Origin of the sequence: Mesorhizobium sp. B2-8-3, from assembly GCF_006440815.1 — a bacterium.
Taxonomy (GTDB): domain Bacteria; phylum Pseudomonadota; class Alphaproteobacteria; order Rhizobiales; family Rhizobiaceae; genus Mesorhizobium.
The window spans coordinates 1-98,961 of record NZ_VFTW01000023.1 but is presented as its reverse complement, the minus strand read 5'-3'; the positions used below and the strand labels follow the sequence as shown (position 1 = coordinate 98,961).

Annotated in this window: 108 protein-coding genes and 4 tRNA genes; 56 read left to right on the top strand and 56 right to left on the bottom strand. The window is 63.1% G+C overall.

Annotated features, from left to right (window positions below; genetic code table 11):
- The coding region (locus tag FJ418_RS25805; protein ID WP_140870464.1) for a GTP-binding protein at positions 1 to 605 on the bottom strand (605 nt) is incomplete at its 3' end.
- Positions 606 to 833: 228 nt separating this feature from the next.
- On the opposite strand from FJ418_RS25805, the gene FJ418_RS25800 reads away from it, so the two are divergent.
- Positions 834 to 1,721 carry a DMT family transporter gene (locus FJ418_RS25800; protein ID WP_140870461.1) on the top strand — a complete coding sequence of 296 codons (888 nt, stop codon included), beginning with the start codon at positions 834 to 836 and terminating at the stop codon, positions 1,719 to 1,721.
- Positions 1,722 to 1,796: 75 nt separating this feature from the next.
- Here FJ418_RS25800 and FJ418_RS25795 read toward each other — a convergent pair whose 3' ends face one another.
- Complete coding sequence (locus FJ418_RS25795; RefSeq protein ID WP_027170387.1) at positions 1,797 to 2,054, bottom strand: GlsB/YeaQ/YmgE family stress response membrane protein; 258 nt, start codon at positions 2,052 to 2,054, stop codon at positions 1,797 to 1,799.
- 130 nt (positions 2,055 to 2,184) lie between these two features.
- Here FJ418_RS25795 and FJ418_RS25790 point away from each other — a divergent pair, with 130 nt between their 5' ends.
- On the top strand, positions 2,185 to 2,640 hold the full coding sequence (locus FJ418_RS25790) for a YidB family protein (protein WP_140646973.1): 456 nt from the start codon (positions 2,185 to 2,187) through the stop codon (positions 2,638 to 2,640).
- 72 nt (positions 2,641 to 2,712) lie between these two features.
- On the opposite strand, the gene FJ418_RS25785 is transcribed toward FJ418_RS25790, so the two are convergent.
- Both FJ418_RS25785 and FJ418_RS25780 read right to left on the bottom strand, forming a co-directional pair.
- Positions 2,713 to 2,786: transfer RNA gene (locus FJ418_RS25785), tRNA-Gly, on the bottom strand.
- 87 nt (positions 2,787 to 2,873) lie between these two features.
- A tRNA-Tyr gene (locus FJ418_RS25780) sits at positions 2,874 to 2,958 on the bottom strand.
- Positions 2,959 to 3,157: 199 nt separating this feature from the next.
- On the opposite strand from FJ418_RS25780, the gene FJ418_RS25775 reads away from it, so the two are divergent.
- Positions 3,158 to 4,015 carry an RNA methyltransferase gene (locus tag FJ418_RS25775; protein ID WP_140870458.1) on the top strand — a complete coding sequence of 286 codons (858 nt, stop codon included), beginning with the start codon at positions 3,158 to 3,160 and terminating at the stop codon, positions 4,013 to 4,015.
- A gap of 117 nt (positions 4,016 to 4,132) precedes the next feature.
- On the opposite strand, the gene FJ418_RS25770 is transcribed toward FJ418_RS25775, so the two are convergent.
- The 4 genes from FJ418_RS25770 to FJ418_RS32080 form a co-directional block, all read right to left on the bottom strand.
- Complete coding sequence (locus FJ418_RS25770; protein ID WP_281407585.1) at positions 4,133 to 5,200, bottom strand: 2-hydroxy-3-oxopropionate reductase; 1,068 nt, start codon at positions 5,198 to 5,200, stop codon at positions 4,133 to 4,135.
- The gene (gene otnI / locus FJ418_RS25765; RefSeq protein ID WP_140870452.1) at positions 5,158 to 5,955 is read right to left on the bottom strand and encodes a 2-oxo-tetronate isomerase; all 798 of its coding nucleotides are present in this window, start codon (positions 5,953 to 5,955) and stop codon (positions 5,158 to 5,160) included. Before otnI ends, FJ418_RS25770 begins: the two co-directional genes overlap by 43 nt.
- 26 nt (positions 5,956 to 5,981) lie before the next feature.
- Positions 5,982 to 7,763 carry a glyoxylate carboligase gene (gene gcl, locus FJ418_RS25760; RefSeq protein WP_140870449.1) on the bottom strand — a complete coding sequence of 594 codons (1,782 nt, stop codon included), beginning with the start codon at positions 7,761 to 7,763 and terminating at the stop codon, positions 5,982 to 5,984.
- A 63-nt stretch (positions 7,764 to 7,826) separates the two neighbouring features.
- Positions 7,827 to 7,967, bottom strand: a complete 141-nt coding sequence (locus tag FJ418_RS32080) for a hypothetical protein (RefSeq protein ID WP_181167088.1) — start codon at positions 7,965 to 7,967, stop codon at positions 7,827 to 7,829.
- On the opposite strand from FJ418_RS32080, the gene bhcR reads away from it, so the two are divergent.
- The 3 genes from bhcR (at position 7,966) to FJ418_RS25745 (ending at position 9,718) form a co-directional block, all read left to right on the top strand.
- Positions 7,966 to 8,787 (top strand): HTH-type transcriptional regulator BhcR, encoded by an 822-nt coding sequence (gene bhcR / locus FJ418_RS25755; RefSeq protein WP_140646968.1) that lies wholly within the window; start codon positions 7,966 to 7,968, stop codon positions 8,785 to 8,787. The two genes, FJ418_RS32080 and bhcR, sit on opposite strands and share 2 nt — an antisense overlap.
- Positions 8,788 to 8,907: 120 nt before the next feature.
- Complete coding sequence (locus FJ418_RS32445) at positions 8,908 to 9,057, top strand: hypothetical protein (protein ID WP_246683215.1); 150 nt, start codon at positions 8,908 to 8,910, stop codon at positions 9,055 to 9,057.
- Positions 9,058 to 9,346: 289 nt separating this feature from the next.
- Positions 9,347 to 9,718 (top strand): hypothetical protein, encoded by a 372-nt coding sequence (locus tag FJ418_RS25745; protein ID WP_246683214.1) that lies wholly within the window; start codon positions 9,347 to 9,349, stop codon positions 9,716 to 9,718.
- Between the two features lie 101 nt (positions 9,719 to 9,819).
- Here the strand turns inward: FJ418_RS25745 and FJ418_RS25740 are convergent, their stop codons facing one another.
- The 3 genes from FJ418_RS25740 to FJ418_RS25730 form a co-directional block, all read right to left on the bottom strand.
- The gene (locus FJ418_RS25740) at positions 9,820 to 10,128 is read right to left on the bottom strand and encodes a BA14K family protein (protein ID WP_140646966.1); all 309 of its coding nucleotides are present in this window, start codon (positions 10,126 to 10,128) and stop codon (positions 9,820 to 9,822) included.
- Between the two features lie 200 nt (positions 10,129 to 10,328).
- Positions 10,329 to 10,535 carry a hypothetical protein gene (locus FJ418_RS25735; protein WP_140870443.1) on the bottom strand — a complete coding sequence of 69 codons (207 nt, stop codon included), beginning with the start codon at positions 10,533 to 10,535 and terminating at the stop codon, positions 10,329 to 10,331.
- Positions 10,536 to 10,710: 175 nt separating this feature from the next.
- Positions 10,711 to 10,878 (bottom strand): hypothetical protein, encoded by a 168-nt coding sequence (locus FJ418_RS25730; RefSeq protein ID WP_095767587.1) that lies wholly within the window; start codon positions 10,876 to 10,878, stop codon positions 10,711 to 10,713.
- A 150-nt stretch (positions 10,879 to 11,028) separates the two neighbouring features.
- Between FJ418_RS25730 and FJ418_RS25725 the strand changes: the two genes are divergently transcribed.
- The 4 genes from FJ418_RS25725 (at position 11,029) to FJ418_RS25710 (ending at position 12,703) form a co-directional block, all read left to right on the top strand.
- A tRNA-Thr gene (locus FJ418_RS25725) sits at positions 11,029 to 11,104 on the top strand.
- A 332-nt stretch (positions 11,105 to 11,436) separates the two neighbouring features.
- Positions 11,437 to 12,138 carry a Crp/Fnr family transcriptional regulator gene (locus FJ418_RS25720; RefSeq protein WP_140646964.1) on the top strand — a complete coding sequence of 234 codons (702 nt, stop codon included), beginning with the start codon at positions 11,437 to 11,439 and terminating at the stop codon, positions 12,136 to 12,138.
- A gap of 83 nt (positions 12,139 to 12,221) precedes the next feature.
- Positions 12,222 to 12,467, top strand: coding sequence for a hypothetical protein (locus tag FJ418_RS25715; protein WP_140657593.1), 246 nt, complete (start codon positions 12,222 to 12,224; stop codon positions 12,465 to 12,467).
- A gap of 8 nt (positions 12,468 to 12,475) precedes the next feature.
- Positions 12,476 to 12,703: a hypothetical protein gene (locus FJ418_RS25710; protein ID WP_140870440.1), complete on the top strand. Its 228-nt coding sequence runs from the start codon at positions 12,476 to 12,478 to the stop codon at positions 12,701 to 12,703.
- A gap of 276 nt (positions 12,704 to 12,979) precedes the next feature.
- Here FJ418_RS25710 and FJ418_RS25700 read toward each other — a convergent pair whose 3' ends face one another.
- On the bottom strand, positions 12,980 to 13,594 hold the full coding sequence (locus FJ418_RS25700; protein ID WP_140859519.1) for a TetR/AcrR family transcriptional regulator: 615 nt from the start codon (positions 13,592 to 13,594) through the stop codon (positions 12,980 to 12,982).
- Between the two features lie 93 nt (positions 13,595 to 13,687).
- Between FJ418_RS25700 and FJ418_RS25695 the strand changes: the two genes are divergently transcribed.
- The 5 genes from FJ418_RS25695 to FJ418_RS25675 are packed head-to-tail and all read left to right on the top strand — an operon-like array spanning position 13,688 to position 18,229.
- Entirely contained in the window at positions 13,688 to 14,770 is a 1,083-nt protein-coding gene (locus FJ418_RS25695; protein ID WP_140870437.1) for a spermidine/putrescine ABC transporter substrate-binding protein, read from the top strand.
- 8 nt (positions 14,771 to 14,778) lie between these two features.
- On the top strand, positions 14,779 to 15,624 hold the full coding sequence (locus FJ418_RS25690; RefSeq protein ID WP_140870434.1) for an ABC transporter permease: 846 nt from the start codon (positions 14,779 to 14,781) through the stop codon (positions 15,622 to 15,624).
- Positions 15,625 to 15,626: 2 nt separating this feature from the next.
- Positions 15,627 to 16,409: an ABC transporter permease gene (locus FJ418_RS25685; protein WP_140870431.1), complete on the top strand. Its 783-nt coding sequence runs from the start codon at positions 15,627 to 15,629 to the stop codon at positions 16,407 to 16,409.
- Positions 16,406 to 17,470, top strand: a complete 1,065-nt coding sequence (locus tag FJ418_RS25680; RefSeq protein WP_140870428.1) for an ABC transporter ATP-binding protein — start codon at positions 16,406 to 16,408, stop codon at positions 17,468 to 17,470. The genes FJ418_RS25685 and FJ418_RS25680 overlap by 4 nt, the downstream gene beginning before the upstream one ends.
- A gap of 3 nt (positions 17,471 to 17,473) precedes the next feature.
- A complete protein-coding gene (locus FJ418_RS25675) occupies positions 17,474 to 18,229 on the top strand; it encodes an MBL fold metallo-hydrolase (protein WP_140870425.1) in 756 nt (251 codons plus the stop codon).
- 72 nt (positions 18,230 to 18,301) lie between these two features.
- On the opposite strand, the gene FJ418_RS25670 is transcribed toward FJ418_RS25675, so the two are convergent.
- On the bottom strand, positions 18,302 to 19,231 hold the full coding sequence (locus FJ418_RS25670; protein ID WP_140870422.1) for a hypothetical protein: 930 nt from the start codon (positions 19,229 to 19,231) through the stop codon (positions 18,302 to 18,304).
- 159 nt (positions 19,232 to 19,390) lie between these two features.
- On the opposite strand from FJ418_RS25670, the gene FJ418_RS25665 reads away from it, so the two are divergent.
- Positions 19,391 to 20,332, top strand: a complete 942-nt coding sequence (locus FJ418_RS25665; protein WP_140870419.1) for a hypothetical protein — start codon at positions 19,391 to 19,393, stop codon at positions 20,330 to 20,332.
- The gene (gene glf / locus FJ418_RS25660) at positions 20,326 to 21,507 is read left to right on the top strand and encodes a UDP-galactopyranose mutase (RefSeq protein WP_140870416.1); all 1,182 of its coding nucleotides are present in this window, start codon (positions 20,326 to 20,328) and stop codon (positions 21,505 to 21,507) included. Before FJ418_RS25665 ends, glf begins: the two co-directional genes overlap by 7 nt.
- A gap of 27 nt (positions 21,508 to 21,534) precedes the next feature.
- On the opposite strand, the gene FJ418_RS25655 is transcribed toward glf, so the two are convergent.
- Positions 21,535 to 22,521, bottom strand: coding sequence for an NAD-dependent epimerase/dehydratase family protein (locus tag FJ418_RS25655; RefSeq protein ID WP_140870413.1), 987 nt, complete (start codon positions 22,519 to 22,521; stop codon positions 21,535 to 21,537).
- A gap of 654 nt (positions 22,522 to 23,175) precedes the next feature.
- Between FJ418_RS25655 and FJ418_RS25645 the strand changes: the two genes are divergently transcribed.
- Both FJ418_RS25645 and FJ418_RS25640 read left to right on the top strand, forming a co-directional pair.
- A complete protein-coding gene (locus FJ418_RS25645; RefSeq protein ID WP_140646950.1) occupies positions 23,176 to 23,949 on the top strand; it encodes an NAD kinase in 774 nt (257 codons plus the stop codon).
- A 190-nt stretch (positions 23,950 to 24,139) separates the two neighbouring features.
- Positions 24,140 to 25,693, top strand: a complete 1,554-nt coding sequence (locus FJ418_RS25640; protein WP_181167087.1) for a DEAD/DEAH box helicase — start codon at positions 24,140 to 24,142, stop codon at positions 25,691 to 25,693.
- 97 nt (positions 25,694 to 25,790) lie between these two features.
- Here the strand turns inward: FJ418_RS25640 and FJ418_RS25635 are convergent, their stop codons facing one another.
- The 9 genes from FJ418_RS25635 to FJ418_RS25600 form a co-directional block, all read right to left on the bottom strand.
- Positions 25,791 to 26,399, bottom strand: coding sequence for a hypothetical protein (locus FJ418_RS25635; protein ID WP_140870407.1), 609 nt, complete (start codon positions 26,397 to 26,399; stop codon positions 25,791 to 25,793).
- A 257-nt stretch (positions 26,400 to 26,656) separates the two neighbouring features.
- A complete protein-coding gene (locus FJ418_RS25630; protein WP_112099652.1) occupies positions 26,657 to 27,307 on the bottom strand; it encodes an OmpA family protein in 651 nt (216 codons plus the stop codon).
- Positions 27,308 to 27,444: 137 nt separating this feature from the next.
- Positions 27,445 to 27,813, bottom strand: coding sequence for a GFA family protein (locus FJ418_RS25625; RefSeq protein ID WP_140646947.1), 369 nt, complete (start codon positions 27,811 to 27,813; stop codon positions 27,445 to 27,447).
- 187 nt (positions 27,814 to 28,000) lie between these two features.
- Positions 28,001 to 28,378 (bottom strand): hypothetical protein, encoded by a 378-nt coding sequence (locus FJ418_RS25620; protein ID WP_140646946.1) that lies wholly within the window; start codon positions 28,376 to 28,378, stop codon positions 28,001 to 28,003.
- A gap of 294 nt (positions 28,379 to 28,672) precedes the next feature.
- Positions 28,673 to 29,077, bottom strand: a complete 405-nt coding sequence (locus FJ418_RS25615) for a GFA family protein (RefSeq protein ID WP_140646945.1) — start codon at positions 29,075 to 29,077, stop codon at positions 28,673 to 28,675.
- A 30-nt stretch (positions 29,078 to 29,107) separates the two neighbouring features.
- Positions 29,108 to 30,239 (bottom strand): peptide chain release factor 2 gene (gene prfB / locus FJ418_RS25610; protein WP_140707675.1). Its coding sequence is split into 2 segments (ribosomal slippage): positions 29,108 to 30,172 and positions 30,174 to 30,239, totalling 1,131 coding nucleotides; the frame shifts between segments, so codons are not numbered across the junction.
- Complete coding sequence (locus tag FJ418_RS32075) at positions 30,168 to 30,350, bottom strand: hypothetical protein (RefSeq protein ID WP_181167089.1); 183 nt, start codon at positions 30,348 to 30,350, stop codon at positions 30,168 to 30,170. The genes prfB and FJ418_RS32075 overlap by 72 nt, the downstream gene beginning before the upstream one ends.
- Positions 30,351 to 30,367: 17 nt before the next feature.
- The gene (locus tag FJ418_RS25605) at positions 30,368 to 32,824 is read right to left on the bottom strand and encodes a penicillin-binding protein 1A (protein ID WP_140870405.1); all 2,457 of its coding nucleotides are present in this window, start codon (positions 32,822 to 32,824) and stop codon (positions 30,368 to 30,370) included.
- A gap of 225 nt (positions 32,825 to 33,049) precedes the next feature.
- Complete coding sequence (locus FJ418_RS25600) at positions 33,050 to 34,249, bottom strand: N-acetylmuramoyl-L-alanine amidase (protein WP_246683212.1); 1,200 nt, start codon at positions 34,247 to 34,249, stop codon at positions 33,050 to 33,052.
- 702 nt (positions 34,250 to 34,951) lie between these two features.
- Here FJ418_RS25600 and FJ418_RS25595 point away from each other — a divergent pair.
- Positions 34,952 to 37,888, top strand: coding sequence for a ribonuclease E/G (locus FJ418_RS25595; protein ID WP_140870396.1), 2,937 nt, complete (start codon positions 34,952 to 34,954; stop codon positions 37,886 to 37,888).
- A 134-nt stretch (positions 37,889 to 38,022) separates the two neighbouring features.
- Here FJ418_RS25595 and FJ418_RS25590 read toward each other — a convergent pair whose 3' ends face one another.
- On the bottom strand, positions 38,023 to 38,952 hold the full coding sequence (locus FJ418_RS25590; protein ID WP_181167086.1) for a glutaminase: 930 nt from the start codon (positions 38,950 to 38,952) through the stop codon (positions 38,023 to 38,025).
- A gap of 5 nt (positions 38,953 to 38,957) precedes the next feature.
- Positions 38,958 to 40,106, bottom strand: coding sequence for an aminotransferase class I/II-fold pyridoxal phosphate-dependent enzyme (locus tag FJ418_RS25585; RefSeq protein ID WP_140870390.1), 1,149 nt, complete (start codon positions 40,104 to 40,106; stop codon positions 38,958 to 38,960).
- A gap of 142 nt (positions 40,107 to 40,248) precedes the next feature.
- Between FJ418_RS25585 and FJ418_RS25580 the strand changes: the two genes are divergently transcribed.
- The 6 genes from FJ418_RS25580 to aat all read left to right on the top strand — a co-directional run bounded on the left by FJ418_RS25580 (position 40,249) and on the right by aat (position 45,595).
- On the top strand, positions 40,249 to 41,661 hold the full coding sequence (locus tag FJ418_RS25580) for a M48 family metalloprotease (RefSeq protein WP_140870387.1): 1,413 nt from the start codon (positions 40,249 to 40,251) through the stop codon (positions 41,659 to 41,661).
- A gap of 59 nt (positions 41,662 to 41,720) precedes the next feature.
- Positions 41,721 to 42,548: a DsbA family protein gene (locus tag FJ418_RS25575; protein WP_140785895.1), complete on the top strand. Its 828-nt coding sequence runs from the start codon at positions 41,721 to 41,723 to the stop codon at positions 42,546 to 42,548.
- A gap of 131 nt (positions 42,549 to 42,679) precedes the next feature.
- Entirely contained in the window at positions 42,680 to 43,114 is a 435-nt protein-coding gene (gene aroQ, locus FJ418_RS25570) for a type II 3-dehydroquinate dehydratase (RefSeq protein WP_095767887.1), read from the top strand.
- A gap of 26 nt (positions 43,115 to 43,140) precedes the next feature.
- Entirely contained in the window at positions 43,141 to 43,602 is a 462-nt protein-coding gene (accB, locus tag FJ418_RS25565) for an acetyl-CoA carboxylase biotin carboxyl carrier protein (protein WP_140870384.1), read from the top strand.
- 19 nt (positions 43,603 to 43,621) lie between these two features.
- Positions 43,622 to 44,965, top strand: coding sequence for an acetyl-CoA carboxylase biotin carboxylase subunit (gene accC, locus FJ418_RS25560; protein WP_140707607.1), 1,344 nt, complete (start codon positions 43,622 to 43,624; stop codon positions 44,963 to 44,965).
- Between the two features lie 12 nt (positions 44,966 to 44,977).
- The gene (gene aat / locus FJ418_RS25555) at positions 44,978 to 45,595 is read left to right on the top strand and encodes a leucyl/phenylalanyl-tRNA--protein transferase (RefSeq protein ID WP_140870381.1); all 618 of its coding nucleotides are present in this window, start codon (positions 44,978 to 44,980) and stop codon (positions 45,593 to 45,595) included.
- On the opposite strand, the gene FJ418_RS25550 is transcribed toward aat, so the two are convergent.
- The 3 genes from FJ418_RS25550 to FJ418_RS25540 form a co-directional block, all read right to left on the bottom strand.
- Positions 45,586 to 45,978, bottom strand: a complete 393-nt coding sequence (locus tag FJ418_RS25550; RefSeq protein ID WP_140707603.1) for a hypothetical protein — start codon at positions 45,976 to 45,978, stop codon at positions 45,586 to 45,588. The two genes, aat and FJ418_RS25550, sit on opposite strands and share 10 nt — an antisense overlap.
- Before the next feature lie 58 nt (positions 45,979 to 46,036).
- A complete protein-coding gene (locus FJ418_RS25545; protein ID WP_140870378.1) occupies positions 46,037 to 46,609 on the bottom strand; it encodes a DUF2155 domain-containing protein in 573 nt (190 codons plus the stop codon).
- 136 nt (positions 46,610 to 46,745) lie between these two features.
- The gene (locus tag FJ418_RS25540) at positions 46,746 to 47,144 is read right to left on the bottom strand and encodes an NADH:ubiquinone oxidoreductase subunit NDUFA12 (protein WP_140870375.1); all 399 of its coding nucleotides are present in this window, start codon (positions 47,142 to 47,144) and stop codon (positions 46,746 to 46,748) included.
- 271 nt (positions 47,145 to 47,415) lie between these two features.
- Here FJ418_RS25540 and panB point away from each other — a divergent pair, with 271 nt between their 5' ends.
- A complete protein-coding gene (gene panB, locus FJ418_RS25535; RefSeq protein WP_140870372.1) occupies positions 47,416 to 48,255 on the top strand; it encodes a 3-methyl-2-oxobutanoate hydroxymethyltransferase in 840 nt (279 codons plus the stop codon).
- The gene (panC, locus tag FJ418_RS25530; RefSeq protein WP_140870369.1) at positions 48,252 to 49,103 is read left to right on the top strand and encodes a pantoate--beta-alanine ligase; all 852 of its coding nucleotides are present in this window, start codon (positions 48,252 to 48,254) and stop codon (positions 49,101 to 49,103) included. Before panB ends, panC begins: the two co-directional genes overlap by 4 nt.
- A 29-nt stretch (positions 49,104 to 49,132) precedes the next feature.
- Here panC and FJ418_RS25525 read toward each other — a convergent pair whose 3' ends face one another.
- The 3 genes from FJ418_RS25525 to gatB all read right to left on the bottom strand — a co-directional run bounded on the left by FJ418_RS25525 (position 49,133) and on the right by gatB (position 51,983).
- Positions 49,133 to 49,831 carry an AIM24 family protein gene (locus tag FJ418_RS25525; protein WP_140870366.1) on the bottom strand — a complete coding sequence of 233 codons (699 nt, stop codon included), beginning with the start codon at positions 49,829 to 49,831 and terminating at the stop codon, positions 49,133 to 49,135.
- 155 nt (positions 49,832 to 49,986) lie between these two features.
- Positions 49,987 to 50,481: a GNAT family N-acetyltransferase gene (locus tag FJ418_RS25520; protein ID WP_140870363.1), complete on the bottom strand. Its 495-nt coding sequence runs from the start codon at positions 50,479 to 50,481 to the stop codon at positions 49,987 to 49,989.
- A gap of 2 nt (positions 50,482 to 50,483) precedes the next feature.
- Complete coding sequence (gatB, locus tag FJ418_RS25515) at positions 50,484 to 51,983, bottom strand: Asp-tRNA(Asn)/Glu-tRNA(Gln) amidotransferase subunit GatB (protein WP_140870360.1); 1,500 nt, start codon at positions 51,981 to 51,983, stop codon at positions 50,484 to 50,486.
- Between the two features lie 281 nt (positions 51,984 to 52,264).
- On the opposite strand from gatB, the gene FJ418_RS25510 reads away from it, so the two are divergent.
- The gene (locus tag FJ418_RS25510; protein WP_140870470.1) at positions 52,265 to 52,522 is read left to right on the top strand and encodes a YjhX family toxin; all 258 of its coding nucleotides are present in this window, start codon (positions 52,265 to 52,267) and stop codon (positions 52,520 to 52,522) included.
- Positions 52,523 to 52,569: 47 nt separating this feature from the next.
- Here FJ418_RS25510 and FJ418_RS25505 read toward each other — a convergent pair whose 3' ends face one another.
- Entirely contained in the window at positions 52,570 to 53,001 is a 432-nt protein-coding gene (locus FJ418_RS25505; protein ID WP_140646924.1) for a CBS domain-containing protein, read from the bottom strand.
- 232 nt (positions 53,002 to 53,233) lie between these two features.
- Positions 53,234 to 53,971, bottom strand: coding sequence for a rhomboid family intramembrane serine protease (locus tag FJ418_RS25500; protein ID WP_140646923.1), 738 nt, complete (start codon positions 53,969 to 53,971; stop codon positions 53,234 to 53,236).
- Between the two features lie 426 nt (positions 53,972 to 54,397).
- On the opposite strand from FJ418_RS25500, the gene FJ418_RS25495 reads away from it, so the two are divergent.
- The 5 genes from FJ418_RS25495 (at position 54,398) to FJ418_RS25475 (ending at position 58,266) form a co-directional block, all read left to right on the top strand.
- Positions 54,398 to 55,036, top strand: a complete 639-nt coding sequence (locus FJ418_RS25495) for a PAS domain-containing protein (RefSeq protein WP_140646922.1) — start codon at positions 54,398 to 54,400, stop codon at positions 55,034 to 55,036.
- 172 nt (positions 55,037 to 55,208) lie between these two features.
- Positions 55,209 to 55,826, top strand: a complete 618-nt coding sequence (locus tag FJ418_RS25490) for a PilZ domain-containing protein (protein ID WP_140646921.1) — start codon at positions 55,209 to 55,211, stop codon at positions 55,824 to 55,826.
- Between the two features lie 270 nt (positions 55,827 to 56,096).
- Positions 56,097 to 56,702 carry a transglutaminase-like cysteine peptidase gene (locus FJ418_RS25485; protein WP_140646920.1) on the top strand — a complete coding sequence of 202 codons (606 nt, stop codon included), beginning with the start codon at positions 56,097 to 56,099 and terminating at the stop codon, positions 56,700 to 56,702.
- 255 nt (positions 56,703 to 56,957) lie between these two features.
- Complete coding sequence (locus FJ418_RS25480; RefSeq protein ID WP_140870357.1) at positions 56,958 to 57,707, top strand: NYN domain-containing protein; 750 nt, start codon at positions 56,958 to 56,960, stop codon at positions 57,705 to 57,707.
- 7 nt (positions 57,708 to 57,714) lie between these two features.
- On the top strand, positions 57,715 to 58,266 hold the full coding sequence (locus FJ418_RS25475; protein ID WP_140641549.1) for an ankyrin repeat domain-containing protein: 552 nt from the start codon (positions 57,715 to 57,717) through the stop codon (positions 58,264 to 58,266).
- Between the two features lie 25 nt (positions 58,267 to 58,291).
- On the opposite strand, the gene FJ418_RS25470 is transcribed toward FJ418_RS25475, so the two are convergent.
- Positions 58,292 to 58,819, bottom strand: coding sequence for a gamma carbonic anhydrase family protein (locus FJ418_RS25470; RefSeq protein WP_140870354.1), 528 nt, complete (start codon positions 58,817 to 58,819; stop codon positions 58,292 to 58,294).
- Positions 58,820 to 58,838: 19 nt separating this feature from the next.
- A complete protein-coding gene (locus FJ418_RS25465) occupies positions 58,839 to 59,183 on the bottom strand; it encodes a hypothetical protein (RefSeq protein ID WP_140870467.1) in 345 nt (114 codons plus the stop codon).
- Positions 59,184 to 59,292: 109 nt separating this feature from the next.
- Between FJ418_RS25465 and FJ418_RS25460 the strand changes: the two genes are divergently transcribed.
- Both FJ418_RS25460 and FJ418_RS25455 read left to right on the top strand, forming a co-directional pair.
- Positions 59,293 to 60,021: a hypothetical protein gene (locus FJ418_RS25460; RefSeq protein WP_140870352.1), complete on the top strand. Its 729-nt coding sequence runs from the start codon at positions 59,293 to 59,295 to the stop codon at positions 60,019 to 60,021.
- Positions 60,022 to 60,164: 143 nt separating this feature from the next.
- The gene (locus tag FJ418_RS25455) at positions 60,165 to 61,412 is read left to right on the top strand and encodes a cytochrome P450 (RefSeq protein WP_140870349.1); all 1,248 of its coding nucleotides are present in this window, start codon (positions 60,165 to 60,167) and stop codon (positions 61,410 to 61,412) included.
- A gap of 362 nt (positions 61,413 to 61,774) precedes the next feature.
- Here FJ418_RS25455 and FJ418_RS25450 read toward each other — a convergent pair whose 3' ends face one another.
- The 6 genes from FJ418_RS25450 to FJ418_RS25425 form a co-directional block, all read right to left on the bottom strand.
- Entirely contained in the window at positions 61,775 to 62,119 is a 345-nt protein-coding gene (locus tag FJ418_RS25450; RefSeq protein WP_140658514.1) for a cupin domain-containing protein, read from the bottom strand.
- Position 62,120: 1 nt separating this feature from the next.
- Positions 62,121 to 63,401, bottom strand: a complete 1,281-nt coding sequence (locus FJ418_RS25445) for an O-acetylhomoserine aminocarboxypropyltransferase (RefSeq protein ID WP_140785547.1) — start codon at positions 63,399 to 63,401, stop codon at positions 62,121 to 62,123.
- 161 nt (positions 63,402 to 63,562) lie between these two features.
- A complete protein-coding gene (locus tag FJ418_RS25440) occupies positions 63,563 to 64,084 on the bottom strand; it encodes a CoA-binding protein (protein WP_140870346.1) in 522 nt (173 codons plus the stop codon).
- The gene (locus FJ418_RS25435) at positions 64,039 to 64,836 is read right to left on the bottom strand and encodes a GNAT family N-acetyltransferase (protein ID WP_140870343.1); all 798 of its coding nucleotides are present in this window, start codon (positions 64,834 to 64,836) and stop codon (positions 64,039 to 64,041) included. The genes FJ418_RS25440 and FJ418_RS25435 overlap by 46 nt, the downstream gene beginning before the upstream one ends.
- Before the next feature lie 4 nt (positions 64,837 to 64,840).
- Positions 64,841 to 65,623: an AAA family ATPase gene (locus FJ418_RS25430; RefSeq protein WP_140658520.1), complete on the bottom strand. Its 783-nt coding sequence runs from the start codon at positions 65,621 to 65,623 to the stop codon at positions 64,841 to 64,843.
- 44 nt (positions 65,624 to 65,667) lie between these two features.
- Complete coding sequence (locus FJ418_RS25425) at positions 65,668 to 66,489, bottom strand: enoyl-CoA hydratase (protein WP_140870340.1); 822 nt, start codon at positions 66,487 to 66,489, stop codon at positions 65,668 to 65,670.
- A 137-nt stretch (positions 66,490 to 66,626) separates the two neighbouring features.
- On the opposite strand from FJ418_RS25425, the gene FJ418_RS25420 reads away from it, so the two are divergent.
- The 3 genes from FJ418_RS25420 to rpsI all read left to right on the top strand — a co-directional run bounded on the left by FJ418_RS25420 (position 66,627) and on the right by rpsI (position 68,255).
- Positions 66,627 to 67,091 carry a PaaI family thioesterase gene (locus FJ418_RS25420; RefSeq protein WP_140870337.1) on the top strand — a complete coding sequence of 155 codons (465 nt, stop codon included), beginning with the start codon at positions 66,627 to 66,629 and terminating at the stop codon, positions 67,089 to 67,091.
- Positions 67,092 to 67,320: 229 nt separating this feature from the next.
- On the top strand, positions 67,321 to 67,785 hold the full coding sequence (gene rplM / locus FJ418_RS25415; RefSeq protein WP_140641527.1) for a 50S ribosomal protein L13: 465 nt from the start codon (positions 67,321 to 67,323) through the stop codon (positions 67,783 to 67,785).
- Positions 67,785 to 68,255 carry a 30S ribosomal protein S9 gene (gene rpsI, locus FJ418_RS25410; RefSeq protein ID WP_140855728.1) on the top strand — a complete coding sequence of 157 codons (471 nt, stop codon included), beginning with the start codon at positions 67,785 to 67,787 and terminating at the stop codon, positions 68,253 to 68,255. Before rplM ends, rpsI begins: the two co-directional genes overlap by 1 nt.
- Positions 68,256 to 68,347: 92 nt before the next feature.
- Here the strand turns inward: rpsI and FJ418_RS25405 are convergent, their stop codons facing one another.
- Complete coding sequence (locus FJ418_RS25405; RefSeq protein ID WP_140870334.1) at positions 68,348 to 69,256, bottom strand: LysR family transcriptional regulator; 909 nt, start codon at positions 69,254 to 69,256, stop codon at positions 68,348 to 68,350.
- A gap of 95 nt (positions 69,257 to 69,351) precedes the next feature.
- On the opposite strand from FJ418_RS25405, the gene FJ418_RS25400 reads away from it, so the two are divergent.
- The gene (locus FJ418_RS25400) at positions 69,352 to 70,224 is read left to right on the top strand and encodes an aldo/keto reductase family oxidoreductase (protein WP_140870331.1); all 873 of its coding nucleotides are present in this window, start codon (positions 69,352 to 69,354) and stop codon (positions 70,222 to 70,224) included.
- A 200-nt stretch (positions 70,225 to 70,424) separates the two neighbouring features.
- On the opposite strand, the gene FJ418_RS25395 is transcribed toward FJ418_RS25400, so the two are convergent.
- Positions 70,425 to 71,483, bottom strand: a complete 1,059-nt coding sequence (locus FJ418_RS25395; RefSeq protein WP_140870328.1) for a glycerophosphodiester phosphodiesterase family protein — start codon at positions 71,481 to 71,483, stop codon at positions 70,425 to 70,427.
- A 166-nt stretch (positions 71,484 to 71,649) separates the two neighbouring features.
- Positions 71,650 to 72,864, bottom strand: coding sequence for an acyltransferase (locus FJ418_RS25390; RefSeq protein ID WP_140855720.1), 1,215 nt, complete (start codon positions 72,862 to 72,864; stop codon positions 71,650 to 71,652).
- 125 nt (positions 72,865 to 72,989) lie between these two features.
- Between FJ418_RS25390 and speB the strand changes: the two genes are divergently transcribed.
- The 4 genes from speB to FJ418_RS25370 all read left to right on the top strand — a co-directional run bounded on the left by speB (position 72,990) and on the right by FJ418_RS25370 (position 76,192).
- A complete protein-coding gene (gene speB / locus FJ418_RS25385; protein WP_140641515.1) occupies positions 72,990 to 73,991 on the top strand; it encodes an agmatinase in 1,002 nt (333 codons plus the stop codon).
- Between the two features lie 29 nt (positions 73,992 to 74,020).
- Positions 74,021 to 74,953, top strand: a complete 933-nt coding sequence (argC, locus tag FJ418_RS25380; RefSeq protein WP_140870326.1) for an N-acetyl-gamma-glutamyl-phosphate reductase — start codon at positions 74,021 to 74,023, stop codon at positions 74,951 to 74,953.
- 6 nt (positions 74,954 to 74,959) lie between these two features.
- On the top strand, positions 74,960 to 75,793 hold the full coding sequence (locus FJ418_RS25375) for an aminoglycoside phosphotransferase family protein (RefSeq protein WP_140870323.1): 834 nt from the start codon (positions 74,960 to 74,962) through the stop codon (positions 75,791 to 75,793).
- Between the two features lie 84 nt (positions 75,794 to 75,877).
- Positions 75,878 to 76,192, top strand: a complete 315-nt coding sequence (locus tag FJ418_RS25370; protein ID WP_140785538.1) for a hypothetical protein — start codon at positions 75,878 to 75,880, stop codon at positions 76,190 to 76,192.
- A 3-nt stretch (positions 76,193 to 76,195) separates the two neighbouring features.
- Here FJ418_RS25370 and FJ418_RS25365 read toward each other — a convergent pair whose 3' ends face one another.
- On the bottom strand, positions 76,196 to 77,287 hold the full coding sequence (locus FJ418_RS25365; RefSeq protein WP_140870320.1) for a COX15/CtaA family protein: 1,092 nt from the start codon (positions 77,285 to 77,287) through the stop codon (positions 76,196 to 76,198).
- A gap of 151 nt (positions 77,288 to 77,438) precedes the next feature.
- Between FJ418_RS25365 and FJ418_RS25360 the strand changes: the two genes are divergently transcribed.
- Together FJ418_RS25360 and FJ418_RS25355 are read left to right on the top strand one after the other, a co-directional pair.
- Positions 77,439 to 77,654, top strand: coding sequence for a DUF2842 domain-containing protein (locus FJ418_RS25360; protein WP_140870317.1), 216 nt, complete (start codon positions 77,439 to 77,441; stop codon positions 77,652 to 77,654).
- Positions 77,655 to 77,754: 100 nt separating this feature from the next.
- Positions 77,755 to 78,159, top strand: coding sequence for a hypothetical protein (locus FJ418_RS25355; RefSeq protein ID WP_140870314.1), 405 nt, complete (start codon positions 77,755 to 77,757; stop codon positions 78,157 to 78,159).
- 13 nt (positions 78,160 to 78,172) lie between these two features.
- Here FJ418_RS25355 and FJ418_RS25350 read toward each other — a convergent pair whose 3' ends face one another.
- A complete protein-coding gene (locus FJ418_RS25350; RefSeq protein ID WP_140870311.1) occupies positions 78,173 to 79,231 on the bottom strand; it encodes a polysaccharide deacetylase family protein in 1,059 nt (352 codons plus the stop codon).
- A 90-nt stretch (positions 79,232 to 79,321) separates the two neighbouring features.
- On the opposite strand from FJ418_RS25350, the gene FJ418_RS25345 reads away from it, so the two are divergent.
- Both FJ418_RS25345 and FJ418_RS25340 read left to right on the top strand, forming a co-directional pair.
- Positions 79,322 to 80,551 carry a GNAT family N-acetyltransferase gene (locus tag FJ418_RS25345; RefSeq protein WP_140870308.1) on the top strand — a complete coding sequence of 410 codons (1,230 nt, stop codon included), beginning with the start codon at positions 79,322 to 79,324 and terminating at the stop codon, positions 80,549 to 80,551.
- 126 nt (positions 80,552 to 80,677) lie between these two features.
- The gene (locus FJ418_RS25340) at positions 80,678 to 80,914 is read left to right on the top strand and encodes a hypothetical protein (RefSeq protein WP_140707547.1); all 237 of its coding nucleotides are present in this window, start codon (positions 80,678 to 80,680) and stop codon (positions 80,912 to 80,914) included.
- A gap of 98 nt (positions 80,915 to 81,012) precedes the next feature.
- Here the strand turns inward: FJ418_RS25340 and FJ418_RS25335 are convergent, their stop codons facing one another.
- Entirely contained in the window at positions 81,013 to 81,447 is a 435-nt protein-coding gene (locus tag FJ418_RS25335; RefSeq protein WP_140641495.1) for a peptidylprolyl isomerase, read from the bottom strand.
- Between the two features lie 287 nt (positions 81,448 to 81,734).
- Positions 81,735 to 83,972: an exopolysaccharide transport family protein gene (locus tag FJ418_RS25330; protein ID WP_140870305.1), complete on the bottom strand. Its 2,238-nt coding sequence runs from the start codon at positions 83,970 to 83,972 to the stop codon at positions 81,735 to 81,737.
- Between the two features lie 262 nt (positions 83,973 to 84,234).
- Between FJ418_RS25330 and FJ418_RS25325 the strand changes: the two genes are divergently transcribed.
- The 5 genes from FJ418_RS25325 to FJ418_RS25305 all read left to right on the top strand — a co-directional run bounded on the left by FJ418_RS25325 (position 84,235) and on the right by FJ418_RS25305 (position 88,990).
- Positions 84,235 to 84,798: a polysaccharide biosynthesis/export family protein gene (locus FJ418_RS25325; protein ID WP_140870302.1), complete on the top strand. Its 564-nt coding sequence runs from the start codon at positions 84,235 to 84,237 to the stop codon at positions 84,796 to 84,798.
- A 10-nt stretch (positions 84,799 to 84,808) separates the two neighbouring features.
- Positions 84,809 to 85,939 (top strand): glycosyltransferase, encoded by a 1,131-nt coding sequence (locus tag FJ418_RS25320; RefSeq protein ID WP_140870300.1) that lies wholly within the window; start codon positions 84,809 to 84,811, stop codon positions 85,937 to 85,939.
- A 96-nt stretch (positions 85,940 to 86,035) separates the two neighbouring features.
- Positions 86,036 to 87,571, top strand: a complete 1,536-nt coding sequence (locus FJ418_RS25315; RefSeq protein WP_140870297.1) for an undecaprenyl-phosphate glucose phosphotransferase — start codon at positions 86,036 to 86,038, stop codon at positions 87,569 to 87,571.
- Positions 87,568 to 88,860, top strand: a complete 1,293-nt coding sequence (locus tag FJ418_RS25310; protein WP_140870295.1) for an O-antigen ligase family protein — start codon at positions 87,568 to 87,570, stop codon at positions 88,858 to 88,860. Before FJ418_RS25315 ends, FJ418_RS25310 begins: the two co-directional genes overlap by 4 nt.
- A gap of 53 nt (positions 88,861 to 88,913) precedes the next feature.
- A tRNA-Pro gene (locus FJ418_RS25305) sits at positions 88,914 to 88,990 on the top strand.
- Positions 88,991 to 89,041: 51 nt separating this feature from the next.
- Here FJ418_RS25305 and FJ418_RS25300 read toward each other — a convergent pair.
- Complete coding sequence (locus FJ418_RS25300; RefSeq protein ID WP_140855695.1) at positions 89,042 to 90,052, bottom strand: sugar-binding transcriptional regulator; 1,011 nt, start codon at positions 90,050 to 90,052, stop codon at positions 89,042 to 89,044.
- A gap of 152 nt (positions 90,053 to 90,204) precedes the next feature.
- On the opposite strand from FJ418_RS25300, the gene FJ418_RS25295 reads away from it, so the two are divergent.
- Positions 90,205 to 90,987 carry a hypothetical protein gene (locus tag FJ418_RS25295; RefSeq protein ID WP_140785531.1) on the top strand — a complete coding sequence of 261 codons (783 nt, stop codon included), beginning with the start codon at positions 90,205 to 90,207 and terminating at the stop codon, positions 90,985 to 90,987.
- A gap of 17 nt (positions 90,988 to 91,004) precedes the next feature.
- Here the strand turns inward: FJ418_RS25295 and ptsP are convergent, their stop codons facing one another.
- The 5 genes from ptsP to FJ418_RS25270 are packed head-to-tail and all read right to left on the bottom strand — an operon-like array spanning position 91,005 to position 95,726.
- The gene (ptsP, locus tag FJ418_RS25290) at positions 91,005 to 92,990 is read right to left on the bottom strand and encodes a phosphoenolpyruvate--protein phosphotransferase (RefSeq protein ID WP_140870292.1); all 1,986 of its coding nucleotides are present in this window, start codon (positions 92,988 to 92,990) and stop codon (positions 91,005 to 91,007) included.
- 49 nt (positions 92,991 to 93,039) lie between these two features.
- Positions 93,040 to 93,420 (bottom strand): PTS glucitol/sorbitol transporter subunit IIA, encoded by a 381-nt coding sequence (locus FJ418_RS25285; RefSeq protein WP_140658568.1) that lies wholly within the window; start codon positions 93,418 to 93,420, stop codon positions 93,040 to 93,042.
- 27 nt (positions 93,421 to 93,447) lie between these two features.
- The gene (locus tag FJ418_RS25280; protein WP_140641477.1) at positions 93,448 to 94,452 is read right to left on the bottom strand and encodes a PTS glucitol/sorbitol transporter subunit IIB; all 1,005 of its coding nucleotides are present in this window, start codon (positions 94,450 to 94,452) and stop codon (positions 93,448 to 93,450) included.
- Between the two features lie 15 nt (positions 94,453 to 94,467).
- On the bottom strand, positions 94,468 to 95,235 hold the full coding sequence (locus FJ418_RS25275; RefSeq protein WP_127867858.1) for a PTS glucitol/sorbitol transporter subunit IIC: 768 nt from the start codon (positions 95,233 to 95,235) through the stop codon (positions 94,468 to 94,470).
- Positions 95,236 to 95,288: 53 nt separating this feature from the next.
- Complete coding sequence (locus FJ418_RS25270) at positions 95,289 to 95,726, bottom strand: transcriptional regulator GutM (protein ID WP_140682591.1); 438 nt, start codon at positions 95,724 to 95,726, stop codon at positions 95,289 to 95,291.
- A 190-nt stretch (positions 95,727 to 95,916) separates the two neighbouring features.
- Between FJ418_RS25270 and FJ418_RS25265 the strand changes: the two genes are divergently transcribed.
- Together FJ418_RS25265 and FJ418_RS25260 are read left to right on the top strand one after the other, a co-directional pair.
- Complete coding sequence (locus FJ418_RS25265; protein WP_140870289.1) at positions 95,917 to 96,558, top strand: hypothetical protein; 642 nt, start codon at positions 95,917 to 95,919, stop codon at positions 96,556 to 96,558.
- A gap of 89 nt (positions 96,559 to 96,647) precedes the next feature.
- A complete protein-coding gene (locus FJ418_RS25260) occupies positions 96,648 to 97,322 on the top strand; it encodes an HAD family phosphatase (RefSeq protein ID WP_140870286.1) in 675 nt (224 codons plus the stop codon).
- A 62-nt stretch (positions 97,323 to 97,384) separates the two neighbouring features.
- On the opposite strand, the gene FJ418_RS25255 is transcribed toward FJ418_RS25260, so the two are convergent.
- Positions 97,385 to 98,542: a DUF930 domain-containing protein gene (locus FJ418_RS25255; protein WP_140870283.1), complete on the bottom strand. Its 1,158-nt coding sequence runs from the start codon at positions 98,540 to 98,542 to the stop codon at positions 97,385 to 97,387.
- A 137-nt stretch (positions 98,543 to 98,679) separates the two neighbouring features.
- The coding region (locus FJ418_RS25250; RefSeq protein WP_181167085.1) for a 2-oxo acid dehydrogenase subunit E2 at positions 98,680 to 98,961 on the bottom strand (282 nt) is incomplete at its 5' end.

Here is a 98,961-nt window from a genome sequence, read left to right as displayed (position 1 = left end):
CGAACCGGTGTCGGGATGTAGGCGTCGACCTGGGCCATCAGCTCGCGGATGGCGTCCTCGCCGATGGTCTTGTTGGAGTCTTCCAACGCAGCCAGCGCCGAACCCTTGACGATCGGAATGTCGTCGCCGGGGAACTCGTTCTTCGACAGAAGCTCGCGAACCTCGAGCTCGACCAGCTCCAGAAGCTCGGCGTCGTCGACCTGGTCGACCTTGTTCAGGAACACAACGATCGAGGGAACGCCGACCTGGCGGGCAAGCAGGATGTGCTCGCGGGTCTGCGGCATCGGGCCGTCGGCGGCCGACACGACCAGGATCGCGCCGTCCATCTGCGCCGCACCGGTGATCATGTTCTTCACATAGTCGGCGTGGCCGGGGCAGTCGACATGGGCGTAGTGACGGTTGGCCGTCTCATACTCGACATGCGCCGTCGAGATCGTGATGCCGCGCGCCTTCTCTTCCGGCGCCGCGTCGATCTGGTCATAGCGCTTGTATTCGCCAAAATACTTCGTGATCGCCGCCGTCAGCGACGTCTTGCCATGATCGACGTGGCCGATCGTGCCAATGTTCACATGCGGCTTGGTGCGCTCGAATTTACCTTTTGCCATAGTCTCTTTCCTTGGACGGCCTTGACCTTCAGTTCAGTCGAATGCGGGGCGATTAGCGACAACGGCCGAAAAACACAAGTGCCTTGTGGCTGAGCGGATTCCCGCTCGACCCGAACCAACGGTCGATTTCAGTGGGATATGGCGCGGATATAGGGGCGCCGCGCGTAAAATCAAAGGCTCCGGGCTGGCCCATTGCCGCCGCCGCGCCGCTCTGATCTTGTTCGCCGGATGCAGTTCATTCCATCCAATATCCGCGGTCCGCTGTTCATGACCGTCTCGACGGGGTCCTACCTCGTCAACGACACGATGATGAAGCTCGCGACCGCCGGACTGCCGCCCTATGAAGTGCTCCTTCTGCGCGGCGCGGCCGCCACGCTGTGGGGCGTGCCGCTGCTTCTGATGCTTGGCTACGCAAGGCAGATCCCGCTGCTCTTCGAGCGCAAAGTGCTGCGCCGCAACCTGTTCGAGCTTCTGGCGATCCTCTGCTATGTCGTCGCCTTGGCCAACATGCAGATCGCGGATTCCACCGCGCTCGGGCAGGTCACGCCGCTCATCGTGCTGGTCGGCTCCTCGATGCTGTTCGGCGAAAAGATCGGCGCCACGCGCATGGCGCTGATCGGCCTTGGCTTTGTCGGAGCGCTCATGGTGGCGCAGCCGACCATGCAAGGCATTTCGGTCTATGCGCTGCTCGCGCTCGGCAACGCCGCCTTCGCGGCGGTGCGCGACCTTGCCGGGCGCAAGGTGGGCGCCGAGGTGCCGGGCATGATCGTCGCCATCTCGGCTGTCGTGGTGGTGCTGGTCGGCTCAGGCGCGGCGCATCTCGTCTCCGAGCAATGGGTGATGCCGGAAGGACATCATCTGCTCCTGATCGCCGGCGCCGGCCTGTTCCTGATCTTCGGCCATTTCTTCATCTTCATGGCCTACCGGGTCGGGCCGACAAGCGCGGTCGCGCCCTTCTATTACTGCTTCACTGTCTGGGCGGTTATTTCGGGACTGCTGGTGTTCGGCCAGTTTCCCAACGCGCTCGCCGTCTGCGGCATCCTGCTGGTGATGGCCAGCGGCCTCGCCATCGTCTCGCTCGACGAAAGAAAACGCCGGCTGGCGATGGTCGCCTGACGACACGAGTCCAACCAAGGTCGACCCGGAATGGGTCGACCTTCAGCAGCCGATCAAATGCGGCTTTGCTTGCCTCTACAGCGTGCGCTTGCCGGAAATCTGGTGATAGGCCCAGAGCACGACGACCGAGCCGATCACAGCCACGATCAGGCTCCAGATGTTGAGGCCGGTGACGCCCGACGCGCCGAAGGCGCTGAAGATAACGCCGCCGACAATGGCGCCGACGATGCCGAGCACGATATCCATGATCATGCCCTGACCGGTCTTGTTGACGATCTTGCTGCCGATGAAGCCGGCAACGATGCCCAGAATGATCCAGCTGATAATGCCCATAATTTCCCTCCAAATTTCCCCGCCGCGCCATCATGGTCATATGATTGTCAAAAGCTCAAGACAGCTTGAAATTCCGTCCGTTTGCGCCATTGTGGGGCCGGGCGGACTTGGCTGGACAAGGAGATCCACTATGGGCCTTTTCGACAACGCCGTTCCGGGCGGCAATATCACCAAACCCCTGATGATCGCGCTCGGCGCGCTTTTGGTCGGCAAGATGCTGAGCGGCAGAAGCGAAGAGGCGGCCACGCCGCAAGCGCCGGCGCCGACGCCCGCGGGAACCGACGCGTCCGCCGATGGCGGCCTGCTCGGCGGTCTCGGCGGCCTGCTCGACAAGCTGAAGAATGCCGGCCATGGCAACGTCGCCGACTCGTGGGTCGGCACCGGCCAGAACCAGTCGATCAACCCGGGCGATCTCGGCTCGGCGCTCGGCCCGGCGGTGATCCGCGAAATCGCGCAGCGCACCGGTATGAACGAGCAGGAACTGCTGCAGCAGCTCTCAACGGCGCTGCCCGGCATCGTCGACAAGCTGACGCCGAACGGCCAGGTGCCGCAGAACCATCAGGTCGCCTCGGCCTTCAACAGCTAAACGTCTGGATGAGATGGAACGCTGCGTGCCACGGCGCGCGGCGTTTTCTTTGGGACATGCGAGGAGGAAATCTGGAGCGGGTAGCGGGAATCGAACCCGCATATTCAGCTTGGAAGGCTGCTGCTCTACCACTGAGCTATACCCGCGCCCTGCACTGAGGTACCGGATTCACCCGAAAAGCGCCATGCACTTTCGGTCCGAGACTTTTCGTTTCAGGGCTTCCGGGCCGGCAGTGGTGGAGAGGGTTGGATTCGAACCAACGTAGGCTAAGCCAACGGATTTACAGTCCGTCCCCTTTAACCACTCGGGCACCTCTCCAGTCTGCCGCCGGAGCCATGCAACGAGGCATTTTCGCCGATCCGAAGCCCGAGTAAGATCTTCTCCGAAATCAGCGAAGCGCCTTATGGCGGCAAGGCCGGTGGGTGTCAACCGGCGCGGCGAGGGTTTTTCGAGGATGTCCGGCATTCATGTCTTCAGCCCATATCCTTAGCCGGACGGGACGGCTATAGAAGCCGCCATGAGCGACGATAAAAGCAACAAGCCCGGCACGCGCAAGGACACCCACTACGCCAAGCTGAGGCGCGCGCACCGCGACCAGAAAGCGGGCGGGCCGCCGGCATTCCGGCCGCGCCAGCCGATGCAGCCGGGCGACGCGCCAGCCGACGGACTGGTGCGGCTTTACGGCCTGCACACGGTGCGGGCCGCGCTCGACAATCCGCGCCGCAGGATCAGGAAGATGCTGGTGACCCGCAACGCAGCCGAACGGCTTTCGATCGGCGAGCTTGCCGCCCTGCCCTTCAAGGCCGAGCTGGTCGAACCGAAGGACATCGACAAGATTACCGGTTCGGACGCCGTGCACCAGGGCGTGCTGATCGAGGCGGAGCCGCTCAAGGCCAAGCGCCTCGACGCGCTCGGCGACACAAAGCTGGTGCTGGTGCTGGACCAGGTGACGGACCCGCACAATGTCGGCGCTATCCTGCGCTCCGCCGTCGCCTTCGGCGCCGGCGCGCTGATCACAACCGCCCGCCACAGCCCGCAGGAATCCGGCGTGCTGGCCAAATCCGCCTCCGGCGCGCTGGAGCATATCGACCAGATCGAGGTTAAGAACCTCGCCGATGCGCTGGGTCAATTGCACGAGGCCGGCTTCCAGACCATCGGACTCGATTCCGAGGGGCCGGCAGAGCTCGAGAAGACCTTCGACGGCGAGAAAATCGCGTTGGTGCTGGGCGCCGAAGGCAAGGGCCTGCGCCAGAAGACCCGCGAGACGGTCGCCGCGCTCGCTCGCCTCGACATGCCGGGCGCCATCCACTCGCTCAACGTGTCGAACGCGGCGGCGGTGAGCCTCTACGCGGCGAACGCATTCCTGAGGCGCTGAACCCGGATCGGTCCTTGGGCATCGAAGCGAAAACGGGTCCCAGCGACGACGCAGGAACCCGTTCTCTGACAGGAAAAGAGCAGGCGGCGTGGGAACGTTGAGCCGCCCGCTCCTGACCTAAGCCGCCTTGCCCTTGGCTTGCGTTGCTTCCGCGCCAACCTCATGCGCCGCCATCCGCTCCAGCGCCCTGACCAGCGCCGAGTGATCTTCGCTGGACCCGCCATTGGCGGCGCAGGAATTGAACAGCTGCTGTGTCGTTGAAGTGTTGGGCAGCGACACGCCCAGCGCCTTGGCGCCTTCCAGCGCCAGATTGAGGTCCTTCTGGTGCAGTTCGATGCGGAAGCCGGGCGCGAAGGTGCGCTTGATCATGCGCTCGCCATGCACTTCGAGGATGCGCGAAGCGGCGAGCCCGCCCATCAGCGCCTGCCTGACCTTGGCCGGATCGGCGCCGGCTTTGGAGGCGAAGACAAGAGCCTCGCCGACGGCTTCGATGGTGAGCGCCACGACGATCTGGTTGGCGACCTTGGTGGTCTGGCCGACACCGTTCGGGCCGACCAGCGTGATGTTCTTGCCCATCCTCTCGAAGATCGGCCTGGCGCGTTCGAATGACTTTTCCTCGCCGCCGACCATGATGGTCAGCGACGCCGCCTTGGCGCCGACCTCGCCGCCAGATACCGGCGCGTCGAGGTAATCGCAGCCGAGCTCGTTGATCTTTTTCGCGAATTCCTTGGTCGCGATCGGCGAGATCGAGCTCATATCGATGACGAGCTTGCCCTTCGACAGACCGGAGGCGACGCCGTTCTCGCCGAACAGCACGTCCGCGACCTGCGGGGTGTCAGGCACCATGGTGACGATGATGTCGGCGGCCTTGGCCACCGCATTGTGGCCGGAAACGGTCTTCAGGCCCTTGGCCAAGAGATCGGCGGGCGGCTTGGAGCGGTGATCGCTGGCAATGACCCTGTAGCCAGCGTCGAGAAGATGTCCCGCCATCGGCGCGCCCATGATGCCGAGACCGATGAAACCGATGGTTTCCATGAAAGTTCTCCGTCGTGTTTGTCGAGGTCGCGTTCCTTCGCGCCCCTCTCTGGCCTGCCGGCCATCTCCCCCACGAGGGGGGAGATCAGCTGTTTCATCGCCGGCTCTTAAGCCGCGGCGCTTCCCTGCCCGGCGAATTCGCGGAACCAACCGAGCCCGGATACCGTGCCGGCCTTCGGCTTGTACTCGGCGCCGATCCAGCCGGAATAGCCGAGGCGGTCGATGTGGTCGTAGAGGAAAGGATAATTGATCTCGCCCGTCCCCGGCTCGTGACGGCCGGGATTGTCCGCAAGCTGGATATGCGCAATGCGACCGAGGTTCGCCTCGATGGTACGGGCGAGATCCCCCTCCATGATCTGCATGTGATAGATGTCGTATTGCAAATAGATATTCTTCGAGCCGATGCGGTCGATCAGCGCCAGCGCCTGATCGCTGAAGTTGAGGAAGAAGCCCGGTATGTCGCGGGTGTTGATCGGCTCGATCAGCAGCCTGATCCCGGCCTGCTCCAGCTTCTCGGCCGCGAAGGCGAGATTGTCGGCAAAGACATTCTCCAACACCGTGCGGTCAGCCCCCTGCGGCGCGATGCCGGCCAGGCAGTTGATCTGCTCGCAGCCCAGCGCATGGGCGTAGCTGATCGCCTTGGCGACGCCCTGGCGGAATTCCGGCACGCGGTCCGGCAGCACGGCAATGCCGCGCTCGCCCTTCGCCCAGTCGCCGGTCGGCAGGTTGAAGAGAACCTGGCTGAGGCCGTTCTTCTTCAGGCGAGCCGCGACGACGTCCGGCGCATGATCATAGGGGCCGATATATTCGACGCCCTTGAAGCCGGCGCGGGCCGCGGCGTCGAAACGGTCGAGGAACTCATGCTCGCCGAAGAGCATCGAAAGATTGGCTGAAAAACGCGGCATGCTTTTTCTCCTTCGCCCGCCTGAACTCAATCCAACATCATGATGGCCGTCGGCGCATCCTCGTTGCGTTCGGCAAGTTCCTCGAATTCGGTGATCTTGTCGATTTCCGTGCCCATGGAAATGTTGGTGACGCGCTCGAGGATGAATTCGAGGACGACCGGAACCTGGTGCTCCTTCATCAGCCGCTGCGCTTCCTTGAAGGCGCCGGCGAATTCCTCGGGCTTCTTCACGCGGACCGCCTTGCAGCCCATCGCCTCGGCGACCGCGACATGGTCGACGCCGTAACCCGCCTCCGGATCGCCTGCACGGTTGACGTTCTCGAAGGCGAGGCTCACCTCGTAATCCATCGAAAAACCCCGCTGCGCCTGGCGGATCAGGCCGAGATAGGCGTTGTTCACGACGACATGGATGTAGGGCAGCTTGTGCTGCGCGCCGACGGCCAATTCCTCGATCATGAACTGGAAGTCGTAATCGCCGGAGAGCGCGACGATGTCGCGGTCCGGATCGGCGGCGCGCACGCCAAGCGCCGCCGGCAGCGTCCAGCCGAGCGGGCCGGCCTGGCCGCAATTGATCCAGTTACGCGGCTTGTAGACGTGCAGGAACTGCGCGCCGGCGATCTGCGACAGGCCGATCGTGGTGACATAAGTGGTGTCGCGGGCGAACGCCTTGTTCATTTCCTCATAGACGCGCTGCGGCTTCAGCGGCACCTGCTCGAAATGCGTCTTGCGCTTCATCGTCTTCTTGCGCTGCTGGCACTCCTTCGCCCAGCCCGACCAGTCGCGCAGCTTGCCGGCGGTGCGCCATTCGGTGGCGACGTCGAGCAGGATCTTCAGCGCGGCGCCCGCATCCGAGACGAGGCCGAGATCCGGCGCGAAGACGCGGCCGATCTGGGTGGGTTCGATGTCGACATGGATGAATTTTTTCCCCTTCGTGTACACATCGACCGAGCCGGTGTGGCGGTTGGCCCAGCGGTTGCCGATGCCGAAGACGAAGTCGGATGCCAGCATCGTCGCGTTGCCGTAGCGGTGCGAGGTCTGCAGGCCGCACATGCCGGCCATCAGCCGATGGTCGTCGGGGATCGCGCCCCAGCCCATCAACGTCGGGATGACCGGCACGCCGGTGACTTCGGCGAACTCGATCAAAAGATCGGAAGCGTCGGCGTTGATGATGCCGCCGCCAGCGACGATCAGCGGCTTTTCCGCTTCGTTGAGCATCGAAAGCGCCTTTTCGGCCTGGGCGCGCGTCATCGCCGGCTTGAACGGAGCGAGCGGCTCATAGGCGTCGATGTCGAATTCGATTTCGGCAAGCTGCACGTCGACCGGCAGGTCGACCAGCACCGGACCCGGCCGCGACGAGCGCATCAGATGGAACGCCTTCTGCAGCGCCATCGGCACCAGATAGGGCTCCATGACGGTGACCGCCCATTTGGCGACGGGTGCGGCGATCGAAGCGATGTCGACAGCCTGGAAATCCTCCTTGTTGAGACGGGCGCGCGGAGCCTGGCCGGTGATGCAGAGGATCGGGATCGAATCCGCCGAGGCCGAATAGAGACCGGTGATCATGTCGGTGCCGGCCGGACCGGAGGTGCCGATGCACAGCCCGATATTGCCGGCCTTGGCGCGCGTATAGCCTTCGGCCATATGCGAAGCGCCCTCGACATGGCGGGCGAGCATGTGGCGTATGGTACCGCGCGCCTTCAGTGCCGAGTAGAGCGGGTTGATCGCCGCGCCGGGCACGCCGAAGGCATTGGTGATGCCTTCCTTTTCGAGAACGAGAACCGCTGCGTCGACAGCACGCATCCTGGCCATGACAAGCCTCCATTTCGTTGGTTGGCTTGACAATGCCATTGCGCCTTTGATTTTTCAATTTTTTCAGAATATTTTTTCATTTCTAGAAAACCCCTCTTGTTGCTTGATTTTATTTTGTTTTTCGTTTTCCAGAAATTCACCGCGACGATCACTGAAAAACTTTTTCATTGCGTCCGGCGTCAAATCGGCGAGAATGCCGGGCATGGAAACGACGGAAAAACGCCAGCGCGGCCGGCCGCGCGCCTTCAACGGCCCGTCCGAAGCGGCGTCGGTGCAGTCGCTCGACCGGGCGCTGCGGATCCTCGCGATCGTCGCCGAGGCCAGCGGGCTGTCGCTCAGCGAAATCGCGGCGCAAAGCGGCATTGCCGCCTCCACCGCCTATCGCATGCTGACGACGCTGGAAAACCACGGCATGGTCGAGTTCGATACGACCGACCAGCTCTGGTCGGTCGGCGTTGAGACCTACCGCATGGGCGCGGCCTTCCTGCGCCGGCGCAAGCTCGTCGACCGCGCCCGCATCGTCATGCAGGAACTCATGGAAAAGACCGGCGAGACCGCCAATCTCGGCGTCGCCGAGGACGATTGCGTCGTCTTCGTCAGCCAGGTCGAGACGCACCAGGCGATCCGCGCCTTCTTCCGGCCGGGCACACGCAGCCCCTTCCATGCTTCCGGAATCGGCAAGGCGGTGCTGGCGCATCTCGAGCCGGAACGGGTCGCGGCCATCCTGCGCAAGGCGGGCCTGCAGCGCTATACCGACAAGACGCTGTCCGACATCTCGGCGCTGGCCCACGACCTCGCGACCATCAAGCGCCGCGGCTGGTCGGTCGACGACGAGGAACGCCATCCCGGCATGCGCTGCGTGGCCGCCGCCATCTTCAACGAATATGGCGAGCCGATCGGCGGCGTTTCGGTGTCCGGGCCAACGGTGCGGGTGACGCCCGAGCGACTGGCCGAGATCGGTCCGCTGGTGCGCGACGCCGCAGTCGAAGTGACGAAGATGATCGGCGGCGGCAAAGCGTTCTGACTAGGAAGCGCCCGGCAAAGCGCTCTTGGCCGATATGTCGAAGAAATCGAGCAGGATGGCCAGGCCGACGCCACAGGCCGCCAAGATGAGGCCGGCGATGAATATGCGACTGGCGCGGTCATGAATGCTTCGCTGCAGGGATTTGATATCGAGCAGAATGGCCAGCGCCCGGATCTGCAGCGCAATGCCGACCAGGATCGGCAGGACGGCAATCAGATGGTAGGTCTGCCATGGGATCGGGTTGGCCGCCCAATGGGTGATGAAGCCTAGCGAGAACGCCAGCAGATGCCGACGATGGTGATGGTGCCGTTGCGGAAAACCGGTTCAACCCGTTCTTCCTTGGGATCCTGATTGTCCAAGCCACCCTCCCCTCGATTGGCGTCAAAGCCAGACTAGACGCTTGCAAAATCGCTGTACATCGGTGGTTGCTGCGCAAGAGCCGGCCGGCCACTGCCGGGCCGGACGCAGGGCTGTCTTGCCGCGGCGTTTGAATGCATGCGAAAGGGCATGGATGCGGAAAACAGCTTATCTCCTATCCGCCGCCTCGCTTTGCGGATGCGTGGCGACGACACCGCCGCCGACAGCACCCGTCGGCAGCCCCAGCAGCAACCCACAGGTCGATCCTATTCCAATTTCACTGGCCTTGGAGGAGATCATCACCGCCGGCGTCCGCCAGCACCTGAAAAGCCCTCTCGCCGCAAAGTTCGGAACGATGCTTGCCGGAGAGCGCACGCTGAACGGCCGCGACGAGACCGTGGTGTGCGGCTATGTCGACGACAAGGGCTCTCCCGGCGGCAGCGAACCGTTCATCGGCAAGATTTATCCCGATGCCGGAAACAGCTTTGAACTCGTCGCGATAAACGACGCTTCAGTCAGCGGCGCCTGCCGCATGGCGGGATTGGCGTTGCCCGAGCTGAAACCCAATTCCTAAGAACGCTGTCCGCCTCAAACCAATCGGGCGGACGCATAGCGCTCGAACGCAAGAAAAGGGGCTGCGCGCAGCCCCTTTTGCTGTCGTTGATTTGGCTCCCCTTAGAGCCTGCAATAACGCGGGCCGTCGTAGCTCATATAGGTGTCGGAGCGCTCGTCGTAGCTGGCGTAGCGGGCGTAGCAGCGGCGGACGTGGATCGAGTCGTAGCCGTCATCTTCGACATAGACCGTACGGGGCTGCTGGGCGAGCAGGCTGCCGAGCACGAAACCGCCGACGCCGGCGGCGATGCCGATGCCGAGCTCGCGGCGGTGATGATGGTCGTGGGCGGCCGAAGGCTGGACGGTGCCGACGAGCGAGCCGGCGGCGACGGTGGTGGCGATGAGGCCGGAAACGATGGTGCGCTTGAACATGACGATCTCCTGGGTTTCGGTGGAGAGGCGAACCATCCGCCTCTTGATCATGGGTCGCAGCAAGCCGAAAAAAGGTTCGAAGATTTTCGAGATTTTTTCGCCGACGATTTTTGCGGCCTTTCTCCGCCTCCGACTGCGATCGCCCGAAATGAAAAAAAGGGCGGCCCGAGGCCGCCCTTCGAAGACAAATGGTCTTCTCGTCAAAGGAAGATGATCACCTTGCCGTGGTGGTGGTGATGATTGTGGTGCCACCACCACCAGGGCTTGCCGTGATGATTGTGGTGATGATGGTTATGGTGGTGATGATGATGATTGCCATGGGCCGAGGACGCTTCGACCGTGGCGGCGAGCGCGCCGGTGGCAACGAAAACAGCGACGAGGCCGGACGTAAGGGTACGCTTCAACATGATGATCTCCTGGATCCTTGATCGAGGCGACCATTCGCCTCTCGGGAGATCAGTCGTGGCGAAGCGGCAAAAGGTTCGAAGGATCGAGTGAGTAGTCAGTAGTCGGTAGTCGGTAGGAGCCTGCAGGGCTGGCGACAAATACTCACTACTCACTATCGACTACTGACTACTCACTCTATCCCATCCCCGTGACATGCCTCAGCCAGAAGGCCAGCACGATAAAGCCGACGAAGGTGGCGACGCCGGTCCAGTCGATATTGGCCTTCTTCAGATCGCTGACGACCTTCACCAGCAGAAGCCAGGTCACGACGATGAGCGGCAGGATGATGACGAATCTGATCATGCGGCACCCCGTTCGATGCGATTGCACCTGAGCAAGATGTAGGAAGCGGCGCGACGTTTTTCAGCATGCCGGCTTAGCGCCGGGCCCATTAGCAGGCCGAAACGGAGTTTTGTCTTTACTGGCGCACGAAATATGCTACCGGAGCGCCATGCCCTTGTAGCTCAGCTGGTAGAGCAGCGGTTTTGTAAACCGAAGGTCGCGGGTTCGATCCCTGCCGGGGGCACCAGAAAGTCAGTCTTCCCCGCAAATCTAAACGCGGCACTTGAGGTGGCGGGCTCGTTCAATCGCCTAACACTTTGCAAAGCCGCTATCTTTTTCAACGCCGGGGGTTAAGGGGTATACGCAGGGGTAACGTGCCGCCCTAGCCAAGGCTTGTGACACTCGCGCAAATCATCAAGCGAAACGATGCGAAATCCGGCATGCAAAGTTTGGCATGCAAGCGAGCGTCGTTGCTAATCGGCCGTCCGAAGCCTATGCTTTCGATATCGGCCGCCAGGCACGTACGGATGCAGCCGACAGTGAGAGGAAAGTGCTCTTGCCCGCAACGGGAGAAGAGCCATGCCTCAATCCATTTTTCGCAACCACGTACTGAAATCCCTCGCCCGTGACGATTTCGCCCTCTTGCAGCCGTCGATGCATCACGTCGAACTGGGCATCAGAGAACAGCTAGAGGTCGCCTATCAGCCGATAGAGCAGGTGTATTTTCCCGAGACGGGGATCGCTTCGGTAGTCGCTACCATGACTAGGGGGCGCCAAAGCGAAGTCGGCATCATCGGCCACGATGGTATGACGGGTGTTACGGTCATTCTCGGCCAGGAGAGCTCTCCCAACGAGACCTATATTCAGATCGCTGGCCAGGGCTGGTGCCTGCCGGTTGAAAATCTTCGCGCGGCCCTCGCAAAAAGCCCGACCCTTGGCCGATCGTTGCTTCGCTATGCCAACGCCTTCCTCATCCAGGCCTCCCGGACCGCGCTGGTCAACGGCCACTCGAAGATCGAGGAGCGACTGGCTCGGTGGCTGCTCATGGTCCACGATCGCTCTTCAGGAAGCAAGATTTACCTGACGCACGAATTTCTGGCGACCATGCTTGGCGCCCGGCGCCCAGGGGTCACAACGGCCCTGCAAATGCTTGAATATAGGGGGCTGGTCCAAGCCAGACGCGGCGAGATCACGATCGTCGATCGCAGCGGACTGATTAAGCTCACGCACGGTGCCTATGGCGAGGAAGAGCAACGCCATTTCGACGTTGTCTCCGGCTGATTGTCCGGAAGCGTACATATGCTTGATGGCCGCTGAAAATAGGGCGTAAATCACGTTGGTTTGGGCTCAGGGAGGAACTCGCAATGACCAACGCTTTTCACAGCGTCACGGTTGAAAAGGCGACCGAGGCCTATGTCCTTTCCAGGGGTCGAGCCCGGTTCCTTTCCATCTCACAGGCAATCCGCGCCATCCGGACACTTATGCCTGCCTGCAGAACCAGCGACCACGAGTTGGAGGGTATGTTGGCGGCGGCCTGCATCGTTCACGGCATTCCCGTGGCCTTCGACGCAACGATGGCCGAGGGCGAGGAAATGCGGCTCCATTCGTAGGGTCGGAGATGCTCACGGTCGCCCAGACAGCCATTTCGTCGGACGTTCGGCAGGCGATTGTCCGTTACCTGATCGATAAGGTCGACGACACGAGCATTTCGATCGCCGACTCTGTCCATGCCGTGAGAGAGATGTTCCCACTCTGCGAGCTGACGGATTGGCAACTTGGCGATCACATCGCACGAGCCGCGATCGACGCAGGATTTGCGGTTGAATTCGACGCCGAGGTTCCCTGAATGAAGACAATGGCAGGGGCATATCTGGATCACCTTTTGGAGTGCCCCTTTTGCGGGACGATCCGCCTCCAGATCCCGGCCGACGCCCAGCCTTCAACGCCAATCAGGTGCGCTGATTGCGGGCAATATCTCGGCACATGGGACGATTTGCAGACCGATTTTGAGTCCCAGGGGGGCAATGACGGAATATTCCGTCTCGACAAGGGGCGCATCCTGAAACTCGATTAGCGCCCGCTCATCAAGCGAACCTTGCATGCTGGGACCTTTCCTGAGGGCTCACATCCCAATCGCCGACACCAAAATCCGGTTCTGCCTTCGCACCGCCGCGCGCAGCTCCGGTATCCTCGCTTCGTCGCGCTTGACGAACTCGATGAACATCATGTTCATGTTGTTGAAGATCAGCTCTCCCACCGCCGGCCCGTCGATGTCCGGCCGCACTAGGCCGATCTCCTGCAGCCGCGCCATCAGGGCGCTTATCTGCTCGGTTAGCGCGCGGTCGAGCGCCGTGTAGGCCTGGCCGAAGGGGCTGTCGGGCAATTGGGTCGAGATCGCCATCGCCTGACGCCACATCTCCTTGCTCAGATAATTCAGCGAGTGCTCGATATAGATGCCGATCAGCGTGTCCAGCGCGTCGCCGACATTGGCCGGGGGGCTGGCGACCACCCCTCGCCCGGCATTCAGCACCTCGTTGACTTCCATCGACACGATGGCGCCGAGGATGTCGCCCTTGTTCTGGTAGTAGTTGTAGATGGTGCCGATCGAGACTTCAGCCTGTGCGGCGATCGCTTCGATCTTGGCGCCTTCATAGCCGGCCTCGCGGAAAAGCGCCGTCGCCGCATCGATGATGCGGCGGTGCCGGTCCGCCTTCTGCCGTTCGCGCAATCCGCTCATACCAGCCTCTCTGCTACAAATCATAATTGACTCAATTTTAGAATTGGTTCAACTTTTCTTCCAACAAGCCAGCAAAGGCAGGGAGAACACTCGATGACCGTCAATGCCCGGAATCCGCTTTCCATTCTGAAATCTCATCTTTCAGCCGCCTGCGCGACAGCCGCATTGCTGCTCGCGGCCGGCGGCGCCCAGGCCGCCGACCTCAACGCGCTGATCTGGTGCGACCATTCCGATCCGGCGCTGCTGCAGCCCTTCGAGGAGGCCAACAACGTCAAGGTCAACGTCAAGGAGTTCGAGGGCACCGGTGCAGGTCTCGCAATCGTCGAGCAGTCGCAGCCTGGCGACTGGGACGTGATGGTGATCGATAGCATCGACGTGCCGCGCGGTGTCGAAAAGGGCCTGTTCGAGCCGCTGCCTGAGGACAAATTGCCCTTCGCCGACCTCTTCCCGGAAGTGAAGATGGACAAGTCCACAGTCGTCGACGGCAAGCGCTACGGCATCACCGAAAAGTTCGGCTACAACACGATCGGCTTCAACAAGACCAAGGTCGATCCGGCCGACATGCAGTCGCTGGCCTCGCTCACCAGCGACAAATACAAGGGCAAGGTCGCGATCTACGACTATTACCTGCCGGTGATCGGCATGGCCGCTTTAGCCATCGGCAAGAAGACCGCCGACCTCACCGAAGCCGACCTGCCGGCGCTCAAGGCCGAGCTTCTTAAGATGAAGGCCAATGCCAAGCTCGTCGGCGAAGTCACCGCCAGCCAGACCGCCCTTGCAACCGGCGAGGTCGACATCCTGGTCGGCGGCGGCGAATGGGTGACGGCCGGCCTTGCCAAGGAGAACCCGGCGCTCGACTTCTCTATCCCGAAAGAGGGCGCTGTGCTGTGGTCGCAGTCGCTCGCCATGTTCAAGGATTCCAAGAACAAGGACATGGCGCTGAAATTCATCCAGTACATCATGAGCCCGGAAGGCCAGGCGCGCCTTGCAACCTCTTCCTGCTATTGGGGGATGCCGTCCAACAAGAAGGCGGCACTGAGCGACGATCAGAAGAAGATCCTGCGCTTCGACGAGCAGCCCGGCTTCCTCGCCCGCGCCCAGGCCTATCCGGCGCCGAACGCCGATCTCGACAAGAAGATGCAGGACATGTGGACCGAGATGCTGCAGGCGCAGTAAATCGGCCGATGGCATCCGCGGGAAACAATTCGCGTGCCCTGCCCTGGGCGCTGGTCACGCCGGCGCTGGCATGGACGTGTGCATTCTTCGTGCTGCCCTTCATCGCCATGGGGTTTTCCAGCCTCACGGCGCATGAAGGCGGCGGCTTCGCTTTAGCCAATTACAGCCAGTTCTTCACCGACCCGTCCTACTGGCGGGCGATGGTCAACTCGCTGGAGGTCACGGCAATCGTCACCGTGATCTCGATCCTGCTCGCCTATCCCTTTGCCTGGATCCTTGCCGAGATGGTGCCGGAACGGTGGCAGCGGCTGGCGCTGATGCTGGCCGTGCTGCCATTCTGGACCTCCTATGTCGTGCGCTCCTATTCCTGGCTGCTGGTGCTGGCGCAGAACGGCGTCATCAACCGGGCGCTGACCGGCATCGGCTTGATCGGCGAACCGCTGCAGCTCGCCAACACGCGCTTCGCCACCGTCACCGGCTTCGTGCATTTTTTCGTCATGCTGTTGACGCTGACGATCTTCGCCAATCTGAAGCAGCTCAGCCCAAGCTACCGCAAGGCTGCCGCCGACCTCGGCGCGGGGCCGGTGCGCACCTTCCTGCATGTCGTGCTGCCGCTCACCTTGCCCGGCATCATGGTCGGCGCCTTTCTCACCTTCGTGCTTTGCATCGGAGACTACATCACGCCGCAGATCCTCGGCGGCAACAACGAGCTGGTCATGCCGCAGCTCGTCATGATGCAGATCGGCCGCCGCGGCGATTTCCCGCTGGCCTCCGCGCTGTCGATCATCCTGATGGCCGTCGTCACCATCGCCTATCTCGCCTGCGCGCGCTGGCTGAAGATCGAGCGGGCCTGACCATGCGCGCCGCCGTTCGCCTCGCCGCCTGGGTCTACGCCATCGCCATCTACGGCTTCATCTTCCTGCCGGTGGTCGTGCTGGTGCTGTTCTCGCTGCAGGCGACCTCCTTCCCGATCCCGCCCTTCACCGGCCCGTCGCTGCGCTGGTATCAGGCGGTGCTCTCCGACGCGCGGCTTACCTCGGCGCTCCTCAATTCGCTGCTGGTGGCGGTGCTCTCCTCGCTCGCTTCGGTCACGCTCGGCTTCCTCTCAGCCTGGGGCTTTGCCCGTTTCACGCTGCCGGGCTCGGCCATCCTGCGCGGGTTGATCACGCTGCCGCTCACCGTCAGCTACCTTATCATCGGCATGGGCCTGCTGGTGCTGTTCAACTGGGCCGGCGTGCCGAAATCGCTGCTTGCGGCCGGCATCGGCCATGTCGTGATCAACCTGCCGCTCTGCTTCGCCATCATCTACAGCCAGATGGGCGATCACCAGATCAACATCGAGCGCGCCACGCGCGACCTCGGCGCCGCCGAGTGGAAGGTGCTGCTCATGATCACCGTGCCGGTCATGGCGCCGGCAATCTTCGCAGGCTTCTTCCTGTCGATGACCTTCTCCTGGGACGAGTTCGTCATCTCCTTCCTGCTCACCCGTTTCGAGACGACGCTGCCCGTGGAAATCTGGAACCTCCTGCGCTCCGGCCTCAATCCCAAGACCAATGCCGTCGGCTCGCTGGTCTTTGCCGTCTCCATCGTCCTGGTGGTGTTTTTCGAACTGACGCTGTTGCGGAGAAAGCCGGCATGAGCGCGCCCTTGGTCGACATTCGCAACGTCTCGCACCGCTTCGGCCAGCTCCCGGTGCTGAAGAACGTCTCGCTGGCGATCGAGCCCGGCAGCTATACGATCCTGCTCGGCCCGTCCGGTTCCGGCAAGACGACGCTGCTTTCGATCCTCGGCGGCTTCGTCAATCCAAGCGAGGGCAAGGTCTTCATTCGTGGCCAGGATTGCACCGCGGTGCCGCCGGCCAAACGCCCGACGACCACCGTGTTCCAGGACTATGCGCTGTTTCCGCATATGAGCGTCGGCGGCAATGTCGGCTTCGGGCTGCGCATGCAAGGCGTCGACGGCGCGACCCGAGCGGCGAAGGCGCGCGAGGCACTTGCGCTTGTCGGGCTGGCGGCCGCCTTCGACAAGAAGCCGCATCAGCTTTCCGGTGGCCAGCGCCAGCGCGTGGCCCTCGCCCGCGCGCTGGTCATCGAGCCTGCGGTGCTTCTACTCGACGAGCCGCTCGGCGCGCTGGACCTGAAGCTGCGCCGGCAGATGCAGGACGAGTTGAAGGCGATCCAGAAGCGCGTCGGCACCGCCTTCATCCATGTCACCCACGACCAGGAAGAAGCGATGGCGCTGGCCGACCATTGCGTGGTGATGAATGACGGACGCATCGAGGACGAAGGCCCGCCCGAGCGGGTCTATGCGCGGCCGGCGACGCGTTTTTCCGCTACCTTCATGGGCGAGAGCACGATCCTTGCCGGCACAGTCACCGAGGCGAGGAACGGGATCGTCAGGGCCTCGACGGCGGTGGGGCCGATTTCACTGCCCGGCGCGTCGTCTGCCGGCGCCCCGGTCGCGCTCGCCATTCGGCCCGAGCACCTGGTTCTCGGCGAAGTAAAAAGCGATGTCGCGCTGGGCACGGCCAAGGTCGGCGATGTCGTCTTCCAGGGCAGCTTCAAGCGCGTGCTGGCCACCTCGATGCTGGATCCGGCATTGCAGTTCATCGCCAAGGCTCCCGCTTCCGCCACCGTTCAGACAGGCGACACGATCCCGGTTTCATGCAACGCTCAAGACATCATCCTGCTGGCGGACTGATCCATGGGTATGCTTCCGGTCATCGAGGCTCCGGACTGGTACGAAACCATCCGCATGGGCGACGGCGTCACGCTCATCCATGAGCCGTGGATAAAGCCGTTCTTCCGCTGCAACATCTGGCATGTGCGCGGGCGCGACCGCGACCTGCTGTTCGATACCGGCCTCGGCCATTTCAGCCTACGGAGCCATGTTCCGCTGGTGAGCGAGCGCAAGCTGACCTGCGTCGCCAGCCACACGCATTTCGACCACATCGGCTGCCATCACGAATTCCCCGATCGCTGCGTGCATTCGGCCGAAGCCCAAATCCTTGCCGATCCGCGCAATGAATGGACGGTCGCCGACCGTTACGCCAATGAGGAGATGTTCGACGGCGCGCCGGAAGGCTGGGACACCGCGCGCTACCTGATCCTGCCGGCACCGGCGGGCCGGCTGCTCGAGCACGGCGACGTCGTCGATCTCGGTGACCGCGCCTTCGAGGTCATCCACACGCCTGGACATTCGCCCGGCGGCATCGCGCTTTACGAGAAAAGGACCGGCATCCTGCTGTCGGGCGACATCGTCTATGACGGGCCGCTGATCGACGACGTCTATCACTCCGATATTCAGGATTATGTCGGGACGCTGCTTGCCATCCGCGACCTCGACGTCTCGGTCGTGCATGGCGGCCATTTTCCGAGTTTCGGCAAGGTGCGCTACCGGCAGCTCATCGACGAGTATGTTGCGGGCAAGCGCAAGGCCGGCTGCCACCTGCGGAGGTGAAGGAGACCGACGGCGGACGATACGGTCCGGCGCTTCCGAATGGCGAAACCAGCGGCTTTCGATGCTGCCATCCTACCGCATTGGATCCGCCCGATCTTTCGAGAGCGTGATCGTATATTTCGGCGGAGTTCCATTGCGGTTTTTCTTCCAGGGCCTCAACCGGTCCTTCAGCCGAACCACAGTCTTCTTGTAGACAGGCGCCGGCAGTCCGGCCAGATCATAATAATCTTCGAGGATCGTGGTGCCCAAAAGCGCCTTCTCTTGCGTGTAGAAGGAAAAGTGCGCCGCAATCAGATCGCCGAAAACCTTGCCCGGCCGCCCAAGCTTTGCGGGCAGCACAGCCGACAGCCACTCTTCTTCGTCTCCCTGAGGATGAAAAATGTCTCCCAGCTCAACTATTTCCGATCCGAAAAAGCCGATCGCGTTGATGGAGAACCGCGATGCCCTGACTTCGCGGTCGGGCACCCGGAAATCGCCCAAGCGGCCGGTGCGCACCGCTTCGATCAGAACCGGATGCATCGCAAGTGGGAAAGTCGGATGGGACCAAGAGAACGGGCACATCGCCTGGCAGGTCAGGGGCCCTTCGATCTGAACCGCAGAGAGGTATTTAATGAATGTGTTGCAGATGGCGTTGTTGATGATAAGCGGCGCATACCACAGGGCCGAGCCCCGTTCGGGCAACACCCGTTCCATGTACTTTTCGAAAAAACCATCCTCAAGGAACACAATGTCATCGTCCAGCCTCAGATAGAAAGCATCGGGATCGTCGCAGAAACGGAAAAAGCGTCCGATGACGTCGAAACTTCCATTGGCCTGGGGCAACGTCTTGATTTTGATCCGCGAATCGGCGCTCGCTAATTGCCTAAGATAGGCGCGATCCTGCTCGTTGCGGCAGTTGTCCCACAGATGCCATTCGTGGACACGAGAGCTCTTCAGAACATGATGGCTGAGCACGCCAAGGTATTTCTCGCGCCCGGCCGGGGTAACAACGATCAGCTTCATGGATAGTCATCCTGACACGGGGCATTTTCGCGAATGCCGAATTAGCCCTCAGTCGATAACCGGCCGCCGGTCTTGCGGCAAGCGCTCCTAGCGTTCAACCTACTTAACCGAGCAACGTTGGCGTAAGCGCAGCCAAGCAGCAAGGCAGCCCATCGCAGCATGAACATCGTCAGCGAATCTCCGGTGTCGGCCGACCACCGCGATCTCGTGATCGTCAGAGCCGGCGACAGGTCCCTGCACCGTGGCTGGGGCGCGGACGAGCCTGAATGTAATTTCGACCTGATTGTCAGTTATTACGGGTCCGATCCTTCGGCCTTCGGCTTGCCTTACGAAAGACGGGCGGATCAGAAAGGCGGCAAGTGGGACGGCCTTTTCGCACTGTTCCGTCAGCAGCCTGACCTGCTTCAGCGCTATCAGTATTTCTGGCTTCCGGATGACGATCTCGAGGCCGATCGAAAGACCATCGAGGCCATATTTGCGAATATGCGCCGGCTCGACCTCGATGTCGGCCAGCCCTCCCTGACGCTCGACAGCTACTTTTCGCATTTGTCATTCATGCGCTGCGACAGTTTCGAGTTCCGCTTCGTGGACAAGATCGAGATTATGGCTCCCTGCCTCCGGGCCGACATACTGCTCAAGGTGTTGCCGCTCTTCGAACGTTCAATGAGTGGCTTCGGCCTGGATTCGCTTTGGACGCGGCTGCGCGCCGACAATCGACGCAAGTCCGCCGTGTTCGATAATTTGTCGATCCGTCACACACGCCCTGTCGGAACCGCGCTTGCCCAAGTGATGTTGGAAAACGGCCTTACGCGCGAAGCGGAATACGCGCAGTTGCAGGCCAGATTTGGCCTGGATGAATTTTATCCGATCTCCTATGAGGCTGTGGACCGAAAGGGTCGCCGTTGGCGATCAAAGACCGCCATCGGCCTGCGCATGATGCTGGATTACGCCCTCCGGCTGAAGACATTCAGACAGGTGTATCGATTGAAGAAAACGCTGTGGCGGCATGTCCGCCGACAACACTTCAAGGCAACCGAACTTTCGACCGTCGCGCTCGACTTGCGCCCGGTTCACGCCGCCGACCAGGCAAAGGCATGTTGAACGGCGTCGATCTTCTTATCGTAGGGGCCGGGTTCTACGGCGCAACACTTGCCGAGCGTATTGCGACGAAGCTGGGGCGTCGCGTGCTGGTGATCGACCGACGCGCCCACGTCGGCGGCAACGCCTACACCGAGATCGACCCGGCAACGGGTGCCGAAATCCATCGCTATGGGCCTCACCTCTTCCACACGCCGAACAAAGAGGTCTGGGAATACCTGCACGCCTTCACGCGATTCAGCTCCTATAGGCACCGGGCGTACTCGTCATATCGCGACCAGGTCTATTCCCTGCCGATCAATCTGGCGACGATCTGCCAGTTCTTCGGCAAACGGTTCAGCCCCGATCAAGCGCGGGCGCTGATTGCCGAGCAATCATCCGAACTCGGCGACCGGCAGCCGGCCAATCTCGAGGAGAAAGCCATCTCCCTTATCGGGCGCCCGCTCTACGAAGCGTTCATCAAAGGCTACACCGCCAAGCAGTGGCAGACCGATCCGCGCGAACTTCCGCCGCAGATCATCGCGCGTTTGCCGGTGCGCTATACATTCGAGGACGGTTATTTCAACGACCGATACCAGGGACAGCCGCTCGACGGCTACACCGCGATCTTCAAGAAGATGCTTGCGCATCCGCAGATCGAGACCAGGCTGGGCGTCGACTTCTTCGAGATCAAAGGATCGCTGCCCAAAAATATTCCCGTTGCCTATACAGGCGCCATCGACCGGTATTTCGACTACGCCGAAGGGGACCTCGGATGGCGAACGATCGACATTGAATTCGAACATATGGATACGCCGGACTATCAGGGCACCGCCATCATGAATTTCGCCGACGAAGCCGTGCCTTACACGCGCATCGTTGAGTTCAGGCATTTCAACCCTGAGCGGGAATTCAACAGCGACAGAACGTTGATCGGTCGCGAATTCTCACATTTCGCTCGTCGCGGCGACGAACCCTACTATCCAATCGATACCCGCGCCGACCAACAGATCTACGAGCGCTACCAGGCGCGCGCGCACCGGGAAGAAAACACTCATTTCGGCGGCCGGCTCGGGACATACCGCTATCTCGACATGCACCAGGCAATCGGCGCGGCGCTCAAGGCATTCGAGACGGTCTTCATGCCGTATTTCGAAGGTCGATTGGAAACGGTATCGATGAGAAGCCGGCCTTCCTGACGGATGCCGGCGACACTTTAGGCAATCTTAGGCCTGGGCCGCGGCAGGAGCGGCGAGCTGGCTCTGGAACCACTCAAGGGTCTGTCGAATACCGTCCCGATAGCCTGTAGCAGCTTCCCAACCTGGAAGAATACGTTTGGCTAAGGTCAGGTCCGGGCAACGATTCGTCGGATCTTGAGGAACCGGTTCATGATGGACGATTGAGCTGCCCGGAACCAGGGAGCAGATGAATTTTGCGATCTCAAGGACCGGAACCTCGTAATCGTTACCGATGTTGAGCGGGCCGCGATACGAAATGTTATCGCGCCAGAAGAAACGCTCCAATCCATCGACAATGTCATCGACATAACCCCAACTGCGCGATTGCAGACCGTCGCCGTAGACGGTCAGCACTCCAGTCGTGAGCGCTTGGCTTATGAAGTTCGAAATCGCGCGCCCGTCATCTATTCGCGTGCGGGGGCCATATACGTTGAAGAGCCTCACCACTCTCACGTCGAGTCCCTGCGTGCGTTGGGTCTCAAACAACAGCGCTTCCGTGCAACGCTTGCTTTCGTCATAGGAGGATCTGGGGCCCGTGCAGTCCACTGAACCTCGATAACTCTCCGGTTGCGGAGAGACCAGCGGATCGCCGTACACCTCTGAGGTAGATGAAAAACAGAAGCGGCCGCCGGGTTTGAGCAAACCCAGAAGGTTGAAAGCTCCACTGATATTGGCACGAATAGTGCGAGCCGGATCGCTCATGTACCAGCGCGGCGAAGCGGGCGATGCCAAGTGAATGATTTCATCGAACCGCTGTGAGGTGGCAAATATCTCCGCACTCTCCACCTCGAGGCTCAATCGGGGATCGTCAAAGTGTGCAAGATTCTGGCGCGAGCCGGTCCATAGGTTGTCAACCACAACCAGGCGTTCGAGATCCGTGCGCTGCAAGAGACGATCGACCAGATGCGAACCGATGAAGCCGCTGCCACCGGCGACCAGCACGGCGCGACGATCTTTACGGGTTATTCCATGCATTATCGCGCCGATTTGTTTTCGAAGCGCGCACGCTCCAAGATTCTGTCGAAAAGACACATAGAACCTTGCGAATTACAGGGCAATGTAGCGAGCGTCGTTTTCGCGACCTGCTGGATCCGGCATATGCGCGCAGAACCGAGACTGATGGAAAATCCCACGAGATCTCACCGAAGATCGACTAACCGCGGTCATCGCGACCGCGCGGCGTTCATGCGCGCATCGGCGAATATCATCCCGGGCGGGCTACAGCGCCCTTTGCGGACAAGGCGTCCCGGTGGCGTCACCGCAGCGGGAGGCCGTCGGCTGCGGCCGCTGGCTCATCTCTTCGGAATGGCGCACCAGTTCAGCGAACATGAGCGCGAAACTTCCCATCATCAGGAAGACTATGATCAGACGCGTTACCGGCAATAGACAGGTCTCTCGACTGGCCAGCCCCCGCCAACCCATCCACTGTCGGCTAACATGATCGATCCGGCTTTACGAGTGTTTAAGCTTCGCCTTAACCATAGCGGCCATCACATTCGTGTCGCGGCTGTCACGAAGCGCGATTGTCGGGTGTGACCCGCCTGCCAGCGCAGCGCCCTTCACAGATACGGGCGGCGCATGCTACGCCGTCGCCGGCGCGGCCCCGCAGACGGTCGCCCTCCGGGAGCCATGAGCAAAGCCGCCAGCCGTTTCGCCTTCGTCTCTTCCGACACCGACGACGCCCGCGCGGCGCTGGAAAGCCTGTCGGCGCGCTATGGGCAGGTGCCTGTCGCGGAGGCCGAGATCATCATTGCGCTCGGCGGCGACGGCTTTCTCCTGCAGACGTTGCGCGACACGATGAGCACGGGCAAGAAGGTCTACGGCATGAACCGTGGCACCATCGGCTTCCTGATGAACGAATATCGCGCCGGCGGCCTCGAGGAACGCATCGCCGCCGCGGTCGCCGAGACGATCCGGCCGCTCGAAATGGTCGCGGTGACGCATGACGGCGAAACCGTTTCGGCGCCGGCCATCAACGAGGTGGCGCTGTGGCGCCAATCCTACCAGACGGCGAAGATCCGCATCACCGTCGATGGCCAGGTGCGGCTGGAGGAGCTCAACTGCGACGGCGTGATGATCGCGACGCCCGCCGGCTCCACCGCCTACAATCTGTCGGCGCATGGGCCGATCCTGCCGCTCGATGCCCCGCTTCTGGCGCTGACGCCAGTGAGTCCTTTCCGACCGCGCCGCTGGCGTGGGGCGCTGCTGTCCAACAAGGCGACCATACGCTTCGACATCTTGGAAGCCGAAAAGCGCCCGGTGAATGCCGCGGCCGATCATACCGAGGTCAAGGCGGTGGCCTCCATCACCGTGCGGGAATCGCCGACGGCGACGGCAACTTTGCTGTTCGATCCGAATCATTCATGGAACGAACGCATCCTTGCCGAGCAGTTCCGCTACTGAGCCGGCGCAACGATACTGTTTCGATTAAGCGTCGCGATTAAGGTTACGTCTTCACAATCGCTGTATTTCGGTCCGTTTCTGTTGACAAATCGAGGACTTGCGCCTAACTGCAACACCGATCTTGCAGGCGCGCGGCGCCTGCCGCGGCTACTGTGTCGCGATTTTCCCAACCAACAAAGACAACAAACACTTGTCCTCAGACACCACGATCGCTCAAGAAGCGTTGACATTCTCAGACCTCGGCCTGTCGCCGAAGGTGCTCTCCGCAGTCACCGATGCCGGCTACACCAAGCCGACGCCGATCCAGGCCGGCGCCATCCCGCATGCGCTGCTCGGCAAGGACGTGCTGGGTATCGCCCAAACCGGCACCGGCAAGACCGCTTCCTTCGTGCTGCCGATGCTGACGCGCCTGGAAAAGGGCCGGGCGCGAGCCCGCATGCCGCGCACGCTTATCCTCGAACCGACCCGTGAGCTGGCCGCGCAGGTCGAGGAAAACTTCATCAAATACGGCAAGAACCACAAGCTCAACATCGCGCTTCTGATCGGCGGCGTCTCATTCGACGAGCAGGACAAGAAGCTCGAGCGCGGCGCCGACGTGCTGATAGCTACGCCCGGCCGCCTGCTCGACCACCGTGAGCGCGGCAAGCTCCTTCTCAACGGCGTCGAGATTCTCGTCATCGACGAGGCCGACCGGATGCTCGACATGGGCTTCATTCCCGACATCGAGCGCATCTGCGAGATGATCCCGTTCACGCGCCAGACGCTGTTCTTCTCGGCGACGATGCCGCCGGAGATCACCAAGCTCACCGAGAAATTCCTGCATGCGCCGGTCCGTGTCGAGGTTTCCAAGGCGGCCTCCACCGCAACCAGCATCACGCAGCGGCTGGTGAAATCCGGCGCGAAGCCATGGGACAAGCGCGAGACCCTGCGCAACCTGATCAAGGCCGAAGACGCGGAACTGAAGAACGCAATCATCTTCTGCAACCGCAAGATCGAAGTATCGGAGCTGTTCCGGTCGCTGCTGAAGCATGATTTCGATGCCGGCGCGCTGCATGGCGACATGGACCAGCGCGCCCGCATGCAGATGCTCGCCAATTTCCGCGACGGCAAGCTGCGCTACCTCGTAGCCTCGGACGTCGCCGCGCGCGGTCTCGACATTCCCGACGTCAGCCACGTCTTCAACTACGATGTGCCGATCCATGCCGAGGACTATGTCCATCGCATCGGCCGCACCGGCCGCGCCGGCCGCGCCGGCAAGTCCTTCACCATCGCCACCCGCTCCGACACCAAGTATGTCGACGCGATCGAGAGGCTGATCGGCACCAAGATCGAGTGGCATGACGGCGACCTGTCGACCGTGACCGAGAGCGAGGGCGAGGAGCAGCCGCGCCGCGGCCGCGGCGCCCCGCGTCGCGCCGGCCGCAAGGACGAGGACCGCAAGGACGATCGCAAAGAACGCGGCGAGCGCAAGAAGGACCGTCACGCCAAGCGCGACGAGACGCCCGATACCGCGCGCGCGGAACAGCCCGTCGCCGAAGTGGCCGATATCGCCGAACGCCGCGCCCGCAAGGACGCGATCCGTTCCGAGAACGAGCGCAAGGGCCCGGGCAACCGTCACGAGCAGCGCGGCGACGCCCGCCCGCAGCGCGACCGCCCCGGCCGCCACCGTCAGGAAGAAGACGACGCAACCGTCGGCTTCGGCGACGACGTGCCGGCCTTCATGCGGATCGTCGCGAAGGTCTGAAGTCGATCCCAGCATAGCCTGGAATGAAAGCGGCCCCCTAAACGGGGCCGCATTTCTTTTTCTGCTTCGCCCGAAGCAAGCCGGCCAAAGGCGATGCCTACATCGGTCCCGGCATCATCTTGGTCGGCTTCTCAAGCATCGGGAACTCGGCCTTGCTGCATTTCACGTTCGGGTTCGTTGGACTGAACATGCCGTTCGGATTGTCCCTGAACAGCCATGCATGCAGGTCGTAGTGGACGAACTCTCTCGGAATGAGCGGATAGTGGCCTTCCATCGGCCCCATGAATTTTTGGCCGAACAATGTCGGGGCCGCCTTGGTGTCCGGTGTCAGCGGCACCAGCCATTCCACGCCGACCAGCTTCAAGCCCTTCTTCGTCGGCTCGTAGATCAGGACGTTGGGCTTCATCGGGTCGAGCGGCTTGCCGACGCTCGGGACGTTGACGAAATGGATGCCCATCGCGCCCTTCGGATAGTACATCGCGCCGTCTATCTTCTCGCCGCTATAGTGGACGCAGCCGACAGTCGACAAATAGAGGTCGCGGACAGCGGCCGTGTAATCTTGATACTTGACCAGCGATTTCTTCAAGGCTTCGATGTCGGCCTTGTTGGCGTCCTCGGCCCGGGCCGTCGCGACCCCGAACGATGTGCCGATGAGACACGCCAAAGCGAGGACGCCGCAGCGCCCCAAGCGAGCTGTTTTTGTCATGCATTCCTCCCAGATTCCTTGATCTGGCCGTGCAAGACCGGGGCGGCAGGTGTTGATTGCGCGGCCAATTCACCGCCCCATCCCCTCTGGAACAGCAGGATGGTAGTCCTTTCACGGGTTCCAGAAAAGCATCAATTAGAACAAGCTAATGCCCTAAGACCTTCGATCCCATCTTTGGACCATTTCAAACAAAAACGACCCCCGTACGGGGGCCGTTTGCCTTGATGGTGTTTTGCGCCTCTACGCGCCGTTTTCTCTCAGGTGAGCGGCGACAGCTGGATTTCGACGCGGCGGTTCTGCTCGCGGCCGGCGGCGGTCGCATTGGATGCGATCGGGCGGGTCTTGCCGAAGCCGGTGACGGCGAAGCGGCGCTGATCGACGCCCTGGCCGGACAGGTAATTTGCGACGGCAAGCGCGCGACGCTGCGACAGATCGAAATTGTGCTGGTCGCCGCCGGTCGAATCGGTGTGGCCGAAAACGTCCACCGTGGTCTGGCGGAATTTCTTCAGCACCAGCGCGACCGAATTCAGCACCGGATAGAAGCCCGGCTTCACCGCGTCCTGGTCGACATTGAAGGTGATGTCGGACGGCATGTTGAGGATGATCTGGTCGCCGCTGCGGGTGACGCTGACGCCGGTGCCCTGCAACTGACGGCGAAGCTCCGCCTCGTTCTGGTCCATCGTCGCGCCGATCGCGCCGCCGGCGAGCGCGCCGATGCCGGCACCGATCAGGGCGTTGCGGCGGTCATTGCCGCCGGCCAGCAGACCGAGGCTGGCACCAGCCAGCGCGCCGAGGCCGGCGCCGGCTGCCGTATTGGAGATCTTCTGGTCGCCGGTATACGGATCGGTGGTGGTGCAGGCGCTCACCAATAGAGCCGTCGCCACGGCGACGAGCACAGTCTTCTTCATGAGATTGGTCCCTCTCCAATTCGCGGCCTTTGCGGCCGCGCCAAATCAGCCCTTCCGCAGCCTTGTAGCATGAAATGCGGCGAAAAACGGAACGGGAATGCGGCCGGCAAAGTCCGGCGGTCGTTCCCGCTTCGCGTCTACCACAAATTCTTGCCGTCGATGACCACCACCTCGACCTTATCCAGGTCGAAATCGTCGAACAGGCGCGAATTGACGCTGATCTTCGGGTTGTCGAAGTCCGGCTTTCCGGTCGACCAATCGGGGGTTTCGGTGAAGGTGCCGCAGCCGCAGGTGGCGCAGAAACCATGCTTTACGGTCTTTGAGCCCCAGCGGTAGAAGGAGACGTTCTGCGGCGGGCTCGTGAGCTTGAATTGCGACGGCACATAATACGCCCATAGCGACCCGCGCTTCGAGCAGAACGAGCATGTGCATTGCGTCACCGTCCGCGGCGCCTCGGCAACCTCGAAGGTTGTCGCCTTGCAATGGCAGCTTCCCTTGATGGTCATGAACTCACCTCTCCCATTGTCCGCCACGCGCTTTCTTTCACGCAATTCCGAACGGAAAACCTGGAATTGCTCCGTGGCAAGGCAACATAAAGAAGCCGTCCTGACAACCGTCTGTCAGCAGGGTATGCAGCCTTCTGCTGCCGTGGATCGAGGCCCGGGTCTTGCCTCCCGCGGCAGGTCCAAAGCCCTAGTAAGAGGGTGGTGGCACGAACAGGCAGATCGTCTTGCCGGCGTCGAGCCCGGCCTGATGCGCGCACCAGTGATATTCGCCGTCGGGCGAATTCTTGACCCGCTTGTCGCTATAGGCCACCACCTCGCCCGTGCCTTTTATGACATAGCCTTCGGGCCGCTCGCTGATCGATGACTGCGGCACCTCCTTGCAATCGAAGTTGGCACAACAGGCAAAGGGGTATTTCCAGCCTTGCGGCATAACCGCCGTAGGCTGGGCGTCGTGCGCGATGGCCGGCGGCGCCAGCACCGAGATGGCTCCAACAGCGAACAGGGAGAACAAAAGTCGGCCAGCCGGTCGAACGGCTTGGGCCGATCTTGATATGGCAGCAGACATCGAAACGTTCCTTTCGAGCATCAAGCGTTTTCGCTTGCCCGTTCCCGGAACGTATCTTCCCAGTGGCCGGATCGTCGGTCGCAGATATGCCGCACCCGGCCATAAATGCTTTTATTCCCAGCGCAAAGGCTGGGCTGATTCCTCGGTTGGCGCAAGCATCCGCTTGCATCGGCAAAGCCGCGCTTCACGCCAACCCCTGCTATCCAGAATCGTGTGCCGGCTTGGTTAACGACCGGTTAGCCGCACGGAACTGGTGCCGGACAACGGGATTCGGCTCAAGCTGGTTCCAAGCGTTCAGCCGGGAACATGCCCATCATACTGCGGCAGGTCGTCGGCGATTGTGAACCACTTCGCCTTGGACCCGACAAAGATGTGCGCGGTCGGCCGTATGGTCGGATCGTCGACCAGCGTCCCCATGGCGATATGCACATAGGCGCCGTCGCGGACCAACGAATAGATGAGCGAGCCGCATCGCCCGCAATGCGCGTCGTGGCCAGTTTCGTCACCGTAGATCAGCAGCGGGTCATCGCCGGCGGTCAGGCGAAACTTTTCGCGCTCGATGCCGGCGAAGGGTTTGAACGCCGACCCCGTGGTGCGCCGGCAGTTCGAGCAATGGCAGTTGGCGGCATAAACGAATTCGTCCGCAACCTCATAGTGGACTGCGCCGCAGAAGCATTTTCCGGTAAGTTTGCGCGTCACCGGCTCCTCCCTCGTGCGACGCGGGGACCCCTAGTCGAGGTCCGCCACTGCTTCGCCCGCGCCGCCCTCGATGCGATGCGAGAGCGAGGCTTCCATGAACTCGTCGAGATCGCCGTCGAGCACGCTCGACGGCGAAGTGCTTTCGACGCCGGTGCGCAGATCCTTCACGAGCTGATAGGGCTGCAGCACGTAGGAGCGGATCTGGTGGCCCCAGCCGATGTCGCTCTTCGACGCCTCGGTAGCATTGGCGACCGCCTCGCGCTTCTTCAGCTCTTCCTCGTAAAGCCGCGAGCGCAGCATTTCCCAGGCCTTGGCGCGGTTCTTGTGCTGCGAGCGCTCGGCCTGGCAGGCGACCGCGATGCCGGTCGCCAAATGGGTGATGCGCACCGCCGAGTCGGTGGTGTTGACGTGCTGGCCGCCCGAACCCGAGGAACGATAAGTGTCGATGCGCACATCGGATTCGGAAACATTGATCTCGATCGAGTCATCGATGACCGGATAGACCCAGACGCTGGCGAAGGAGGTGTGGCGCCGCGCGTTGCTGTCGTAGGGCGAAATGCGCACCAGGCGATGGACGCCGGACTCGGTCTTCAGCCAGCCATAGGCGTTGTGGCCCTTGATCAGCACGGTGGCGGACTTGATGCCCGCTTCTTCGCCGTCATGGATTTCCAGAACCTCGACCTTGAAGCGGCGGCGCTCGGCCCAGCGCGTGTACATGCGCAGGAGCATCGAGGCCCAGTCCTGGCTCTCGGTGCCGCCGGCGCCAGCATGGATTTCGAGATAGCTGTCGTTGGCGTCGGCCTCGCCCGAGAGCAGCGTCTCGACCTGGCGGGCCTTCGCCTCGCCCTGCATCGAACGCAGCGCCGCCTCCGCTTCCGCGATAATGCCGTCGTCGCCCTCTTCCTCGCCGAGTTCGATCAGGCCGATATTGTCTTCCAGCGCCTGCGTCATCCCCTTGACGGCGGCGATGCCGTCCTCGAGCTCCTGGCGCTCCCGCATCAGCTTCTGCGCTTCGATCGGATCATTCCAGAGGCTGGAATCCTCGGCGCGCGAATTCAGGTATTCAAGCCGCTTTACAGCCTGGTCCCAGTCAAAGATGCCTCCTCAGCAGGGTTATCGCCTGCCTGATCTCGTCGACAATGTTGAGCGTTTCCGCGCGCATGGCTCTTCGTTCGGTCCTGTTCTTTTCGGTCTTTTCGGAATAGGCGCGATACATAGGCACGGCATCGCTGCCTGTAAAGCGAAATGGGCCGGCATCAACCTGCCGGCCCATTGCGAAATCCGGCAACGTCAGTAGAGGCCGCCGCCGCCGTCCTGGATGGCCTGGTTGGCCTGCGGCGACAGCCCCGCGCCGGAGCCGTTGGAGCCATCGGCGCCCATGCCGATCACCCAGTAGCTGTCGGCCGGACCGGTGCCGGGCTTGAAAGCCTCGATGATGGTGTTCGGATCGCCTTCGGCGGCACGCATGCCGGTCTTGCGGTTGATTGCGATCAGCTTCATGCCATCGGGAACCTGGAAGTCGGTGTTCGGCTTGCCGTCGAGCGCAACGCGCATGAAGTCCTTGAAGATCGGGGCCGCCAAGCCGCCGCCAGTGGCGCCATGGCCAAGGCCGCGTGGCGTGTCGTAGCCCATATAGAGGCCGACGACGAGGTTCGGGGTGAAGCCGATGAACCAGGCGTCCTTCTCGTCATTGGTCGTGCCGGTCTTGCCGGCGATGTGGCGGCCGAGCTCGCCGACGGTTGCGCCGGTGCCGCGCTGCACGACGCCCTCCATCATCGAGGTGATCTGGTAGGCGGTCATCGGGTCGAGCACCTGCTCGGAATTGTCGACCAGCTCCGGCTCCGGCTGGTTCTTCCACTCGGCGGCGTTGCAGCCTTCGCAGCCGCGCTCGTCCTGCTTGAACACCGTCTTGCCGTAACGGTCCTGGATGCGGTCGATCAGCGACGGTTTGATCGATTTGCCGCCATTGGCCATGATCGAATAGGCCGAGACCATGCGCATGACGGTCGTCTCGCCGGAGCCCAGCGCCATCGGCAGATAGGGCGCCAGATGATCGTAGACGCCAAAGCGCTCGGCATATTCCACGACCAGTTTCATGCCCATGTCGTTGGCGAGCCGCACGGTCATCAGATTGCGCGACTTCTCGATGCCGGAGCGCAAGGTGGCCGGGCCGGCGACCGTGCCGTCATAGTTCTTCGGCGTCCAGGTGGTGTTGCCGCTCTGGATGGTGATCGGGCCGTCCATGATCACCGAGGCCGGCGTATAGCCATTGTCGAGCGCCGCCGAATAGACGATCGGCTTGAACGAGGAACCGGGCTGGCGCATCGCCTGGGTGGCGCGGTTGAATTCCGACTGCGCGTAGGAGAAGCCGCCGACCATGGCGAGCACGCGGCCGGTGTGCGGATCCATGGCGACGAGGCCGCCCTCGACCTCCGGCACCTGGCGCAGCATGTAGGTGTTGTCGGAGCCGTCATTCTTCTGCACGAAGACCACATCGCCGGGCTCCAGCACTTCCGCCGGAGACTTCGCCCTGACGGACTTGCCGTTGACGAAGTGGCGCATGGCGAAGCCCATGTCTTCCTTGCTGACAGTGCCCTGGACGCGTTCCTTGACCAGATCGCCGGAAATCTGCCGCGTCGGCTGGATGCCGATGGTCAGGCCGGTTGCCGAGCTGTCGAGCACGACGGCCAGCGTCCATTCCGGCACGTCCTCGAGGCCCTTCACATTGCCGAGCGGCACGCCCCAGTCGCCGGAAACGTCGATATGCGTCACCGGACCGCGATAGCCGCGCAGCATGTCGTATTTGAGCAGGCCGTTCTGCATCGCCTTGCGGGCGATAAGCTGGATTTTGGGATCGAGCGTGGTGCGCACCGACAGGCCGCCCTCGTAAAGCGCATTCTCGCCGTAGCGCGCGATGATCTGGCGGCGGACTTCCTCGGTGAAGTACTCGCCGGCAAACAGATAGGAGCCGTTGCGGCGCGGCGTCACGCCGAGCGGTTCGGCCTTGGCCTTGTCGCCCTCCTCGCGGGTGACGTAGCCGTTCTCGACCATCTGGTCGATGACCCAGTTGCGGCGCTCCAGGGCACGGTCGGCGTGCTTGAAGGGGTGATAGTTGTTCGGGCCTTTCGGCAACGAGGCGAGATAAGCCGCCTCGGCGACCGTCAGCTCGTTGACCGATTTGTCGAAATAGGTGAGCGCGGCGCCCGCGACGCCATAGGCGCCGAAGCCGAAGAAGATTTCGTTGAGATAGAGCTCGAGGATGCGGTCCTTCGAATAGGCCTGCTCGATGCGGAAGGCCAGGATCATCTCCTTGATCTTGCGCTCATAGGTCTGATCGGAAGAGAGCAGGAAGTTCTTGGCCACCTGCTGGGTGATCGTCGAGGCGCCGACCTGCCGCCGGCCGGAACCGAAATTCTGCAGATTGACGATGATGGCGCGGCCAAGACCGGTGATGTCGATGCCCGGATGGTTGTAGAAGTTCTTGTCCTCGGCCGACATGAAGGCGGCCTTGACGCGGTCCGGGATGGCCTGGATCGGCAGATAGAGACGCCGCTCGCGCGCATATTCAGCCATCAGCGCGCCGTCGGAGGCATGGATGCGCGTCGTCACCGGCGGTTCGTATTTGGCCAGAACCTCGTAGTCGGGCAGGTCCTTCGTCAGATGGCTGATGTAGATGGCAAGACCGGCCGCCACCAGCAGCGCCAGCGTCGTGCCGATGCCAAAGAAATAGCCGATGAGACGAATCATGCCCGCTCCAGTCCGAGGTTCGGGAATTTCCTAGACGAAGCCGACAGTCGCGCAAGCTTCCAGGGGCGGTCCCAATCCGCAATCGAAAAACCCATGTCGCGACCATGTGGACAAAATACGGCAGCGCGAAATTTGAGGACTCGGTTGGCGAATAATAACGCCGGGTGTTGTCGTCATGCAACGCTGCTTGTGGTTGTAGACGTCCGGCGGTCGTGGGCGGCGGGGTCAGCCACCCGTCGCGGTTCCGGTCTTGGCGGCGGCAAACAGGGCAACCGCGTTGGTTATGCTTTGCGCCGCCTTGCCGCGCCAGTCGGCGTTGAGCAGCTGCGCCTCGTCCTTGACGTTGGAGAGGTAGCCGAGCTCGACCAGGACGGACGGCACGTCCGGGGCCCTGAGCACCCTGAAGCCGGCCGAGCGCTGCGGATTGTTGATCAGGCCGACGCTGGTCGACAGCTGACCGACCAGCGTATGGGCGAAGCTCATCGAGAAACCATGCGTTTCACGGCGGATCAGGTCGATCAGGATGTCGGTGACTTCCTTGTTGTCGTCCTCGATCTTCATTCCGGCGAACTGGTCGGACAGGTTCTCGCGATCCGCGAGCGCCTGGGCCTCCGGATCGGAAGCCTTGTCCGAGAGCGTGTAGACCGTGGCGCCGCGAAGGCCTTTGATGGCGATCGTATCGGCATGGATGGAGATCAGGAGGTCGGCCTCGTGCTGGCGCGCGATGCGCACGCGCTCGTCCAGCGCCAGATACACGTCGTTGTCGCGTGTCATGTAGACATCGTATTTGCCGACCGCGGCCAGCTTGTCGCGCAGTTCCTTGGCAAAAGCGAGCGTGACATCCTTCTCGACCGTGCCGGCGGAGCTTTCGGCGCCGCCATCGACGCCGCCATGGCCGGGATCGATAACCACCGTGAAGCGATGGCCGGGCGCCGAGACCGGTCCGGTGCCGACCCGCTCGCCCTTTTCGGTCGAAACCGTCGAACCGGTCGTCAGCGACTGGTTGGCGAGAGCTTCGTCGAACTCCCGCTCGGAGGCAGCCGACATATCGATGGCGATGCGATAGCCGCTGCCGTCGTCGTTCTTGAGCACGTCGAGCTTGTCGACGGCGAAAGGGCCCTTGCCGGTGAGGATCAGGCGCGAGCCATGTCGCTGATCGCCGTAGCGAACGGCCCGCACAAGGCCGTGCGGCTTCACATCCTTGGCGTCGAGCGCGAATCGCGTGCGCGGCAGATCGACGACGAGGCGATTGGGGCCGCGCAGCAGGAACCATTTGACGTCCGGCTCGCGGTCGAAATTCACGACGATGCGCATCTTTGTGGCGTCGCCGGCCATCTTGTAGCCGGTCGCGCCAAGCAGGGTGTCGGCACGCGCGGCGGCTGTAAGGCAGAACAACAGTGCCAGCAGCAAGGCAGTCCAGGCCACGCGCAGGAAATGCCCAGCGGCCCCACCCCTCTTGTCTGCGGCGCCCGCCGGTCCCATCTCTTATCCGTCGCTCCCGGTTTGACGCATTGCGCCCGGTTTTCTCGCAGAGTGCCTGTCAGGCTGCCAACTCGATTAACGATTGGTATTCAGAGAAGGTTAACCAAGCCTTTCATGGAGCGGGAAGAAGGCACGTTCCCGGGGGGAAGCGCTTTTTGCCGGCATCCGAAATCGGGGTTGCCTTCCATCCCGCCAAATCATAAAAGCGACGTTGGATCACTGCAATCCTGGAACCGCTCGCCTCAGCAGTTTCCTGCCAAAGGTTGGATGCAAAGGCGGCTCCTTTACCCTTCCAGGCTCGGGTGGTCGCGACGATTTTCGCAGGTGTGCCCTCGTGGCGGGGAATCGCTTGCGTGAGGAAAACGGCCGGGTTGGTCCCGTGCCGGCTCTTTATGAGCAAACAAGCTGGTCCGGCTCAGCCCGGGCTTTGGTTCAAAAGGTTCTGCTGGGTGCCGATGGCTTCAAGCGCAATCATGGAAAGGTCCGCATCGAACCGCGCCATAATGGCTGCGGGCGGCACCGCCATTGCGCTCAAGCGGCGGCCGGCGGACGTTCAATTATCCGGCATGCACACAGATACAGGCGCACAGCGGCGGGCATTGCCACGCCAGCTGCGGCTGTCGGCTGCCGGCAGGAAACAAAATAATGCCCAACAAGATGCTGATAGACGCCTCCCACCCGGAGGAAACACGCGTTGTTGTCGTTCGCGGTAACCGCATCGAAGAATTCGACTTTGAATCCCAGGACAAAAAGCAGCTCAAAGGAAACATCTACCTCGCCCGCGTAACCCGCGTCGAACCTTCCCTCCAGGCAGCTTTTGTCGAATATGGCGGCAACCGTCACGGTTTTCTCGCCTTCAGTGAAATTCATCCCGATTATTACCAGATCCCGGTCGCCGACCGTCAGGCCCTGCTGCGCGCCGAAGCGCAGGAGGCCGAAGACGAAGACGACGAGGAGGCCGAGAACGGCGAAGAGCAGCAGGCGCGCGATCGCGGCGGCCGGCGCAACCGCCGGCGCGGCGGCAAGAACCGCGACCGCGGCGAGCACAAGCACGCTTCCTCGGAGAACGAGGAAAGCACGGTCGAGGCTATAGCTGACGAAACCGCCGCTGAGGTTGTCAGGGGCGAGGAAGCCGGCGGCGAGACCGCCGATACCCCGGCAGAAAATGCCGGAGCAGTCTCCGAGGCCATCGAGGCCGTATCGGAAGCGGCTGAAGAATCCGCCGGCGAAGCTGGCGGAGATGACGCCACGGACGATGAGGATGGCAAGCCATCCGAAGGTGGCCCGACCTCGATTGCCGCCAGCATCGAAGCAGATGTGATTTCCGAGGCGGTCCCGCAGGCGGATCAGCCCGAGCAGAGCGGCGAAGCCGCCGCCAGCGACAATGATCGCGGCATGCTGGAGGACGTCTCGGCCTCGCACTCGGACGAGCACGAGGTCGAATCGGTCGGCGCCGAGGACGCGCTCGAGGAAATCCGCAACCGCCGCAAGCCGGTGCGTCGCCAGTACAAGATCCAGGAAGTCATCAAGCGCCGCCAGATCCTTTTGGTGCAGGTGGTCAAGGAAGAGCGCGGCAACAAGGGCGCGGCGCTCACCACCTATCTGTCGCTTGCCGGCCGCTATTCAGTGCTGATGCCGAACACGGCGCGCGGCGGCGGCATCTCGCGCAAGATCACCAACGCCCAGGACCGCAAGCGGCTGAAGGAGGTCGTGACCGATCTCGACGTGCCGCAGGGCATGGGCGTCATCCTGCGCACCGCCGGCGAAAGCCGCACCAAGGCGGAGATCAAGCGCGACTACGAATATCTGATGCGGCTTTGGGAAAACGTCCGCAACCTGACGCTGCAGTCCTCGGCCCCTGCCCTGGTCTATGAGGAAGGCAGCCTGATCAAGCGTTCGGTGCGCGACCTCTACAACAAGGACATCGACGAGATCCTTGTCTCCGGCGAAGACGGCTACCGCGAGGCCAAGGATTTCATGCGCATGCTGATGCCGAGCCACGCCAAGGTGGTTCAGCCATTCCGCGACACCACGCCGATCTTCGTGCGCAACGGCATCGAGGCGCAGCTCGATCGCATGCTGCAGCCGCAGGTGACGCTGAAGAGCGGTGGCTACATCATCATCAACCAGACCGAGGCGCTGGTTTCGATCGACGTCAACTCCGGCCGCTCCACCAAGGAACATTCGATCGAGGAGACCGCGCTCCACACCAATCTGGAAGCGGCAGAGGAAGTCGCGCGGCAGTTGCGATTGCGCGACCTTGCCGGCCTGATCGTCATCGACTTCATCGACATGGAGGAGAACCGCAACAACCGCTCCGTCGAGAAGCGGCTGAAGGATCACCTCAAGAACGACCGCGCCCGTATACAGGTCGGCCGCATCTCACACTTCGGCCTGATGGAAATGTCGCGCCAGCGCATCCGCGCCAGCGTGCTGGAATCGACCATGAAGCCTTGCCCGCATTGCGGCGGCACGGGCCATGTGCGCTCCGATTCCTCCGTGGCGCTGATGGTCGTGCGGGCGATCGAGGAATTCCTGCTCAAGGATTCGCGCAGCCACATCATCGTGCGCACACCGGCGGCGACCGCGCTCTATGTGCTCAACCACAAGCGCGCCAACCTGCTGGAGCTCGAAGCCCGCTTCGGCCTGACGATCACGATCGAGGCCGACGAGACGCTCGGCACTCAGCACTACGCGATCTTCCGCGGCGCCGTTGCCGAGAAGCCGGAAGGCTTTGTCGAGGTGCGCAGCCTGCCGGCCTATGTCGAGCCGGAAGAGCCCGAGGACGAGATCGTCGTCGAGGAAGATGAAGAGGAAGTCTCGGTCCCGGCCGAACAGCCGCGCCACGCGCAGCAGGGCCAGCATCAGCAGCGATCCGAGGATGGCGAAGGCCGTGATCGCAAGCGTCGCAAGCGTCGGCGGCGGCGCGGCGGCAGGGATCGCGACCGCGAGCACAACGGGGACGTCGCGGCGGCGCCGATGGAAGCCGGCGAAGCCGATGATGATGCAACGGAAGAGACCACCGAGGAGGTGACCGCCGGCGACGAGGCCGTGGCGGCCGCTGCCGACGACGGTTCCGGAAAGAAGCGCCGGCGCGGGAAGCGCGGTGGCAAGCGCAACCGCCGAGAGGACGAAGCTTCAGATGCCGTTGCCGGCGAAACGGTCGGCGATATCGAGGGTGAGTCGGTTGAAGGCCAGGACGCCGTAAGCGAGCCGGCAATAGCCGCTCCCGCGGAAGAACCTGCCGCCCCGGCGGCGGCTAATGACGATGCCGAGACGATCGAAAAGCCGAAGAAGCCCCGCCGTTCGAGGGCTAAGAAGGTGGCCGAGGAAGCCGCGGCCGAGACGGTGTCCGAACCGGTGGCCGAGGCCCAGGTCGCGCCCGTGGCTGCCGAGCCGGAGCCCGTGGCAGCTGCGGCATCCGAGGCGGAGCCTGCCGCCGGCGCCCACCCGACGCGGCGCAAGCCACAGTCAGTCGACGCGCCGGTTGTTCCCGTCGTGTCGTCGAATGTAAGCGACGAAGCCAAGGCCGAGGACAAGCCGAAGCGCGGCGGCTGGTGGCAGCGCAAAGGCTTTTTTTAAGCCTTTCAGGTCGTTAGGCTGATCTTTCGAAAGAATCCCGTGCCGCATCCGGCGCGGGATTTTTCATTTCGCCGGCAGCCCTTTTCAGTTTTTTCAGCTTGGGTCCGCTGGAAAACCGCCAGCACTTTGCTGCTCTACGGCGCGAAGATCGACCAGTTCATCATCCGGGCGAGCTTCTCCATGGCGATTGAGCCGAGTTTGGAGTTGCCGTTCTCGTTGAGTCCGGGCGACCACACCGCCAGCGAAGCAACCCCTGGCACGATGCCGAGAATGCCGCCGCCGACCCCGCTTTTGCCGGGGATACCGACGCGGAAGGCAAAGTCGCCGGAACCGTCATAGTGGCCGCAGGTCAGCATCAGCGCGCCGATGCGGCGCGCCCGTTCGGCCGAGACGACCGAATGCCCGGTCGCCGGGTTCCTGCCGCCATTGGCGAGGAACCGGCCGGCCATGGCAAGCTGGCGGCAACTCACGGCAATCGCGCAATGGTGGAAATAGACACCTAGCGCCAGCTCCGGTTCGTGATGGAGATTGCCGAAGGATTTCATGTAGTTGGCCAGGGCGAAATTGCGGTAGCCGGTGGCGCGCTCGGATGCCGCGACCTCGCGGTCGATGATGATCGTCTCGTCATCGGCGAGGAACTGGATGAAGCGCAGGATTTCGCCTATCGCCTCACGCGGCTGATGGCCGGCGAGCAGGACGTCGGAGACGACGATGGCGCCGGCATTGATGAACGGATTGCGCGGGATGCCGTTCTCGTGTTCGAGCTGGACGATCGAGTTGAACGGATTGCCGGACGGCTCGCGGCCGACGCGATGCCACAGCGCATCGCCGACCTTGCCAAGCGCCAGCGTGAGCGTGAAGACTTTCGAGACGCTCTGGATCGAAAAGGGTTGATCGGCATCGCCGGCAAGCATGACGCGGCCGTCATTGGTCACGGCGGCGATGCCGAATTTCTTCGGGTCGACCTTGCCGAGCTGCGGGATGTAGGTCGCCACCTCGCCGCGATCGGTACGCTGCGCCATTTCGGCGGCCACTTCGGCCAGTGCCTGCTCGAGTTCCGGCATGGCTTCTATTTCAGCCAGCGTTCGATGCGCGCCAGCGCCTCGACCATCTCGTCATGGCTGCCGGCATAGGAAAAGCGCATGGTGCGGTGGCCCTGCAGCGGGTCGAAATCACGGCCGGGCGTCGCCGCGACATGCGCCTCGGCCAGCATCTTGCGCGCAAAAGCCATGCTGTCGTTGGTGTGGCGGGTGACATCGCAGAACGCATAGAAGGCGCCGTCCATCGGCGCGGCGAGCGCGAAGCCGAGTTCCGGCAGGCGCTTCATCAGAAGGTCGCGGTTCCAGGCATAACGCGCCTTCACCTTTTCCAGCTCTTCGGTCGCCTTGAAAGCCTCGATCGCAGCGACCTGCGACAGCTCCGGCGGCGAGATGTAGAGGCTCTGGGCGACACGCTCGACCGGCCGCACCAGTTCTTGCGGCAGCACCATCCAGCCGATCCGCCAGCCGGTCATGCAATAATATTTCGAGAAGGAATTGATCACGGTGACACCGGCGCCGTGCGCCAGCGCGGTGACATCTGGCGCCGCGTAGGCCAGCCGGTGATAGATTTCGTCCGAGATCACGGCGATGCCGAGTTCCTCGGCCGTCTTCACCAGCGCGGCAAGTTCATCCGCCGGAATGACCGCGCCGGTCGGATTGGCGGGGCTGGCGAACAGCACGCCCTTCAGCGGCTTGTCGCGATGCGCGGCCTTGAGGTGCTCGGCATGCAGATAGGCATCCGCGCCGAGCTCGATTTCGACGATCTCGATGCCGAGCGCGGCCATGATGTTGCGGTAGGCCGGATAGCCGGGCGCGGCGATGGCGACGCGGTCGCCCGGATCGAACATGGCCAGGAAAGCGAGGTTGAAGGCGGCGGACGAGCCTGTCGTGACGGCAATGCGCGACGGCGCGACGTCGATCCCATAGTGCTCACCATAATGCGCCGCGATCGCCTTGCGCAGATCGGCGAGACCCAAGGCGTCGGTGTAGCCGATGCGGCCGTGCCGCAGGGCCGCGGCCGCCGCCTCGCGGACGCCGGCCGGCGCGGGATCCGATGGCTGGCCGACGGCCATCGACACCACGGGCACTCCGGTGGCCTTCAGCCGGTTGGCTTCGGCCAGGATGTCCATGGCGTGGAAGGGCTCGACTTCCCCTCGGCGTGAAAGCGAAACGACCATTTGACCTCTTCCAACTGCCATTACTGCCCCGGTTCGAGGGCAGCGCCGCACAAATGCCCGATTGATGTGGGGATCACAAGCGCGCAGGAAGTTACCGGCGCCGACTTTTCATCTTTCGCCCGCTCGTCTACCAGTGGACCTTATGTTGAGCCGACCCCGACCATCGCTTGGCGAATCGATCTCCCTCAGCCGAACCGCGCGCGACTTCGCGACGCTTCTGCTTGCCGCCGTGGTCGCCGTGTCGAGCTCGGTCAGCGCCTTTGCGCAAGGCGTGCCGGTGGTGCGCGACGCCGAGATCGAGGCCTTGGTGCGCGACTATGCCCGGCCGATCTTCGAGGCTGCTGGGCTTGCCAATGACGGCATCGATATCGTTCTGGTCAACGACCAGAGTTTCAACGCCTTCGTCACCGGGCGGCGACTGTTCATCAACACCGGCGCGCTGGTGACCGCCGAAACGCCGAACGAGATCATTGGCGTCATCGCGCACGAGGCCGGCCATATCGCCGGCGGCCACCAGCAGAAATTGCGCGATCAGCTCGACCGCGCCAAGACCATGGCCATCATGGCCACGCTGCTCGGCGCCGGCGCCATGGTGGCCGGCGCCACCACCAACAGCCGCGGCCTTGCCGGCGCCGGCATGGGCGTCGCCGCCGGCGGCGGCGAGATGGCGCAACGCTCGATCCTCGCCTATCGGCGTACCGAAGAAATCACCGCCGACCGTTCGGCGATCACCTATCTCAACGCCACCGGCCAATCCGGCATGGGCATGCTGAAGACCTTCGGCCGCTTCCAGAGCGCGCTCTCGCTCGCCGGCACCCATGTCGACCCCTATCGGATCAGCCATCCGATGCCGCAGGAGCGCATCGCCAACCTGGAAGTGCTCGTCAAGCAGAGCCCGTTCGTCAACGTTGTCGACCCGCCGTCGCTGCAGCAGCGGCACGACATGATGCGCATCAAGATCGCCGCCTATATGCAGGGCCAGGCAGCCGTCGCGCGGCTGATGCGCAGGAACCCGGCCAGCCTTGCCTCGCGCTATGGCGATGCGCAGCAGACCTATCTCTTCGGCAGTCCGGGCGCGGCGCTCACCAAGACGGCGGCGCTGATCAAGGAACAACCGAAGAACCCCTATTTCCATGAATTGCGCGGCGATATCCTGATGAAGGCCAACAAGTCGAAGGATGCGGCGGACGCCTATGCCAAGGCGGTCAGCCTCGATCCAGCGCGCTCCGGCCTGCTGCTGGTCTCGCTCGGCCAGGCGCTGATGGCGGTGGGAACGCCCGATTCGACCCAGAAGGCAGTGGTCCAGCTCAACAATGGCGTTGGGCGGGACAAGGAAAATGCCGACGCTTATCGCTTTCTGGCGCAGGCATATGGCGAACTCGGCGAGATTCCGGCTGCCGATCTCGCCACCGCCGAGGGCCACTATTATGCGGGCGACTACAAAAACGCTAAGATCTTCGCCATGCGCGCTCAACAGAAATTGAAGCGCGGCGAACCCCGCTGGGTCCGCGCGCAGGATATTATAAACTACACGCCATCGAACAAACTCAAATGAACCTCCCGGACATTGGCGGCGACCAAGGCGGACCGGAAAAGGCAAAAGGATCGACAATCATGAACAAGGCAATCCTGCTTGGCAGCGCTGGCGGTCTGGCTGTGGCGCTCGGGATGTTGGCCTTCGGCTTCGTGGCGGGAAACCCGCAGGCCGCGAGGGCCGACACCGTGCAAATCGCGCAGGTCACGTCCTCCACCGATACCAAAGCCTCCGCCGACACCAAGGTCGATCGCAAGGAGGTCGAAGGCATCATCCGCGACTACCTCTTGAAGAACCCGGAGGTTCTGCTCGAGGTGCAGGACGCGCTCGAGGCCAAGCAGAAGGAAGAGCAGCGGCTCGCGGCACTTGGCGTGATCAAGGACTCCAAGGACGAGATCTTCAACTCCACCTTCGACGGCGTCGTCGGCAATCCGAAGGGCAAGGTCACGATCGTCGAGTTCTACGATTACAATTGCGGCTTCTGCAAACGCGCCATCGAGGACATGCAGGTGCTGACCAAGTCCGACCCGGACCTGCGCTTCGTGCTCAAGGAATTCCCGATCCTCAGCCCGGATTCGCAGAAGGCCAGCGTCGTCTCCATGGCGTTCCACCTGATGCATCCGGAAAAATACGGCCAATTCCACACCGCGCTGCTCGGCGGCCAGGGTCGCGCCACCGAAGCGACCGCCATGAAGGTTGCGCTTTCGCTCGGCGCCGACGAGGCAGCGCTGCGCGAGAAGATGAAGGATCCGCGCATCGCCGAAACGCTTTCGCGCACCTATGACCTTGCGACGAAACTGTCGATCACCGGCACGCCGTCCTATGTGGTCGGCAACGAGGTGATCTTCGGAGCGCTCGGCCAGCAGGTTCTGGCGGAAAAGATCGAAGAGGCAAAGAGCGCGCTCTAGACGCGCGCGGTGCAAAAGCCGGCCGCTGTGGACAGCGAAAGAACGCACTTGCGCTCTTTTCGCGGGCGGCTATGCCCATTATAGAGGCGCAGTACGCCGGCTTGGGGTCGGCGTAGAACAAGGTCGGCATATTGAAAACGATTTTCGTCCTCAACGGTCCCAATCTCAATGCGCTCGGCAAGCGCGAACCGGGGATCTATGGCGGCAAGACGCTTGCGGCCATCGCCGAGGACTGCAAGGCGGCCGGCGCCGCGCTCGGGCTCGAGATCGATTTTCGCCAATCCAACCATGAGGGCGATCTGGTCGACTGGATCCAGGAAGCCAGCGAGAAGGCGGCAGGCATCGTCATCAATCCCGGCGCCTACAGCCACACATCGATCGCCATCCACGACGCCATCCGCGCCGCAGCACCGCTGCCCGTCGCGGAAGTCCATCTTTCCAACATCCACGCGCGGGAGCCCTTCCGCCACGTCTCCATGGTCGCGCCGGTCGCTGTCGGCATGATCTGTGGGTTCGGGCCGCTCGGCTACACCCTCGCGCTGCAGGCACTGGCGGCTCGCCTGTGACCGGCCCCCAAACAGAAGGCTCGAAAATGTCGATAAAAAAGACCGGTGTTGACCAGCAACTGATCCGCGATCTGGCGGGCATTCTGAACGACACCAATCTGACCGAGATCGAGGTCGAACTCGGCGACCTCAAGGTGCGCGTCTCGCGCCAAACGCAGGCCGTCCACGCCGTCGCCGCGCCGCTTGCCGCGGCTTCTCCTGCTGCCACGGCAGCGGCTCAGCCCGCAACGGCAGCCGCGGCCGCCGATGTGTCCAAGAACGCAGTGCCCTCGCCGATGGTCGGCACCGCCTACCTGGCACCCTCGCCCGACGCCAAGGCGTTCATCGAGGTCGGCCAGAAGGTCAAGGAAGGCCAGACGCTGCTCATCATCGAAGCGATGAAGACGATGAACCAGATCCCCTCGCCGCGCGCCGGCACGGTGACGGCGATCCTCATCGAGGATGCCCAGCCGGTCGAATACGGCATGCCGCTGGTGGTCCTTGAGTAGAGCCGGGAACAACCAAGAGATGTTCCAGAAGATCCTCATCGCCAATCGCGGCGAAATCGCGCTCCGGGTGCTGCGCGCCTGCAAGGAGCTCGGCATCCAGACGGTGGTGGTCCACTCGACCGCGGATTCCGACGCCATGCATGTTCGGCTTGCCGACGAGAGCGTCTGCATCGGCCCGCCGCCCTCGCGCGAAAGCTATCTCAACATCCACCAGATCGTCGCCGCCTGCGAGATCACCGGCGCCGACGCCGTGCATCCGGGCTACGGCTTCCTGTCGGAGAATGCCAAGTTCGCCGACATCCTGGCGGCCCACAACATCACCTTCATCGGCCCGTCGGGCGACCATATCCGCATCATGGGCGACAAGATCGAGGCCAAGCGCACTGCAAAGCGTCTCGGCATCCCGGTCGTGCCTGGATCCGACGGCGCGATCAGCGAGGAGAAGGAAGCCAAGCGCGTCGCCGCCGAGATCGGCTATCCGGTGATCATCAAGGCCTCCGCCGGCGGCGGCGGCCGCGGCATGAAGGTGGCGCATAGCGAAGCCGACCTCGAAGTCGCGCTGCAGACGGCCAAGTCGGAAGCGGGTGCCGCCTTCGGCGACGACGCCGTCTATATCGAGAAATACCTGGAGAAGCCGCGCCATATCGAGGTGCAGGTGTTCGGCGACGGCGCCGGCCGCGGCGTGCATTTCGGCGAGCGCGACTGCTCGCTGCAGCGGCGCCACCAGAAAGTCTGGGAGGAAGCCAATTCGCCGGCGCTCAATGCCGAGGAGCGTTCGCGCATCGGCGGCATCTGCGCCAAGGCGATCGCCGATCTCGGCTATTCGGGCGCCGGCACGATCGAGTTCCTCTACGAAAATGGCGAGTTCTATTTCATCGAGATGAACACGCGCCTGCAGGTCGAGCATCCGGTGACCGAAGCGATCACCGGCATCGACCTCGTGCACGAGCAGATCCGCGTCGCCTCGGGCGGCGGGCTGTCGGTCAGGCAGGAAGACATCAAGTTCAACGGCCATGCCATCGAGTGCCGCATCAACGCCGAGGATCCGCGCACCTTCACGCCCTCGCCCGGCACGATCACGCATTTCCATACGCCCGGCGGCCTCGGCATCCGCGTCGATTCCGGCGTTTATTCCGGCTACAAAATCCCGCCCTATTACGATAGTCTGATCGGCAAGCTGATTGTGCATGGCCGCAACCGCGTCGAATGCATGATGCGGCTGCGCCGCGCGCTCGACGAATTCGTCGTCGACGGTATCAAGACGACGCTGCCGCTGTTCCGCGACCTTGTCGGCAATCCCGACATCGCCAATGGCGACTACGACATCCACTGGCTGGAAAAATACCTGGCCAAGGGTGAATAGCACGGGGATGCGATGACCCGCCCCTACGCGCCAGGCTATCGCATTCCGACCGACCTGCTGCTCAGGGCCTATGCCTCTGGTGTCTTCCCGATGGCCGAGAGCGCCAACGACCCCGAAGTGTTCTGGGTGCGGCCGGAAACGCGCGGCATCATTCCGCTGGACGGGTTCCACACGCCGCGCAGCTTGAAGAAGACGATCCGCAAGCATCCGTTCGAGATCCGCTACGACTTCGATTTCGAGGCGACGATCGACGGCTGCGCCGAAAAGCGCGAGGAGCGCCGCTCGACCTGGATCAATGCGCCGATCCGCGAAGCCTATGTCGATCTCTATCGATTGGGCCACTGCCATTCGGTCGAGGCGTGGCGCGAGGACCGCCTGGTCGGCGGCCTCTACGGTGTCTCGCTCGGACGCGTGTTCTTCGGCGAAAGCATGTTCGCCAGGGAGACCGACGCTTCAAAGACCTGCCTCTACCATCTCGTCGAGCGGCTGAAGGCGCGCGGCTTCGCGCTGCTCGACACGCAGTTCACCACCGAGCATTTGAAGCGCTTCGGCGCCGTCGACGTGCCGCGCGGCCAGTATGAGAAGCTGCTCGCCGAAGCGCTGAAGGGCGAGGCCGTCTTTTATCCTTGAGTTCGCTCTGCCGCCTCGATCGGCGTCTGCGCATGGAACATCATCTTCCAGCCGTCGGCGCGATGGACATAGCCGGTGCTGACCAAAGCGGCATAGGATTCGCCGTTCTCGCGCGTCGCGCGCGCCTCGTAGGTCAGCATGACGATGTCGCTGCCGGGCTCGACCATGCCCTTCAACTTGATGTCCAGGTCGCGCCATTTGTTGGGCTTGGTGGCGGTCTTTGCGAGATCGGCATTGGTCATCGCCTGCGCCATCTGCGGGAACGCCACCAGGCACTCCACATCGGCATTGGCTTCATAGTAGGCGGAATCGCCTGACCAAAAGCCCTTCTCGATATCGAGAAGCTCCTGCTTGTTGGCGGTGATTGTTTTCGTGACAGTCATCGCGGAATCCTCCTCGCCTTGCCGATTTGAACGGCCAAAGGGCAGGCAGGTTCCGAGATCAGTTCGTGTCGGTGGTATCGTCCGGGGCCGGCGCCGCGTCAGCCGGCTCGGATGCGGCGTCGGCCGGTTGCGCCGGAGCCTTGGGCTTGGCGGCTTCGGTCTTCGGCTTGGCCGTGTCGGCCTTGGCCGCGGTCGGCGGCGGCACGTCCGACTTCTGCTTGCAACCCTTGAGCCAGACGTCATAGACGGCGTGCTCGACGGCGTTGAGGCCCGGGCTTTCGGCAAACATCCAGCCGGTGAAGATGCGGCGGATCTTGCGGTCGAGCGTGATCTCGTCGACCTCGACGAAGGAATCGGTCTTCGGCTGCTCCGTATCCGGCCGCGAATAGCAGACGCGCGGCGTCACCTGCAAAGCGCCGAACTGCACGGTTTCGTCGATATAGACGTCGAAGGTGATGATGCGGCCGGTGATCTTGTCGATGCCGGCGAACTCGGCCACCGGATTGGTGACGCGGCCGGAGGCCGCGGGTGCCGCGGCCGGCGCCTGCGCGGCGGCGAAGGCCGCCGTCGAGGCAACCAGAATGGACGCCGCCGCGATCAGCGCCTTTGAGGTATGGCCGAAAGAACTCATGCAAAATACCGGTGGTTGCGCCCGGGTGATTCTCTCAACGCCCAAGGCTAGTCATGGCTGCGCAGTCAGCAAGCAGCTAAATGCCAATTGTGGCGATAAAGGACCGAAGCGGCGTCTTGGATTACGATCCGAGGGATTACGACCCCGGCGTCCAGGCGTCGTAGTCGCCAGTCACCTGCGGGCGATGCTGGTTGGTCAGGATGGAACCCTGCGGACGATAGGCGCCGGGCGTTCCGGTCAGGTTCGGCCGATGCTCCTTCTGCCACTCGCGAGCCTTGTAGCTCTCGCTCGGTGGAGGTGTATCGACGCGATGATGGATCCAGCCATGCCAGCCCGGCGGGATCTTCGAGGCTTCCGAATAATCGCGATAAATGACCCAGCGGCGGGTGCGACCTTCCGAATCGATGCCGCCCTCATAGTAGACGTTACCGGCTTCGTCCTCGCCGACCCTCTTGCCGAAGCGCCAGGTGTGGAAGCGCGTGCCGAGCGTCTGGCTGTTCCACCAAGTGAAAAACTGCAGCAGGAAAGTTTTCATCCACATCCTCGCGGCGGCAGCGGCTGCGCCTTTCCCCTGCTTATGGCGTCACGCCACCGCGAAGGCAAGGGTTTTGCCATGTCCCGACGTAAATGCTTTGTGCGTCCTTGTCTTGAAGCATGCGGTCGTCCCAGAACCGCTCCACACGTCTGGGCAACAGGCATTAAATCGATGCAGTTGTGCCGCCGGCGGCAACGCGGCTTGCCAAGCGCCGCCTGTCTTTCTAAAGCTCGGCCCGCCCGTTTCGGGCGCGCCTTGAGGGAGGTGACGATTGACCCGGGATCCGTCCGTCGACAGCCGGATCAGCGCCGAAGACATTCGCCGCCGCAAGGGCGGCGTGCCGATCGTCTGCCTTACCGCCTACACCTATCCCGTCGCCCGCCTGCTCGATCCCCATGTCGATCTGCTGCTGGTCGGCGACAGCGTCGCCATGGTCCTGCATGGCCACACCACAACGCTCGGCGCCTCACTCGAGATGATGATCGCGCACGGCCAGGCCGTGATGCGCGGCTCGGCCAAGGCCTGCGTCGTGGTCGACATGCCGGCGGGCAGCTATGAGGCCTCGCCGGCGCAGGCCGCGGCGTCGGCAAGGCGGATCGTCGGGGAGACAGCCTGCCAGGCCGTGAAGCTCGAAGGCGGCGTCGACATGGCCTCCCGGATCGCCGCGATCGCCGCCGAGGGAATACCGGTCATGGGCCACATCGGGCTGCAACCGCAATCGGTGGAGAAGGACGGCGGCTACAAGATCAAGGGCCGGACGGACGACAATATCGCCGCGCTGCTCAGCGATGCCGAGGCGGTGGAACAAGCCGGCGCCTTCTCGGTCGTCATCGAAGGCACGATGGAGGCCGTGGCCGCGAAGCTTACCCATGACATTTCCATACCGACCATCGGCATCGGCGCCAGCGCCGACTGCGACGGCCAGATCCTGGTGATCGACGACATGGTCGGCCTGACTGTCGACCGCGTGCCGAAATTCGTCAAGGAATACGCCGACTTGCGCAGCGCGATAGCGGATGCGGCGGCGCGCTACGCAGCTGAGGTGCGGACCCGCGCCTTCCCCGGCCCCGACCACGTCTTCACGACGGCATCCGGCAAGGACAAGACATGAACGCGCCAATCGTCGTCGACAGCGTCACCGCCCTTCGCGCGCAGGTCCGGGACTGGCGGCAGGCCGGCCTCAAGGTGGCCATGGTGCCGACCATGGGCGCGCTGCATGACGGTCATATCTCGCTGGTCAGGATCGCGCTCGAACGGGCCGAGCGCTGCGTGGTCTCGATCTTCGTCAACCCGACGCAGTTCGCGCCGACGGAAGATCTCGACAAATACCCGCGCCAGCTGGCGCGGGATCTCGACCGGTTACGGGATGCGGGCGCGCATCTCGCCTTCACGCCAAACGTGAGCGAGATGTACCCCTCCGGCTTCGCTACGAAAATCTCGGTCGGCGGCCCCTCCCGCGGCCTGGAGACCGACTTCAGGCCGAGTTTCTTCGACGGCGTCGCGACCGTGGTGGCCAAGCTCTTCCTGCAGGCGGCACCCGATTGCGCCGTGTTCGGCGAGAAGGACTACCAGCAGCTCTGCGTCGTCAGGCAGCTCTGCCGCGATCTCGACTTGCCCGTCGAGATCGTCAGCGCACCGACCGTGCGCGATGCTCATGGCCTCGCCATGTCGTCGCGCAACGCTTATCTGGGTGAGGCCGAGCTCGACATCGCGCGCAAGCTCAATTTGATCCTGCGCCGCACGGCGGCGGCGCTTTCAACCGGCGCGGATGAAGCCGGCGCTATTGATGCCGCCGCGAAGGCCCTGGTCGCCGCGGGTTTCCAAAAGGTCGACTACGTCGCCGCCCGCGCGAGTGTCACGCTCGAGCCCTGGCAGCGGGGGCGCGAGGGCCGCCTGCTCGCGGCGGCCTGGCTCGGCACGACGCGGCTGATCGACAATATGGAAATTCCCTCCGCCTGATCGGACGTTCGTTCGATCAGGCTCGGCGCCTACTCTTCCGACGGCATGTGCAGATACATCGACTGGATGCCGACGCGCCCAGGACCGGTGAAGCGGTTGACGACGAAGTTCATGTTGGCGCCGAAGAAGCCGCTGGAAAGGCGGTCGATCCTTGTATCCATCTTGACCGAAGCGTCCTTGAACAGCCAGCCGCCTGGCTCGATGTCTATGGTCTCGCCGGGCGCCAGCACCTTCTCGAAGACATTGCCGTAGCCGTGCAGCCAGACGATGCCGTCGCCTGTCTCGCCGCGGAAACGGTCGATGAAGAAGCCGCTCTGGCCGAACAGCATCGTTCCAAGGCCGCGGACGCGCTCGAACGTGTAGTCGACGCTGGCGGTCGCGGCCAGGAACTGATGCTCGCGCACTTGTATCTCCTCGCCGCGCCGAAGATGGATCGGCACGATATGGCCCGGCCCGTCGCGGCTGAAGGCGATGACGCCCGGCCCGGACGCCTCGGTGACGAAGATCTGCATGCCCGCGATCATGCGCTTCAGCGCGCCCTTCAACGATTTCAGGCCGATGGTGATCGTGGTGTTCTTCCACAAAAGGATGTGGTGTTCGAAATAGACCGGCATGTTGGTCACATCGACCGACAGCACGGGCACCAATTCGCCGGCGACGTGATAGGTCACGCCGCCAAACGTCTCGTCCGACACCTCGGTCGGCATCAGTTCCGGCAAGCTCGGCATGGCAGTCCCCCTCATCACCGTGCTGCCGGTCGACCGGACTGTCGCCGGCCGTCGGCTGCGGCAGCATTGCCGCCGGGCTTTCGGCCGTCAAATGAAAGCTGGCATTGGGCGCGCCGCTCGCAACAACGTGAAGCAATTGCGGCGGCGTCGAGCGATCAGGCGATCAGCGGCCGCTCAAGGAGCAGTGACGCGACGCCGGACTGCGCAGGCCCGCGATTGTCGGCGCGGCCGATCTGGACGAAACCGTTCGCCATATAGAAGGCGACGGCGCGCTTGTTCGCTTCCGCCACCTCGACGCGTACCGCGCGCGCTTCGGGGAAGCTCTCCATCACTTCGTCCAGCAGCATGCCGCCAATCCCCCGGCCCTGCAGGTCCGGTGCAACATGAAGCTGCTCCAGATCGATCGAAACGCCGTGGTCAGCGCTTTCCGCATAGGCGACGCCGCCGATGCGCTTGCCATCGTCGGCGACCAGGAACTCCGCATCCGGCCGCTCGATGCGCGCTTTCAACTTTTCCGGCGAACACCAAAGCGCGATGGTTCGATCGATCCGCTCGGCGCCATAGATGGCGTCGCAGGCCGCGTGCCAGGTCTCGGCCAGCAGTGCCCGGATAGCCGCAATGTCACGGTCGCTGGCGGTGCGGACAAACACCGTTATTCGATGCCGAGCTTGGCCTTGACGAGATCGTTGACCGCCTGCGGGTTGGCCTTGCCGCCTGTCGCCTTCATCACCTGGCCGACGAACCAGCCGGCCATGGTCGGCTTGGCGCGCGCCTGCTCGGCCTTGTCCGGATTGGCGGCGATGACCTCGTCGACCGCCTTCTCGATGGCGCCGGTGTCGGTGACCTGCTTCATGCCGCGGCTCTCGACGAGCTGGCGCGGATCGCCGCCCTCGTTCCAGACGATCTCGAATAGGTCCTTGGCGATCTTGCCGGAGATCGTGCCTTCCTTGATCAGGTCGAGAACAGCGCCGAGCTGCTCGGGCGAAACCGGAGCATTTTCAATGCCCTTGCCAGCTTTGTTCAGCTGGCCAAGGAGATCGTTGATGACCCAGTTGGCGGCGAGCTTGCCGTCGCGCCCTGCCGCCACCTTCTCGAAATAATCGGCGATCGGCTTTTCCGATACCAGGACCGAGGCGTCATAGGCCGAGAGGCCGAGCGCATCGACCAACCGCGCCTTCTTGTCGTCGGGCAGCTCCGGCAGGTTCCTGGCGAGCGCATCGACATAGGCCTGGTCGAACTCCAGCGGCAAAAGGTCGGGATCTGGGAAATAGCGGTAGTCATGCGCTTCTTCCTTGGAGCGCATCGAACGCGTCTCGCCCTTGACCGGATCGAACAGCCGTGTCTCCTGGTCGATCTTGCCGCCGTCTTCCAGGATGGCGATCTGGCGACGCGCCTCATATTCGATGGCCTGGCCGATGAAGCGGATCGAGTTCATGTTCTTGATCTCGCAGCGCGTGCCGAACTCGCCGCCCGGACGGCGCACCGAGACGTTGACATCGGCGCGCAGCGAGCCTTCGTCCATGTTGCCGTCGCAGGTGCCAAGATAGCGCATGATCGAGCGCAGCTTGGTGACATAGGCCTTGGCCTCGTCGGCCGAGCGGATGTCGGGCTTCGAGACGATCTCCATCAGCGCCACGCCGGAGCGGTTGAGATCGACATAGGACATGGTCGCATGCTGGTCATGCATCGACTTGCCGGCATCCTGTTCCAGGTGCAGGCGCTCGATGCCGACCTCGATGTCCTCGAACTCGCCCTGGCGGTCGGGCCCGACGGAGACGATCACCTTGCCCTCGCCGACGATCGGCTGCTTGAACTGCGAGATCTGGTAGCCCTGCGGCAGGTCCGGATAGAAATAGTTCTTCCGATCGAAGACCGACTTATGATTGATCGCAGCCTTCAGGCCGAGGCCGGTGCGGATCGCCTGCTTGACGCATTCCTCGTTGATGACCGGCAGCATGCCCGGCATCGCCGCGTCGACAAGGCTGACATTGGCATTGGGCGCCGCGCCGAACGACGTCGAGGCGCCGGAAAACAGTTTTGCCTCCGAGATCACTTGCGCATGCACTTCGAGCCCGATGATAATCTCCCAGTCGCCGGTGGCGCCGGGGATCAGACGTTTTGCGTCGGGGGTGCGGGTGTCGATGATGCTCATGGATGGCCTGCGGACTTTGAATTCGCGATATGCAGAACGCATATTTCGGTGCGCAACTTCGCTAGTGCAAACCGCCCGGCGAGACAAGCGCAAAGCCGCGTACTGGCCTTTTCCGCCACTTTCGCCTAAAAGCATCCACTCCCAATGGAGAGTGGATGTCCACTTACGCTCAGTCCCGGTGAAGCCCTGACCTCCTAAGCGAGGCAGGGCAGAAAAACCTGAAACCCCGTGCCGCGATGTCTCGCGGCGGCGGTTTTGTTGTTTTTCCCGGGACTTCTCCAATGGACATTTCGCGCAATGAACAGCGCATCCTGCACCTGCTCGCGCAGGGCGGGCGTATTCAAATCAAAAAGAACGAAAGCAGGAAGATCGCCTCGGTCCTGTGCCTGACCCGCGATGGCTGGCGCTATCCGGGCTTCGACCTGGAGCTCTTCCGAAAGTTGAGGCGCAAGAAGGCAGTTTCTTCGACGAACGGCGGTCGTTACCGCATCACCCGACGCGGACTCGCGCTCGTACGCGCCGAGTTCGACAATCGCTAATGCCCAATGCCGCCGGACGAAACGCCGGCGGCACCTTTCCGTTTGCTTCAGGCCGTGGCGATGTAGGCTTTCATCTCTTCGGCTTCGCGCTCGACATCCTCGATGCGGCGCTTGACCACGTCGCCGATGGAGACGATGCCATCAAGCTGGCCGCCCTTTTCCACCGGCAGATGACGGAAGCGGCCACGCGTCATGATCTCCATGACCTCGTTGACCGTGTGGTTTTCGTTGCAGATCTTGACCTTCGGCGTCATCGCCGAGCGCACGGCGATGTCGAGCGCGGCGGCGCCCTCCTTGGCCACCACCCTGACGATATCGCGTTCCGAGAGAATGCCGACGATCTTGCGATCGCCATTGGTGATGACGAGCGCGCCGATCCTGTGCTCGGCCAGCATGCGAATGGCCTCGCTGAGTTTTTCATTGGGCCCGAGCGTGAACACGTCATGGCCCTTGCTTTCAAGAATTGCCTTAACCGTCATGGCGTCCTCCACTGCCTTTGACGCCGGCTCCCGCCCTGACCGGCTTTTGAGCCCCGGCGCCCTTAAGAAGACACTGGGTGCTTGGGCAACATCGTGCGCCGTGATTGATTGCATTTCAAGTGCGCCTAAGGACTAGATCAGGATGGCGTTTCGTTGAATCACCATCCTGATCTATCTCTTGTTGGAGCATGATCTTCTCCGAAAACCGGTTCCCACTTTTCGGGATCATGCTCTAGGCGGCAGCCATCGGACGGTCGAAAAAACGCAACCCGAAAAAGCCAGCGACGAAGCCGCCGATATGGGCTTCCCAGGCGATCTGACCGTCGATGCCCGGCGCGAAGCCAAGCAGGCCCGTGGCCAGATTGATCACCATCCAAACGCCAAGAAAGGTCATGACGCCGCGCGAGCGCAACACGGATGCGATCGGCAGCGGCTCGCCGGCGAAGGCCGCGCTGCCTGAAGAGCGGTCGACGCGGAACCCATAGCGCGCCGCCGCGCCCATCATGCCGGAGATCGCACCCGAGGCACCGACGAGCGGCGCCTCGCCATAGGGATGCAGCGCCCAGAACAGAACAACCGAAGCCAGCCCTGTCACGGCGTAGAATATCGCGAAACGCAGCGCGCCGAGACGATTGGCGAGCGGCGAACCGAAGGCTGCAAGCCAGATCATGTTGATGGCGATATGGGCAATGCCCCCATGCATGAACGCATAGGTGAACGGACGCGTGAACAGGAACCAGTCGAAGCCGTACTGGCCGGTGTACAGCACCGGAATGAAGGCACCGTCGTAGAGCAGCGTCATTTGCTGCGCTTCGTTCAGCACATATTGCTGCAGCAGATAGACGACCACGCATATGCCGATCACGGCGAGCACCACCGGCGGCAGGTTGAACACGGGTTCGCGGCGGCGCGGCTCGGAAGCCTCGTCCGGCGTCGGTTCGGTTTCGGTGGGGCTTACAGGCTCGCTCATGCGCCTTTGCGGGTTTGGGGCTTAGGGCTTTCGGCGAGCATGTAGATCACGCCCTTTCGAATCACAAACGGCTAATCGCCACAGCCCAGATCAGAAAAAAGGAGCGAATCAGAACGGAGCGAATCAAAAAGAAGGCCGTCCAGGATTTCCCTGAACGGCCGGTCGAGTCCCCTGCTCCCCATAAACTCGTGACTGAAGTGCTGCCGATCGCTGCAGGAACGACCGTTTTGGAGTGGTTTTGATGTGCCACAGGCTTCGGCGGCACGCAATGTAAACCACTTGTTAACCTTAACGACCCCGAGGCGTGAACAAACGTTAACGATACTGGCACGCATCCTGCTCCGCACCGCATGAAGGTCATCGGAGGGCGCCCTGTCTGTTCGCCGATGGGACATCAAAAGACAGATTGTGCGGAGCGGAATGGACATGAATGAAAAAGGATCAATCGCGCTGTTCCAATATTGGAACCAGCTGCGTGATGGTCGCCTCGCCCCGAAACGATCGGAGGTGGAGCCGGCCGACATCAAGTCGCTTCTGGCCGACACCTTCATCCTGGAGCGCGACACGCGCGGCGAGGCGGTGTTCCGGCTCGCCGGCACGCGGCTCTGCGCCTATTATGGCCGGGAGCTCAAGGGATTCTCCTTCCCTTCGCTCTGGCGCGAGAAGGATCAGCGGCTTGTGTCGCGGCTCATGCAGGGCGTTTTCGACCAGAAATCGGTTCTGCTCATGACCTATGAGGGGTTCAGCCGCAACGGCCGTTCCAACAAATTCGAGCTCATGGCGCTGCCGCTGGACGGGGGCGCCCAGAACCCGCGCTGCCTCGGCATCGTCAGCGCCGCCGACAAGCCGTTCTGGCTTGGCGCCGATCCGCTCGCCGACGCGCTCATCGATACGATCCGGGTGATAGATCCCGACAAGGAGCCGATGTTCCTGAAGAACCGTCCGGCGATCGACGTCCCCTCGCTCGTTCCGGCCGAATTCGATCCTCCGGAGACCATTTCGGCGCTCGGCCGCGTGCGCCGCATCCGCCATCTCGTCGTCCTCGACGGCGGGCGTCACGAGTGAGCCCGGCCGTGTAAGGTTTCCCGTCGCTCGCGGTAAGTTTTTCCGCGTCGCGCGAGCCCCCAGGCCCAGGCTTTTGCGGCCGACTTTCCCGTTTGTTAACCTGCTTTGCTGTAGTTTTTCGGGTGAAATTCCTCGCATCGTCGCGCGGAATGCCAACGGGGTGTAGGCAGTCATGAGGTCAGCGGCGGTAGAATATGCGCCGTCACGAGCTGAGAGGCGCAACTTTCAGCGTGTCCGCGTCAAGATTTACGGGCGCTTCATGCTGGAAGACCGCACCGAGCATCCTTGCCAGGTGATCGATATGTCGCCCGGCAATGTTGCGTTGCGTACGGACCGGATCGGCATGCCGGGCGAGAAGGTCATCGCCTATATCGACCATATCGGCCGTGTCGAAGGCATCGTGACGCGCACGTCGCAGGACGGTTTCGCCATGACCGTCATCGCCTCGGACCGCAAGAAGGACAAGCTTGCCGCGCAGCTCACCTGGCTTGCCAACAAGCATGAGCTCGACCTGCCCGAGGACCGCCGCCACGAGCGCGTGGCGCCGCGCAATCCGATGAGCGTCCTGCAGCTCACCGACGGGCGCCAGTATCAGTGCCGCATCATCGACCTGTCGCTCTCGGGTGCTGCCGTCGAAATCGACGTCAAGCCGGCGATCGGCGTCCAGGTCACGTTAGGCACGATGCGCGGCCAGGTGGTGCGCCATTTCGAGGACGGCGTCGCCATCGAGTTCGCGGTTATCCAGCGGCCGGAAACGCTCGATCAGGAATTCAACGCGCCGCGCTCCTGAGACGCGCGACGCCCGCTCCTGAGACGAGCTGACGCAAGCAAACCGGCCCTTAGCGGCCGGTTTTTTGTTGTCCGGTCTTGGGAGGTCGGACGCGGGCCGCCAGTGGCATCAGGACTTGCGCGGGCCGGATGAAAATCCGAACAATCCGAAATTCCGATAGTTCAAATTTTATGTTTATTCTATCGGCGTTTTACTCAATGTCTACTTCGCGTTTTTGCGTCAAATAAATCCCAACGTGGCACAGTCTCCTCAAACGGGGAGACTACAACAATGAAAATGACGAGGGGCAAGCTGTTGCTCTTGGCAATGGCGATGCAGCTTTCCGCGTGGGGCACGGCAAGCGCAGGACCGGCTTTCATGCATACGGGTGGCCGCACCACCCAGCCGGTCGGCCACTACGATTTCTGCCAGCGCATTCCGGTCGAATGCAACCAACGGACGCCGAAGGGTCCGCCGGTCGAGCTGACGCGCAAGCTGTGGGCGACGATCGTCAACGTCAACAATTCGGTCAACGTCCGGGTCAAGCCGCGCACCGACATGGAGATCTACGGCGTCGAGGAATACTGGGCTTACCCCGACAAAGGCTATGGCGACTGCGAAGACTACGCGCTGGAGAAACGCCGCGAGCTGATGGCCGTCGGCGTGCCGGCAGGCAATCTGCTGATGACGGTGGTGCGCCAGCCGAATGGCGACGGCCATGCGGTGCTGACGGTGCGCACCAGCCTCGGCGAATTCATCCTCGACAATCTCGAGCCGAAAGTGCTCGCCTGGAACGACACGGTCTACACCTATCTCAAACGTCAATCGACGGAGAACTCGGGCGCTTGGGTAACGATCAACGACGGCCGCGAGGACGCGGTCGCCAGCGTCCGCTAGGGCGCCAAAGCGATCGGGTACGCCGCCCATGATGCGGCGGCGTGCCCAAGGAGAAAGCCCGGTCGAGTCCCCACCCTCCCCGTCCCCAACGACCGGGTTTTAGGAGCCGGCCCCTGTCCCCGGGGCCGGCTCCGCTGTTTCTGACGATACGCTTCCGATGGCCTGAATTTCTGTTTGGCGGGCCTTCTGTTACAACAGAAGATAGCGCGAAACTCTTCTCCTGTTTGTCTGCGCGCCAACCGTGGGATGTTCTGTATGCCGAACGAACCCCGATCACCTCGTCTTGCGGTTCTCATCGACGCCGACAACGCCTCCGCGAAGATTGCCGACGGGCTGTTCGAGGAAATCGCGAAGATCGGCGAGGCAAGCGTTCGCCGCATCTATGGTGATTTCTCGAACGCCCGGTCGAAGAGATGGGCAGAGGTTCTGTCGAAGCACGCAATCATTCCGCAGCAACAATTCGCTTACATCATGGGCAAGAACGCTTCGGATATCACACTGGTGATCGACGCGATGGATTTGCTGCACAGCGGCCGGTTCGACGGTTTCTGTCTGGTTTCTTCCGACAGCGACTTCACTCGCCTTGCCTCGCGGATACGCGAGCAAGGCGTCGACGTGTTCGGATTTGGGGAGCAAAAAACCCCAGAGAGCTTCCGGCAGGCATGTCGCCGTTTCGTCTATACCGAAAACCTTCTCCATGGCGCGGAGAACGCTCAAGATACTGCTCCTGCGACGAAGCCGCTTCAGGCGCCGACGGCAGCTACGCCCATTCTGAAGAAGGTCATCGGCCAGATGGAGAGTGAGGATGGTTGGGTGCTCCTGGGCACCTTTGGCAAGCAGCTCTCAAATCTCTTTTCCGATTTCGACCCGCGTACCTACGGCTTCAGCAAACTGAGCGACCTGGTAAGGAAAACGGCCGCCTTCGACATCGAAAATCCCAAAGGCGGGTCCATGCGGATACGGGTCAAACCTGCCGAGAAGAAAGGAAAAGGCAAATCCGGGTAACGCGATCATGTTAGAGATCCCTGAAGACCGATGCGAGCGCGCCAAGCTGTTCCGGGCGATCGACGACGCCTTTAAAGCAGGTGATTTCGAGACCCTTGGCAAAGCGCTTGGTGAAGCGCCGCGCTGGTTCGACGAGAGGATGCCGTTCGAACTCGGCCTTGGTCATCCGCTGGAATATGCGATCTACTGGAGCCCGGCCGCGTTCATCACCGCCTTGCTCGATGCCGGGTCGAACGCGAACTATGAAGATCCCGCCGGCTTTCCTTCGATCATTGCGGCGTTGTCGACGGAACGGCCGGACAGGCTGGATGTCGTCCACATCCTGCTTGGACACGGCGCCGACCCGGATATGCGCGGCGTGAACGACTGGACGCCGCTGCACTATGCGGTGTCCCGGCGTGACGCGGACGCGATCCGTCTGTTGCTCCTTTCAGGCGCGGACCCGTCGCTGCGGACTCGCATCGACGACTATGAGACGGCACTGGAAGGCGCCGAGCAGGCCGGCTTCGAGGCCGGCGCCTTTCTGTTGCGTGAAGCGATGAACAATCGCCGCGGATGACCACGCGCGAAGCGGGCCGCCGCCGTCACACCGTCTCGAGCTTGGCCTTGAAGCGTTTGGCATTGGCGACATAGTGGGCCGCCGAGACGCGCAGCCGTTCGATCGCCGCCTCGTCCAGCGTCCTGATCACCTTGGCGGGCGAGCCGACGATGAGCGAATTGTCAGGAAAAACCTTGTTTTCGGTCACCAGGGCGCCGGCGCCGACCAGCGAGTTGTTGCCGATCCTGGCGCCGTTCAGCACGATGGCGCCCATGCCGATCAGGCTGTTGTCGCCGATCGTGCAGCCATGCAGCAGCGCCCTGTGGCCGATCGTGCAGCCTTCGCCGATGGTCAGCGGAAAGCCCGGATCGGTGTGCATGATCGTATGTTCCTGCACATTGGTGTCGGCGCCGATCGCAATGAGTTCGCCATCGCCGCGGATGACGACACCGAACCAGAAGCCGACATTGCGGCCGATCCGGATATTGCCGATCAGCGTCGCGTCGGGCGCGATCCAGTTCGTATCGGCGTCCTCGAACTCAGGCGCCTTCCCATCGATCGCATAGACCGGCATTTTTCGTCTCCGATTCGTCTCAACCAGCGAATTCGAAAGACCCTAGGTTGGCGGTCGCCCAGGATGCAATGGCGATGAGCACGACGCCGAGGGCCAGCGCCCAGGCGATGGCCGTGCAACCGCAGGACAACAGCGCCATCGTGCCGATGCGACCCTCGCGCCGGGCGGCCAAGGCCTCGTTGGTGAGCATGAACGGCCCGGCGCAAGCCGTTGCGGCGAGCGAACGCAGGATATGGACGGGCGAAACATAAGGCTCGACAAAGGCCAGGCGCCGGCCTGACAGCAGTTCCATGGCCGATCCGGACAGCCCGCAGGCCGTTAGACCAACAGCAAAAGCGTAAAGAACAAGCACAACGGGATCCATGTTTACCAACCGTTTACCATGAAAACGCACAGTCGTGCCAACGCGCTGCAAAAGCCATGCCGCGCAGGCTGTGCCGCCGAAGGACAGGTGGCGGATCGGGAAAGAGCAAATGAGAGACGCAACGGCTGCCGAGAGCCCGGAGTTCCAGGTCGTCGACTCGACCTTGATGAGGCGGGTCTTCTACATTTTCGCGGCGCTGGCGCTGCTTTCGGTGGCCATCAGCGTCGGCGGCAAATGGCTCGGCCGGTCGATCGCCATGGCCGGCTATACGGATGACATGACGGTGCGCCGGATCGTCATGGGCAACAATCTGATCAGCGTGCCGGCAAACTTCATCCGCTTCGACCAGGCCAGGCGCGACGGCATCGCCTCGCGGCTCGACCTCTACCTGCGCTATCCCGAAATGGACGGCTACAGCACGGCCGCGCGCGACGACTTCAACCACGCGACGACCAGGAAGATCATCTTCCTGTCGTTCGAGCCGCGGATGATGTCGCGCGACATGAGCGGCCGGTTCGCGCCGATCTACAGCGCCCTGGTCGAAAAGCCGGGCACGCCCGGTCCGGGCGGCACGACGGTCTACGCCTTTACGGAAAAATCAGGCTATCTCAACGAGGTGCTGGCCGTCGCGGAGCGTCCCGGCAAAGATCCCTTCGTCGTCCGCTGCCTGAGCGGCCCGAGCGCGGAGGAATCGCTGGCGCCTTGCGAACGCGACATCCAGGTCGGCGACGATCTCAGCCTCACCTATCGTTTCCCGCGCGAGCTGCTCGCGAATTGGCCGGCGCTCGACGCGGCGATCGCAGCCAAAGTGGCGAGTATTCTGAAGACTGGCCACTGACGCTGCCGGCTAGCCGAATACCCAGCTAGATCATTTCGGCGCGCAGCCAGCGTTCAAACCGGCAATCTGGCTCAACGGTTCGATTTCACGGGCGCCAAGATACGGTCTGGCATCGGGCTGACAAGGCGCGCTAATGGTCAGGCATGACCGATTTGAAGCCTTCCTATCTTGAGTTTGATCCCGCAGGCCGCTGCCTGCGTCTCGACCCGCACGAGCCAGCCTTCGTGCAGAACCCGTACGAGGCCTACGGCTTCCTGCATGGCACAGCCAACGCGTTCTTCTGGGAAGATTATGGGTTCTGGTGCTTTGGCGGCTTCGACGACGTCAACCGTCTGCTGCGCGACCGCCGTTTCGGCCGCCAGAATCCGGCGGGGATTCCCGACAGCCGGGGCGTCGGCGACGACCGCTCGCACCTCGTCGCCTTTGATGCCATCGAGGTCAATTCCATGCTGGAACTGGAGCCGCCGATGCATACGCGGCTTCGCACGCTGGTCAACCGCGCCTTCGTCTCGCGCCAGGTCGAGCGGCTGCGGCCGCGCATCGAGGTGCTGGCCAACGAGTTGATCGACCGCTTCGAGCCAAACGGCGTCGACCTTCTGCCCGCCTACGCCTCGCCTTTGCCGATCACCATCATAGCGGAAATGCTCGGCGTGCCGGTGGAGATGGGGCCGCAACTGCTCGACTGGTCGCATCGGATGGTCGCCATGTACATGCATGGCCGCACGCGCGAGACCGAGGACACGGCCAACCGCGCCGCGCGCAACTTTTCCGACTTCCTGCGCGGTTACGTTGCCGAGCGGCGCAAGAAGCCGGGCGACGATCTGCTGTCGCTGCTGATCGAGGCCCAGGACAACGGCCAGAAGCTTTCGGAAGACGAGCTGGTTTCCTCGGCGATCCTGCTTCTCAATGCCGGTCATGAAGCGACCGTGCACCAGACCGGCAATGCGGTGCGCTCGATCCTCGCGCAAGGCGGCGATCCGCGGCGTTTTTTCGAGACGCCTGAGAAAAATGTCGCGGCGGTCGAGGAGTGCCTGCGCTACGACGCGCCGCTGCATATGTTTCTGCGCTACGCCTATGAGGAGATGGAAGTTTCGCCAGGCATCCTGGTCAAACCCAGGGAGATGGTGGCGCTGCTGCTCGGCATGGCCAACCACGATCCGCTTGCCTTTGCCGAGCCCGACACCTTCAGTCCGGCCCGCATGGACCAGAAGAATGTTTCCTTCGGCGCCGGCATCCATTTCTGCATCGGCGCGCCGCTGGCCAGGCTGGAGTTGCAAGTATCGCTGAAGACGCTGTTCGATCGGCTGCCGAAGTTGCAACTCGCCGACGAACCGCGCTTTCGCGATACTTATCACTTCCACGGGCTGGAAAGGCTTGTTGTCGAATACTGATACCAAGGCGCGGTCGATCCCGAGGGGCCACCTGTACACTGCTGGCAAGCGGATAAGGCGTGTCGATCACTCCGACATCACGATATTTCAGCCTCTGATCAAGACGTGTACTTGCAGCAGCATAAGAGCGCCAAAAAAGAAGGCAAGAGCTGGAAAGAACATTACCCCAAACCAAAACCTTATCGGGTGCATATCTCTGAGATAAATTCTGCCCCGGGCAGGATAGATTCCTGATTTTATCGCCGGGTAGCCAACGGAAACGAAAAATTTGATAAGCCAGACATCAAGAACAGCCATCACAGCGAAGATAAATATGTCTCTCATGTCGACACTTTCGACAAAGGAAGATCCCGGCACATCGTTCAAAGCTTGATCACATATTCCTTGCGCGTCGTTTCCAGCACTTCCCATGTGCCCTTGAATCCTGGCCGCAGCACGAAACTGTCGCCGGCCCGCACGGTGCGCGCCTCGCCGCCGTCCTCGGCGATCACCGACACGCCGGACAGGATGTGGCAGAACTCCCATTCGTCATAAACGATCCGCCATTTGCCCGGCGTCGCTTCCCAAACACCGGCATAGAGGCCGCCGTCGCGCTCCTCGGCATTCCAGGTGCGGAATTGGGGATCGCCCGAGATCACCCGATCCGAGGCCGGCGCGCCGGCCTCCGGTTCGACGGTATCGGTGCTGACCGCAAGGAAGGCCGACATATCAGACCTTGCCGAGCGCTTGCTCGAGATCGGCGACGATGTCGTTGACGTCCTCGATGCCGACGGAAAGGCGGACGGTGTCGGGTCCGGCGCCGGCCTTGACCTTCTGCTCGTCGGAAAGCTGGCGATGCGTGGTCGAGGCCGGATGGATGACCAGCGACTTGGTGTCGCCGACATTGGCGAGGTGCGAGAACAGTTCGAGCGCCTCGACGAATTTGATGCCGGCCTCGTAGCCGCCCTTGAGGCCGAAGGTGAACACCGCGCCTGCGCCCTGCGGCGAATATTTCTTCTGCAGCGCGTTGTTCTTGTCGCCTGGAAGGCCGGGATAGTTCACCCAGGCAACCTTGGGATGGTCCGACAGCCAGCCGGCAACGCTCGCGGCATTGTCGCAATGACGCTGCATGCGCAGCGGCAGCGTTTCCAGGCCAGTCAGGATCAGGAAGGCGTTGAAGGGCGAGATCGCCGGGCCAATGTCGCGCAGGCCGAGCACGCGGGCGGCAATCGCGAAGGCGAAGTTGCCGAAGGTCTCGTGCAGGACGAGGCCGCCATATTCAGGGCGCGGCTCCGACAGCATCGGGTATTTGCCGGACTTCGACCAGTCGAAGGTGCCGCCATCGACGATGACGCCGCCGATCGAATTGCCGTGGCCGCCGATGAACTTGGTCAGCGAGTGCACGACGATGTCGGCGCCGTGCTCGATCGGCCGGACCAGGTAGGGGGAAGCCAGCGTGTTGTCGACGATCAGCGGCAGGCCGTGCTTGCGGGCGATGTCGCCGATCTTCTCGATATCGACGAAGACGCCGCCGGGGTTGGCAAGGCTCTCGATGAAGATCGCCTTGGTCCTGTCGTCGATCTGGCTCTCGAAAGTCGCCGGATCGTTTGCTTCTGCCCAGCGAACTTCCCAGCCGAAGTTCTTGAAGGCATGACCAAACTGGTTGATCGAGCCGCCATAAAGCTTGTTGGCGGCGATGAAGTTGTCGCCCGGCTGCATCAGATTGTGGAAGACGATGACCTGCGCGGCGTGGCCCGAAGCGACGGCCAGCGCCGCCGTGCCGCCTTCGAGCGCCGCGACGCGTTCCTCGAGAACCGCCTGCGTCGGGTTCATGATGCGGGTGTAGATGTTGCCGAAGGCCTTCAGCCCGAACAGCGAGGCGGCATGATCGGCATCGTCGAAGACAAAGGAGGTGGTCTGGTAGATCGGCGTGGCGCGCGCGCCGGTCGCCGGATCGGGCTTGGCGCCGGCATGAACGGCTAAAGTGTTGAAACCAGGCGTACGGGTCATCGAAACCTCCCTCTCCTAACCTTTCGAAAATCGCCGGGCATTCATGCCGAAGCGCGCTCGTGAATGCAAAGAAGAAAATACCTTTCGGCGTGCGATCTGTGACGAACGCCAGGAAAAATCCAAATTCTTCCCGGAATAATTTTGCGCGAATTACCGCGCGCCTATTTCTGCCTTACGCCCAAGCTCTGGAACCCCTGGCGCATCAAGGGTTTCTTCGACGACAGCACGCCGGAATTGACGCCGGTCCAGCCGATCTCGCCCGACAGCTTGCCGTATTCGATTTTCGGACAGCGGTTCATCACCACCTTGATGCCGGCAGCTTCTGCGCGGGCCGCCGCATCGTCGTTGCGCACGCCAAGCTGCATCCAGACGACCTTGGGCAACGGGTCGAGCTTCAGCACCTGGTCGACAATGCCCGGCACTGCCGCCGAAGCCCGAAAAACATCCACCATGTCGACCGGATGCGGCAGATCGGCCAAGCTCGCGTAGACCGTCTGTCCGAGAATCTGCTTACCGGCGTGACCGGGATTGATCGGCACTACCGAAAAGCCTTTGGCCAAAAGATATTTCAGCACGAAGTAGCTTGGCCGCACATCGTTGGGCGAGGCGCCGACCATGGCGATCGTCTTCACCGAATTCAGGATGCCGGCGATGTAGCTGTTGTCGTAGGTATCGTGGTCCATGCTGCGACGGTCTTCCTGCGGTAATGGTAACGATAGAGTTCCCGGCTGAAGCCGAGAGAAGCATAGAGTGCGCGTGCGGGCGTATTGTCGACAACCACTTGCAGGCAGCCCGCCTTGGCCCCCGCCCGCCTCGCCCAGCCGATCAGCCCGCCAACCGTCCTGCGTCCGAACCCCTGCTGCCTGAATCTGGCGTCGGTTTCAACCGCCTCGACGACAAGCAGCCCATTGCGGATGACGCCAAAGGCAAAGGCGACGACTTCATCGTCGCGCGCGGACGATACGAATGCCTTGTCGCCCGCAATCAAACGCGTCATCTCGCGAAAAACCCGCCGTTCCGCGCCGTCATAACCGCCCGTGCGAAAGCGTGCCTCAAACCAGCGCTCGCTTGGCGCCGGGGAAACAGTGACGTCGTCGTAGCCGCCTCCCGCGAGCGCGTCGATATCGGCATGAAGATGGATCGTGCCGCCTTCCCTGCCGTAACCGCGACGGTCAAGCTCGGGCTCCAGTTCGGCGGCGATGTCGGGGATGCGAAACAACGGCGTCTGGCCGTGGCCGGCATAGAACGCTTCGGCGGCATCGATTACCTTCCCCGGCGCGCCGCGTGTGCCGCGCAAGGGGTTGGCGGAATTGCTGCGCCGGATACGGCCGCCCGAGCGCCGTAACAGCCAGCCATCGGCAACGATCTCGAGCGCCGAAGGCCATGCCTCGCGACACGCCTGTTCCATCCGCCAGTTGAGATCGTCCTGTGCCATTTGCTCACTGCAACTCATCGTCATCCCGCAGCGCCTCCTCCAAAAAGGTTCCAGGATCGCTGCAGAAATCGCGCATCATGCGAAAATGATCGGTGTCCTGAAAATCGATGCGGTCGAGGCCGAAGCGGCTGATGCGAAAAAGCCGCGCGTTCGGACATGCCATCAGCAGCGGCGAATGCGTGGCCATGATCACTTGCGCGGTGCCGGACCGCTCCATGCGCCGCAGCAGTTTCAAAAGTTCGATCTGGCGCGTCGGCGACAACGCGCTTTCGGGCTCGTCGAGAATGTAGATGCCCTGTCTGCGGCAACGCTCCTCGAAGAAGCGGATAAAGCCCTCGCCATGCGACCATGACAGGAAATCGGGCGGCGCCGCCCCAACATCCAGTGCGGCTCGGTCGAGATAACGCGATACGGAGTAGAAGGATTCGGCGCGAAAGAACCAGCCAGCAGTGACCTTGGGAAGCCAGTGGGCGCGGAGCGTGGCGCCGAGTGCAGCACCGCTTTTGTCGACAGCACGCGAATGGTCGACCGGCATGTAACCTTTTCCGCCGCCCGCCTCGTCATAGCCGGCCAGCGCGCCGATGGCTTCAAGCAGCGTCGATTTGCCGGTGCCGTTCTCGCCGACGATGACGGTGATGGCGCTCGTGAATTCGAACTCGAATTCGCGATCCCCGAAGATCGGCAAGTTCCAGGGGTATTGCTCCCAGTCGGAGACGCGCGACGGCTCAAGCAGGATGCGCTTGAGATAGGGCGCTTTCAGCCGCGTCAGTTGCTTGCGGGCAGCCACGTCGAACCTTCAGCGATGGGATGGCGCTGCTCCATTCAAACCGGCTACTCGTCGGCCCATTCGGGCTTGCGCTTACCGATGAAGGCGCCGATGCCTTCCTCGGCGTCGCGCGCCAGCATGTTTTCGACCATCACCCGGCCGGTATAGGCATAGGCGTCGGCGAGCCCCATTTCGGCCTGGGCATAGAAGGCTTCCTTGCCGGTCCTGACCACCAAGGACGATTTGGAAGCAACGGTTTGCGCGTATTTGTTGACAACCTGATTCAGATATTCGCGCGGCACGATGCGATTGATCAGTCCGAACTCCTTGGCGGTCGCGGCGTCGATCGTTTCGCCGGTGAGCAGCATCTCCATCGCCTGCTTGCGCGAGACGTTGCGCGACAGCGCCACCATGGGGGTCGAGCAGAACAGGCCGATGTTGACGCCAGGCGTGCAGAAACTCGCCTCGTGCGAAGCGATGGCAAGGTCGCAGCTGGCTACCAACTGCAGGCCGGCGGCTGTGGCGAGACCGTCGACCTCGGCGATCACCGGTCTTGGGTGGCGCACGATCGTCTGCATCAAGGTTGCGCAAGCCGCGAAGGTCTTTTCGAAGAACGCCTTGCCCCGATCCGGCTCGGCGCGGTGCGCCGTCATTTCCTTGAGGTCGTGACCGGCACAGAACACCTTGCCGGACGCCGCCAGGATGATGACGCGCACGGATCTGTCGGCCTTGACGCGATCGAACTCAGCCTGCAGCGCCGCCATCGCCGCCAGCGACAACGCATTGGCCGGCGGGTTGGCGAGTGTGAGGCGCAAGATGCCCTTGTCCTGGCTGACAAGAACGGGGCCGTCGGCGACGGCGGGCTTGATGGCGACGACTTCGGCCACTTTCAAAACCTCTTGCTCATGGAGCAACAGAACTAGCACGCTGCCGGTTGAAGAACAGCCGCGAGACGTGTTTTCTCCGTCGCACCGTTTGGTCCAGGCGCACCGCCCGGAGCTGCTCATTCATATAGGACGCGCCGATGCCAACCCAAAGCAATCTGAAGCCAATGCTCAACGCGACGGAAGTCAACGCGCTGATGGCAAGCGTCTATCCGCAGCTCAACGACAATCTCACCTCCTATGAGGCGATCGATGTGTTTCCGGGCGGCTGCACGGTGCGGCTGAACGCCGACGAGCGGCATCTGCGTCCCGGCGGCACGGTGTCGGGTCCGGCACTGTTCACGCTGGCCGACATCGGCGGCTACGTCTGCGTGCTCAGCCACGCCGGGCCGGACGCGCTGTCGGTGACGGTCAACCTCGACATCAACTTCATGCGCAAGGCCGAAGCCGGTCCGATCGACGGCCATTGCCGGATCCTGAAGCTCGGCAAGAGCCTGATGGTGTTCGACATCGATATCGTCGCCGGCCCGGACGGACACACCGTCGCGCACGCCACCGGCACCTATTCGATCCCGAGGAAGCGGGAAAACGATGTGGTAAAATAATACCATTATACTAAACTATTGTTTTTGCTTTACTTTATCCGCGCAACTCGTTTTCGATTGCCTTGACGCATCAGCCGCCCTCGCCTATAAGCCGACCCGAAGCAGCGGCCCGTAGCGGCCGCCGTTTTGTTATTGACGGGGCGGCTCCGGCTCTCCCGTCAATCCAAGCAACAAGAAACGCCTTCTCTTGTCCCTCGTGGACGGGAAAGGTCAACCTGAGAGCAAAACCATGGCTACCTTTTCGCAGAAGCCTGCGGATGTGGTGAAGAAGTGGGTGCTGATCGACGCCGAAGGTCTCGTCGTCGGTCGTCTGGCCACTGTCATCGCCAACCATCTGCGCGGCAAGCACAAGCCCACCTTCACCCCGCATGTCGATGATGGCGACAACGTCGTCGTCATCAATGCAGACAAGGTGGTGTTCACCGGCAAGAAGTACACCGACAAGGTGTACTACTGGCACACCGGCCATCCCGGCGGCATCAAGGAGCGCACCGCGCGCCAGCTGCTCGAGGGCCGTTTCCCCGAGCGCGTCGTCGAAAAGGCCGTCGAGCGCATGATCCCGCGCGGCCCGCTCGGCCGTCGCCAGATGAAGAATCTCCGCGTCTATGCAGGCGCCGAGCATCCGCACACCGCCCAGCAGCCCGTCACGCTCGACGTGGCCAAGCTGAACTCCAAGAACAAGAGGGCTTCGTAATGGCTGAGCTTTCCTCGCTCGCAGAACTCGGCACCGTCGCCGCGCAGCCGGCCGCGCCCGTGCATGTCCAGAAGCTCGACAAGTCGGGCCGCGCCTATGCCACCGGCAAGCGCAAGAACGCCATCGCGCGCGTCTGGGTGAAGCCGGGCTCCGGCAAGATCACCGTCAACGACAAGGAATTCGCGAGCTATTTCGCGCGTCCGGTGCTGCAGATGATCCTCAACCAGCCGATCGTCGCGGCCAACCGCGCCGGCCAGTACGACATCATCGCCACCGTCATCGGCGGCGGCCTCTCCGGCCAGGCGGGTGCTGTGCGTCACGGCATCTCCAAGGCGCTGACCTACTATGAGCCGGGCCTGCGCACTGTGCTCAAGAAGGGTGGCTTCCTGACCCGCGACAGCCGCGTGGTCGAGCGCAAGAAGTACGGCAAGGCGAAGGCTCGCCGCAGCTTCCAGTTTTCCAAGCGCTAAGAGGCGCTTGGGGCCAAGTTTTCCAAGCGCTAAGCGTTACGGGTTCCAGCTTTCCGAAAGGCCGCCTCCGGGCGGCCTTTTTTTGTTTTCCGTTACCAATGTCCGGCTGGCGTCTTGATGTAGTCGATGAAGGCGCGCAGCGGCGCCGGCACCAGCCGGCGTCCGGGGTAGTACAGAAACGGCCCGGAGAATTCCTGCCACCACGGCTCCAGCACAGGTTCCAGCGCGCCGCTCTCGAAATGCGGGCGCACCCAGTCCTCGAAGAGCCAGAGAATGCCGACGCCGGCGATCGCCGCATCGATGGCGAGATCGACGCCGCCACCGATGCTGACGACCAATGGCCCCGTGGTATCGACCCGCACCACCTCGCCGTCGCGCTCGAATTCCCAAGGCGTCATGACCCCGCTCGGAAAGCGACCGCGCACGCACGCATGCCCAAGCAGGTCACGCGGGTGTTGCGGCCGGCCGTGCCGATCGAGATAGGCCGGAGAGGCGGAGGTGGTGAAGCGCTGGACGCGTGGCCCGATCGGCACGGCGATCATGTCCTGCTCCAGCCGCTCGTCATAGCGGATGCCGGCATCGCAGCTGGCCGCCAGCAGATCGACGAAGTTCTCCTCCGCGATCACCTCCAGCCGGATGGCCGGATAGGCAGCGAGAAATCCCGGAACGATTCTTGGCAGCACCAGCCGAGACGCGCTGATCGGGACGTTGAGGCGCAAGGTGCCGGCGGGCCGGTCGCGAAAGCCGTTCACGACATCAAGCGCCGCTTCGACCTCGCCCAGCGCCGGGGCAAGCCGGGCTAGCAGGCTGGCGCCTGCCTCGGTCAGGGCGACACTGCGCGTTGTACGATTGAAGAGCCGCACACCAAGTTGGGTTTCCAGACGGCGGATGGCTTCACTGAGCACGGACGCGCTGCCCGCCGTCACGCGGGCCGCTTCGCGAAAGCCGCCGGCGCGTGCCACTGCCATAAATGCCTGGAGATCGTTGAGATCAGCCGCCATTGTTCTTAGTTCCGCACAGGTCGTGCTGGTTATACCCGGTTATCGGGACAGCGGCCATGTCCTATCTCCGTCGCCGACAGCGAAGGAGAACCACGATGTCCAGCGTAGACAAATCCGGCACTTACAAACTCGGCGACCGCTCCGTTCATCGCATCGGCTATGGCGCCATGCAGCTTGCGGGCAAAGGCGTGTTCGGTCCGCCGAAGGACCATGACGCGGCGATCGCCGTGCTGCGCGAAGCGGTGGCGCAAGGCGTGAACCATATCGACACCAGCGATTATTATGGCCCTCACGTCACCAACAAGCTGATCCGCGAGGCGCTGGCGCCTTACTCCGACGACCTCGTCATCGTCACCAAGATCGGCGCCCGCCGCGGAAGCGATGCCTCGTGGCTGCCGGCCTACTCGCCCGAGGAACTGACGCAGGCCGTGCACGATAATCTTCGCAATCTCGGGCTCGACGCGATCGAAGTGGTCAATCTGCGCATCATGTTCGACACCCATGGCCCGGCGGAAGGCTCGATCGAGGCGCCCCTGGCTGCTCTTGCCGAACTTCAGCGCAAGGGCTTGGTGCGCCATATCGGCTTGAGCAACGTTACCCGCGCGCAGATCGCGGAAGGCCGCAGGATCTGCGACATCGTCTGCGTGCAGAACCAGTACAATCTGGCGCACCGGGACGACGACGCGCTGATCGATGAACTGGCGCGCGACGGCACGGCCTATGTGCCGTTCTTCCCGCTCGGCGGATTCAGCCCGCTGCAATCGTCGACGCTGTCGGGGGTCGCCGAACGGCTTGGCGCGACGCCGATGCAGGTGGCGCTGGCGTGGCTGCTGCAGCGCTCGCCCAACATCCTGCTGATCCCGGGCACATCGTCGGTCGGGCATCTGCGGGAGAATCTTGCTGCGGCGGAGCTGGAGCTGTCGGCGGATGTGCTGCGGGCGTTGGAGGGCGTGGCGAAAGCGGCGTGAGGTCGGCGCTATCACCCCGCCCGCGCCTGCGGCGCGACCTCCCCATCAAGGGGAGGTAGGGCGCCGAGCCATACGTTCGAAGGTCCGCTTAATCTCATCGACTTCGCAGGCGTAGCGAAGAGGAGTTCGCACGACGCTCTATCTCCCCTCGATGGGGAGGTCGGCGCGAAGCGCCGGGTGGGGTGAAGCGCCAGCGCGCTCTAATTAATACTCGCCGTATGCGCCGGCTCAGCCTGCTTGCTCTCCGTCGGATAAGGCACCCGATAACCGTTCGCCGTCAGCCACTCGATCGCCGCTTTCGGCTCGTCAGTCTGGATGATGGTGGCGCCGCGGTCGACCCAAAACCCCCAGGCTTCGCGCGGCAGGCTGGCGGCGACGGCGAGTTCGTCGCCGCGCCCGCCGGCAAGGAAGCCGCCCGGTTTGTTGATGATGGCGTAGGTATCGGCCCAGAGATGCCAGTCGCCGCGGGCCGCTTCCGCCCGCGTATGGTTGCCGAACAGCGGACCGCCGGTCGAAGTCAGCGTCTCGGCACCGTTGCGCCAGTTGATCAGCTCGATGGCATGCGGCGCGAACGCCTTGTCGACCTCGCCGGCGAAAGCTGCATCGTGGACAGCGTCGTCGGCGAGGATCGGCATGAACTGGAAGCCGCCGCCGGCCTTGGCAAGCGCCGCGCTCGCGGCGTCAATGCGCTGCCGATTCCAGAGGTTCTCCTTGACGATCACCTGATCGGCCATGCCGAGATCGCGCGCCACCGCGATCATGCCCGGCAGGTCGGTCACCTCCAGCTTGTTGTCGAGGTTGATCAGGATCCTGTCCCTGGTCGTAAGCAACATCTCGCGCAACGTCGACACCGTCTCGTTGGTGACGGCGCCCGTGCCCTCGATCACCAGCCGGCATTTCTTCAACTCGGCAAGCGTGTATTTCACCACCTCGCCCTTGCACGTGGTCGTGCGGTCGAGCCAGCTGTCATGCACGATGACGAACTCGCCGTCTCTCGCGCGTCGGACGTCGACCTCGACGATCTCGGCGCCGATCGCGATCGAGCCCTCGACCGCGGCCAGCGAATTCTCGGCGTAGAGCGTCTTGCCGGCCTGCATGCTGCCGGCACGATGCGCGGCAATCATCACATGATCGCGCCACTGGTTGGCATGCTCGAAGCGGTCGAGGATTTGCGCGGCGCGCGTCTCGCCGGCTAAACCTTCGCCGGAGATTGCGGCAAGCGCGATGGACAGAAGAAGGCTCAGCCAGAGTGTTCGCATCGGGGAATCGCTCCGTTCCGGGTCGGAACCCGGTTAGGCGACGCCCATGACAGGCCGGTGAACGAAGCCGGCTAGTTGTTTTCTTGTTTGGCGCAATTCCGGACGGAAAGGCTACGGCGAAGTCGCCGAACCTGACCGCTTCACACTTTTCCCGGAATTGCTTGGGTCAAATCCGCTTGGAAAGGCGGCGGAACCAAGCCAACGCCGGCATTTCGACGAAGCGCCAGGTGAACCAGGACGCGACGATAACGGCGATCAGCATGGCGATCAAAGCCGCGAAACCGACCCAAGGCGAGCCAGTGCCGAAGCCGGTCGCATGGTCGCCGCGCAGCATCAGGTCGCCGACGATGCCGAGCCCGAGCTTGCGCTCGATCAGGCCGCCGGCATTGATCATGCGCGCCTGGACGAAGATGTGGACCATGTAGATCGAATAGGAGAGCGAGCCGAGCAGCAGCATCGGCCGGCTGCGCAGCAGGGCGCTGACCCATCCGCCCTCATGGGCAAAGAGATAAAGCGCCAGCGCAAAGACGACCGGCGCCGCAATACCAAGGTCGTTGGCGCCGGCAATGGAGACGAACAGCGCGATCCCAGCGATCATCGCCAACTCGGCCAGTGTCCAGGCGAGGCGCCCCGCCCCGCCGCTCAAGGCCTGTCGCGCCTCTGCAATGGAATCGTGCTGAAACCAGGCAAGCAACGCACCGAGCGAGAAGCCGTAAAGGCAGCGGATGAAGCCGAAATCGAAGGACACGTCCATATGACGCGTCGAGACCGCAAGCAGGAAAAGGGGCGCCGTCACCGCGGCGGCAACGAACCATATCCATGCGCGCTGCCCGGCGGTGAAGACGACGGCGGCAAACAGCAGATAGGTGAAGAACTCGGCAGAAATGCTCCAACTCGGCGCGTTCCAGCTCAGATGATCCTCGACCCCCATGCCCTGCAAAAGGAAGAGGTTGGCGACGAGGCTTTTCAGGTCGAAGCCTCCGGTGAAGGGCGCGGGTCCCGTTCCATGCAGCGCCGGCAGCACGAGCCGCAGTGCCTCGAAGCCGGCGAAAGCGGCAAGCATCAGGAGATGCAGCGGATAGATGCGGCCGAAACGGACGAGCGCGAACCGTGCAAGGTCGCCCTGACCGGCGAGCCGGCCGCCATAGGCGCTGGCGATGACGAAGCCGGAGAGCACGAAGAAGAAATCGACGAACAGATAGGAGCCGCCGACAAAAGCGCTCTGCGATACCATCGAGGTCGTCGGGAAGTGGAACAGCGCCACCAGCAGCGCGCAGATGCCGCGCCAGGAATCCAGCACCAGGAAGCGCGCGCCGGCCGCCGTGCCGACACGGGTCGCCGCGGGCGCGGATGCAAGGTTGAGCAGAGCCGTCTCAGCCATAATGATACAGATCCTGTGTTGGCGTGGCACTCGCCGAGCGCCGCTTCCTTTCCGCAAGCTGTGACTGGCATGTTGCGTGCCGGTTCTGTAGTTGTGGCTGCCCCGATGAAAACCGAGGATTCCTGATGGCGAACAACGAGATCGACCATGCCTTCACCGCCCGTTCCAAGACGGGCGCGTCGTTCGAGCCGACCTATGCCGGCGCGCTGTCGTTCATGCGGCGCAAATACACGAAGGACGTGAAGGGCGCGGACGCTGTCGTGTGGGGCATTCCCTTCGACGCCGCGGTCACCAACCGGCCGGGCGCTCGCTTCGGGCCGCAGGCGATCCGCCGCGCCTCGGCGATCCTCGACAACGATCCGCAATATCCGTTCTCGCGCGACCTGTTCGAGCACCTCTCGGTGGTCGACTATGGCGATTGCCTGCTCGACAGCGGCAATCACCAGAAGACCCCTGGCACGATCGAGCGCGAGGCGGCCAAGATCCTGAAATCAGGCGCGTTCCTTTTGACGCTCGGCGGCGACCATTTCGTCACCTGGCCGCTGCTCAAGGCGCACGCCGCGATCCACGGGCCGCTGGCGCTCGTGCAGTTCGACGCGCATCAGGACACCTGGCCCGATGACGGCAAGCGCATCGACCACGGCTCCTTCGTCGCCCGCGCGGTGAATGAAGGCATCATCGACCCCGATCGCTCGATCCAGATCGGCATCCGCACTCATGCACCGGACACGTTCGGCATCAAGATCCTCTATGGCCACGAGGTCGAGGAAATGCGCGCCTCCGACATCGCCTATGCGATCGTCGAGCGCACCGGCGGCAAGAAGACCTATCTCACCTTCGACATCGACTGCCTCGATCCGGCCTTCGCGCCGGGCACCGGAACGCCGGTGGCAGGCGGCCCCTCCTCGGCCAAGATGCTGTCGACGCTGCGCCAGCTCGGCCAGATCGACATCGTCGGCGCCGACGTCGTCGAGGTTGCGCCGGCCTATGATCATGCCGATATAACGGCGATCGCCGGATCGATCATTGCCATGCACTATCTCGGCCTGTTGGCGGAGCGAAAGGCGCGGCTCGACGAACTGAGCAACGGCAATCATGTAGCAGTAAATCACGCGAACGGCATATGACATTGGAATCGCAAGGAATTTGGCAAGCGATGAAACCGAAAATCTTCATTGACGGCGAACACGGCACGACGGGCCTGCAGATCAGGGCGCTGCTGGCCGACCGCGGCGACCTGGAGATCATCTCCATCCCGACGGAACGCCGCAAGGAGGCCGCCGCCCGCGCCGAATTCCTCAACGCGGCCGACGTCGCGATCCTTTGCCTGCCCGATGCGGCGGCCAAGGAAAGCGTGTCGCTGATTACGAACGACACCACGAAGGTGATCGATGCCTCGACCGCGCACCGCGTGGCCGAGGGCTGGGAATATGGTTTCGCGGAAATGGACAAGGACCAGGCGAAGAAGATCGGCAGCGCGAAACGCATCGCCAATCCGGGCTGCTGGCCGCAAGGGCCGATCGCGACGCTGCGGCCGCTCGTTGCAGCCGGCCTTCTGCCTGCCGACTTCCCGATCACCGTCAACGGCATCTCCGGCTATTCCGGCGGCGGCCGGCCAATGATCGAGGACTATGTCGGCAAGGGCGAGGACGCGCCCGAGTTCCTGCCCTACGGGCTGACGCTGCAGCACAAACATGTGCCGGAGCTCCGCACCTATGCGAAGCTGTCGCACGACCCGATCATGCAGCCGGCGGTCGGCAATTTCGCGCAAGGCATGATCACGGTGGTGCCACTTCAGCTCGGGGGTCTCGACCGCGTGCCGACAGGCGCGGAGCTTCACGCGGCGATCGCCGATCACTATGCGTCGATCGACGGCGGCGTGGTCGAGGTCGCGCCCTACACGCATATGGAGCGCATGCCGGAAATCGATCCGGAGGTCTATAACGGCACCAACCGGATGAAGGTCTACGTCTTCGCCAACGACGAGCGGGCGCAGGCGCTGCTGATGGCCGTCTACGACAATCTCGGCAAGGGCGCGTCAGGTGCCGCGGTGCAGAATCTCGACCTGATGCTCGGCATCAAGCACTGAGCGATCATGCAGGCATTCCCTGGGCGCTGGAAGGTCAGCGCTCCCGAACTCATTGCGGAGACCTTTTCCAGCCGGATCTGGAAGGTCGTGCGGGACGATGGCTCGGTTGCAATCGTCAAGGATCTGAAACCCTTCGACGACGTCGCGGACGAGTTGCGCGGTGAGCATTACCTCGCCTGGCGGCGCGGCGAAGGCGCGGTGCGGCTGCTCGGCCGTGACGGCAATTGCATGCTGCTCGAATATGCCGGCGACAGGCTGCTTTCCGAACATCTTGCGGAGCATGGCGACGCTGCTGCGACGGCGATTGCCGCCGAGGTCATGACCAGGCTTTTCTCGCCTTCGGAGCACGCGCCTCCATCGAACCTGCAGCCGCTGCGGGAAAGGTTCGCAAGCCTGTTCAAGGCGGCAAGGGCCGACCGCGATGCCGACCGGGAGACCCTTTACGTCGACGCGGCGCCGATCGCCGAGCGGCTGCTTGCCGATCCGCACGCAGTCCGCCCGCTGCATGGCGACCTCCATCACGACAACATCCTGTTCGGGCCGCGCGGCTGGCTGGCGATCGACCCCAAGGGCGTGCTTGGCGATCCCGGCTTCGACGCGGCGAATATGTTCTACAACCCGCTCGACCGCGACGATCTCTGCCTCGATCCGCGCCGAACCGCCCATATGGCCGAGGTATTTGGCAAAACGCTCGGACAGTCGCCACGCGCCATCCTCGACCATGCGATCGCTTATGGCTGCCTGTCGGCCGCGTGGCATCGCGAGGACAAAAATGCGGTTGACGAGGACCGCGAGCTGGCCGTGGCCGAAGCAGTTCGAAAGGTTCGGTCGCAATTCTGATCACCGAGGCAGGAGCGACCGCGGTAACCGCCGATTCACCATGATCGGCTATTGATGGAGTCGGCCCTCCTCAAAGGAATTCCCATGGTCAGCGCGATCTCCAGCTCCGTCCAAGCGGTGCAATACTCTTCGTCCACCTCGTCCGACAGCGAGGCCCAGGAGGCCGACCTCGAAAAGCAGATCCAGGCTCTGGAAGATCAAGCCAAGGCGGCTCAGGATCAGGTCGACGCCGCCAGGCTGCAGCAGCAGATCGCGGCGCTGGAGGCCAAGCTCGCCGCGCTCAAGGCGGCCGACGCGAAAAAGGCCGATCAGGACCAGTCGACGACGTCCGCCGCCGCTGCCCGCCAGGCCGAATTCGACAACGAGCCGACGACGCAGTCGCACCTGTTCTCGATGTGACCGTCAGCTCTTGACGGTAATCTCCGTCGGCAGCGGGTAAGCGCCCTTGGTGCCGCGCCAATGCGCGGCGGCGAAGCCGAGCAACACAAGCGCGATCGCCTGATGCGTCAACGCCATGTGCAGCGGCACCTGCATCAAGAGCGTGCCGATGCCGATCGAGGCCTGGACCACCACCAGCGCGAACAGAAGCGTGGCCCGGCGGGCGTGGGTGGTGCCGGGCTGGCGCCGCCACGTCGCGATCATATGCCAGAGCGCCACGGCAAAGATGGTATAGGCGCCCAGCCGGTGGACGAACTGAACCGTCTTCGGATTTTCGAAGAAGTTCAGCCAGGCGGGCTTCAGGAGAAGCAGATCGGACGGGATCACCTTTCCATCCATCAGCGGCCATGTGTTGTAGGAAAGGCCGGCGTGCAGCCCGGCGACCAGCCCGCCAAGGTAGATCTGGACCAGCGCGAGAAGCACGATGAAGCCGGCGAGCCGCTGCGTCGACCGGTCGGCGGCGGACTCCGAATGCGGCGCCAGCCCGCGCGCGACCACCATCGTCGCGGTGAAGATCAGCGCGGCAAGCGTCAGGTGCGTCGCCAGCCGGTACTGGCTGACCGAGACGCGGTCGGCCAGGCCGGAAGCCACCATCCACCAGCCGATTGCGCCCTGCAGTCCGCCAAGCAGAAGGATGCCGACGAGCTTCCGTCCAAGGCCTCGTTCGATGCGGCGCGTCGCCCAGAAGAACAGCAGCGGCAAGGCAAAGACCACGCCGACGCTGCGCGCCAGGATGCGGTGCGCCCATTCCCACCAGAAGATCGACTTGAAGTCCTGGACGCTCATGCCCTTGTTGATCTCTGTATATTGCGGGATCTGCTGGTAGCGCTGGAACTCTTCCTGCCATTCGACGTCGTTGAGCGGCGGGATGACGCCGTGAATCGGCTGCCACTCAGTGATCGACAGCCCCGAGCCGGTGAGCCGAGTGGAGCCGCCGACAAGCACCAGCGCGAACAACACGAGCAGCACGACGTAAAGCCAGCCACGCACCAGTGCGCGGTTCTGGAGGTCGCGGTCGCGGGCGGCATAGGGGGCCGTGGCGGTGATGGCAGCCATAGCGTTTTCCCAGTGGTTGAAAGGCTGAAGTGGTGGACCAAGGCCGCCCAACTGGCAAGACCGGACAGCGCGGCACGCCGTCGCGCCGGGCCGCGACGGTTGCGCGCTTTCTTCATTCGGCCTAAGCGGAGCGAGTCAACGGAACCGCGACATGCCCATTCGCCTGAAAAAGCTGATCGGAACCATATTGCTGGTGGCGCTGGTCGTCATCTACGCGCTGATCGCGTCGGCCGTCGCGGTCACTAGGCTCGCCGAATACGGGCCGACGGCGCATCTCCTCTTCTTCCTGCTCAGCGGCTTTCTCTGGGTTCTGCCGGCCGTGGCCATCATCAAATGGCTGATCATCGAGCCGCGCCCGAAGGGCTGAGCCTCGCCGGCGCCGGGCAAGCAAAAACACGAATGTGATTCAGACGTGATCGGGTGCGCGCCTACCCTGCCTCGTTCATAACTCGGCAGGGAGGCTCGACATGCTGAGGGCCATGTTCGCGGGGCTGATCGTTCTGACCGGCTCGCTCGCCGCTTCGATCGCGACAGCGGAAACCATCAATGTCTCGGACGCTCACGGCGGCAGCGTCGCCGCCTATAGCCAGCGCTGGAAGGAGCTCGCGGCGCGCGGCGCCGATGTACGCATCGTCGGCAAATGCCAGTCGGCCTGCACCGTGCTGCTCGGCTATATTCCACGCAGTCGCATCTGCGTGACGCCGTCGGCGAGCTTCGGCTTCCATCTGGCGCACCGGCCCGACATGACCGACTTGTTGTGGAAGGCCTACGCATCCGACATCAGAGGCTGGATCAAGGCGCATGGCGGGCTTGAAACGCAGCTCAAATGGATGAGCGCGCCCGACACCTACCGTTATTTCCATAAGTGCTGATCAAGGCGCAGGCCTATATCGTAACGACCATCTTGCCCGCATTGGCGAGCGGCGTGGTGATGCCGGAAAGCATGGTGCGGATATGCGCCACGCTCTGGTAGCGGCCATTGACGGAGATGCGCGGCAACGCGTGCAGGAAGCCGGCATGCTCGGGGCGCAGCACACCATGCCGCGTGGTCACCGCCGAGGCATAGCCTGCGTCGCGGGCAAAGCCAACCTCGCGGCAACCGACGGCGCTGGCATAGCCATAGGGGTAGGCCAGATGACGCGGCTCCTCGCCAAGCCTTTCGGCCAGGATGCGGCGGACGTCGCCGATCTCATGGCGCGCATCGGCTTCGGACAGCCGCTTCAAGTTCCGATGATTGACGGTGTGGGCGCCGATAGTCACCAGCGGGTGCGCGGCCATGGTGCGAAGCTCATCCCAGTTCATCAAGGTGCATGGGCGGCCCGAGCCGAATTTGAACCCATTGGAACGGGCGAGCTCGCGCAGCGCAGCGCCCTGCTCTTCCTCGGAGACGTCCAAGGTCAGCCAGGCGTTCAGCCGCGCGACGGCCTGGATCTTCCTGCCTGGCGTCGGGCAATCGATCACCGTCGGCTTGCCCGCCATAGTCAGTGTCAGGCGCGAGCTGGTGTCGACGATATCCTCGATCACGTCCCACCAGAGATCGACGGCGCCGTCGATCAGGCCGGGGGCGACGTAGATGGCGATTGGCGCGCCGTGCCTTTCCAACACCGGAAGCGCCTCGGTCATGTTGTCGCGATAGGCGTCATCGGCGGTGATCGTGGCGAACTGGCCGCCCTTGCCACCCGTCTTGATGCGCTCGATCGCTTCATCAAGGGAAACAAAGGCATAACCCCGCCCCTTCATGTCCGCGATCAGCCTGTCGAGGAAGGCGGGCGCGATGTTCAGATGCCGGTTGACGCTGTTCGGCTTCTCCGGTGTCGCGGTGACGCGGTGCAACATCAGGATAGCGCCGATGCCGCCGACAAATGGCCGCGCCAGAGGCGCGAGACCGGAGTAGCGGGCAAGGTTCAGCGCCAGTTTCCGGATTGCCTCGCCCCCGTCGATCATTCCTTCACCTTTTGCGCCTAGGCTTATTCAAGCACGACATTCGCCTATGCGAACCCCAGGTTGCAACCAATACGTCTTAAGGATTGAGGGATGGTTGACGCCACCGCGTCATTTGACGGCAACCGGGTCGCGGCCAACGAGACTTCCGCGCGACCCATGCGAGCCGATCAGGGTCGGTGGACTGCGACCGCAAAAGACGGCGCCGGGCTGGCCGACTACGTTCAATTCTGCGCCTCGGCGTTGTTCGCGCCGGCGCAAAGCGCATCCTGGGTAAACAACTGGGCAACCGCGACCGGCGCCGACATGGTTGTCGCGACGCTAACCTGCGATGGCCGTCCAGCGCTTTTGCTTGCGCTGGAAGTCGTAGGGCGCGGCCCATTCAAGGTTGCCCGTTTCGCCGGCGGGCGCCACGCCAACGGCAATTTCGCCGCCGCCGATCCACGTTTCCTGCCGGCTATCGACGGTCGGGCGATCCGCTCGCTGTTCAAAGTCGTCGCCCGAACGCGGCCGGACATCGACCTGATCTCGCTGGAAAGGCTGCTGCCCGACCTCGACGGCGTCGCCAACCCGCTCGCCGCGCTGTCCGGCTTTCCAAGTCCGAACCTTGCGCTCGCGGTCGATCTCGGCGGCGGGTTCGACGCGCTCTTGTCGCGCGCGAGCGGCAAGCGCAAGCGCAAGAAGCACCGTTCGCAGACGCGCAAGTTCGAGGCGGTCGGCACCTTCCGCCGCATCGAGGCGCACACTCGCGAAGAGGTCGACAGGCTGCTCGACGCCTTCCTCGAGATGAAGGAGGTGCGTTTCGCCAAGATGGGCATCGCCAATGTCTTCGGCGACAGGCAAGTGCGCGACTTCTTCCGGACACTGTTTGCCGATGCGCTGACGGAGGAAAAGCCGTCCTTCCTGCTGCACGGCCTGGACGTGGCGGGAAAACTGCGCGCGGTTACCGGCTGCAGCCGCTCCGGCAAGCGGCTGATCTGCGAGTTTGGCGCCATCGCCGAGGACGATCTCGCCTTCACCAGCCCCGGCGACTTCCTGTTCTTCGACAATATCCAGGAAGCCTGCGATCTCGGCTTCAAGGTCTATGACTTCTCGGTCGGCGACGAGCCTTACAAACGGCTCTGGTGCGATCTCGAGATCCAGCATTTCGAGGTGCTTGCGCCGCTGACATTGAAAGGCCGCGCATTGGCGACGACGATGCGGCAAGGCGCGCGGGCCAAGGCCTTCATCAAGAACAATCCGACGGTCTGGAAGTTGACCAAGATGCTGCGCCGCAAGGCTGTCGGACAGGCTGCACCTGCCGCAGCCGAGGACGACAGCTAGGCTTTGTAAGAGTCGCACAGTCGCCGTCGCGTTTCGGGGCGATGCGGCAAGCGGGCCGAGACCCTGAGGGACTCGACGGAACCTATCGAGTGCCGAGAGGTTTTCGCACCCAGAAGGAGAATGGCCATGGCTAAGTGCGACCAGTGCGGCAACGACTATGACAAGGCGTTCCTAGTGAGCTTGGGCGGGCAAGCCTACACGTTTGACAGCTTCGAGTGCGCGATCCAGAAGCTTGCGCCGATCTGCCCGCATTGCAGGGTGCGGATCATGGGACATGGCGTCGAGCAGGGCGATATCATCTATTGCTGCGCGCATTGCGCCGGGCAGGAAGGGGCCAACGCCCTGACCGATCGCGCACCGTGACAATCGCGAATCCTCTGCCTCTCCCTTGGAAGGCCACGCGGAAATAACTTTCTCGTAGCGCTCTTGACCGCGATCCTGGGGCAGTCGTTCAGTTCTAACTACGCCGCCTGAACGATCTCGACCAATTCAACGTCGAACACCAGGTCCTTTCCGGCCAACGGATGATTGCCGTCGAGCTTGACGCTGGCGTCGTCCGCGCCGATGACCGTTACTTGCATGGGACGTCCCTCGCGGGTGCGGGCCTGCAATCGGGTGCCAATATCGACGTTGATGTTTTCCGGCACGCTGGCGCGGTCGATGACTACGACCGCTTCGGGGCGATGGGGACCATACGCGGCGTCAGCGGGAACGGTGACGGTGCTTTTCGTGCCGACCTCCATGCCTTCGACATGCGTTTCGAGACCAGGAATTACCTGTCCTTCGCCCAGTGTAAACTGCAACGGTTCACTGCCGGAAGAATCGAATTGGGTGCCGTCGACCAGACGCCCAGTGTAGTTGATACGTACAGTGTCGCCATTCTTGGCCTGTGTCATAACAGCTATCCTTTGGGAGTTTCGAGGGACCGGCCTAGGGTTCACGGTCCGCTCTTGATCATCCACGCACCAAAGTGCGCAGCGCGAAACATCAAAACTAGGTGCTATGCCGCCGATGTAAAGTGCGGGGGCCGCCGAGAAATGCCCCGGCTCGGTCTTGCACCTAAGGACTGTCATGCCCCCCGACTGAGCCGTGCTCGATTCGCTGCGGTCTCGGCCTCCGGTTCCTCGCGGTTGTCCTTAGCAGGCGCCGCGGCAGCGCAGGACAGCCTTGTCGGCCTCCAGCCTTACGCAGCCGACCGGCGTCCGGGCAATGGATCTCCCGGTTCGTGGCCGACCGGCGTGACCAGCGTCAGGTTGGGATAGCCGTTCTCGATCAGCTTCACCGCGGCCTGCGTCACCTGGTCGTCGGCCTCGAGCATCGACAGGAAGACTTCGGTGCCGTCGCCGACAAGGCGGCCGATGCCTTGCGCGTCGGCCGGGCCGCACTCGACCACGACGAGATCATAGGCCGTGGTGAGCGACTGCATGATGATCGGCAGCCGGTCGGCGGCGCGCATGGCGCGGACAGGGTCGGCGGTGCCGACCGGAATGACATGCGCATCCGAATAGAGATCGGGATGGATGACGTCGCTGAACTGCGCTTCGGAAGCGAGCAGATTGGTGATGCCGGGGAAGAGGCTTGTGTCCAGCATCGGCCGCGACGCCGCGCCCGATGCTGTGAGATCGAGCAGCAGCACACGCAGGCCGGCATCCGATACTTCGCGCGCCACCAGCACGGCGGACGCGGCCGCCTCGTCGCCTTCCGGCGACACGAAGATCGCGCGCGCGGCGCCGGAAGCGATCAGCTTCTCCGCGGCCTTGTCGACATCGATCTCGCCCAGCCTGGATTGCCTTGGCTCCGGGGCCGATTCGCTGGGCTCGGCCTGCTTGACAACCGCAGCGCGAACCTCCGCCAGCTCGCGCTCGGCCGGCCTCGACAGTTCCGATTCCGCAATCGAATGCCCCGGCTCGGCTTCCTCGTAAGGCGCAAAGGCCCGACCTTCGCCATGTGCTTCAGCGATCATCGGTTCCACCCTGGTCGCGGGCATCGCCACCTGCTCGATATCGGCGAAGCGGGCGCCGGCGGCCGGACGCATGGCGCGGCCCGAGAACAGCTCGCCAAGCAGCGTGCCGATCGCCATCAGCAGCAGCGAAGCAGCGGCGGCGGCGCCGGTGATCGGCCCGATCTTCGGGAAATAGGGCTGGGACGGCACCTGGGCCTGCGCGATCAGGCTCGCCGCGACAGGCGAGTATCTGCGATCCTTGCGCGAAGCCACGGCATTGTAACTTGCCATATAGGATTCAAGCTGTTGGCGCTGAACATTCGCGTCGCGCTGCAAGGCGTCCAGTTGCACCTGCTGCTCGCCGGCCCGCGCCGAGGCGGCTTTCAGCGTGTTGACGTCCGCGATCAGCTGATCCTCGCGGGCCTTGGCCGTCTGGGCCTGGGCCGACAGGCCGCGGATGATCTTTTGCGCCTCATTGCGAATCTGGCCGTCGAGATCGGCCAGCTGCGACTTCAGCGCCCGGATGCGCGGATGGTTGTCGAGCAGGGTCGTGGAAAGATCGGCGATGTTGGCCTTGAGCTCCACCTGGCGCTCGCGCAGGCGCTGGATCAGCTCGGAAGACAGGACTTCCGGCACACTGTCCAGCGAACCGCCATTCTGCAGCGCCCGGCGCACGCTCTCGGCGCTCGCCTCGGCGGCGGCTCGGCTGGCGCGCACGCGCGACAATTCGCTCGACAGTTCAGAGAGCTGCTGCGTCGGAAGCACCGCATTGTTGCCGCCCATCAAGAGGTCGGACTGCGCACGGAAGGCCGCGACCTTGGCCTCGGCGTCCTTGACGCGATTCTGCAGGTCGGCGATTTCCGGCGCCAGGAAGTCGGTGGCGGCGGCGTTCGATTCGAGCTTGGCGTCGCCCTTCGAAGCGATATAGGCGTTGGCGATGCCGTTCGCGATGTCGGCGGCGAGCTTGGGATCCTTCGAGGCGAACTCGATCGCGATCGCACGCGTCTTTTCAACGGCGTAGACATTGAGCTTGTCGTGCATGGCATTCAGCACGCGCTCGTCCGGCGGGATATCGAAGGGATCGCTTTTCAAGCCGACGAGCACAAGCGCGCGCCCGAGCGACGACATTTTCAGCGTCTCGTCGAACTCCGGCAACTTGTCCAGGTTGAGCTTGGTCGCCACCTGCTTGAGGATGTCGGGCGAGGAAATGATCTGGACCTGGGTCGCAACGCCTTGCTCGTCGAGAATCGGTTTGTCGTCATCGTTGGTGCCCGGCGGCCGGGTGTATTCCGATTCGCGCGAGCCGATCTCCAGCTTGGCTGTCGCCTTATAGTAGGGCGTCGCGAGCCAGGCGAAGGCGAAGGCCAGCCCGGTGACCAGAAGCGTCACGAAGACAATGCGCAGCCAGTTCCTCGCCAGGCTGGCGAAGAGCTGTCTCAGATCGACATCGACGTCTGCGGCCGCGGACTGAACGGACATGCATCCTGCTCCGAACTTTGAGTCGAGGATGGACCGTAAACAACTATGGTAACTCACCCGTTAAGATCAGAATGAGCGCTTATTAGAGAGCACTCAAAGAAGATTGGGCGAAAGCAATAGAACAATTGAGCTTTTTGCCGATCTCCGCTCTCCCGGACCGAGCTCCTTTACCACCCATTAACCCTAACAGGATGATAACGGTCGCACTTTCCTGGGGTTGGCCGCGACTTGCGGCAAGAGCGATGAAGGTTCCTGGCCGGTCATGAAAAGCACTGCTTCCCTCTTTCGCGCTTTGCTTGCCCTGTCGCTGCTGACCGGCTGTTCGAGCTACCGCCCGACACCCGCCGCCTTCCATGAAGTGCTCGATCAGCCCTACCGACTCGGCGCCGGCGACCGCGTCCGTGTCACGGTGTTCGAGCAGGATGGGTTGACCAACACCTACAGCATCGACCAGTCCGGCTATCTCTCCTTCCCGCTGGTCGGCGCGGTGCCGGCGCGCGGCCACACCGCGCAGCAGTTGGAAAAGGTGATCGCCGACAAGCTGCGCCAAGGCTATTTGCGCGATCCTGACGTTTCGGTCGAAATCGACCGCTACCGGCCGATCTTCGTCATGGGCGAAGTGGGTGCCGCCGGCCAGTATTCCTACGTGCCGGGACTCACCGTGCAAAAGGCGGTCGCCATCGCCGGCGGTTTTACGCCGCGCGCCAATCAGGGGAGCGTCGACATCACCCGCGACATCAACGGCAAGGTGATGACCGGTCGGGTTCTGACATCCGATCCGCTCCTGCCCGGCGACACCGTCTACGTCCGCGAACGCCTGTTCTGAAAAACCCGTCGTGGCGGTGAATCTCAGGATCGTCCACTGCTTTCGCTCACCTGTCGGAGGAATCTTCCGGCACGTGCGCGACCTGACCGAGGCGCAGGTCGCCGCCGGCCATGCGGTGGGAATCGTCTGCGACTCGACCACCGGCGGCGACTATGAGGAGCGCTTGTTCGACGCGATGAAGGACAGTTTGGCGCTCGGCATCCATCGGACGCCGATGCAGCGCCACGTCGGGCCGGGCGATCTCGCCTCGGCCTGGCGCACCTATCGCATCATCCAGGAATTGCGGCCGGACGTGCTGCACGGGCACGGCGCCAAGGGTGGCGCCTATGCCCGGCTGTTCGGCTCACTGTTGCGGGTATCAAGGTTTCGCGTTGCCCGCCTCTATTCGCCGCATGGCGGCTCCCTTCACTATGACGAAACGACGGCGACGGGAAAGCTGTTCTTCGGCCTGGAGCGCTTCATGGCGCGCTTCACCGACTGCCTGCTGTTCGTTTCCGACTACGAGCGGAAAACCTATCGCCGCAAGGTCGGCGAGCCGCCGATACCCAACCGGCTGGTCTATAACGGCCTGCGCGCCGCCGAATTCGAACCGGTGACGACGGCGGCAGATGCCGCCGATTTCCTGTACATCGGGATGATGCGCGACCTGAAGGGTCCGGATATTTTCATCGATGCGCTGGCCTTGGCCGGCAACGAGCTCGGACGCCCCCTAAGCGCAGTGATGGTCGGCGACGGCGACGACCTGCTGCGCTACCACGCTCAGGTCGAGCGGCTCGGCCTGGAGAGCCACGTCCGTTTCCTGCCGCCCATGCCGGCGAGGGACGCTTTCGCGCTGGCCGATTTGATCGTCGTGCCGTCCCGCGCGGAGGCGATGCCCTATATCGTGCTCGAGGCCTTGGCCGCCGGCATGCCGATGATCGCGACCGCGGTCGGCGGCATTCCGGAAATCTTCGGCGAAAACTCCCCTGCCCTGATCCGGCCTGACGCATCCCAGCTCGCCGCCAAAATGGGGACGGCGCTCAGCGACTTCGACGGTTATCGAAAACTGATGCAGCAAGCCGATGAGCTGAAGGCCCGATTCGGCGCCGACGTCATGGCCGCCGATATCGAGAAGGCCTATTTCGCCGCGCTGCACAAATAGGCCGCGGGCCGCAACAACTCCAAAACCACCGGTTGTTTCAAGGCTTTCTTAGCTCTCTTTTGCTATGCAGTTGCGCGAAGCTCGCGGACAGTTCCCATGAATGAGATCGACCCCGCGCACCGCTTTTCCATGGATGCGGTGCGCAACTACGACACTCCCGCCGGGGGCGAAAAGCCGGGCGGCATCAACGATGTAGCGCGCCAGGTCGCCTCACAATACCGGCGCGATACCATGTCGCCGATCATGGTCAGCGGCGTGCTGCGCATGGTCGAGTTCGCGATGCTGTTCCTGTCTGGGCTCTGCGTCTATTTCTACTATGTCGGCTTCTTCAGCTATCTGGCCTGGCAGTATCCGCTGGCGATCGCGGCGACGTCGTTCCTGGCTGTGGTGCTGCTCGACGTGACCGACTGCTACCAGATCGAGGCTTTGATGCGCCCGCTGGCCAACTTCGGCCGCGTGCTGCTGGTCTGGGCCGGCAGCTTCGCGCTGATGGCGCTCACCGCCTTCGCCATCAAGGCGTCGGAAGACTATTCGCGCTTGCTGTTCGGCACCTGGTTCGCGGTCGGCTTCGTGCTGATCTTCGGCCTGAGACTCGTGATGTCCAGCCTCATCCGGCGCTGGGCGCGCGACGGCCGCATGGAGCGCCGCGCGCTCATCGTCGGCGGCGGCAAGGCGGCCGAGCAGCTGATCCGCTCGGTCGAGAAGCAGCCCTACAACGACATCCGCATCTGCGGCATCTTCGACGACCGCAACGACAAGCGCTCGCCGCCGATCGTCGCCGGCTATCCGAAGCTCGGCACCATCTCCGAGCTCATCGAATTCGCCCGCATCGCGCGCATCGACATGCTGATCGTATCGCTGCCGCTGACCGCCGAATCGCGCGTCTTGCAGTTGCTCAAGAAACTCTGGGTGCTGCCGGTCGACATCCGGCTCTCGGCGCATTCCAACGCGCTGCAGTTCCGGCCGCGCGCCTACTCCTATATCGGCTCGGTGCCGATGCTCGACATCTTCGACAAGCCCATCAACGACTGGGATTCGGTCGCCAAGCGCGCCTTCGACATCTTCTTCTCACTTGTCGGCATCGTCCTTTTTTCGCCGGTGATGCTCGCCACTGCGATCGCCATCAAGCTCGACAGCAAGGGCCCGGTGCTGTTCAAGCAGAAGCGGCACGGCTTCAACAACGAGATCATCGAGGTCTACAAGTTCCGCTCGATGTATACCGACCGGTCCGACCCGACCGCCAAGCAGACAGTGACCAAGAACGATCCGCGCGTCACCCGTGTCGGCCGCTTCATCCGCAAGACCTCGATCGACGAACTGCCGCAGTTCTTCAACTCGCTGTTCGGCTCGCTGTCGCTGGTCGGGCCGCGCCCGCATGCCATCGCCGCGCAGTCGCACAATCTGCTCTACAACGAGGTGGTCGACGGCTACTTCGCCCGCCACAAGGTCAAGCCCGGCGTCACCGGCTGGGCGCAGATCAACGGCTGGCGCGGCGAGATGGACACCAACGAAAAGATCCGCATGCGCACCGAATACGACCTCTACTACATCGAGAACTGGTCGATGCTGTTCGACCTGCGCATCCTGTTCCTGACGCCGATCCGCCTGCTCAACACGGAAAACGCCTATTGAGCGCAATCGCCCATCCGTTGCAGCCGCAGGCTGTCAACAAGTTGTCGCCGGAGGCGATTAACGCCAAGCTGATTTCGCTGATCGCGTCGGCGGCGATCGGCGTCGGCATCCTGCTCTCCGGCTTCGTCATCAGCGAGCCGGCGCCCTACGAAATCTACATGGCAGGGCTGATCGCGGTCTGGGCGCTGTTCGGCCTTCGAATCTCGCGTGCGATCGTCCCGTTGCTGGTGCTGCTGGTGGCGATGAACATCGGCGGCATGATCGCCATGACGCAGATGGCGGACCTCGCCAACACGCCGCTCTATCTCGCCGTCTCGCTGTTTTTGGCCTTCAGCGCGGTGTTCTTCGCCTCGGTGACCTCGGTCCAGCCCAGCCTCTACCGGCTTATCTTCATCGCCTATGTCGTCTCGGCGGTGGCGACGTCGCTGCTCGGCATCGCCGGCTATTTCCATGCCTTTCCGGGCGCGGAAATGTTCACCAAATACGACCGCGCGGCCGGCGCCTTCCAGGATCCGAATGTGTTCGGCCCATTCCTGGTGCTGCCCGGCACCTACCTGCTCTATCTGCTCCTGACCGGCCCGGTGTCGCGCATGCCGCTTCTGGCGGTGCCGCTGCTCATCGTCACCGCCGGCATCTTCTTCTCCTTTTCGCGCGGCGCCTGGGGCATGTTCGCCGTTTCGGCGGTGCTGCTCACCGCGTGCCTCTTCCTGCAGAGCGCCAGCGGCAAGTTCCGGCTGCGTGTGGTGGTGATGACGATCGCGGCCATGGCGCTGCTGGTCATCGCCTTCATCGTCATCCTGCAGTTGCCCGGCGTGTCTGACATGTTCACGCAGCGCGCGCAACTCGAGCAGAGTTACGACTCGGCGCGGCTTGGCCGCTTCGCCCGCTATTCGATCGGCTTCCAGCTGGCGATGGAGCACCCGTTCGGCATCGGCCCGCTGGTCTTCGGCACGATCTATGGCGAGGACACGCATGACATCTGGCTGAAGGCGCTGATGGATTATGGCTGGCTTGGTTTCGTCTCGTTCCTGACGCTCACGCTATGGACGATCGGGGCCGGCTTCCGCATCCTTTTGCGCGACCGGCCGTGGCAGCCCTATCTGCTTTGCGCCTATGTCGCCTATCTCGGCAATATCGGTCTCGGCACCTTCATCGACATCGACCACTGGCGCCATCTCTACCTGTTGCTCGGATTGATCTGGGGCGCGATCGCGCTGGAGTACCGGCACCAGCGGGAATTGCGGCTGGGAAGGCCTGCATCCCTGCTTGCAATTTCACCTGCGCGATAGGACCGAATTCGGTTGACCCGCACCGCCTTATCACGATACATCGCCACCCGGTCCGGAGTGTAGCGCAGCCCGGTAGCGCACTTGACTGGGGGTCAAGGGGTCGTCGGTTCGAATCCGGCCACTCCGACCATTTAAATCCTTGAAATCCCCCACGAAGACGGCACGAATGTGCCAGGCGAGTTTATGTATGCGCGGCCAGCATGCGGCGCGCGCTTTCTTCGTCGGTGATCAGGATGGTCGGCGCAATCAGGTTCATGGCACCGAGCAGCGCCTCGGTCTTCTCGGCGCCGCCTGAGGTGAGGATGCGGATCGGCGCCTTACGCAGGCGATCGACATCCACCGACATCACATGGCTGTTGACCGGATGGTCGACCAGATCGCCATTGCGGTCGTAGAAATGGAACAGAAGGTCGCCGACGGCGCCCCGCGCCAGCAGGGCCTCGCGGTCCGCTTCCTTGAGGAAGCCGCCGCGCGAGAAGGTGGTGGCCGAAGCGATGCCGCCGACGCTCAACAGAACGGCGTCGAGCGCATCGGCCATCTCGAAAATCTCCTGCAGGCCGCAACGCTCGACCAGCGCGATCTTGGTCTCGACGCTGTCGACGACGGCCGGCGTCGGCATCAGATAACCGTCGCCCTGGAAGATTTGTGCAAAGCGCCAGGCGAACTCGGCCGGATTGACCCGGCGCGCGACGCCGACGCCGCCAAGCAGCGAAATCACGCTGAAATCGGTCAGCGATTTGGCGCTGATGAAGGGCAAGGTATGGAATAGCGTCACGCCCCAGCCGACGCCGACCCGCATGCCGGATTTCATCGCATCGGACAGGAACATGCCGGTCTTGGCGGCGATTGCCGGGATTGGATCGGCGTTGGGATCCGTGAGCGGCGCGACCAGCGCCTGCTGCAGCCCAAAGGTCTTCTCCAGCGCCCGCTCCAGCCGCACGATCTCCAAAAGCTCGCTCTCGATGGTGATCTTCACCTCGTTGCGCGCCCTCGCCTCCGCCAGCATGCGCACGATGGTGACGCGGCCGACGCCGAGCACGTCGGCAATCTCGTTTTGCGTCATCTGCTCGACGAAATACATCCAGGCGGCGCGGATCCTGAGGCGGTCGGTCCGGCTTTCGCTGACGACCTGCTCGGATGCCTCAGCCGCCGCCCTGCCGTTTTCGGATTCGCCCTGCCGCCGCCTGCCCAATTTCCCCTCCAAGCCCGGCGATGATGCTGCCTCGCCGATTCTGCATGCTGGTTAAATATTGCCTATTGATCTACCAATCGAGACGAACAATCTAGAGAGGGCGACTGGCGCCCCAAGCCCTGACCGGCTTCAGCGTTTCGAGGCAATTGGCGATGCTGCGACAAATTTCCGAAGACGTCCGCGCCAACCTGAAGGACCGGCTTCGGGAACTGCGCGACGCGATCCGCCAGAACCGCCACGACAGCGCCGGCGATACCTCGCACGACATCGCCGGCAATTTGCCGCCCTTCCCGGGCCGCAGCCTGCTTGGCCATGCCGCAAGGGCCGTCGACGAAGCGCTGACGATCGCCGAATCCTTCGTTCCGCATTCCCGGCCGCTCAAGGTCGACGGCACGACCGTCAAAAGCCTGCGGACCTATTTCCCGCAAGGCGACGAAGACCGGCAGATCGGCGGCGAACGCCAGTTCAGGCGTGACATGTATTATCTGACCCGCGCGGTTCTCGCCGGCTACGGCATCGACAATCCGCGCGTTCACGAGGCGGGCTTTTCCGCCGTGCACGCAGCGATGCGCAAGCGCCACGCCGATCTTCTGGCTGCCGCGACGGGCGACGCGGCATCCACGGATGAGGTCGCGGCGGCCTGCGCGGCTCTCCTCGTCGAATGCCTCAACCACCGTCCTGTTCAGCCTGGCGAGATCGGGACAGGCCCGGCGATAGCCGGCGACCGGTCTCTCGACATCAGATGCCTTGCGCCGGTGGTGCTTGCCTGCGGACTGGCGACCAAGGCCGACGGCACGCCCGAGCCCGACATTCTCGAGATCGCGGTGCTGGCGGCCGAAGTGCGGGAGGATCGCATCCGGCAGGCCTGCGCCCAGGCCAATGCCGTCCAGGAACTGACACCGGTTCTCGCCACGCTGCTCGCGCATCTGACGTAACCCGCCGTGAGGATCCGCTATCGCTCGGCCACCATGGCCGCGATCGTCTTCTTGGCGCGCTGGATCGAGGCCGGGCTCATGCTGAGTTCGGTCAGGCCCATCCCGACGAAGGCCGGGATCAGGTCCGGACGGCCGGCGGCCTCGCCGCACATGCCCACCATGATGCCAGCGGCGACACCCGCCTTGGCCGTCAGCTCGATCGCCGACATCACCGCCGGATTGGTGACGTCATTGAGCTTGGCGACCGTCGGATTGAGGCGGTCGGCGGCCATGATGTACTGGGTGAGGTCATTGGTGCCGATCGAGAAGAACGCCACTTCCCTTGCCAGGGCCGGCGCGATCAGCACGGCGGCGGGAGTCTCGATCATCACGCCGAGGTCGAAGCTTGCATGCGCAACGCCTTCGGCCTTCAATTCCGCCGCGCATTCATCGACCAGCGCGCGGGTGCGCGTCACCTCGGCGATTTCCGAAACCATCGGCAGCATCACCTTGATGTTGCCGTGAACGGCGGCACGCAGCAGCGCCCGCAGCTGGCGCTTGAAGATGTCGGGCCGGTCCAGGCACATGCGAATGCCGCGCCAGCCGAGGAAGGGGTTTTCCTCGTCCGGAAATTCGATGCCGGCGATCGGCTTGTCGCCGCCGATGTCGAGCGTGCGCACGATGACCGAATGCGGCGCAAACGCCTTGGCCAAGGCGCTGTAGGTCTCGGCCTGCATGTCCTCCGACGGCAGATGCATGTGGCGCATGAAGAGCAGCTCGGTGCGGAACAGCCCGACGCCCATGGCGCCGGCTTCCTGCGCCGCCTCGATCTCCTCCAGCGAGCCGATATTGGCCGCGACCTCGATCACGGTGCCGTCGGCGCGCTTCGGGGTTAGGCCCTTGAACACCTTGAGGCCCGCACGCTCCTGCGCCGCCGCCTCGACGCGCCTGTTGAAATCAGTACGCGTGGCCTCGTCGGGGTCGACGAGAACGTGCCCCGCATTGCCGTCGATGGCGACCTCCTTGGCCGCACGCAACTCGTTGATCTTATCCCCCAGACCCAGCACCGCCGGAATGCCGTGCGAGCGGGCGATGATGGCGATGTGCGAGGTGGCGCCGCCATGGCCGCAGATCACGCCGCCGATGCGCTTCAGCGGCGCGCGCGCCAGATCCCAGGCGCCGATGTCGTCGGCAATGAGGATCGCGCCCTGCGGTATCGTCTCCAGGCTGACTTCGTCCTGGCCGAGCAGCACCAGGCAGATCTGCCGGCCGACGGCATGGACGTCGTCGGCCCGGGCGTTGAGATAGTGGTCGTCGACCGCGCTGAAATCGGCGGCGATGGTGGCCGCGGCCGCAATGACCGCCGAGACCGCGTCGTCACCGCCCCGGATCAGTCTTTCGACCTCGCCGGTCAGGCTGTCGTCGGCGGCTATGTCGCGCAGCGCCGCGACGATGCCACGGTCGCCGGCGGAGAGATTGTTCTCCGCAAGCGTGCGGTCCATGCGCGCCTGGACGCTGGCGACAGCGCCGCGGAAGCGCTCGAGTTCACTGTCGATCTCATCGGCCTGCAGTCGCCTGCCCGGCCCCTCGATTTCCGGCGGGAAATGGACAAAGGCCGGCCCGATGGCCACGCCTTCGCTGGCGGCGATACCCTGGAGTTTTGGTGCTCCATCCGGCGACGCCGCAGTCGGCGGCGTGGCTTGCGGAACGGACAAGGCGGCTGTGACTTCGGAGTCAGCTTCGGCAGCCTCGCCCTCGTCGTCGAGGCCGGCGCGCGGGTTCTCCAGATAGCCTATCAGCGCCTCGATAGCCTCGATCGCGTCGGCGCCGTTGGCGCGCACGGTGACTTCCTGGTTTTCCTTGACCGCCAGCAGCATCAGCTTGACCGAGCTCTTGGCGCTGACTGCCTTGCCGTCCTTGACCAGCTCGACATCGGATTCGAAACCCTTGGCGAGTTTCACGAACCGCGTGGCGGGACGGGCGTGCAAACCTTCATGCACTCTGACGATGGTCGAGCGTTCCATGGCAATAACTCTAGGTTTGTGGCGCCGTCGACAGACAGCGCGGATATTATCAGGCGGCGATGGTGATGACAGCGCCCGGCGTAAGCGCCGCCACGAGCGCTCCGGTATCGACCTCGGATGCGCAAACTTCGCCCGGCCTTTCAGCCTCGGTCGCTCCGTTGAAGGAGATGACGACGTGACCCATCTCGCGGACCTTGCTCCACGCAGTGGAGCCGACCGCCGTTATCACAGCCGAAACCGGTCCGAGCGTGATCGACGCGCCTTTTTGCGGTGCGTCGTCACTGGGTCCCTGCTCTGCCAGATGAAGCACGGAAACCTCGGCCAGTTCCGGAGGCGAGCCATCCGCGAACAGGATGACCACGCCGCCCTCGGCGAGGTCCGCCACTTCGGGTCCGATAGCAGTGACCCGTGTCTTGAGAAGAACCGACATATGGCGAACCTCGATACTGTTGACGACTTAGAACACGATCAGGGAGACGACCCATGCGATCAGCACGGAGACCGGGCCCATGATCTGGCGGCTGATGAGCACCGCCGGCACGCCGATTTCGATCGTCTTCGGCTTGGCCTCACCGAGCGCCAGACCGACGGGAACGAAATCGCAGCCCACCTGGGTGTTGTAGGCAAACAGCGCCGGCAGCGCCATGGCGGGCGAGATGGTGCCGTTGGCGATCTGCGGGCCGATGATGGCGACGCCGATCACCTGCGCGATGACCGCGCCCGGTCCCAGGATGGGCGACAGGAACGGCAGGCCGCAGATGGCCGAGATGACCAGCAGGCCGACGATGTTGTTGGCAAGCGGACCCATCGGCTGCGCCAGCACGTCACCGATGCCGGTATAGAGGATCAGGCCGATCAGCATGGTCACGAAGGCCATGAAGGGCAGCACGTTGCGGATGACCTGATCGATGGTGCGGCGGCCGGAATTGAAGAAGATGCCGACCACGCGGCCCATGACGCGGCCGATCGAGCTGATCAGGCCGATAAGCCCGCCCTCGCTCGGCAGCGGCTCGGCCGCCCTGGATGCAGTGTTGTTGCTTGAACTCATCGATGCTGCTCCCCCCGCAGTGGTGACCGCTTCGGATCCGTCCGCCATTGTGACATTGGCCGGCTTCACGCCCGAAACGTAGATGTCTTCCGTGATGAACTGGGCGAGCGGACCCGCCTGGCCGACCGGCGTCAGATTGACGGTCGGGATACGCTTGCGCGGATAGACGCCGCAGCGCGCGGTGCCGCCACAGTCGACGACGACGACCGCCATCTCGCTTTCGATCGGCGGCGCCTTGAAGCCGTCGACCGCCTCAGCGCCGGTCATATCGGCGATAAGCTGCGCCACCGGATGAATGCCGCCACCGGTTACCGACACGACCTTGCTGCGCTGTTCGGTCGGCTCGATGACCAGCGGACCGCCCCAGCCGGTGGACCCCTTCGAGATCTTTACTGCCTTGTATGTCTTGGCCATGGTGTCCTCCCGCCCTTAGAGCTCGACGCCCTGGCGGCGTGCCATGATGGCCGTGATGCGCTCGGTCAGCATGCCCTTGAGCAGGATGACGACGAGGCCGACGATGGCGTACCAGATGGCCACCTTGACGTGGTAGCCGTTGGCGATGACGCCTCGCTTCTCGAGGTCGAGCAGCGCGACCAGCATGCCGCCCCAGACGAAATATTCGCCGGGGTTGATATGCGGGAACAGGCCGAGCGGCGGATGCACGTAGGACACGGCCGCGTCGTAGAAGGCGGGCTTGTGCTTTTCTTCCAGGAAAGAACCGAAGGTGTAAGCCATCGGGTTGGTGAGGAAGAACACCGACAGGACCGGCAGCACCGTATAACGGGTCAGCGCGATGCGGCCGGCGCCGCGCGCCAGGCCGTGAACGCGCTCTTCGCCGACCAGTTCGGTAACGGCGTAGAAGGCGGTCATCAGCACCACCAGCGTCGGGATGATGCCGGTGACGAAGCCGGCGAACACTTCGCCGCCCTTCTGGAAGATGCCGATGAAATACTTGCCGATCGCGGTCAGCCAGCCGAGCTGCTCTTCCTGCTGCACGTTCTTCAGCTGTTCCTTCAGCTGATCGGCGGTGACCGGCGCGTTGTCGGTCGTCGCCTGCGCCAGGACAACAAGATGATCGGTGGCATGCTCGACGCCGAGCTTGCCGTGCCAGGCAGCATCCGAGACCATGGTGCCTGCGACATGCAGGTTATGCACCGCCAGGTCGGCATGCTGCGCCAATAACGAAATAACAGACATTTCTCCTCCTTATGACCCCTGCCGGTCATTCCCAGCCGGCTGCCGGCGTCCGTTTATGCCCTTGCTACGTTCAAGCCGGACAGGCCCGGCTTCTTCCCCGGCTCCGACCGCGCGCGGTCGATCTGCTCGATCGCCCGTTTCACGGCCTCGGCTACACCGGGTTCCCCCTCCCCCATGATCGCAGGGTTGGACCGGAGTCGATCGAGGGGGACGCCCTCGAATTCTTCATGTCGCTTGAACTTGGTCAGCACCGAGCGGCCGCTCATGACCATCATGCGGCGCACGATCAGATCCGGCGTCACGACGACCAGCGCGATGGTGCCCTTGGCAAGCCGGCCGCGGAAATTGCCAGCGCCGACAAAGCCGTCCTTGAACTCTCCGGTGACGCCTTTGAAGACGTCCGAATAATGCCGCATCTGCAGCCAGACGCCCAGCGATTGCAGCGCCCAGACAACAAACAGCAGAAGCAGCGCCCACTGCCAGATCGCCATTCGGTACTCCTCCCGACTCTCGTTCCTCCGACGCATATTGGACGGAGGTGAGATGACCCGAAAGTGAGAACATTTGTTTCCTAGAATGTCAACATGTATTATATTAGCCGTTATAACGCTCCACAGGCGGCTGACCGATTTCGGCATCGGCAACGCCTGTGCTAGCCTGCCGTCAAACGGGAAGTGAGACATGGACCTGCCTTTCAGGCACGAACTCGCGCTTATGCCGGACCTTCGCCACCGGCTGCGGCAGCTGCGCTGGTTCCGCGCCACCTTCCGCAGCAGCGCGAAAGTGGTGTCCGAAACGTTCGGCGTGCGCTTCGAGATCGACGAGGCCAAGTTGACGCGCGCTTTCCTCGACTGGATCGAAGTCATGGAAGCGCAGAAGCGATTCGCTGCCGTCGACCGCGCCGACTTCATTGTCTTCGCCGCCGGGCTTGTGCTGCGCGAGCTGATCCGGCAGGCGCCGGCGCGGGAGATTTCCGGCCTCACCGACATGATCGAGAGCGAGGCCAATGCCGGCACGGCGGAAATCGTGCGCTTCTGGCCGGAAGGCTTCCTCTATACCAACTACTGCGTATCGGCGATCCTGGCCGTGCACGAGCAGGAGTTCGGCACGGCGCCCAGCATCGACAAATGCGCCGACGACCTGCGAACCTGGTGGTCTTACCGCGAGAACGCAACGGAAATGCCCGCCTATGCCGTGGCCTTTCTCGACCGCTTTCTCGGCGCCGAGCCCAACTGGATCACACCCGACCGCGCGCAGTCGCGCCAGGCCATGCAGCGCGCGCTTGGATCCACGCCGGTGAACGAGGCGCTGCGCCAGCTTTGAGGCGTTGGGGACGGAGCCGCCCGACTATTGAACATCTGACTTTTTATCGATAGCGATGTGCGCATTGGCACAGGAGCCGGGAGAAGCGCGTGGCGCAACCTAGACTGATGATTTTCGATTGCGACGGCGTTCTCGTTGACAGCGAACCGCTGGCCGCCAAAGCCTATGAGCGCGTCTACGAGAAACACGGCATGCCCGGCGTCCATGGCGGCATCATCGCCCAATGCATCGGCATGAAGCAGTCCGACATCATCTTCAAAATCAAGGAACTGACCGGCCATCAGTTTCCGCCCGCCGCCGACGGCGATATCTGGACCGAGACCAAGCTGCTCTTTTCCGAGGAGCTGAAGCCGACGCCGGGCATCGCGCCATTCCTGAGCGCGCTTGCCGGAGACCGCTGCGTTGCCTCGTCATCCTCGGTCGAACGCATCAACCACAGCCTGTCGTTGACCGGGCTGTCACGCTTCTTCGGCGAAGCGATCTTTTCCTCCTCGATGGTGAAGAACGGCAAGCCGGCGCCCGACATCTTCCTCTACGCCGCCGAGAAAATGGGGGCGAAGCCGGCCGACTGCATCGTCGTCGAAGATTCGCCGCTCGGCGTCCAGGGCGCAGTCGCGGCCGGCATGATCGCGATCGGCTATACCGGCGGCGGGCACACTTATCCCGAGCACGGTGCGCGGCTGAAGGCTGCCGGCGCCGATTTCGTCTGCGCCGACTGGCACGAAGTCGGCCGGCAATTGGCGGGGCTTGGTGTTCCGGCCTGATCTAAGTCTTTGTTGGAGCATGATCTTCTCCGAAAACCGGTTCCCACTTTCGGGATCATGCTCTAGCGGAGACTGGGGAAACGACGCCGGGTCCACTCACCGGGCGGGACCAGTCCCCCCACACGGAAGTTGAAGGACAGGACCCTCGTTGCATCGGCGTCGACCTCGCAGCGGAAGCTCAGATCGTACCATTGCGTTGTCGTGCTGAAGGCAGCCTGCGTAGGGTTAAGAACATTGCCCTGCTTCAGGGGAATAGTCGGCAGCCATTTGGGCGAGTAATCGGCACTTTGCAATTCCTGGTTCAGAACGTTGGCGCAAAGATTGGCAACGCGCTGATCGCGCGGCACGCTCTCCATCGAGCTTGTGGCCAGCGCGTTGCCGGTCGCACCCGGCGAGTAAAGCTTTCTGACGCCCGGCAGGCCGGAATAGATCGGCGATCCCGCAACCTCGGCGTCGGCGGGGTTTGACCTTCCTGGGTTACCGCTTGGCGCTCTCAAGGCTCTTGCCGATTTGAACTTCATCGCCTTGGAAGGTTTAGGCTTTGCCTTTTCGGTTGACGATGGAGGTGCGGGCTTGTCGCCGGCTTCGGCCGTCAACGGCTTTGGCGCTTCGGCCGCCTGGTTCTCGGCGGGTTGCGACGCCTTGTCCGGCTGCTGCTTGTCAATGTCCTCGGTCGCCTGCTTCTCCTCGCTTTGCGCGGGTTTTTCGTCCGGCGGGGCGGTTGCCGGCTTCTCTTGGGCCTTGCTGGTATCCGCCTGCTGCTCGGGCGTTGCGACAGCTGGTTGGTCGGGCGCCGGCTTCGGTGCGACCGGCGGCTTCGCTGGTTCATTTTGGGCTGGCGACGGCGCGTTGGCTGGAGCGCTGCCTCCGTTCAGAGATTTCTCCGGGCCGGTATCCTTCTCGCCATACTGGAAAACGCGCTTCAGAACCGGAATGTCCTGCGGTTTCGGCGGCTGCGGAGGCGGTGGCTTTTGCACGGCCTGCTCAGGCGGCTTTTCAGCCTTCTTTTCAGGCGTTGGCTCCGGCGGCTTTGGAGCGGGCTTGGGCTGATCGGGCGGCGGCACGATCGCGACATTGACCGGCTGTTCCTGCTGATCCGGCTGTTGGTCGGGTCTCGGCAAGCCAAGGAACAAGAACGCTGCAATCAGGGCATGCAGGAATAGCGATGCGGCCAAGGCCCACCGCCAATTCCGAAACCATTCCCGCATCTTGCCGTTCATAGCGCCCGATGTGGAACGAAATAGCGGCGGCTTCAAGCGCTAGGCCGGGTTTCCTACGAGCTGCCGGCCTGACAAGTCGGTGATCGGAGGGTCCGTGGCGTTAAGAGCAAGCCGGATCAAAGGCCTGCAGGGTTGGCTTACACCAGCATGCCCATCGGGTTCTCGATCAAGCGCTTGAAGGCGCCGAGCAGTTCCGCGCCAAGCGCGCCGTCGACCGCGCGGTGATCAGTCGACAGCGTCACCGACATCACGGTGGCTATTCTGATCTCGCCCTTCTTCACCACCGCACGCTCCTCGCCGGCGCCAACCGCCAAGATCGTCGCATGCGGCGGGTTGATGACGGCGGCAAAGTCCTTGATGCCGAACATGCCCAGATTGGACACAGCGGTGGTGCCGCCCTGATACTCTTCCGGCTTCAA

What these genes read in the sequence shown, in the direction of transcription:
- FJ418_RS25485 (WP_140646920.1), top strand. Translation starts at nt 56,097, where the DNA reads ATGAAAATGACGAGGGGCAAGCTGTTGCTCTTGGCAATGGCGATGCAG.
- FJ418_RS25255 (WP_140870283.1), bottom strand. Translation starts at nt 98,542, where the DNA reads ATGAACGGCAAGATGCGGGAATGGTTTCGGAATTGGCGGTGGGCCTTG.
- FJ418_RS25655 (WP_140870413.1), bottom strand. Translation starts at nt 22,521, where the DNA reads ATGCATGGAATAACCCGTAAAGATCGTCGCGCCGTGCTGGTCGCCGGT.
- FJ418_RS25690 (WP_140870434.1), top strand. Translation starts at nt 14,779, where the DNA reads ATGGCATCCGCGGGAAACAATTCGCGTGCCCTGCCCTGGGCGCTGGTC.
- FJ418_RS25270 (WP_140682591.1), bottom strand. Translation starts at nt 95,726, where the DNA reads ATGGCGATCTGGCAGTGGGCGCTGCTTCTGCTGTTTGTTGTCTGGGCG.
- FJ418_RS25355 (WP_140870314.1), top strand. Translation starts at nt 77,755, where the DNA reads ATGCTGAGGGCCATGTTCGCGGGGCTGATCGTTCTGACCGGCTCGCTC.
- FJ418_RS25365 (WP_140870320.1), bottom strand. Translation starts at nt 77,287, where the DNA reads ATGGCTGCCATCACCGCCACGGCCCCCTATGCCGCCCGCGACCGCGAC.
- FJ418_RS25635 (WP_140870407.1), bottom strand. Translation starts at nt 26,399, where the DNA reads ATGACAAAAACAGCTCGCTTGGGGCGCTGCGGCGTCCTCGCTTTGGCG.
- FJ418_RS25265 (WP_140870289.1), top strand. Translation starts at nt 95,917, where the DNA reads ATGGACCTGCCTTTCAGGCACGAACTCGCGCTTATGCCGGACCTTCGC.
- FJ418_RS25325 (WP_140870302.1), top strand. Translation starts at nt 84,235, where the DNA reads ATGAAAAGCACTGCTTCCCTCTTTCGCGCTTTGCTTGCCCTGTCGCTG.
- FJ418_RS25435 (WP_140870343.1), bottom strand. Translation starts at nt 64,836, where the DNA reads ATGGCACAGGACGATCTCAACTGGCGGATGGAACAGGCGTGTCGCGAG.
- FJ418_RS25465 (WP_140870467.1), bottom strand. Translation starts at nt 59,183, where the DNA reads ATGGATCCCGTTGTGCTTGTTCTTTACGCTTTTGCTGTTGGTCTAACG.
- FJ418_RS25360 (WP_140870317.1), top strand. Translation starts at nt 77,439, where the DNA reads ATGCCCATTCGCCTGAAAAAGCTGATCGGAACCATATTGCTGGTGGCG.
- FJ418_RS25540 (WP_140870375.1), bottom strand. Translation starts at nt 47,144, where the DNA reads ATGAAAACTTTCCTGCTGCAGTTTTTCACTTGGTGGAACAGCCAGACG.
- FJ418_RS25280 (WP_140641477.1), bottom strand. Translation starts at nt 94,452, where the DNA reads ATGGCCAAGACATACAAGGCAGTAAAGATCTCGAAGGGGTCCACCGGC.
- argC (WP_140870326.1), top strand. Translation starts at nt 74,021, where the DNA reads ATGAAACCGAAAATCTTCATTGACGGCGAACACGGCACGACGGGCCTG.
- FJ418_RS32075 (WP_181167089.1), bottom strand. Translation starts at nt 30,350, where the DNA reads ATGGGCCGGCAGGTTGATGCCGGCCCATTTCGCTTTACAGGCAGCGAT.
- FJ418_RS25375 (WP_140870323.1), top strand. Translation starts at nt 74,960, where the DNA reads ATGCAGGCATTCCCTGGGCGCTGGAAGGTCAGCGCTCCCGAACTCATT.
- FJ418_RS25715 (WP_140657593.1), top strand. Translation starts at nt 12,222, where the DNA reads ATGACCAACGCTTTTCACAGCGTCACGGTTGAAAAGGCGACCGAGGCC.
- FJ418_RS25445 (WP_140785547.1), bottom strand. Translation starts at nt 63,401, where the DNA reads ATGACCCGTACGCCTGGTTTCAACACTTTAGCCGTTCATGCCGGCGCC.
- FJ418_RS25790 (WP_140646973.1), top strand. Translation starts at nt 2,185, where the DNA reads ATGGGCCTTTTCGACAACGCCGTTCCGGGCGGCAATATCACCAAACCC.
- FJ418_RS25475 (WP_140641549.1), top strand. Translation starts at nt 57,715, where the DNA reads ATGTTAGAGATCCCTGAAGACCGATGCGAGCGCGCCAAGCTGTTCCGG.
- FJ418_RS25440 (WP_140870346.1), bottom strand. Translation starts at nt 64,084, where the DNA reads ATGGACCACGATACCTACGACAACAGCTACATCGCCGGCATCCTGAAT.
- FJ418_RS25460 (WP_140870352.1), top strand. Translation starts at nt 59,293, where the DNA reads ATGAGAGACGCAACGGCTGCCGAGAGCCCGGAGTTCCAGGTCGTCGAC.
- FJ418_RS25490 (WP_140646921.1), top strand. Translation starts at nt 55,209, where the DNA reads ATGAGGTCAGCGGCGGTAGAATATGCGCCGTCACGAGCTGAGAGGCGC.
- FJ418_RS25335 (WP_140641495.1), bottom strand. Translation starts at nt 81,447, where the DNA reads ATGACACAGGCCAAGAATGGCGACACTGTACGTATCAACTACACTGGG.
- rpsI (WP_140855728.1), top strand. Translation starts at nt 67,785, where the DNA reads ATGGCTGAGCTTTCCTCGCTCGCAGAACTCGGCACCGTCGCCGCGCAG.
- FJ418_RS25710 (WP_140870440.1), top strand. Translation starts at nt 12,476, where the DNA reads ATGCTCACGGTCGCCCAGACAGCCATTTCGTCGGACGTTCGGCAGGCG.
- FJ418_RS25450 (WP_140658514.1), bottom strand. Translation starts at nt 62,119, where the DNA reads ATGTCGGCCTTCCTTGCGGTCAGCACCGATACCGTCGAACCGGAGGCC.
- FJ418_RS25550 (WP_140707603.1), bottom strand. Translation starts at nt 45,978, where the DNA reads ATGACTGTCACGAAAACAATCACCGCCAACAAGCAGGAGCTTCTCGAT.
- FJ418_RS25625 (WP_140646947.1), bottom strand. Translation starts at nt 27,813, where the DNA reads ATGACCATCAAGGGAAGCTGCCATTGCAAGGCGACAACCTTCGAGGTT.
- FJ418_RS25395 (WP_140870328.1), bottom strand. Translation starts at nt 71,483, where the DNA reads ATGCGAACACTCTGGCTGAGCCTTCTTCTGTCCATCGCGCTTGCCGCA.
- FJ418_RS25345 (WP_140870308.1), top strand. Translation starts at nt 79,322, where the DNA reads ATGGTTGACGCCACCGCGTCATTTGACGGCAACCGGGTCGCGGCCAAC.
- FJ418_RS32080 (WP_181167088.1), bottom strand. Translation starts at nt 7,967, where the DNA reads ATGCCCGGCATTCTCGCCGATTTGACGCCGGACGCAATGAAAAAGTTT.
- FJ418_RS25400 (WP_140870331.1), top strand. Translation starts at nt 69,352, where the DNA reads ATGTCCAGCGTAGACAAATCCGGCACTTACAAACTCGGCGACCGCTCC.
- FJ418_RS25505 (WP_140646924.1), bottom strand. Translation starts at nt 53,001, where the DNA reads ATGACGGTTAAGGCAATTCTTGAAAGCAAGGGCCATGACGTGTTCACG.
- FJ418_RS25595 (WP_140870396.1), top strand. Translation starts at nt 34,952, where the DNA reads ATGCCCAACAAGATGCTGATAGACGCCTCCCACCCGGAGGAAACACGC.
- FJ418_RS25670 (WP_140870422.1), bottom strand. Translation starts at nt 19,231, where the DNA reads ATGAAGCTGATCGTTGTTACCCCGGCCGGGCGCGAGAAATACCTTGGC.
- FJ418_RS25545 (WP_140870378.1), bottom strand. Translation starts at nt 46,609, where the DNA reads ATGAGTTCTTTCGGCCATACCTCAAAGGCGCTGATCGCGGCGGCGTCC.
- FJ418_RS25795 (WP_027170387.1), bottom strand. Translation starts at nt 2,054, where the DNA reads ATGGGCATTATCAGCTGGATCATTCTGGGCATCGTTGCCGGCTTCATC.
- FJ418_RS25680 (WP_140870428.1), top strand. Translation starts at nt 16,406, where the DNA reads ATGAGCGCGCCCTTGGTCGACATTCGCAACGTCTCGCACCGCTTCGGC.
- FJ418_RS25350 (WP_140870311.1), bottom strand. Translation starts at nt 79,231, where the DNA reads ATGATCGACGGGGGCGAGGCAATCCGGAAACTGGCGCTGAACCTTGCC.
- gcl (WP_140870449.1), bottom strand. Translation starts at nt 7,763, where the DNA reads ATGGCCAGGATGCGTGCTGTCGACGCAGCGGTTCTCGTTCTCGAAAAG.
- FJ418_RS25295 (WP_140785531.1), top strand. Translation starts at nt 90,205, where the DNA reads ATGCTGCGACAAATTTCCGAAGACGTCCGCGCCAACCTGAAGGACCGG.
- FJ418_RS25720 (WP_140646964.1), top strand. Translation starts at nt 11,437, where the DNA reads ATGCCTCAATCCATTTTTCGCAACCACGTACTGAAATCCCTCGCCCGT.
- FJ418_RS25620 (WP_140646946.1), bottom strand. Translation starts at nt 28,378, where the DNA reads ATGTCTGCTGCCATATCAAGATCGGCCCAAGCCGTTCGACCGGCTGGC.
- FJ418_RS25740 (WP_140646966.1), bottom strand. Translation starts at nt 10,128, where the DNA reads ATGTTCAAGCGCACCATCGTTTCCGGCCTCATCGCCACCACCGTCGCC.
- FJ418_RS25455 (WP_140870349.1), top strand. Translation starts at nt 60,165, where the DNA reads ATGACCGATTTGAAGCCTTCCTATCTTGAGTTTGATCCCGCAGGCCGC.
- glf (WP_140870416.1), top strand. Translation starts at nt 20,326, where the DNA reads ATGTTGAACGGCGTCGATCTTCTTATCGTAGGGGCCGGGTTCTACGGC.
- FJ418_RS25500 (WP_140646923.1), bottom strand. Translation starts at nt 53,971, where the DNA reads ATGAGCGAGCCTGTAAGCCCCACCGAAACCGAACCGACGCCGGACGAG.
- FJ418_RS25695 (WP_140870437.1), top strand. Translation starts at nt 13,688, where the DNA reads ATGACCGTCAATGCCCGGAATCCGCTTTCCATTCTGAAATCTCATCTT.
- speB (WP_140641515.1), top strand. Translation starts at nt 72,990, where the DNA reads ATGGCGAACAACGAGATCGACCATGCCTTCACCGCCCGTTCCAAGACG.
- aat (WP_140870381.1), top strand. Translation starts at nt 44,978, where the DNA reads ATGACCCGCCCCTACGCGCCAGGCTATCGCATTCCGACCGACCTGCTG.
- bhcR (WP_140646968.1), top strand. Translation starts at nt 7,966, where the DNA reads ATGGAAACGACGGAAAAACGCCAGCGCGGCCGGCCGCGCGCCTTCAAC.
- FJ418_RS25420 (WP_140870337.1), top strand. Translation starts at nt 66,627, where the DNA reads ATGCCAACCCAAAGCAATCTGAAGCCAATGCTCAACGCGACGGAAGTC.
- FJ418_RS25590 (WP_181167086.1), bottom strand. Translation starts at nt 38,952, where the DNA reads ATGCCGGAACTCGAGCAGGCACTGGCCGAAGTGGCCGCCGAAATGGCG.
- FJ418_RS25645 (WP_140646950.1), top strand. Translation starts at nt 23,176, where the DNA reads ATGAGCAAAGCCGCCAGCCGTTTCGCCTTCGTCTCTTCCGACACCGAC.
- FJ418_RS25480 (WP_140870357.1), top strand. Translation starts at nt 56,958, where the DNA reads ATGCCGAACGAACCCCGATCACCTCGTCTTGCGGTTCTCATCGACGCC.
- FJ418_RS25285 (WP_140658568.1), bottom strand. Translation starts at nt 93,420, where the DNA reads ATGTCGGTTCTTCTCAAGACACGGGTCACTGCTATCGGACCCGAAGTG.
- FJ418_RS25675 (WP_140870425.1), top strand. Translation starts at nt 17,474, where the DNA reads ATGGGTATGCTTCCGGTCATCGAGGCTCCGGACTGGTACGAAACCATC.
- gatB (WP_140870360.1), bottom strand. Translation starts at nt 51,983, where the DNA reads ATGAGCATCATCGACACCCGCACCCCCGACGCAAAACGTCTGATCCCC.
- FJ418_RS25665 (WP_140870419.1), top strand. Translation starts at nt 19,391, where the DNA reads ATGAACATCGTCAGCGAATCTCCGGTGTCGGCCGACCACCGCGATCTC.
- FJ418_RS25585 (WP_140870390.1), bottom strand. Translation starts at nt 40,106, where the DNA reads ATGGTCGTTTCGCTTTCACGCCGAGGGGAAGTCGAGCCCTTCCACGCC.
- FJ418_RS25525 (WP_140870366.1), bottom strand. Translation starts at nt 49,831, where the DNA reads ATGCCGAGCTTGCCGGAACTGATGCCGACCGAGGTGTCGGACGAGACG.
- otnI (WP_140870452.1), bottom strand. Translation starts at nt 5,955, where the DNA reads ATGCCGCGTTTTTCAGCCAATCTTTCGATGCTCTTCGGCGAGCATGAG.
- FJ418_RS25495 (WP_140646922.1), top strand. Translation starts at nt 54,398, where the DNA reads ATGAATGAAAAAGGATCAATCGCGCTGTTCCAATATTGGAACCAGCTG.
- rplM (WP_140641527.1), top strand. Translation starts at nt 67,321, where the DNA reads ATGGCTACCTTTTCGCAGAAGCCTGCGGATGTGGTGAAGAAGTGGGTG.
- FJ418_RS25575 (WP_140785895.1), top strand. Translation starts at nt 41,721, where the DNA reads ATGAACAAGGCAATCCTGCTTGGCAGCGCTGGCGGTCTGGCTGTGGCG.
- FJ418_RS25775 (WP_140870458.1), top strand. Translation starts at nt 3,158, where the DNA reads ATGAGCGACGATAAAAGCAACAAGCCCGGCACGCGCAAGGACACCCAC.
- FJ418_RS32445 (WP_246683215.1), top strand. Translation starts at nt 8,908, where the DNA reads ATGAATGCTTCGCTGCAGGGATTTGATATCGAGCAGAATGGCCAGCGC.
- FJ418_RS25700 (WP_140859519.1), bottom strand. Translation starts at nt 13,594, where the DNA reads ATGAGCGGATTGCGCGAACGGCAGAAGGCGGACCGGCACCGCCGCATC.
- FJ418_RS25390 (WP_140855720.1), bottom strand. Translation starts at nt 72,864, where the DNA reads ATGGCTGAGACGGCTCTGCTCAACCTTGCATCCGCGCCCGCGGCGACC.
- FJ418_RS25330 (WP_140870305.1), bottom strand. Translation starts at nt 83,972, where the DNA reads ATGTCCGTTCAGTCCGCGGCCGCAGACGTCGATGTCGATCTGAGACAG.
- FJ418_RS25800 (WP_140870461.1), top strand. Translation starts at nt 834, where the DNA reads ATGCAGTTCATTCCATCCAATATCCGCGGTCCGCTGTTCATGACCGTC.
- FJ418_RS25580 (WP_140870387.1), top strand. Translation starts at nt 40,249, where the DNA reads ATGTTGAGCCGACCCCGACCATCGCTTGGCGAATCGATCTCCCTCAGC.
- panC (WP_140870369.1), top strand. Translation starts at nt 48,252, where the DNA reads ATGAACGCGCCAATCGTCGTCGACAGCGTCACCGCCCTTCGCGCGCAG.
- FJ418_RS25605 (WP_140870405.1), bottom strand. Translation starts at nt 32,824, where the DNA reads ATGATTCGTCTCATCGGCTATTTCTTTGGCATCGGCACGACGCTGGCG.
- ptsP (WP_140870292.1), bottom strand. Translation starts at nt 92,990, where the DNA reads ATGGAACGCTCGACCATCGTCAGAGTGCATGAAGGTTTGCACGCCCGT.
- FJ418_RS25405 (WP_140870334.1), bottom strand. Translation starts at nt 69,256, where the DNA reads ATGGCGGCTGATCTCAACGATCTCCAGGCATTTATGGCAGTGGCACGC.
- FJ418_RS25510 (WP_140870470.1), top strand. Translation starts at nt 52,265, where the DNA reads ATGGACATTTCGCGCAATGAACAGCGCATCCTGCACCTGCTCGCGCAG.
- FJ418_RS25340 (WP_140707547.1), top strand. Translation starts at nt 80,678, where the DNA reads ATGGCTAAGTGCGACCAGTGCGGCAACGACTATGACAAGGCGTTCCTA.
- accC (WP_140707607.1), top strand. Translation starts at nt 43,622, where the DNA reads ATGTTCCAGAAGATCCTCATCGCCAATCGCGGCGAAATCGCGCTCCGG.
- accB (WP_140870384.1), top strand. Translation starts at nt 43,141, where the DNA reads ATGTCGATAAAAAAGACCGGTGTTGACCAGCAACTGATCCGCGATCTG.
- FJ418_RS25730 (WP_095767587.1), bottom strand. Translation starts at nt 10,878, where the DNA reads ATGATCAGATTCGTCATCATCCTGCCGCTCATCGTCGTGACCTGGCTT.
- FJ418_RS25685 (WP_140870431.1), top strand. Translation starts at nt 15,627, where the DNA reads ATGCGCGCCGCCGTTCGCCTCGCCGCCTGGGTCTACGCCATCGCCATC.
- FJ418_RS25630 (WP_112099652.1), bottom strand. Translation starts at nt 27,307, where the DNA reads ATGAAGAAGACTGTGCTCGTCGCCGTGGCGACGGCTCTATTGGTGAGC.
- FJ418_RS25735 (WP_140870443.1), bottom strand. Translation starts at nt 10,535, where the DNA reads ATGTTGAAGCGTACCCTTACGTCCGGCCTCGTCGCTGTTTTCGTTGCC.
- FJ418_RS25275 (WP_127867858.1), bottom strand. Translation starts at nt 95,235, where the DNA reads ATGTCTGTTATTTCGTTATTGGCGCAGCATGCCGACCTGGCGGTGCAT.
- FJ418_RS25470 (WP_140870354.1), bottom strand. Translation starts at nt 58,819, where the DNA reads ATGCCGGTCTATGCGATCGATGGGAAGGCGCCTGAGTTCGAGGACGCC.
- FJ418_RS25370 (WP_140785538.1), top strand. Translation starts at nt 75,878, where the DNA reads ATGGTCAGCGCGATCTCCAGCTCCGTCCAAGCGGTGCAATACTCTTCG.
- FJ418_RS25315 (WP_140870297.1), top strand. Translation starts at nt 86,036, where the DNA reads ATGAATGAGATCGACCCCGCGCACCGCTTTTCCATGGATGCGGTGCGC.